The organism is Rhodovulum sp. 12E13 (genome assembly GCF_003340565.1).
Lineage (GTDB): Bacteria > Pseudomonadota > Alphaproteobacteria > Rhodobacterales > Rhodobacteraceae > HLUCCA09.
Map to the genome: position 1 here is coordinate 1 of NZ_QPLK01000003.1, position 112,148 is coordinate 112,148.

General features: G+C 70.6%; 104 protein-coding genes and 1 pseudogene (1 of these 105 running past the window's edge). 33 read left to right on the plus strand and 72 right to left on the minus strand.

Annotation, left to right across the window (positions count from 1 at the left end):
- Positions 1–367: pseudogene (locus DLJ49_RS03260) on the minus strand (IS481 family transposase); the annotation flags it as partial.
- Positions 368–872: 505 nt separating this feature from the next.
- Here DLJ49_RS03260 and DLJ49_RS03265 point away from each other — a divergent pair.
- The gene (locus DLJ49_RS03265; RefSeq protein WP_115392097.1) at positions 873–1,973 is read left to right on the plus strand and encodes an efflux RND transporter periplasmic adaptor subunit; all 1,101 of its coding nucleotides are present in this window, start codon (positions 873–875) and stop codon (positions 1,971–1,973) included.
- The gene (locus DLJ49_RS03270) at positions 1,973–5,113 is read left to right on the plus strand and encodes an efflux RND transporter permease subunit (RefSeq protein WP_115392098.1); all 3,141 of its coding nucleotides are present in this window, start codon (positions 1,973–1,975) and stop codon (positions 5,111–5,113) included. The genes DLJ49_RS03265 and DLJ49_RS03270 overlap by 1 nt, the downstream gene beginning before the upstream one ends.
- A gap of 33 nt (positions 5,114–5,146) precedes the next feature.
- Here DLJ49_RS03270 and DLJ49_RS03275 read toward each other — a convergent pair whose 3' ends face one another.
- The 11 genes from DLJ49_RS03275 to DLJ49_RS03325 all read right to left on the minus strand — a co-directional run bounded on the left by DLJ49_RS03275 (position 5,147) and on the right by DLJ49_RS03325 (position 16,785).
- Positions 5,147–5,332 (minus strand): hypothetical protein, encoded by a 186-nt coding sequence (locus DLJ49_RS03275; protein WP_115392099.1) that lies wholly within the window; start codon positions 5,330–5,332, stop codon positions 5,147–5,149.
- Positions 5,325–5,534, minus strand: coding sequence for a pseudouridine synthase (locus DLJ49_RS03280; protein WP_115392100.1), 210 nt, complete (start codon positions 5,532–5,534; stop codon positions 5,325–5,327). The genes DLJ49_RS03275 and DLJ49_RS03280 overlap by 8 nt, the downstream gene beginning before the upstream one ends.
- Entirely contained in the window at positions 5,531–6,127 is a 597-nt protein-coding gene (locus DLJ49_RS03285) for a holin family protein (protein WP_115392101.1), read from the minus strand. Before DLJ49_RS03285 ends, DLJ49_RS03280 begins: the two co-directional genes overlap by 4 nt.
- Positions 6,118–6,729: a holin-associated N-acetylmuramidase gene (locus tag DLJ49_RS03290; RefSeq protein ID WP_115392102.1), complete on the minus strand. Its 612-nt coding sequence runs from the start codon at positions 6,727–6,729 to the stop codon at positions 6,118–6,120. The genes DLJ49_RS03285 and DLJ49_RS03290 overlap by 10 nt, the downstream gene beginning before the upstream one ends.
- A 351-nt stretch (positions 6,730–7,080) precedes the next feature.
- Positions 7,081–7,935 carry a universal stress protein gene (locus DLJ49_RS03295; RefSeq protein WP_115392327.1) on the minus strand — a complete coding sequence of 285 codons (855 nt, stop codon included), beginning with the start codon at positions 7,933–7,935 and terminating at the stop codon, positions 7,081–7,083.
- A 34-nt stretch (positions 7,936–7,969) separates the two neighbouring features.
- Complete coding sequence (locus tag DLJ49_RS03300) at positions 7,970–9,454, minus strand: SulP family inorganic anion transporter (protein ID WP_115392103.1); 1,485 nt, start codon at positions 9,452–9,454, stop codon at positions 7,970–7,972.
- Between the two features lie 500 nt (positions 9,455–9,954).
- Positions 9,955–10,416, minus strand: coding sequence for a cytochrome c maturation protein CcmE (gene ccmE, locus DLJ49_RS03305; RefSeq protein WP_115392104.1), 462 nt, complete (start codon positions 10,414–10,416; stop codon positions 9,955–9,957).
- Positions 10,417–10,470: 54 nt separating this feature from the next.
- A complete protein-coding gene (gene argC, locus DLJ49_RS03310) occupies positions 10,471–11,499 on the minus strand; it encodes an N-acetyl-gamma-glutamyl-phosphate reductase (RefSeq protein ID WP_115392105.1) in 1,029 nt (342 codons plus the stop codon).
- Positions 11,500–11,577: 78 nt separating this feature from the next.
- Complete coding sequence (gene murI / locus DLJ49_RS03315; RefSeq protein WP_115392106.1) at positions 11,578–12,390, minus strand: glutamate racemase; 813 nt, start codon at positions 12,388–12,390, stop codon at positions 11,578–11,580.
- A complete protein-coding gene (locus tag DLJ49_RS03320) occupies positions 12,390–13,316 on the minus strand; it encodes a lysophospholipid acyltransferase family protein (RefSeq protein ID WP_115392107.1) in 927 nt (308 codons plus the stop codon). The genes murI and DLJ49_RS03320 overlap by 1 nt, the downstream gene beginning before the upstream one ends.
- 91 nt (positions 13,317–13,407) lie before the next feature.
- On the minus strand, positions 13,408–16,785 hold the full coding sequence (locus DLJ49_RS03325; protein ID WP_115392108.1) for an indolepyruvate ferredoxin oxidoreductase family protein: 3,378 nt from the start codon (positions 16,783–16,785) through the stop codon (positions 13,408–13,410).
- A gap of 163 nt (positions 16,786–16,948) precedes the next feature.
- On the opposite strand from DLJ49_RS03325, the gene DLJ49_RS03330 reads away from it, so the two are divergent.
- The 5 genes from DLJ49_RS03330 (at position 16,949) to DLJ49_RS03350 (ending at position 23,428) form a co-directional block, all read left to right on the plus strand.
- Positions 16,949–17,848 (plus strand): LysR family transcriptional regulator, encoded by a 900-nt coding sequence (locus tag DLJ49_RS03330; RefSeq protein ID WP_115392109.1) that lies wholly within the window; start codon positions 16,949–16,951, stop codon positions 17,846–17,848.
- Between the two features lie 287 nt (positions 17,849–18,135).
- A complete protein-coding gene (gene purL, locus DLJ49_RS03335; RefSeq protein WP_115392110.1) occupies positions 18,136–20,337 on the plus strand; it encodes a phosphoribosylformylglycinamidine synthase subunit PurL in 2,202 nt (733 codons plus the stop codon).
- Between the two features lie 171 nt (positions 20,338–20,508).
- Positions 20,509–21,147, plus strand: a complete 639-nt coding sequence (locus tag DLJ49_RS03340; protein WP_115392111.1) for a DsbA family oxidoreductase — start codon at positions 20,509–20,511, stop codon at positions 21,145–21,147.
- Between the two features lie 116 nt (positions 21,148–21,263).
- Positions 21,264–22,460, plus strand: a complete 1,197-nt coding sequence (locus tag DLJ49_RS03345; protein ID WP_233488717.1) for an MFS transporter — start codon at positions 21,264–21,266, stop codon at positions 22,458–22,460.
- Positions 22,461–22,528: 68 nt separating this feature from the next.
- Positions 22,529–23,428 carry a DUF305 domain-containing protein gene (locus DLJ49_RS03350; RefSeq protein WP_115392113.1) on the plus strand — a complete coding sequence of 300 codons (900 nt, stop codon included), beginning with the start codon at positions 22,529–22,531 and terminating at the stop codon, positions 23,426–23,428.
- Between the two features lie 3 nt (positions 23,429–23,431).
- On the opposite strand, the gene mfd is transcribed toward DLJ49_RS03350, so the two are convergent.
- From mfd to DLJ49_RS03440, 18 genes are all read right to left on the minus strand, one after another.
- Complete coding sequence (gene mfd / locus DLJ49_RS03355) at positions 23,432–26,905, minus strand: transcription-repair coupling factor (RefSeq protein WP_199533288.1); 3,474 nt, start codon at positions 26,903–26,905, stop codon at positions 23,432–23,434.
- 178 nt (positions 26,906–27,083) lie between these two features.
- Positions 27,084–27,779 (minus strand): urea ABC transporter ATP-binding subunit UrtE, encoded by a 696-nt coding sequence (gene urtE, locus DLJ49_RS03360; protein WP_115392114.1) that lies wholly within the window; start codon positions 27,777–27,779, stop codon positions 27,084–27,086.
- Positions 27,780–27,834: 55 nt separating this feature from the next.
- Positions 27,835–28,575 carry an urea ABC transporter ATP-binding protein UrtD gene (urtD, locus tag DLJ49_RS03365; RefSeq protein WP_115392115.1) on the minus strand — a complete coding sequence of 247 codons (741 nt, stop codon included), beginning with the start codon at positions 28,573–28,575 and terminating at the stop codon, positions 27,835–27,837.
- The gene (gene urtC / locus DLJ49_RS03370; RefSeq protein WP_115392116.1) at positions 28,572–29,852 is read right to left on the minus strand and encodes an urea ABC transporter permease subunit UrtC; all 1,281 of its coding nucleotides are present in this window, start codon (positions 29,850–29,852) and stop codon (positions 28,572–28,574) included. The genes urtD and urtC overlap by 4 nt, the downstream gene beginning before the upstream one ends.
- 3 nt (positions 29,853–29,855) lie before the next feature.
- Positions 29,856–31,811: an urea ABC transporter permease subunit UrtB gene (gene urtB / locus DLJ49_RS03375; protein WP_369932471.1), complete on the minus strand. Its 1,956-nt coding sequence runs from the start codon at positions 31,809–31,811 to the stop codon at positions 29,856–29,858.
- Positions 31,812–31,924: 113 nt separating this feature from the next.
- Entirely contained in the window at positions 31,925–33,241 is a 1,317-nt protein-coding gene (urtA, locus tag DLJ49_RS03380) for an urea ABC transporter substrate-binding protein (protein ID WP_115392330.1), read from the minus strand.
- Between the two features lie 387 nt (positions 33,242–33,628).
- Positions 33,629–35,155: an AMP-binding protein gene (locus tag DLJ49_RS03385; protein WP_115392117.1), complete on the minus strand. Its 1,527-nt coding sequence runs from the start codon at positions 35,153–35,155 to the stop codon at positions 33,629–33,631.
- Positions 35,156–35,293: 138 nt separating this feature from the next.
- Positions 35,294–36,556 carry an NAD(P)/FAD-dependent oxidoreductase gene (locus DLJ49_RS03390; RefSeq protein ID WP_115392118.1) on the minus strand — a complete coding sequence of 421 codons (1,263 nt, stop codon included), beginning with the start codon at positions 36,554–36,556 and terminating at the stop codon, positions 35,294–35,296.
- Positions 36,557–36,635: 79 nt separating this feature from the next.
- Positions 36,636–37,355: a c-type cytochrome gene (locus tag DLJ49_RS03395; protein ID WP_115392119.1), complete on the minus strand. Its 720-nt coding sequence runs from the start codon at positions 37,353–37,355 to the stop codon at positions 36,636–36,638.
- 14 nt (positions 37,356–37,369) lie between these two features.
- Positions 37,370–38,833 carry a c-type cytochrome gene (locus DLJ49_RS03400; protein ID WP_199533290.1) on the minus strand — a complete coding sequence of 488 codons (1,464 nt, stop codon included), beginning with the start codon at positions 38,831–38,833 and terminating at the stop codon, positions 37,370–37,372.
- Positions 38,817–40,112 (minus strand): sulfite dehydrogenase, encoded by a 1,296-nt coding sequence (gene soxC / locus DLJ49_RS03405; protein WP_115392120.1) that lies wholly within the window; start codon positions 40,110–40,112, stop codon positions 38,817–38,819. The genes DLJ49_RS03400 and soxC overlap by 17 nt, the downstream gene beginning before the upstream one ends.
- Positions 40,113–40,149: 37 nt before the next feature.
- Positions 40,150–41,847, minus strand: coding sequence for a thiosulfohydrolase SoxB (gene soxB, locus DLJ49_RS03410; protein ID WP_115392121.1), 1,698 nt, complete (start codon positions 41,845–41,847; stop codon positions 40,150–40,152).
- Between the two features lie 133 nt (positions 41,848–41,980).
- Complete coding sequence (gene soxA, locus DLJ49_RS03415; RefSeq protein ID WP_115392122.1) at positions 41,981–42,838, minus strand: sulfur oxidation c-type cytochrome SoxA; 858 nt, start codon at positions 42,836–42,838, stop codon at positions 41,981–41,983.
- An 84-nt stretch (positions 42,839–42,922) separates the two neighbouring features.
- Complete coding sequence (gene soxZ / locus DLJ49_RS03420) at positions 42,923–43,252, minus strand: thiosulfate oxidation carrier complex protein SoxZ (protein WP_115392123.1); 330 nt, start codon at positions 43,250–43,252, stop codon at positions 42,923–42,925.
- 30 nt (positions 43,253–43,282) lie between these two features.
- Positions 43,283–43,699 carry a thiosulfate oxidation carrier protein SoxY gene (gene soxY / locus DLJ49_RS03425; RefSeq protein ID WP_115392124.1) on the minus strand — a complete coding sequence of 139 codons (417 nt, stop codon included), beginning with the start codon at positions 43,697–43,699 and terminating at the stop codon, positions 43,283–43,285.
- Between the two features lie 50 nt (positions 43,700–43,749).
- Positions 43,750–44,226 (minus strand): sulfur oxidation c-type cytochrome SoxX, encoded by a 477-nt coding sequence (gene soxX / locus DLJ49_RS03430; RefSeq protein WP_115392125.1) that lies wholly within the window; start codon positions 44,224–44,226, stop codon positions 43,750–43,752.
- Positions 44,227–44,465: 239 nt separating this feature from the next.
- Entirely contained in the window at positions 44,466–45,107 is a 642-nt protein-coding gene (locus DLJ49_RS03435) for a thioredoxin family protein (RefSeq protein ID WP_115392126.1), read from the minus strand.
- A 181-nt stretch (positions 45,108–45,288) separates the two neighbouring features.
- Positions 45,289–46,035 carry a cytochrome c biogenesis CcdA family protein gene (locus DLJ49_RS03440; protein WP_115392127.1) on the minus strand — a complete coding sequence of 249 codons (747 nt, stop codon included), beginning with the start codon at positions 46,033–46,035 and terminating at the stop codon, positions 45,289–45,291.
- Positions 46,036–46,127: 92 nt separating this feature from the next.
- On the opposite strand from DLJ49_RS03440, the gene DLJ49_RS03445 reads away from it, so the two are divergent.
- The 4 genes from DLJ49_RS03445 to DLJ49_RS03460 all read left to right on the plus strand — a co-directional run bounded on the left by DLJ49_RS03445 (position 46,128) and on the right by DLJ49_RS03460 (position 48,804).
- A complete protein-coding gene (locus DLJ49_RS03445; RefSeq protein ID WP_115392128.1) occupies positions 46,128–46,541 on the plus strand; it encodes a thioredoxin domain-containing protein in 414 nt (137 codons plus the stop codon).
- Positions 46,542–46,578: 37 nt separating this feature from the next.
- A complete protein-coding gene (locus DLJ49_RS03450; RefSeq protein WP_115392129.1) occupies positions 46,579–47,100 on the plus strand; it encodes a GlcG/HbpS family heme-binding protein in 522 nt (173 codons plus the stop codon).
- 18 nt (positions 47,101–47,118) lie between these two features.
- A complete protein-coding gene (locus DLJ49_RS03455) occupies positions 47,119–47,460 on the plus strand; it encodes an ArsR/SmtB family transcription factor (RefSeq protein ID WP_115392130.1) in 342 nt (113 codons plus the stop codon).
- A gap of 273 nt (positions 47,461–47,733) precedes the next feature.
- Positions 47,734–48,804, plus strand: a complete 1,071-nt coding sequence (locus DLJ49_RS03460) for a YeeE/YedE family protein (protein ID WP_115392131.1) — start codon at positions 47,734–47,736, stop codon at positions 48,802–48,804.
- A 164-nt stretch (positions 48,805–48,968) separates the two neighbouring features.
- Here the strand turns inward: DLJ49_RS03460 and DLJ49_RS03465 are convergent, their stop codons facing one another.
- The 3 genes from DLJ49_RS03465 to DLJ49_RS03475 all read right to left on the minus strand — a co-directional run bounded on the left by DLJ49_RS03465 (position 48,969) and on the right by DLJ49_RS03475 (position 52,318).
- Positions 48,969–50,354 carry a bifunctional enoyl-CoA hydratase/phosphate acetyltransferase gene (locus DLJ49_RS03465; RefSeq protein ID WP_115392132.1) on the minus strand — a complete coding sequence of 462 codons (1,386 nt, stop codon included), beginning with the start codon at positions 50,352–50,354 and terminating at the stop codon, positions 48,969–48,971.
- 184 nt (positions 50,355–50,538) lie between these two features.
- Positions 50,539–51,594, minus strand: a complete 1,056-nt coding sequence (locus tag DLJ49_RS03470) for a cytochrome-c peroxidase (protein WP_115392133.1) — start codon at positions 51,592–51,594, stop codon at positions 50,539–50,541.
- A 145-nt stretch (positions 51,595–51,739) separates the two neighbouring features.
- On the minus strand, positions 51,740–52,318 hold the full coding sequence (locus DLJ49_RS03475; RefSeq protein ID WP_115392134.1) for a hypothetical protein: 579 nt from the start codon (positions 52,316–52,318) through the stop codon (positions 51,740–51,742).
- 350 nt (positions 52,319–52,668) lie between these two features.
- Between DLJ49_RS03475 and DLJ49_RS03480 the strand changes: the two genes are divergently transcribed.
- From DLJ49_RS03480 to ilvN, 4 genes are all read left to right on the plus strand, one after another.
- Complete coding sequence (locus DLJ49_RS03480) at positions 52,669–54,423, plus strand: acetolactate synthase 3 large subunit (protein WP_115392332.1); 1,755 nt, start codon at positions 52,669–52,671, stop codon at positions 54,421–54,423.
- A 233-nt stretch (positions 54,424–54,656) separates the two neighbouring features.
- The gene (locus DLJ49_RS03485) at positions 54,657–55,055 is read left to right on the plus strand and encodes a universal stress protein (RefSeq protein ID WP_233488684.1); all 399 of its coding nucleotides are present in this window, start codon (positions 54,657–54,659) and stop codon (positions 55,053–55,055) included.
- Between the two features lie 45 nt (positions 55,056–55,100).
- Positions 55,101–56,750 (plus strand): BCCT family transporter, encoded by a 1,650-nt coding sequence (locus DLJ49_RS03490; protein ID WP_115392136.1) that lies wholly within the window; start codon positions 55,101–55,103, stop codon positions 56,748–56,750.
- A 203-nt stretch (positions 56,751–56,953) separates the two neighbouring features.
- A complete protein-coding gene (gene ilvN / locus DLJ49_RS03495) occupies positions 56,954–57,556 on the plus strand; it encodes an acetolactate synthase small subunit (RefSeq protein ID WP_115392137.1) in 603 nt (200 codons plus the stop codon).
- Here the strand turns inward: ilvN and DLJ49_RS03500 are convergent.
- The 14 genes from DLJ49_RS03500 to DLJ49_RS03565 form a co-directional block, all read right to left on the minus strand.
- Positions 57,526–58,347 (minus strand): DUF2189 domain-containing protein, encoded by an 822-nt coding sequence (locus DLJ49_RS03500; RefSeq protein WP_233488686.1) that lies wholly within the window; start codon positions 58,345–58,347, stop codon positions 57,526–57,528. The genes ilvN and DLJ49_RS03500 overlap by 31 nt on opposite strands.
- A 66-nt stretch (positions 58,348–58,413) precedes the next feature.
- A complete protein-coding gene (locus DLJ49_RS03505) occupies positions 58,414–58,893 on the minus strand; it encodes a hypothetical protein (protein ID WP_115392138.1) in 480 nt (159 codons plus the stop codon).
- Between the two features lie 132 nt (positions 58,894–59,025).
- Positions 59,026–59,640 carry an urease accessory protein UreG gene (gene ureG, locus DLJ49_RS03510; protein WP_115392334.1) on the minus strand — a complete coding sequence of 205 codons (615 nt, stop codon included), beginning with the start codon at positions 59,638–59,640 and terminating at the stop codon, positions 59,026–59,028.
- A 7-nt stretch (positions 59,641–59,647) separates the two neighbouring features.
- Positions 59,648–60,328: an urease accessory protein UreF gene (locus DLJ49_RS03515; protein WP_369932481.1), complete on the minus strand. Its 681-nt coding sequence runs from the start codon at positions 60,326–60,328 to the stop codon at positions 59,648–59,650.
- Positions 60,285–60,803: an urease accessory protein UreE gene (gene ureE, locus DLJ49_RS03520; protein WP_115392140.1), complete on the minus strand. Its 519-nt coding sequence runs from the start codon at positions 60,801–60,803 to the stop codon at positions 60,285–60,287. Before ureE ends, DLJ49_RS03515 begins: the two co-directional genes overlap by 44 nt.
- Before the next feature lie 59 nt (positions 60,804–60,862).
- A complete protein-coding gene (locus tag DLJ49_RS03525; protein ID WP_115392141.1) occupies positions 60,863–61,072 on the minus strand; it encodes a hypothetical protein in 210 nt (69 codons plus the stop codon).
- 195 nt (positions 61,073–61,267) lie between these two features.
- On the minus strand, positions 61,268–62,977 hold the full coding sequence (gene ureC / locus DLJ49_RS03530; RefSeq protein WP_115392142.1) for an urease subunit alpha: 1,710 nt from the start codon (positions 62,975–62,977) through the stop codon (positions 61,268–61,270).
- A gap of 28 nt (positions 62,978–63,005) precedes the next feature.
- Positions 63,006–63,314: an antifreeze protein gene (locus DLJ49_RS03535; RefSeq protein WP_115392143.1), complete on the minus strand. Its 309-nt coding sequence runs from the start codon at positions 63,312–63,314 to the stop codon at positions 63,006–63,008.
- A 244-nt stretch (positions 63,315–63,558) separates the two neighbouring features.
- A complete protein-coding gene (locus tag DLJ49_RS03540; RefSeq protein ID WP_115392144.1) occupies positions 63,559–64,491 on the minus strand; it encodes a hypothetical protein in 933 nt (310 codons plus the stop codon).
- 67 nt (positions 64,492–64,558) lie between these two features.
- Entirely contained in the window at positions 64,559–64,864 is a 306-nt protein-coding gene (locus DLJ49_RS03545; protein WP_115392145.1) for an urease subunit beta, read from the minus strand.
- On the minus strand, positions 64,861–65,352 hold the full coding sequence (locus tag DLJ49_RS03550; RefSeq protein WP_115392146.1) for a hypothetical protein: 492 nt from the start codon (positions 65,350–65,352) through the stop codon (positions 64,861–64,863). Before DLJ49_RS03550 ends, DLJ49_RS03545 begins: the two co-directional genes overlap by 4 nt.
- Entirely contained in the window at positions 65,343–65,906 is a 564-nt protein-coding gene (locus tag DLJ49_RS03555; protein WP_115392147.1) for an HD domain-containing protein, read from the minus strand. The genes DLJ49_RS03550 and DLJ49_RS03555 overlap by 10 nt, the downstream gene beginning before the upstream one ends.
- Positions 65,903–66,205: an urease subunit gamma gene (locus DLJ49_RS03560; protein ID WP_115392148.1), complete on the minus strand. Its 303-nt coding sequence runs from the start codon at positions 66,203–66,205 to the stop codon at positions 65,903–65,905. Before DLJ49_RS03560 ends, DLJ49_RS03555 begins: the two co-directional genes overlap by 4 nt.
- 9 nt (positions 66,206–66,214) lie before the next feature.
- Entirely contained in the window at positions 66,215–67,084 is an 870-nt protein-coding gene (locus DLJ49_RS03565; protein WP_115392149.1) for an urease accessory protein UreD, read from the minus strand.
- 179 nt (positions 67,085–67,263) lie between these two features.
- Here DLJ49_RS03565 and pyrC point away from each other — a divergent pair, with 179 nt between their 5' ends.
- From pyrC to DLJ49_RS03595, 6 genes are all read left to right on the plus strand, one after another.
- Positions 67,264–68,304 carry a dihydroorotase gene (gene pyrC / locus DLJ49_RS03570; RefSeq protein WP_115392150.1) on the plus strand — a complete coding sequence of 347 codons (1,041 nt, stop codon included), beginning with the start codon at positions 67,264–67,266 and terminating at the stop codon, positions 68,302–68,304.
- Positions 68,305–68,597: 293 nt separating this feature from the next.
- On the plus strand, positions 68,598–70,178 hold the full coding sequence (locus DLJ49_RS03575; RefSeq protein ID WP_115392151.1) for a replicative DNA helicase: 1,581 nt from the start codon (positions 68,598–68,600) through the stop codon (positions 70,176–70,178).
- Positions 70,179–70,391: 213 nt separating this feature from the next.
- Positions 70,392–71,243: a DUF1194 domain-containing protein gene (locus tag DLJ49_RS03580; RefSeq protein ID WP_233488688.1), complete on the plus strand. Its 852-nt coding sequence runs from the start codon at positions 70,392–70,394 to the stop codon at positions 71,241–71,243.
- 139 nt (positions 71,244–71,382) lie between these two features.
- The gene (gene alr, locus DLJ49_RS03585; RefSeq protein WP_115392152.1) at positions 71,383–72,429 is read left to right on the plus strand and encodes an alanine racemase; all 1,047 of its coding nucleotides are present in this window, start codon (positions 71,383–71,385) and stop codon (positions 72,427–72,429) included.
- Complete coding sequence (locus DLJ49_RS03590; protein ID WP_115392153.1) at positions 72,426–73,199, plus strand: MlaE family ABC transporter permease; 774 nt, start codon at positions 72,426–72,428, stop codon at positions 73,197–73,199. The genes alr and DLJ49_RS03590 overlap by 4 nt, the downstream gene beginning before the upstream one ends.
- Positions 73,196–73,942: an ABC transporter ATP-binding protein gene (locus DLJ49_RS03595; protein WP_115392154.1), complete on the plus strand. Its 747-nt coding sequence runs from the start codon at positions 73,196–73,198 to the stop codon at positions 73,940–73,942. The genes DLJ49_RS03590 and DLJ49_RS03595 overlap by 4 nt, the downstream gene beginning before the upstream one ends.
- On the opposite strand, the gene DLJ49_RS03600 is transcribed toward DLJ49_RS03595, so the two are convergent.
- Entirely contained in the window at positions 73,939–75,153 is a 1,215-nt protein-coding gene (locus tag DLJ49_RS03600; protein WP_147277257.1) for a LysM peptidoglycan-binding domain-containing protein, read from the minus strand. The two genes, DLJ49_RS03595 and DLJ49_RS03600, sit on opposite strands and share 4 nt — an antisense overlap.
- A gap of 469 nt (positions 75,154–75,622) precedes the next feature.
- On the opposite strand from DLJ49_RS03600, the gene DLJ49_RS03605 reads away from it, so the two are divergent.
- Complete coding sequence (locus tag DLJ49_RS03605) at positions 75,623–76,198, plus strand: LOG family protein (RefSeq protein WP_115392156.1); 576 nt, start codon at positions 75,623–75,625, stop codon at positions 76,196–76,198.
- Between the two features lie 9 nt (positions 76,199–76,207).
- On the opposite strand, the gene DLJ49_RS03610 is transcribed toward DLJ49_RS03605, so the two are convergent.
- The 3 genes from DLJ49_RS03610 to DLJ49_RS03620 all read right to left on the minus strand — a co-directional run bounded on the left by DLJ49_RS03610 (position 76,208) and on the right by DLJ49_RS03620 (position 78,397).
- Complete coding sequence (locus tag DLJ49_RS03610; RefSeq protein ID WP_115392157.1) at positions 76,208–77,104, minus strand: lyso-ornithine lipid O-acyltransferase; 897 nt, start codon at positions 77,102–77,104, stop codon at positions 76,208–76,210.
- A gap of 2 nt (positions 77,105–77,106) precedes the next feature.
- On the minus strand, positions 77,107–77,910 hold the full coding sequence (locus tag DLJ49_RS03615) for an L-ornithine N(alpha)-acyltransferase (protein ID WP_115392336.1): 804 nt from the start codon (positions 77,908–77,910) through the stop codon (positions 77,107–77,109).
- Between the two features lie 298 nt (positions 77,911–78,208).
- Positions 78,209–78,397, minus strand: coding sequence for a DUF3553 domain-containing protein (locus tag DLJ49_RS03620; protein WP_233488690.1), 189 nt, complete (start codon positions 78,395–78,397; stop codon positions 78,209–78,211).
- A gap of 39 nt (positions 78,398–78,436) precedes the next feature.
- Between DLJ49_RS03620 and DLJ49_RS03625 the strand changes: the two genes are divergently transcribed.
- Positions 78,437–79,051 carry a histidine phosphotransferase family protein gene (locus tag DLJ49_RS03625; RefSeq protein WP_115392158.1) on the plus strand — a complete coding sequence of 205 codons (615 nt, stop codon included), beginning with the start codon at positions 78,437–78,439 and terminating at the stop codon, positions 79,049–79,051.
- 90 nt (positions 79,052–79,141) lie between these two features.
- Here the strand turns inward: DLJ49_RS03625 and DLJ49_RS03630 are convergent, their stop codons facing one another.
- From DLJ49_RS03630 to DLJ49_RS03655, 6 genes are all read right to left on the minus strand, one after another.
- A complete protein-coding gene (locus DLJ49_RS03630; RefSeq protein WP_115392159.1) occupies positions 79,142–80,395 on the minus strand; it encodes a glutamate-5-semialdehyde dehydrogenase in 1,254 nt (417 codons plus the stop codon).
- 138 nt (positions 80,396–80,533) lie between these two features.
- Positions 80,534–81,670 (minus strand): glutamate 5-kinase, encoded by a 1,137-nt coding sequence (gene proB, locus DLJ49_RS03635; RefSeq protein WP_233488698.1) that lies wholly within the window; start codon positions 81,668–81,670, stop codon positions 80,534–80,536.
- A complete protein-coding gene (obgE, locus tag DLJ49_RS03640) occupies positions 81,658–82,686 on the minus strand; it encodes a GTPase ObgE (RefSeq protein WP_115392160.1) in 1,029 nt (342 codons plus the stop codon). The genes proB and obgE overlap by 13 nt, the downstream gene beginning before the upstream one ends.
- A 75-nt stretch (positions 82,687–82,761) precedes the next feature.
- Positions 82,762–83,307, minus strand: a complete 546-nt coding sequence (locus DLJ49_RS03645) for a GNAT family N-acetyltransferase (protein WP_115392161.1) — start codon at positions 83,305–83,307, stop codon at positions 82,762–82,764.
- A gap of 130 nt (positions 83,308–83,437) precedes the next feature.
- Complete coding sequence (gene rpmA / locus DLJ49_RS03650; RefSeq protein WP_115392162.1) at positions 83,438–83,707, minus strand: 50S ribosomal protein L27; 270 nt, start codon at positions 83,705–83,707, stop codon at positions 83,438–83,440.
- Positions 83,708–83,713: 6 nt separating this feature from the next.
- Positions 83,714–84,403, minus strand: coding sequence for a 50S ribosomal protein L21 (locus tag DLJ49_RS03655; protein WP_115392163.1), 690 nt, complete (start codon positions 84,401–84,403; stop codon positions 83,714–83,716).
- A gap of 222 nt (positions 84,404–84,625) precedes the next feature.
- Between DLJ49_RS03655 and DLJ49_RS03660 the strand changes: the two genes are divergently transcribed.
- Complete coding sequence (locus DLJ49_RS03660; RefSeq protein WP_158547386.1) at positions 84,626–85,069, plus strand: DUF3995 domain-containing protein; 444 nt, start codon at positions 84,626–84,628, stop codon at positions 85,067–85,069.
- A gap of 235 nt (positions 85,070–85,304) precedes the next feature.
- Here the strand turns inward: DLJ49_RS03660 and DLJ49_RS03665 are convergent, their stop codons facing one another.
- The 12 genes from DLJ49_RS03665 to coxB form a co-directional block, all read right to left on the minus strand.
- Positions 85,305–88,964: a vitamin B12-dependent ribonucleotide reductase gene (locus DLJ49_RS03665; RefSeq protein ID WP_115392165.1), complete on the minus strand. Its 3,660-nt coding sequence runs from the start codon at positions 88,962–88,964 to the stop codon at positions 85,305–85,307.
- A 412-nt stretch (positions 88,965–89,376) separates the two neighbouring features.
- Positions 89,377–90,603, minus strand: a complete 1,227-nt coding sequence (locus DLJ49_RS03670) for a lytic murein transglycosylase (protein WP_115392166.1) — start codon at positions 90,601–90,603, stop codon at positions 89,377–89,379.
- A 117-nt stretch (positions 90,604–90,720) separates the two neighbouring features.
- Complete coding sequence (locus DLJ49_RS03675) at positions 90,721–91,383, minus strand: hypothetical protein (RefSeq protein ID WP_115392167.1); 663 nt, start codon at positions 91,381–91,383, stop codon at positions 90,721–90,723.
- A gap of 80 nt (positions 91,384–91,463) precedes the next feature.
- Positions 91,464–92,051, minus strand: coding sequence for a GNAT family N-acetyltransferase (locus tag DLJ49_RS03680; protein WP_115392168.1), 588 nt, complete (start codon positions 92,049–92,051; stop codon positions 91,464–91,466).
- Entirely contained in the window at positions 92,051–93,313 is a 1,263-nt protein-coding gene (locus DLJ49_RS03685; protein ID WP_115392169.1) for a M16 family metallopeptidase, read from the minus strand. The genes DLJ49_RS03680 and DLJ49_RS03685 overlap by 1 nt, the downstream gene beginning before the upstream one ends.
- The gene (gene thrC / locus DLJ49_RS03690; RefSeq protein ID WP_115392170.1) at positions 93,310–94,698 is read right to left on the minus strand and encodes a threonine synthase; all 1,389 of its coding nucleotides are present in this window, start codon (positions 94,696–94,698) and stop codon (positions 93,310–93,312) included. The genes DLJ49_RS03685 and thrC overlap by 4 nt, the downstream gene beginning before the upstream one ends.
- A gap of 106 nt (positions 94,699–94,804) precedes the next feature.
- Positions 94,805–95,497, minus strand: a complete 693-nt coding sequence (locus DLJ49_RS03695; RefSeq protein ID WP_115392171.1) for an SURF1 family protein — start codon at positions 95,495–95,497, stop codon at positions 94,805–94,807.
- A 115-nt stretch (positions 95,498–95,612) separates the two neighbouring features.
- A complete protein-coding gene (locus tag DLJ49_RS03700) occupies positions 95,613–96,416 on the minus strand; it encodes a cytochrome c oxidase subunit 3 (protein WP_115392172.1) in 804 nt (267 codons plus the stop codon).
- A 32-nt stretch (positions 96,417–96,448) separates the two neighbouring features.
- Positions 96,449–97,021 carry a cytochrome c oxidase assembly protein gene (locus tag DLJ49_RS03705; protein ID WP_115392173.1) on the minus strand — a complete coding sequence of 191 codons (573 nt, stop codon included), beginning with the start codon at positions 97,019–97,021 and terminating at the stop codon, positions 96,449–96,451.
- Positions 97,018–97,215, minus strand: a complete 198-nt coding sequence (locus DLJ49_RS03710) for a hypothetical protein (RefSeq protein WP_115392174.1) — start codon at positions 97,213–97,215, stop codon at positions 97,018–97,020. Before DLJ49_RS03710 ends, DLJ49_RS03705 begins: the two co-directional genes overlap by 4 nt.
- Positions 97,212–98,159, minus strand: coding sequence for a heme o synthase (cyoE, locus tag DLJ49_RS03715; protein ID WP_115392175.1), 948 nt, complete (start codon positions 98,157–98,159; stop codon positions 97,212–97,214). Before cyoE ends, DLJ49_RS03710 begins: the two co-directional genes overlap by 4 nt.
- 133 nt (positions 98,160–98,292) lie before the next feature.
- A complete protein-coding gene (coxB, locus tag DLJ49_RS03720; protein WP_115392176.1) occupies positions 98,293–99,192 on the minus strand; it encodes a cytochrome c oxidase subunit II in 900 nt (299 codons plus the stop codon).
- A gap of 500 nt (positions 99,193–99,692) precedes the next feature.
- Between coxB and tldD the strand changes: the two genes are divergently transcribed.
- The 4 genes from tldD to DLJ49_RS03740 all read left to right on the plus strand — a co-directional run bounded on the left by tldD (position 99,693) and on the right by DLJ49_RS03740 (position 106,059).
- Positions 99,693–101,108: a metalloprotease TldD gene (gene tldD / locus DLJ49_RS03725; protein ID WP_115392177.1), complete on the plus strand. Its 1,416-nt coding sequence runs from the start codon at positions 99,693–99,695 to the stop codon at positions 101,106–101,108.
- Positions 101,109–101,314: 206 nt separating this feature from the next.
- Entirely contained in the window at positions 101,315–102,574 is a 1,260-nt protein-coding gene (gene dprA / locus DLJ49_RS03730; protein ID WP_369932486.1) for a DNA-processing protein DprA, read from the plus strand.
- Between the two features lie 182 nt (positions 102,575–102,756).
- On the plus strand, positions 102,757–105,546 hold the full coding sequence (gene topA, locus DLJ49_RS03735; protein ID WP_115392179.1) for a type I DNA topoisomerase: 2,790 nt from the start codon (positions 102,757–102,759) through the stop codon (positions 105,544–105,546).
- A 147-nt stretch (positions 105,547–105,693) separates the two neighbouring features.
- Positions 105,694–106,059 carry a hypothetical protein gene (locus DLJ49_RS03740; protein ID WP_115392180.1) on the plus strand — a complete coding sequence of 122 codons (366 nt, stop codon included), beginning with the start codon at positions 105,694–105,696 and terminating at the stop codon, positions 106,057–106,059.
- Between the two features lie 88 nt (positions 106,060–106,147).
- On the opposite strand, the gene rpsI is transcribed toward DLJ49_RS03740, so the two are convergent.
- Complete coding sequence (gene rpsI / locus DLJ49_RS03745) at positions 106,148–106,642, minus strand: 30S ribosomal protein S9 (protein ID WP_115392181.1); 495 nt, start codon at positions 106,640–106,642, stop codon at positions 106,148–106,150.
- A 2-nt stretch (positions 106,643–106,644) separates the two neighbouring features.
- The gene (gene rplM, locus DLJ49_RS03750) at positions 106,645–107,106 is read right to left on the minus strand and encodes a 50S ribosomal protein L13 (protein WP_115392182.1); all 462 of its coding nucleotides are present in this window, start codon (positions 107,104–107,106) and stop codon (positions 106,645–106,647) included.
- A 369-nt stretch (positions 107,107–107,475) separates the two neighbouring features.
- On the opposite strand from rplM, the gene speD reads away from it, so the two are divergent.
- On the plus strand, positions 107,476–107,979 hold the full coding sequence (gene speD, locus DLJ49_RS03755; protein ID WP_115392183.1) for an adenosylmethionine decarboxylase: 504 nt from the start codon (positions 107,476–107,478) through the stop codon (positions 107,977–107,979).
- Positions 107,980–108,136: 157 nt separating this feature from the next.
- Positions 108,137–108,994: a polyamine aminopropyltransferase gene (gene speE / locus DLJ49_RS03760; protein WP_115392184.1), complete on the plus strand. Its 858-nt coding sequence runs from the start codon at positions 108,137–108,139 to the stop codon at positions 108,992–108,994.
- 7 nt (positions 108,995–109,001) lie between these two features.
- On the opposite strand, the gene DLJ49_RS03765 is transcribed toward speE, so the two are convergent.
- Positions 109,002–109,448 (minus strand): PaaI family thioesterase, encoded by a 447-nt coding sequence (locus DLJ49_RS03765; RefSeq protein ID WP_233488702.1) that lies wholly within the window; start codon positions 109,446–109,448, stop codon positions 109,002–109,004.
- Between the two features lie 58 nt (positions 109,449–109,506).
- Between DLJ49_RS03765 and DLJ49_RS03770 the strand changes: the two genes are divergently transcribed.
- From DLJ49_RS03770 to DLJ49_RS03780, 3 genes are all read left to right on the plus strand, one after another.
- Positions 109,507–110,298: an enoyl-CoA hydratase gene (locus tag DLJ49_RS03770; RefSeq protein ID WP_115392185.1), complete on the plus strand. Its 792-nt coding sequence runs from the start codon at positions 109,507–109,509 to the stop codon at positions 110,296–110,298.
- A 4-nt stretch (positions 110,299–110,302) separates the two neighbouring features.
- Positions 110,303–111,817 carry a fused MFS/spermidine synthase gene (locus tag DLJ49_RS03775; protein ID WP_115392186.1) on the plus strand — a complete coding sequence of 505 codons (1,515 nt, stop codon included), beginning with the start codon at positions 110,303–110,305 and terminating at the stop codon, positions 111,815–111,817.
- A gap of 123 nt (positions 111,818–111,940) precedes the next feature.
- Positions 111,941–112,148 carry the 5' portion of a GcvT family protein gene (locus tag DLJ49_RS03780; RefSeq protein WP_115392187.1) on the plus strand. Its footprint extends 2,207 nt past the window's final position, so 208 of the gene's 2,415 nt are visible here — the first part of the coding sequence; the start codon lies at positions 111,941–111,943; the stop codon falls past the right edge of the window.

Here is a 112,148-nt window from a genome sequence, read left to right on the forward strand (position 1 = left end):
TCGGCGCCTTCGGCTTCAGGTCGCGGAGGTTTCCCACCCCATGCCGCCTCAGGCAGCGGTCGAGGCCCGAGCGCGAGACGTTCGGATTGAGAAACTCGCGCACCACGGCGAGCAGGTCGTCGAGCGGCAGCAGAAGGGTCGTCCGCAGCGCGACCGCCACGGCCTCCTGCGCCGGTGTCAGTGTCGTCTGCAGCCGGTGCGGGGTGTGGCTTCGGTCCTCGGTGCTGTCCCGGCCCCGCCACTTCCAAACCGTCTGCTCGGAGATGCCGTAGCGCTCCGCCACCTTCCAGGCCGGCTCGGTGCTCGCCTGGATCGCAGCCCGGATCTTCGGCGTTGTCGTCGCCTGCTTGTGAAGAGAGATCAGCATGCCCGCCCCCCGACCAGAACCTCGCTCAGGATCGAGCGTGCCACGAACAGTGCCCGTCGGCGAGAGTCGATGTGATCATCCGGGATGGGACACCTACTTCCAGCAGAGTTTTCGGACGCTCCGTTCCCTCCGCCAGATTGTTTTTCGCCCGCCTTCCCCCGTAACACCCTGAAGACAAGGGTGGTTTCGGGTGTTGGTAGTCCACCTTCATGGCTGTATCGAAGCGTGTCCGCGAAAACCGCGTTGATAAGCGCTTGCTTCCACTCTTAGTCGTGTTTTTTCCCTACATCCCGCGGCCTTGAGGCAAGCGTCCGGCTTGACCGCTCTGCCGACGGCGGTTCGCGGGGGATACAGGCACACTGCTTGCCCCGGTGCCATCTGTGACGACCCGCCGGTGCGCGGACCCCGGAGGGCACGACCCGTACAGGGCTCGTTTAGCCGCTTGCCGTTCGGTCAGGTTGTGATAGCGGTTGAGCCGGACGAACGGGCGGAGGCGAGGGGCGACATGCGCAGGTCGATGATCGGTGTGATCGTGGCGGGGATCGTGGTCGCGGCCCGGATCGCCCCCGCGCAGGATGCAGCGCCGCCCCCGGCCGTCGTGGTCGCCCCGGCGGCCGTGACGCAACTCGCGCAGACGGTCACGCTGAACGGCCGGCTCGAGGCGGACAGCCGCGTCAACCTGCAGGCCCGCGTCTCGGGCTTCCTGCAGGAGGTCGCCTTCGCGCCCGGCGCGCGGGTCGAGGAGGGCGACGTGCTGTTCCGCATGGAGCCCGGCCCCTACGCCGCCGCGGTGCAGGAGGCCGAGGGCGCGCTCGCCGCCGCCCGTGCCGCGCGGGCGCTCGCGCAGGTGGAGCGCGACCGGCAGGCCGAGTTGCTCGCCCGCGAAGCGGCGCCGCAGGCCGCGGTCGACCGTGCGGAAGCGGCCCTCGCCCAGGCCGAGGCCGACGTCACCCGCCTCGAGGGGACGCTCGAGCGCGCGCGGCTCGACCTTTCCTACACCGAGATCACGGCCCCCTTCGCCGGGCGCGTCGGCACGGCCGAGGTCGACGCGGGCGCGCTGATCGGTCCCGAGACGGGCACGCTGGCCACCCTGATCAAGCTCGACCCGATCCATGCCGAGGCGTCGATTGCCACCGCCACGCTGCGCACCTTCCTCGAGGCGGTGGAGGCCGGCCAGGCCAGCGCCGAGGGCGCCGCGCGGCTGATCCTCGCCAATGGCAGCGAATACCCGCGCGACGGCACGATCGACTTCATCGACAGCGAGGTGACGCAGGGCACCGACACGGTGCGCATCCGCGCCCGCTTCGACAATCCCGAGGGGCGGCTGCTCGACGCCGAGCTCGTGCGCATCGTGCTGCGGCAGGCCACGCCCACCGAAGTGCTCGCCATCCCCCAGACCGGCGTGCAGCGCGACCTGCAGGGCGCCTTCGCGATGGTCGTGGACGACGCCGGCACGGTGGAGCGGCGGCGCATCGAGGTCGCGCGCGTCACGCAGGGCCTCGCGGTGATCGCGTCCGGGCTCGAGGCGGGCGAGCGCGTCGTCACCGAGGGCGTCAACAAGGTGCGCCCGGGGCTCACGGTCGACGCGGCCGAGGCGGGCGGCTGATGCTCTCGTCGGTGTTCATCGAGCGGCCGCGGCTCGCCGCGGTCATCTCGATCGTGCTGTTCCTCGCCGGCCTGATCGCGCTCACGCGGATGCCGGTGGAGCAATACCCCGACATCGTGCCGCCACAGGTGCAGGTGATCGCCGCCTATCCCGGCGCGGGGGCCGAGGTGACCGAGCAGACCGTCGCGCAGGTCATCGAGGACAAGGTGATCGGCGTCGACGACATGCTCTACATGCGCTCGACCTCGGGCGCCGACGGCACCTACATCCTGACTGTCTCGTTCGAGGTCGGCACCGACCCCGACATCGCGACAGTCAACGTGCAGAACCGCGTCGCGCTGGCCGAGCCGCTCCTGCCGCCCGAGGTGCGCCAGCTCGGCGTGCGGGTGGCGAAGGCCTCGTCGTCGCTGCTCATGGGCATCGTCCTCTACTCCGAGGACGAGCGGGTGGACGGGCCGACGCTGACCAATTTCGCCACGCTCAACCTGCTCGACCGGCTCAAGCGCGTGCCGGGGGTGGGCGATGCCAAGGTGTTCGCCGCCAACCAGTTCGCCATGCGGGTCGCGCTCGACACCGACCGCCTCGCCGCCCTGTCGCTGACGCCAGACGACGTGCTGGCGGCCCTGCGCAGCCAGAACGTGCAGGCGGCCATCGGGCGGGTCGGCGCGCAGCCCATGGTCGACGACCCCGGCCTGCAGCTCAACATCACCACCTCTGGCCGCCTGTCGGACCCGGCCGAGTTCGAGCGGGTGATCCTGCGCGCCGCGCCCGACGGCTCGGTGCTGCGCGTGGGAGACGTCGCGCGGGTGACGCTGGGGGCCAACAACCTCGACGTGGGCACCACCCACGACGGCGCGCCGGCCACTCTGATCGGCGTCTATCTCGCGCCCGGCGGCAACGCGCTGGCCGCCGCCGAGGGTGTCAAGCACGCGGTCGAGCAGGCGCGGGCGAGCTTTCCCGACGGGGCGGTCTCGGCCTTCGTCTCGGACAACTCGATCTTCGTGGAAGAGAGCATCACCGAGGTCGAGCACACGCTGGTCGAAGCCTTTATCCTCGTCATCCTCGTCGTGTTCGTCTTTCTCGGGTCGCTCCGCGCGACCCTCGTGCCGCTCGTCGCCGTGCCGGTGGCCCTCGTCGGCACCTTCGCGGTGATGAGCGCGATGGGCTTTTCGCTCAACACGGTGTCGCTGCTCGCGCTGGTGCTCGCCATCGGCATCGTCGTCGACGACGCCATCGTGGTGGTCGAGGCGATCGAGGCCAAGATGGCCGAAGACCATTCGCTGACGCCGGCCGAGGCAGCCCGCGCCGCGATGGGCGAGATCACCGGCGCCATCGTGGCGATCACGCTTGTGCTCTTGTCGGTCTTCGTGCCCGTGGCGTTCATCCCCGGCCTGTCGGGGCAGCTCTTCCAGCAGTTCGCCGTGGCGGTGTCGGTGTCGATGGTGATCTCGGCGATCAACGCGCTCACCCTCTCGCCCGCCCTCTGCGCCATCATCCTCAAACCGCACCACGGGCCGAAGCGGGGCGTCATGGGCTGGATCTCGGCCCGGATCGACGGGGCGCGCGACGGCTATGCCCGCGTCGCCGGCGCCATCGCCCGCCGTGCCGTGCTGGGCGTGGCGCTCCTGCTGGGCGCGCTGGTGCTGACGGGCGCGCTCTTCCGCGTCACGCCCACCGGCTTCCTGCCGGCCGAGGACCAGGGCTCCTTCATCGTCGAGACCCGGCTGCCCGAGGGGGCTTCGCTGCCCCGCACCGCCGCCGCGCAGGCGCAGGTGGAAGACATCGTGGCGGGCCTGCCGGGCGTCGCCTCGGTCACCTCGGTCACCGGCTTCTCGATCCTCGACGGCATCACCAAGTCGAACGCCGCCTTCGCCCTCGTCACCATGGCCCCCTTCGAGGAGCGCACCACCGACGACGAGAGCGCCTTCGCCGCCATCGCGCAGACCGCCCTGCAGGGGGCGGGCATCCGCGAGGCGCAGGTGCTGCCCTTCAACCTGCCGCCGATCGCCGGGCTCGGCTCGGGTGCGGGCTTCGAGTTCCAGCTGCTCGACACCGCGGGGCGGCCGGCCGACGAACTGGCCGCCGTCGCCCGCGGGTTGGCGCTGGCCGCCAACCAGCACCCTGATCTGTCGGGCGTCTATACCACCTTCGCCGCCGACAGCCCGCAGCTCTTCCTCGATATCGACCGCGAGCGCCTCTACGCGCTGGGCGTGCCCGTCTCGGCGCTGTTCTCGGCGCTGAACGCCACGATGGGCACGGCCTATGTCAACGATTTCAACCTGTTCGGCCGGTCGTGGCAGGTGCGCATGACCGCGCGGGGCGAAGACCGGGCCGAGGCCGGAGACATCGCCCGCGTCCATGTCCGCTCGGCCACGGGCGAGATGGTGCCGGTGGGCGCCGTCGCGACGCCGCGCTACACGGTCGGCCCGATGCAGCTCCAGCGGTACAACAACCTGCGCTCGGTGACGATCTCGGGCGAGCCCGCGCCCGGCGTCTCGACCGGCGCCGCGCTCGCCGCGATGGAGGCGGTCGCGGCCGAGACGCTGCCGGCAGGCTACACCTTCGAGTGGACGGGCACCTCGCTGCAGGAAAAGCAGGCCGCGGGCCAGACAGGGCCGATCCTTATCATGGCCGTGCTCTTCGCCTACCTGTTCCTCGTGGGCCTCTACGAAAGCTGGACGATCCCCGTTCCGGTGCTGCTCTCGGTCGCCTTCGGCGTGCTCGGCGCGGTGCTGGCGCTCCTTCTCACCGGCCTGCCCTTCAACATCTACGCCCAGATCGGCCTCGTCGTGCTGATCGCGCTGGCGGCCAAGAACGCGATCCTGATCGTCGAGTTCGCCAAGGCCAAGCGCGAGGCCGGCATGGCCATCGTCGAGGCGGCGACCGAGGGGGCGCGCGCCCGCTTTCGCGCGGTGATGATGACGAGCTTCGCCTTCATCGCCGGCCTGATCCCGCTGGTCACCGCCGAGGGCGCCTCGATGCTCGCGCGCCGCTCGGTCGGCACGGGCGTCGCGGGGGGCATGTTGGCGGCGGCGGCCGTGGGGATCTTCGTGATCCCCGCGCTTTACGTCGTCTTCCAGCGCTTGCGCGAGCGGGTGAAGGGCGCGCGGGCGGCCGGTGCCGAAGGAGAGCCGGGCTGAGCGGAGGCACCGCAGAGCGGTGCCTGCCGCCGGTCAGAACAGCGCGCGCGCGGCGAGAAGGCTCGCCGCGAGCGCCAGAAGCCCCGACCAGAGCGCAAGCTCGGCCGGGGCGGGCGGCTCGGCGGGCCGCCGCGGGGTGCCGCGGCCGGGGCCGAACCACGGCGCCCGGCTCGCCAGGCCGAGCGTCAGCGCGAAGGCGAGAAGGGCGAGGTCAGACACCGGCGAAGCCCCCCCGCAGCGCCACCCCGATCACGCCCAGCACCAGCGAGCCGATCACCAGCCGCACCAGCCACTTCAGCGTGTCCTCGATCGAGTGCAGCCGCTTTTCGACCATCGCCCGGTGCACCTCGTCGACCGCCGTGCGGGTCTCGAGGGCGTTGAGCCGCCGCTCGGCTTGAAGGCGCCAGTCGGCCTCGGTCATGCCCCCCTCCACTCGGAGAGCGCCGCGTTGGGCGCGGTGGGGCGGGCGGCCGCCATGGCGGCCTCGCGCGCCTCCGGGGCCGCGGCGTCGGGGGGATCCGCCTCCCCTGCCCCGGCGCCCGCCTCCAACGCCCGCAGCGCCCCGATACCGGCCGTCACCTGCGGCGCCCGCGCCAGCGTCGTCGCGATCGAGCGCTGGAAGTCCTGGCTCTTGGCCTGGTGGCGCGCGCCGAAGTAGAAGCTCACGACCGCCCCCAGCAGCCACCAGAGCGGCTCGGGGACCAGCGCGATCCCCTGCATCCGCTCGGCAAACCAGATCGGGTCGACCATCGCCGCCACGAACAGCCCCAGGGTGCCGAGCGCCATCGCCGGCCGCGGGACACGGTTGAGCCCGTCGATCAGCCGGTCGAACCGCCCGCGCCGCTCCACCCCGAACTCGGCGGCGAACTGCGCCAGCGCCGCCTCGGCCCGCCGGTGATCGCGCGCCGCGTCGTTCTCGGCATTGACGCGGAACACCTCGACCGTGTCGCGCACCACGTTGCGCTCGCCGAACAGCAGGTCGACCAGCCAGGCCACCCCCCCGCTCAGCCCCATGCGGCCACCCGAGCGCGGTGCTCGGCCTCCGACAGATGGAAACGCGGGCTGATGAACTCCTCCGCGCGCGCGATCCAGCCCCCCTTGCCGCCGTCGCGCCGGCGCGCGAACTTGCGCGATCGCGGGCGCCGATCGGCGAGATCGTAATAGTAGTTCCGCCGGGCGATGCCGTAGGCGTCGGCGATGTGGTCGGGCGCCTTCGCCGCCGCGGCCTTGGCCGCCGCGATGGTCTGCGGCCCGATCACCCCGTCGACGGCCACCTCCTCGCCCATCTCGCACAGCAGCCGCTGCAGGATGCTCACCGCGTTCGCGCCCGCGTTCACATACATGTCGAAGACCGAGGGCTGCAGCGCCTCGGGCAGCGACGAGATGCGCGGCCTGGCGTAGTAGTGCTCGAGAAAGATCTCGACCGCCTGGTTCCGGCTGAGCCGCTTCACGTCGGCCGGGCTGACCCGCCCGTCGCCGTCGAGGTCCATCCCCAGACCGCGCATCGTGTGGATGGTGACGCCGTACTTTGTGGCGCCGCCGGGGTCGTCGGGGTCGTTCACGTAGCCGCCTTCGCGCGCCACGATCTCGCGGGCGAGCGTCTCGACGTCCTTCATCGCAGATCCTCCTGACCGGTTCGATCGGCCGGGAGACTCCGCGACTTGGTTTAACGGCGGTAAAGCACGGCGCGCGGTGCCTCGGGGGGCGCCCCCCTTGCCACCCCGCATCGCTGCCGCTCGCACCGGGGTCTCTCGCCCGTCAAGCTGCGATGTCGGTCGGAGTCACCGCCGCTCAGGCCGATCAGGACCAATCAGGGCAGGCGTGCGCCCGCACGGCTCGCCGTCCCGGCCGGCATGCTCTCGACCGGCAGGCCCGTCACCGGCACCACGGCGGGGTCAGTGACTCTGGGCGCGCGGGCGCCGGGCCGCGACGAGCGCCCCCGCGGCCAGGATACCGCCCGCAGGCTCTCAGCGCATGAGCACCACGGGGATCCGGCACGAGCGGATCATCTCTGTCGTGGTCGAGCCGATGACCAGCGTGCGGATGCGCGAATGGCCGTAGGCCCCCATCACCAGCAGGTCGATGCCGCCCTGCTCCACGACCTCGCCGAGCGCCTTGCCCGGATGACCGCGCAGCACGTGCGCCTCTGCCGCGTGCCCGCCCGCCTCCAGCGTCGCGCGGGCGTCGTCGAGGGCGCGGCGCGTCTGCCCCGTCTCGGCACCGGCCGTGGCCACCACGACGTCGAGCCCGGCGAAGAGCGGATTGCGCGCCACGTAGTCGACCGCTTTCATCGAAGACACGCCGCCGTCATAGGCGATCAGGACACGGCTGATCGGCCGGAACGCGCGATTGGCGACAAAGACCGGCTTGTGGCTGGCCCGCACGATCCGCTCGAAGTTCGAGCCGAGATGCGGCGCCTCGAGCCCCGCCGCCTCGCCCCGCTTGCCGATCAGGATCATGTCGGCCGCCCCTTCCTTGGCCGCGACTGTCTCGACGATGTCGCCGCTGCGCAGACGGGTGACGACGTCTTCCACACCGTCGCCCGCCATCAGCGCCCTGGCATCCTCGAGGATCGCGCGGCCATGCGCCTGCGAGAGCCTCGCGTGCTGCTCGTCGAGCGCGCTCAGCTTCTCCAGCAGGTCGGACCGGGCCCCCAGCTTGATCGACCCCGACAGGTCGCGCTGCGCGGGCGTGCGCCGCGGGTCGAGCACGTGGTAGAGCTTGACCTGCGCGCCGGTGCGGCGGGCGATCCAGGCCGCGTGGCGGCAAACGCTCTCGGAATAGGCCGAGCCGTCGACCAGCGCCATCAGCGTCGGGGACAAGGACTCGGACACGGTTACCGACATGGGGCCCTCCCTAGTGCTCCATCAGCTTGTCCATCGCGCCGGGCTTGTCGTGCACGGCGAGCTGGTCGACGATCGTCTCGGAGGCTTCGTTCATGCCGACGATCTCCACCTCGGCCCCCTCGCGGCGGAATTTCAGCACCGCCATGTCGAGCGCGGCGACCGACGAGACGTCCCAGATATGGGCGCGGCTGACGTCGATCGTGACACGCTCAAGCGCCTCGCGGAAGTCGAACGCGGCCATGAAATCCTCGGCGGAGGCGAAGAAGAGCTGCCCCTCGACCCTGTAGGTGCGCGTGCGGCCGTCGGGCGAGATCTCCGAGGTCACGCGGAAGAACAGCGCGATCTTGCCGGCAAAGAAGATGCCGGAGAGCAGCACGCCCGTCAGAACGCCGATCGCGAGGTTGTGGGTATAGACGGTCACCACCACCGTCGCGAGCATCACGATGGACGACGAGCGCGGATGCTCGCGCAGGTTCCTGATCGAGGTCCACGAGAAGGTGCCGATCGAGACCATGATCATGATCGCCACCAGCGCCGGCATCGGGATCTGGCCCACGAGGTCGCCCAGCACCACGATCATGAACAGCAGGGAGACCCCGGCCACGAAGGTCGACAGCCGGCCGCGCCCGCCCGACTTCACGTTGATGATCGACTGCCCGATCATCGCGCAGCCGGCCATGCCGCCGATGAAGCCGGTCGCGGTGTTGGCGATTCCCTGGCCGATGCACTCCTGGTTGCGGTCGCTCGTCGTGTCGGTCAGGTCGTCGACGATGGTCTGCGTCATCAGGCTCTCGAGCAGGCCCACGGCGGCGACCGCCAGAGAATAGGGCAGGATGATCTGCAGCGTCTCCAGCGTCAGCGGAATGTCGGGGATCAGGAACACCGGCAGCGTGTCGGGCAGATCGCCCATGTCGGAGACCGTGCGCACGTCGAGGCCGAGCGCCATGGCGGCGGCGGTGAGAAGGACGATGGTGACGAGCGGCGAGGGAATGGCCGTCGTCAGAAGCGGAAAGAGGTAGATGATCGCGAGCCCCGCCGCGACCATGGCGTAGGTGATCCAGGTGACACCGGTCAGCTCCGGCACCTGCGCCAGGAAGATCAGGATCGCCAGCGCGTTGACGAAGCCGGTGATCACCGACCGCGAGACGAAGCGCATCAGGCGGCCGAGCCTCGCCGCCCCGGCGGCGATCTGGATGAGCCCGGCGAGCACCGTCGCGGCCAACAGGTATTCCAGCCCGTGCTCCTTGACGAGCGTGACCATGAGCACGGCGGTGGCCGCAGTGGCGGCCGAGATCATGCCGGGCCGCCCCCCGGTGATCGCCACGATCACCGCGATCGAGAACGAGGCGTAGAGCCCGACCTTGGGATCGACGCCGGCGATGATCGAAAAGGCGATGGCCTCGGGGATCAGCGCGAGCGCCACGACGATCCCGGCGAGGATGTCGCCGCGGACGTTGCCGATCCATTGGTCGCGATAGACGTAGAGCGCGTTCATGCTTCCCCGTGAGCCGGTGCGACGACGCCGGTGCGGGGCGTGCCGTGTCGATGTGCGGTGGCGGTCCGCCGGACGGCCCGTGAAGTGCGCCGCCCGGCACGCGGCCGGGCGTGACGGATACGTGCCCCCACCTACAGGATCTGCTCTCGGTTGCAACCGGGCGGAGCCGGAGACCGCCCGACATGCGCCGGCGGGACCACCCTGCCCCGGCCCGAGCCTTGCGCCGGCCTGGATCGGTGCGCCTCTGCGGCCCGTGCGCCTCTGCGGCCCGTGCGCCTCTGTTGCCCGTGCGCCGCAGCGGGGCTCCGGGCCGGGCGGGCGGTCGGCACCGCCCTGGCCCCCGCTTCACCAGCCCGACAGGGCGCGCGGCCCCATCGGCCCCACGAATACGGGTCGCGGGCAAGAGGCCGCACCTTTCGGCGCGGTCGGCGGGCCGGATGCGCCCCTGCCCGGCTCTCCGCCCTTGCTCAGCGGTCAGTCAGGGCAGACAGCCGCCCGTATCAGCCGCCCGCCTCGGGGCCGCCCTCGCCGTGCTGCCAGACGCCCTGCTCCTTCAGCGCGTCGGTCACTTCCTTTGGCATGTAGGTCTCGTCGTGGCGGGCGAGGATCTCTGTCGCCACGAACGTGCCGTCTATCATCGAACCGGTGCCGACCATGCCCTCGCCCTCGCCGAAAAGGTCGGGCAGAACACCGGTATAGGCCACGGGCACCGACGCGCCGCCATCTGTCACGTGGAAGGTCACCGTCTCGCCCTGGCCGCGCATCAGGGTGCCCTCCTCCACCAGCCCGCCGATGCGGAACACCTCTGTCGGAGGCGGCATGGCGGCGACCACCTCGGAGGGCGGCCGGAAGAAGTTGATGCCGTCGCGCATGGCGTATCCGATCAGCGCGGTGGAGCCGGCCAGCGCCACCGCCGCGACGGCGATGATCTGGATGCGGCGTTGTTTCTTGAGGCTTTTCATGCGGTCTCGGTCCCTGGCGATGTCGCGTGCGCGCCCGTCACGAATGAATATGTCTCACGGAAAGACCGGCGCAAGCATGAGGCCATCCGTCTCGGGCCGCCCGAGCATCACGTTGGCGTTCTGCACCGCCTGCCCCGAGGCGCCCTTTACCAGGTTGTCGAGCACCGCATAGATCGTCGCGCGGCCGGGACGCCGCTCGGCCACCACCGAGAGATGCACGAGGTTCGAGCCGCGCACATGGTGCGTGCTCGGCACCTGCCCCTCGGGCAGGACGTGCAGGAAGGGCTCGCCCGCATACGCCTCTGCCAGCGCGGCACGAATCGCCCCCGCTTCGCCCGAGACGTAGGCGGCGGCGAGGATGCCGCGATTGCCGGGGATCAGCGTCGGCGTGAACTGCACCGCCACCTCGCGGCCCGCGGCGCGGCTCAGCTCCTGGTCGAACTCGCCGAGATGCCGGTGCGTGCCTCCCGTGCCGTAGGGCTGCCAGCCCTCCGACAGCTCGGCATGGAGCAGGTTTTCCTTCGGCGACCGGCCCGCCCCGCTGACCCCGCACTTGAGGTCGAGGATGATGTCGTCGGTGCCAATCGCGCCCGCGCGCACGGCAGGCAGGAGCGCGTAGAGCCCGGTCGCCACGTTGCACCCGGTGCCGGCGACAAGCCGCGCGGCGCGGATCTCGTCGCGGTAGAATTCGGTCAGGCCATAGACGGCAGATGCCTGCAGCTGGGGCGCCGCGTGCGGCTTGCCATACCAGCGCTCGTAAGCGACCGCGTCGCGCAGGCGGAAATCGGCAGAGAGGTCGACGACCCTCAGATCGCCCGGCAACCCCGCGATCACCTGCTGTGTCGTTGCATGAGGAAGCGCACAGAACGCAATGTCGACGGAGGAAAAATCGACATCCTCGATCCGCTGGAGCTGCGGCAGCTCGAGGTGGCGCAGGTGCGGAAAGACCTCGGCCATCGCCAGCCCCGCCTTGCGGTCGGCCGTCAGCGCCGCGATCTCCATCGCGGGATGGGTGGCGATCAGGCGCACCAGTTCCGCCCCCGTGTAGCCGGAGGCCCCGAGAATGGCTGCGCGGTGTGTCATGGGCGGCGTCCTTCCTCTGCGACCGGCGAGCGCCCTACCTCCGATCAAGGGCCGGGGGCAAGCCGGGCGCGCACGGTCTCAGGCCGCGTCGAAGCGGATCTCGCGGCGCAGGAACTGCGTCGCCCGGCTCGACACCCGCCGAGTGTCGCCGGTCGTGAGGAAGGCGCCCGCCTCGCCCGCCCCCCGCATCTCGGGCCGCCGGCCCAGATAGTCGGCAAGGCTCTCGGCCACGATGCTGGCCTGCGAGTAGACCTGCACCCCCTCTCCCAGCGCGTCCTGGAAGATCTCTTCCATCAGGGGGTAATGGGTGCAGCCCAGCACCGCCGCCTCGGGCTGGGGCATCTTGCGCTTCAGCGCGTCGACGTGGGAGCGCACGAGCGCCTCGGCGAGGATCATGTCGCCCTCCTCGATCGCGTCGACCACCCCGCCGCAGGCCTGCGCCTCGACGTCGACGCCGATGGCGCGGAAGGCGAGCTCGCGCTGGAAGGCGCGGCTGGCCACCGTCGCGGGCGTGGCGAACAGGGCGACATGCTTCACCGCCACCTCGCGGGGCGGAGAATTGTCGCCCCATTGCCGCTCGGTCAGAGCCTCGATCAGCGGCACGAAGACGCCGAGTACCCGCTTGTCGCGCGGCACCCACGACTCCTGCATCCGCCGCAGCGCCGCCGCCGAGGCCGTGTTGCAGGCCAGGATCACGAGGTCGCAGCCCGCCGCCCAGAGCCGCTCCACGCCCCGGCAGGTCAGATCGTAGACCGCATCGGCGTCGCGCACCCCGTAGGGCGCGTGCAGGTTGTCGCCGTAATAGACGAAGGCCACCTCGGGCAGACGCCGCTCGAGCGCAGAGAGCACCGTCAGCCCGCCGAGCCCCGAGTCGAACACCCCGACCGCCATCAGTAGACGCGCCCCCCCTCGCGGCCGCCCTCCGGGCGATGCCGCGCCTCGAACTCGAAGCCGAGCTGCGCCGCGTTGAGCGGCTCGGGCGACAGCGCGTAGGTCTGCGCGCGCAGGAACTCCATCATCGCCTTCGTGTCGCGGGCATGGGGCGCCAGCCGCTCGGGCGGGATCGGCTCGCCGATCACCATGCGCACGGGCTCGTCGATCCGCGCGCGGAACTCCTTGATCAGCAGCGCCATGCGCAGCGTGGTGTGCAGGTGGCTGGCGATCTGGAACAGGCGGCTATTGTGCCCCTCGAAGTAGATCGGCACCACCGCCGCCCCGCTCTTGGTGATCATCCGCGCGGTGAAGCCGCGCCATCCCGGATCCATCGGCCGGCCGAAGGGCCGCGCCGACGTCGCCACCGTCCCGCCCGGGAAGATCCCGATCGCGCCGCCGGCGGCGAGGTAGCGCAGGCACTCCTTGCGAGTCTCGATGTTCTGGCGCATCGCCTCCTTCGTCTCGTCGAAGTCGACCGGCAGGATGACGCGGTTGAGCTCTTGGGCGCGGCGGAACACCCGGTTGGCGAGGATGCGGAAGTCGCCCCGCGTGCGGCTGAGGATGTGGCCCATCATCAGCCCGTCGAGGATGCCGTAGGGGTGGTTGGCGATCAGGATGAGCGGCCCCTCGGCCGGGATGTTGTCGAGAGCCCCGCCGACGATGTCGAGGCTCAGACCGTAGCGGCGCACCATCACCTCCCAGAAATCCTCGCCGGCGGCGACCTGCCGCTCGTAGCCGTCGGCCCGGCGGATCAGCCCCAGGCGCCCCGTCGCGTTCTCGAGCACCCGGATCACGGCGCGCCCCGAGCGCGAGCGGGCGGTCGAGGCATAGCTGATGTCGCGTGCCACGTGTCGGGCGGCGGGTGAAAGACGAGTGTCAGGCATGGCGTTGCGCGTGGTTGACCCTGAGGCGTCGGATAACCGGGTCGGGCCAGTCTGGCGAGCGTTTATGTCGGGCGCGCGACGTTTTCCACGATCACTCCGCCGCGAGCGGCGGCGCCTCGCGTCCGTCTCGGATCGCGGCGACGAGATGCCGGCGCCGCTCCTCTGCCGCCTCGGCCGCGGCCTCCTTCACCGGGCCGAACCCCCTGATACGCAGCGGCAATTCGGCGAGTTCGCGCACCGCGTCGCGGGTCCGGGGCGTGACGCGGGCGAGTGCCTCCGCAAGGTCGTTCTCGTATTGGCGCAGAAGCGCACGCTCGAGCCTGCGATCGGCGCCGTAGCCGAACGGGTCGAGCGGCGTGCCGCGCAGAAACCTCAGCCGTACCAGCGGCTTGAGCAGTGCGGGCAACCACGGCCCGAAGGCGCGCTTGCGCGGCCGCCCGTCGGCTCCGGGGCGCGACAGGAGCGGCGGCGCGAGGTGGTAGGTGAGCCGCAGATCGCCCTCGAACGCCTCTTGCGCCTTGCCGCGGGTCTCGAGCAGAAGACGGGCGACCTCGTATTCGTCCTTGTAGGCCAGGAGCTTGTGATAGCCTTTCGCCACCGGGGCGCGCAGATCTTCGGGCGCGGCGTCGACGAGCTTGCGATAGCGGCGGGCAAGGCGCGGGCCCTGGTAGGCGGTCAGGTGCCGCTCGCGCTCGGCGATCAGCGCCTCGGTGGTCTGCGGCATCGCCACGACCCGTGGCGCGGCCACTGCCTGCGGGTCGTGAACCGCCCAGCGGCCGAGCTCGAAGGCGCGGATATTGGCGTCGACCGCTGCGCCGTTAAGGCGGATGGCCTCGTGGATCGCGGATTTGTCGAGCGGGATCAGGCCCTTCTGCCAGGCTGCACCGGCAAGAGCCATGTTGGCGTAGATCGCGTCTCCGAGCAGCCGCTGCGCCAGCGCGGTCGCGTCGAGCAGCGTCAGCCCGTCGCCGATGCGCCCGCGCAGTCGCTCCTCCAGCGCCGCGCCCGGCAGGGCGAAGTCGGGGTCCTGGGTGAAGCTGCCGGTGGGCGTCAGATGCGCGTTGACCGCGGCGCGCGTGGCGCCGGGGCGCATCAGGGCACGGGTCTGCGCGGTGGCGGTCGTCACGAGATCGCCGCCGATCACCGCGTCGGCCTGCCCGGTCGAGATGCGTATCGCGCTGATGTCAGAGGGATTTTCCGCAATGCGGCAATGGATGTGCACCGCGCCGCCCTTCTGCGCCAGGCCCGCCATCTCGATCACGCCCGCGCCCTTCCCCTGCAGGTGGGAAGCCATGGCGAGCACGGCGCCGATCGTCACCGCGCCGGTACCGCCGATGCCGGTCACGACGATGTTCCACGTGCCCGCGATCGGGGGCCGCTCGGGTTCGGGAAGGTCAGGGATCGCAAGGTCTTGCGCGGCGGGCTTGCGCGGCGTGCCGCCCTCGACCGTAACGAAGGAGGGGCAGAAACCCTTGAGGCACGACAGGTCGGCGTTGCAGCCCGACTGGTCGATCTGCCGCTTGCGGCCGAAGGAGGTCTCGAGCGGCAGGATCGCCACGCAGTTCGACTGCACGCCGCAATCGCCACATCCCTCGCACACGTCGGGGTCGATGAAGACGCGGCGGTCGATCTTTGGGAACGTGCCCTTGCGCCGCCGCCGCCGCTTTTCAGCGGCGCAGGTCTGAACGTAAAGAAGGGCTGTCACCCCCTTGATCGCGCTCAGCTCTTTCTGAACGGCGTCGAGCGCGTCGCGGTGATGCAGCCGCACGCCGGGCGGAAAGGCCAGCCCCTCTACCCCCTCGGCCCCGTCATGCACGACCGCGACCCGCGCCACGCCCATAGCGGTCAGTTCGGCGGCGATGCGTTCCGGTCCGAGGCCGCCGTCATTGGCCTGCCCGCCGGTCATGGCGACGGCGTCGTTGTAGAGGATCTTGTAGGTGATGTTCACGCCCGCGGCGATGGCCGCGCGGATCGCCTGGATGCCGGAATGGTTGTAGGTTCCGTCGCCAAGGTTCTGGAAGACATGGGGCCTTTCCGAAAACGGCGCCTCGCCGATCCAGTTCGCCCCCTCGGCGCCCATGTGGGTGAAGCCCTCGTTGGCGCGGTCCATCCACAGCGCCATGGTATGGCAGCCGATGCCGCCCCCCGCCCGCGCGCCCTCGGGCACGCGCGTCGATGTGTTGTGCGGGCAGCCGGCGCAGAAATAGGGACGCCGTTGTGCAAGGTCGCCGCCCTCGACGGGCACAGCGCGCAGGGCAGCAAGACGTTCGGAAAGCTGCGCCCCGCCGATCCCCTCGGAGAGAAGAATATCTCCCAGTCGCAGGGCGATGGAGGTCGGATCGAGAGCGCCGTGCTCGGGGAAGAGCGGGCCGTCGGCACCTTGCGCGCCCCAGAGTCGCAGGGGCCGGCCGAAGAGCGCGCGCGCCACCTGCGGCTCAATCACCTTGCGCTTTTCCTCGACGCAGATCACGAGGCCCAGCCCCTCGGCCCAGTCGCGCAGGCCCTTCTCCTCGAGCGGCCAGGTCTGCCCTACTTTCCAGCTGGTTATACCCGCCTCCGTGCAGGCGGCATCGTCGAGCCCGAGCAGATCGAGCGCCGACGCGAGGTCGAGCCACGACTTGCCCGCCGCGACGAGACCGATCCGCGCCCCGTGCCGCCCATGCCCCCGCCGGTCGATCGCGTTGGCACGGGCAAAGGCGCGGGCGGCGGGCCATTTCCAGGCCACCAGCCGCTCCTCCTGGGCGACCCAGTGATCGCCAGGCCGGATCGACAGCCCGCCCTCGGGGAGCGAAAAGTCGGGCGATTCGAATGACATGCGGTCGGGCCGGCCGTCGACGACCGACGAGCTTTCCACCGTGTCCTTGACCGCCTTCATGCCCGCCCAGAGCCCGGAAAACCGCGACATCGCAATGCCGTAGAGGCCGAAGTCGAGTATGTCCTGAACTCCGGCGGGGTAGAGCACGGGGATGCCCGCGTCGATCAGCGCGAGATCCGACTGGTGGCAGGTGGTGGAGCTCTCGCCGGTGTGGTCGTCGCCCGCCACCGCCAGCACGCCCCCTTTCGCCGCCGTGCCGGCGAGGTTGGCATGCCGCAGCGCGTCGCCCGACCGGTCGACCCCCGGGCCCTTGCCATACCACAGCCCGAAGACGCCCTCGACGCGCCCCTCGCCCCGCAGCGCCGCCTGCTGCGTGCCCCAGAGCGCGGTCGCGGCGAGATCCTCGTTGAGAGCCGGCTGAAAGATCACCCCCGCGTCAGCGAGCGCGCCGGAGGCGCCCTGCATCGCCATGTCGAGCCCGCCGAGCGGCGAGCCGCGATAGCCGGTGACATAGCCCCCCGTGTGCCAGCCCGTTGCCCGGTCACGCGCCGCCTGCATGAGCACCAAACGCACCAGAGCCTGCGTGCCCGAGAGCAGCACCGGGCTGCGGGCGAGGTCGAACCGGTCGGTCAGCCTGACATCGTGTCTCGTCATGCGCGCTCTCCCGCTGCCACGCTACAGGCCGGCGGCGCCCCGCCACAAGGCACATTCCCGCGTGCCCTGCGACGGCGGAGCCGTTGCCAACGCACCGCCGCCCGTGTCAGAGCGACCTGACAGCGGAGCGGAGATGCCGGGGCGCCCGCCCCATGGGTGAAGCATGGACTGGGACAAGCTGAGAATCTTCCACGCCGTCGCCGATGCCGGCTCGCTCACCCATGCGGGCGAGCAGCTGCACCTGTCGCAATCGGCCGTGTCGCGCCAGATCCGTGCGCTGGAGGAGATGCTCAACACCACGCTCTTCCACCGGCACGCCCGCGGGCTGATCCTGACCGAGCAGGGCGAGCTGTTGTTCGACGCGACCCGGGCCATGCGCAAGCGGCTCGACGCCGCCGCCGCCCGCATCCGCGACAGCGAGGAAGAGGTGTTCGGCGAGCTGCGCGTGACCACCACGATCGGCTTCGGCTCGATGTGGCTCGCGCCCCGGCTGACGCGCCTTTACGAGCAGTATCCACAGCTCAACATCGACCTGATGCTCGAGGAGCGGGTGCTCGACCTGCCGATGCGCGAGGCCGACGTGGCGATCCGGATGAAGGAGCCCTCCCAGGCCGACCTGATCCGCAAGCGGCTGATGGGCGTGCGGATGCGCCTCTACGCGGCGCCCGACTACCTGTCGCGGGCAGGAACCCCGGAGAGCGTCGACGACATGCGCAGCCATCGCCTGATCTGCCAGGCGCCGGGCGGCGTGCAGGTCAGCGCCGGGGCGCAACTGGTGCAGTGGCTGCTGACCCACGACATCCCGTCGCGGCTGACGGTGAACAACTATTTCGGCGTGCTGCAGGGCACGATCAACGGCCTCGGCATCGGTGTGTTGCCCGACTACATCGTCGAGAACGCGCCGCACCTGACACGTGTGCTGCCGCAGGTGGAAAGCAACGAAGTGCCCGTCTTCCTCGCCTATCCCGAAGAGCTGCGCCAATCGCGCCGGATCGCGGCGTTCCGCGACTTCGTCATCGCGGAAATCCAGGCGCACAGGCGCAAGCTCGGTCCGGCCGCCTGAGGCGCGGCCGACGCAGGGGCAGCGATTCTCGCTTCGGTTGAGTCACCCATGCGCCACAGGCAGAGCGGCCATGCCGTGCCGAGACGGTTTTCATCTTGCCCGCGCACTTTGGCGACATCTATATCTCCAAAGAGCGGTCGCGTTCGCGCGGTCGTTCTTTACCTCCCTGTTGGACTTGGGCCGAGACTTGTGCTCGGCCTTTTTTTTGGCCGATCGCTTCCGGCCGGGCTGCCCTTTCCCTCGTCCCGCCTCTCGCCTAAGACAGACGCCAGCCGAGGGGGGATGGAATGCGCGCGCCCGAAACCACGCCGGAGCCCGAGATCGAGATCACGCCAGAGATCGTCGCCGAGCACGGCATCGCCGAGGACGAGTACGCCGAGATCCTGCGCCTGCTGAACCGGCCGCCCAACCTGACCGAACTCGGCATCTTCTCGGCCATGTGGAACGAGCACTGCTCCTACAAGTCGTCGAAGAAGTGGCTACGCACCCTGCCCACCACTGGCGAGCATGTCATCTGCGGCCCCGGCGAGAACGCGGGCGTCGTGGCCATCGGCCCCGACGCCGAGGGCAACGAGCTCGCCTGCGTCTTCAAGATGGAGAGCCACAACCACCCTTCCTACATTGAGCCCTACCAGGGCGCGGCCACGGGTGTGGGCGGCATCCTGCGCGACGTCTTCACCATGGGCGCCCGGCCCGTCGCGGCGATGAACGCGCTGTCCTTCGGCGCCCCCGACCATCCGCGCACGCGCGCCCTCGTCTCTGGCGTGGTGGCGGGCATCGGCGGCTACGGCAACGCCTTCGGCGTGCCCACCGTGGGCGGCGAGACGCGCTTTCATCCCGCCTACGACGGCAACTGCCTCGTCAACGCCTTCGCCGCCGGCCTCGTGCGGGCCGACCGGATCTTCTATTCCGCCGCGAGCGGCGTCGGCATGCCCGTCGTCTATCTCGGCGCCAGGACGGGGCGCGACGGGGTGGGCGGCGCCACCATGGCCTCGGCCGAGTTCGGCGAGGAGGTCGCCGAGAAGCGCCCCACCGTGCAGGTCGGCGACCCCTTCACCGAGAAGCGCCTGATGGAGGCCTGCCTCGAGCTGATGGAGACGGGGGCCGTCATCTCGATCCAGGACATGGGCGCGGCCGGCCTCACCTGCTCGGCCGTCGAGATGGGCGACAAGGGCGGCCTGGGCATTCGCCTCGACCTCGACCGTGTGCCCTGCCGCGAGACCGGCATGACCGCCTACGAGATGATGCTCTCGGAAAGCCAGGAGCGGATGCTCATGGTGCTGCGCCCCGAGAAGGAGGCCGAGGCGCGCGCGATCTTCGACAAGTGGGATCTCGACTTCGCCGTGATCGGCGAGACGCTGCCCGAGGACCGGTTCCTGATCGAGCATGGCGGGCGCACCTGCGCCGACCTGCCGCTCGCGGCCCTCTCCGGCAACGCCCCCGAATACGACCGCCCTTGGGAGGAGACGCCGCCCGCCCCGGAGCTGGACCCTGTGCCGGAGGTGGACGCGATCGACGCGCTCAAGATCCTGCTCGCGGCGCCGAGCTATGCCCACAAGGCCTGGATCTGGGAGCAGTACGACAGCCAGGTCATGGCCGACACCGTGCGCGGGCCCGGCCTCGGCGCGGGCGTCGTGCGCATCCACGGCACCGAGCGCGCGCTCGCCTTCACCGCCGACGTCACGCCGCGCTACGTCGAGGCCAATCCCTTCGAGGGGGGCAAGCAGGCGGTAGCCGAGGCCTGCCGCAACCTCGCCGCCCTCGGCGCGCGCCCCCTCGCCGTCACCGACAACCTCAATTTCGGCAACCCGGAAAAGCCCGGGATCATGGGCCAGATCGTCGGCGCCATCCGCGGCATCGGCGCCGCCTGCGGCGCGCTCGGCTGTCCCGTCGTCTCGGGCAACGTCTCGCTCTACAACGAGACCGAGGGGCGCCCGATCCTGCCCACCCCCACGATCGGCGCCGTGGGCCTGATCGACGACGTGGGCGAGATGATCGACCGCGTCCCCCGCGACGGCCACGTGGCCCTCGTGCTGGGCGAGACAAGAGGGCATCTCGGCCGCTCCGCCCTTCTGTGGGAGGTGTTCAACCGCACCGACGGCGACGCGCCCCCGGTTGACCTCGCGGCCGAGGCGAAGCACGCCGACTTCATCCGCGACAACCGCGACTGGATCGACGCCTGCACCGACCTCTCCGACGGCGGCCTCGCGCTGGCCGCCTTCGAGATGGCCGAATCCGCCTGCGTCGGCGTGACGCTCGACGCCGCCGACTGCGCCACCCTCTTCGGCGAGGACCAGGCGCGCTATCTCATCGCCTGCTCGTTCGACAAGGCCGAGGCGCTCATGGTCGCCGCCTCGCGCGCGGGCGTTCCGCTCGTCACCGTCGGCCGCTTCGGCGGCGACCAGGTGCGCATGGGCGCCTCCCAGGCCACGCTCGACGAGCTTTCCTCGCTCTGGCGCGGCGCCTTCGCCGCCATGATGGAGGGCTGAGGCCCCGTCCCGTCCCCATCATCTTGGCCGAAATACTCCGGGGGGAGCCGCCCGGCACGGGCGGCCGGGGGGCAGCGCCCCCCGTCCCGTCCTTCCCCCCTGCACCGCCGGCGGGCGGCCTGTGCGCTCCCGCCCCCTTGGCATCCCCGCCGGGCCTGATAGGTGAGGCGAGTGATCAAGCTCGACATCTTCTCCGACCCCGTGTGCCCGTGGTGCTTCATCGGCAAGGCCCGGCTCGATGCCGCGCTTTCCGAGCGGCCCGACCACCCCTTCACGATCGAATACCACCCGTTCCAGCTGAACCCCGACATGCCGCGCGAAGGGATGGACCGGCGCGCCTACCTCGAGGCCAAGTTCGGCGGAAAGGCGGGCGCGGCCGAGGTGTATGCCCGCATCGACGCGGCGGCTGCCGAGGCGGGGCTCGAGATCGACTGGGGCCGGATCGAGCGCACGCCCAACACGCTCGACGCGCACCGCCTGATCCACTGGGCGGGTATCGAGGGGCGGCAGATCGCGGTCGTCTCCGGCCTCTTTCGCGCCTACTTCCTCGAGGGCCGCGACATCGGCGACCGCGACGTGCTGGCCGACATCGCCGACGGGGCGGGGCTCGACGCCGCTATGATCCATCGCCTTCTCGCCGCGGACGCCGACGCCGCAGAGATCGCCGCGCGCGACGCCCATGCCCGCGAGCGCGGCGTCACCGGCGTGCCGACCCATATCGTCGCGACCCGGCACGTCGTGCCGGGTGCCCAGCCGACCGAGCTGTGGGTGCAGCTGATCGACGAGATCGCGGAGCAGATCGGCCGATGAGCCCGCCCGACCTGCGCCACCCATCGGGCCACGAGCCCGGGCGGGCTCGCCTTCCTCGCCCGCCCCAGCCCGGTCTTGCGCGCGAGCGCCTGTCGCAGCCCGAATTCATCGCGCTCATGGCGATGCTGTTCTCGACGATCGCCTTCTCGATCGACGCGATGCTGCCTGCCCTGCCCGAGATCGCGCAGGAACTGACGCCCGACGCGCCCAACCGCGCGCAGCTCATCGTCACCTCCTTCGTGCTCGGCATGGGGGTGGGCACGCTGGTCACCGGCCCGCTCTCCGACGCGGTGGGGCGCAAGCCCGTCATTCTCTGGGGTGCCGTGCTCTACTGCACCGGCGCGGCGCTGGCCTGGGCGGCGCAGTCGCTCGAGCTGGTGCTCGCCGCGCGGGTGATCCAGGGCCTCGGCGCGGCCGGCCCGCGCGTGGTGGCGCTCGCCATCATCCGCGACCTTTACGCGGGCCGCGGCATGGCGCGGCTGATGTCGTTCATGATGGTGATCTTCACGCTCGTGCCCGCCCTCGCCCCGGCCATGGGGGCCGGCATCATCGCGCTGACCGGCTGGCGCGGCATCTTCGCCGCCTTCCTGATCTTCTCGGCCATCGGCGCCACCTGGCTGGCGCTGCGCCAGGCCGAGACGCTGCCGCCCGAGCGCCGCCGCCCCTTCCGCCCCGCGGCGCTCGCGGAGGGCGTGCGCGAGATCCTCGGCACCCGGGTCGTCGCGCTTGCCATCGCGGCGCTCGCGCTCTGCTTCGGCATCCTGTTCGCCACGCTCTCGTCGGTGCAGCAGATCTTCGACGTCGCCTTCGGCCGCGGCGAGAGCTTTCACCTCTGGTTCGGCATCATCGCCATCGTCGCCGGCACGTCGAGCCTGATCAACGCCGGCATCGTCGAGCGGCTGGGGATGCGGGTGATCGTGACCGGCATGCTGGGGGCGCAGATCGCCGCGACCGCGCTGGTCAACGTGCTGTTCTGGTCGGGCGCGGTCTCGGGCGACGTGGCCTTCGCCGTCTACGTCCTGTGGACGACCGGCGTCTTCTTCCAGGCCGGGCTGACGCTCGGCAACCTCAACGCGCTGGCGATGGAGCCGATGGGCCATCTCGCGGGCCTCACCGCCTCGGTCGCTGGCGCCATCGGCACCGTCATGGCCGTGGCGCTCGCCGTGCCCATCGGGCTGATGTTCGACGGCACGCCGCGCCCGCTGATGCTGGGCACGCTGGCGCTCGCAACCGGGGCCTTCGCGTTGATGCGCCTGCTGCGCCGGGCGGAAGAGGCCGACGGCCCGCGGCCCGCCCGCTCGGCGGCCGAGTGATACCCAACCGAGCCCTGCCACGGAACAGCCGCCGCTGCCGTCCGCTTTCCCAATAAAGGGAGACGGCGATGTCCTACTGGCGGTTCGGTGCAATGATCGCGACCTCGACGGTCGTGATGTTCGGCCTGATGTATCTCAACACCTATGTCTGGGCGCACATTTTCTGGAGCGAGACGCGCGCCTACATGGCGCTGCTCATGGGCGCGGCCATGGCGATCGTCATGCTCAGCTTCATGTGGAGCATGTATCGCAACCGCGCGGTCAACCTCGCGATCTACGGGCTGGCGGCGGTGGTCTTCGCCGTCTCGCTCTGGCTGGTGCGCAGCCAGACCACCGTGGGCGATGTATCCTACATGCGGGCGATGATCCCGCACCACTCGATAGCAATCCTCACCTCGAGCCGGGCCGAGATCGACGACCCCCGCGTGCGCAAGCTCGCCGACGAGATCATGGCGGCCCAGCAGAAGGAAATCTCCGAGATGCGCTACCTTGTCGCCGTGCTCGAAGGCGAGATCGACGCGCCCGTTCCCCCCTCGATGCGCCAAGAGGATCCGGCAACGCCCGGCCCCGTCTCGGTCGACGAGGCGCTGGCACGGCCCGAGATCGCAACGCTCGACGCCCAGGACCTGACAGAGGGGGAAATCGAGGCGGCGCTGGGGCCGGCGGCCGGGTGCCGCTTCGTGCGCACGACGCGCAGCGACCCCATTCTCGTCACCGCGGGCGATGCGGCCGAACGCGGCGTGATCAAGCTGTCGGGGCAGACCGTCGTGCTGACGCGGGCCGACGACGCCGTGGCAGGCCCCCTGCCCGCCGAGGGGATCGTCATGGAGACCGACGGTCTGACCCTCGAGATCGTGCCCGAGAGCACGGCAAGCGAGACGGCGTCCGCCCGGGTGGCCGACATGCGCTTCGTCCTCGATGAGGGGCTGACGGTGGGCTACCGCGGCACCTGGGAGTGCGAGGGCTGAGGCTCAGGCGGCCGCCTTGGCCTTTTCCGCGAGGTCGCGGGCGATGGCGAAGGCCCCCTGCACCTTGTCCTTCGTCCTCGCCCAGTCGCGGCGGACGACGACCTTGTTGTCCTTGATCTTCGCCAGGCCACCCTGCGCCTTGACGAAGTCGACCAGCCCCGCGGGGTTGGGGAACCGATCCTCGTGGAACTGGATCGTCGCGCCCTTCGGCCCGACGTCGAACTTGCCGATATGGGCGCGCTTGCACATCGCCTTGATGCGCACGACGAGCAGGAGGGTGTTGACCTCCTTCGGCAGCTCGCCGAAGCGGTCGATCAGCTCGGCCGCGAAGCCCTCGAGCTCCACCTTCGTCGTCAGGCCCGACAGCCGCCGGTAGAGCCCGAGGCGCACGTCGAGGTCGGGCACATACTCCTCGGGGATCAGCACCGGCACGCCGAGATTGATCTGCGGCGCCCACTGCTCCTCCGGCTCGGTCAGCCCCTCCAGCTCGCCCGACCGGATCTTGGCGATCGCCTCTTCCAGCATCGACTGGTAAAGCTCGTAGCCGACCTCCCGCACGTGGCCCGACTGCTCCTCGCCGATCAGGTTGCCCGCGCCGCGGATGTCGAGATCCTGGCTGGCGAGCGTGAAGCCCGCGCCCAGGCTGTCGAGCGAGCCGAGCACCCGCAGCCGCTTTTCCGCCTGCGGGGTCAGGCGAGCGCGCGGCCTGGTGGTGAGAAACGCGTAGGCGCGGGTCTTGGCCCGGCCCACCCGGCCCCGGATCTGGTAGAGCTGCGCAAGGCCGAACATGTCGGCGCGATGGATGACCATCGTGTTCGCGGTCGGAATGTCGAGGCCCGACTCGACGATGGTCGTGGCCAGCAGGACGTCGAACTTGCCGTCGTAGAAGGCGTTCATCCGGTCGTCGAGCTCTCCCGCCGCCATCTGCCCGTGCGCGACGACGAACGACACCTCCGGCACCTGCTCGCGCAGGAACGCCTCCATCTCGGGCAGGTCCTTGATGCGCGGCACGACGAAGAACGACTGCCCCCCGCGGTAATGCTCGCGCAGGAGCGCCTCGCGGATCGTCACCGTGTCGAACTCGGAGACGTAGGTGCGGATCGCCAGACGGTCGACCGGTGGGGTGCCGATTATGCTGAGATCCCTGACACCTGTGAGCGACAGTTGAAGCGTCCGGGGGATTGGCGTGGCGGTCAGCGTCAGCACGTGCACGTCCGAGCGCATCTCCTTCAGCCGCTCCTTGTGGGAGACGCCGAAATGCTGCTCCTCGTCGATGATCAGCAGGCCCAGCTCGCGAAACCTGATGCCCTTGGCCAGCAGGGCGTGGGTGCCCACCACGATGTCGACCTCGCCGGTGGCCAGGCCCTTGCGCGTCTCGGCCGCCTCCTTCTGGCCCACAAAGCGCGACAGCTGACGCACCTTGAGAGGAAAGCCGCGGAACCTCTCGGAAAAGCTCTTGAAATGCTGACGGGCGAGCAGCGTCGTGGGGCAGATCACGGCGACCTGCGTGCCCTGCATCGCGGCGACGAAGGCCGCGCGCATCGCCACCTCGGTCTTGCCGAAGCCCACGTCGCCGCACACCAGCCTGTCCATCGGGCGGCCCGCGTCGAGATCGTTCAGCACATCCTCGATGGCGTTCAGCTGGTCCTCGGTCTCCTGGTAGGGAAAGCGGGCGGAAAACTCTTCCCAGGCGTGTGCCACCGGCTCGAGCACGGGCGCCTTGCGCAACTCGCGTTCGGCCGCGATGCGGATGAGGCGATCGGCCACCTGCCGCAGCCGCTCCTTCAGCCGCGCCTTCTTGGCCTGCCATGCGCCGCCGCCGAGCTTGTCGAGCAATCCTTCCTCGTGGCCGTAGCGGCTGAGCAGCTCGATATTCTCGACCGGCAGGTAGAGCCGCGCCTGCTCGGCGTATTCGAGGTGGATCATCTCGTGCGCCGCGCCGAGCGCCTGCACCACCTCGAGGCCCCTGTAGCGGCCCACCCCGTGATCGACATGCACCACGAGATCGCCAGGCGACAGCGACTGGGCCTCGGTCAGGAAGTTCTCGGCCCGCCGCTTCGCCTTCGGGCGGCGGATCAGCCGGTCGCCCAGGACGTCCTGCTCGGAGATCACGGCAAGGCCCTCGGCGGTGAAGCCGTGCTCCAGTGCCCAGACGGCGAGGTGCACCTGCCCGCCCGCGCGCGGAACGCTGTCGGGGATGTCTCGCGCGTCCCCGATCAGGGTCAGCCCTTCCAGACCCTCATCCTCGATCAGCCCCTTCAATCGCTCGCGCGCCCCCTCGGAATAGGAGGCGATGACGACGTGCCGATCCTCGTGCAATGCGCGAACATGATCGGCCAGGGCCCCGAACAGGTTCACCTTCTCCTGCTGACGCTCGGGCGCGAAATCGCGCCCGATCCGCCCGCCGGCATCGACGATCCCCGGCCCCGGCGGCGAGGGCAGCGGCGCCAGTTGCAGCACGCGGCGCCCGGCCAGCGCCCCCTCCCAGCCGGCATCGTCAAGGTAGAGCAGCCCGGGCGGGCACGGCTTGTACACGCTGTCGATCCGACCCTTGGCGCGCATCGCCTCGACGCGATTGTCGTAGCTGTCGGCGATCGACTCCCAGCGCGCCACGCGGGCGGGCTCCACCTGATCGTCGAGCATCACCGAGGCGGCCGGAAGGTAGTCGAACAGTGTCTCGAGGCGATCGTGGAAGAAGGGCAGCCAGTGCTCCATGCCGGCATGCTTGCGCCCCGCCGAGACCGCCTCGTAGAGCGGGTCGTCGGTGCCCGCCGCGCCGAACTCGATCCGGTAGGACTGGCGGAAGCGCGTGATTGCCGCCTCGTCGAGGATCACCTCCGAGACCGGCGCCAGCTCTACCCGCTTCAGCGTCTCGGTGGTGCGCTGGGTCGCGGCGTCGAACCGCCGCGCGCCGTCGAGCACGTCGCCGAACAGGTCGAGCCTGACCGGCCCCTCCTGCCCCGGCGGGTAGATGTCGAAGATGCCGCCGCGGATCGCGTAGTCGCCGGGCTCGGTCACCGTGGGCGACTGGACGAACCCCATGCGCACGAGAAAGGCGCGCAAACCCTCCTCGTCGATCCGGCTGCCCACCTCGGCCACGAACGACGCCTCGCGCAGCACCTCGGCGGCAGGCACCTTCTGTGCAGCGGCCGAGAGCGTCGTCAGCAGCACGAAGGGGCCGGGCAACGCGCCCTTTGCCAGCGCCGCGAGGGTGGCCATGCGGCGGGCCGAGATGTCGGGGTTGGGCGAGACGCGGTCGAAGGGCAGACAATCCCACGCGGGAAAATCCACGACCACCGCGTTCGGCGCGAAAAAGGCGAGGGCGGCGCGCATCGCCTCGAGCCGCTTGTCGTCGCGCGCGACATGCACAACCGGCGCGCCCCGGGCGAGCTCGCGGGCGACAAGGAAAGCGTCGAAGCCCTCGGGCGCGCCCGAGAGCGAGATGCGGCCGGGTGTGATGGAGGCAGGGGCGGTCATGGCCCGCGCTCACGTATCCGCCTCGGGCGCGATGTCAACGGGGTATGGGGCGCTGCCCCGTCGCCCGTTCCGGGCGACTCCCCGGGATATTTGTCGGCAAGAAGAAGCAGCGTGATCTCCCGGCTTCTTCTTGCTCCAAATATCCCGGGGGGCGCGGGGGGCTGGCCCCCCGCCCGTCTCAGATCGAGACCCGGGCGAGCATGTCGTCGCGCGTCACGTTGGCCTTGATATCGGACAGCGTGACGGCTCCCCGCGACATCGCCACGAAGCGGTCGGCGAGGCCGAACGCGAAGTCGAAGAACTGCTCGACCAGCACGATGGCCATCTCGCCCTCCCCGCGCAGCCGTTCGATCACCCGGCCGATCTGCTGGATGATGTTGGGCTGGATGCCCTCGGTCGGCTCGTCGAGCAGGAGCACCCGGGGCCGGGTCACCAGCGCGCGGGCGATGGCGAGCTGCTGCTGCTGGCCGCCCGAGAGATCGCCGCCGCGGCGGTGCTCCATTTCCTTGAGCACCGGGAACAGCTCGTAGATCCGGTCGGGGATGTGCCGCTCGTCCCGCGGCAGGCAGGCGAAGGCGGTCTCGAGATTTTCGGTGACCGTGAGCAGCGGGAAGATCTCGCGCCCCTGCGGCACGTAGGCGATACCGGCGCGGGCGGCGGCGTAGGCGGTGGGGTGGCGCAGCGGCGCGCCGTCGAGCGTGACAGTGCCGCCGGTGTAGGGATGGCGGCCGGCAAGCGCCTTGAGCAGCGAGGTCTTGCCCACCCCGTTCGTGCCCATCACCGCCGTCACCTCGCCCCGGCGGGCGGCGAGCGAGACGCCGAACAGGATCTGGCTCTGGCCGTAATGGAGCGTCAGGTCGGAGACGTCGAGCATGGGCGCGTCCTCGGTCGGCGGCAAGGGTGATGGGGGGGGGCGCGGCGGCATCGGGTCAGCGCCCGAGATAGACGTCGATGACGTCCCGGTTCGCCGCGACGTGGTCGATCGAGCCTTCGGCCAGCACCGCACCCTCGTGCAGCACCGTCACCTTGCAGCCGAGGCGGCGGACGAACTCCATGTCGTGTTCGACCACCACCACCGCTCGCGTCCTGGCCGCGCGTTTCAGCAGGTCTGTGGTGTGCGCGCGCTCGGCCGGCGTCATGCCCGCGGCCGGCTCGTCGACCAGCAGCAGCCGCGGCTCCTGCGCCAGCAGCATCCCGATCTCGAGCCATTGCTTCTGGCCGTGGCTGAGCTCGCCCGCGATGCGCGGCAGGTGGGCCGACAGGCCGATCTCGGCCGCGATCTCCTCGATTCGGGCGGTGTCGTCGGTCCGCTCTCGCCAGACGAGCACGTCGAGGGGGGCGCGCCGGTTCTTCAGCGCCATGCGGAGGTTGTCGCGCACCGTCTGCGCCTCGAACACCGTGGGCTTCTGGAACTTGCGCCCGATCCCCTCGCGGGCGATGGCGCTCTCGGACAGGCCCAGCAGCGACAGCGAGCGTTCGCCCCAGGTGACGCGACCGGTGTCGGGCCGGGTCTTGCCGGTCACGATATCCATGAAGGTGGTCTTGCCGGCCCCGTTCGGCCCGATGATCGCGCGCAGCTCGGGCTCGCCGATGGCGATGGAGAGGTTGTTGATCGCGCGGAACCCGTCGAAGGTGACGGAGACGCCCGAGACCTCGAGAAGCGCGCTCATTCCTCGCCCCCCTGCGGCGGCCCTTCCTCGCGCCGCAGCGCGCTCTTGTCGGGGCCGTAATCGCCCACCCGTTGCGGCGCGCGGCGTTCGGCGATCAGGTCGACGAGGCCGCCCAGGCCCTTGGGCGCGAAGAGCGTGACCAGCACGAAGGAAACGCCGAGCAGCACCAGCCACCAGTCCGTCCACTGCACGGTGTAGACTCCGAGGTCGACATCGGGGGCGCCGCCGCCGGTGAACCAGGACGAGAGCAGCGACACGAGGGCCGCCCCGATCACCGCGCCGTAGAGGCGCCCCCGACCGCCGATCGCCACCCAGACCGCGAGGTAGATCGAGGCGATGGGCGCCAGCTCGGCCGGGTTGATGATGCCCGCCTGCGGATAATAGAGCGCGCCGGCGATGCCCGAGACGATGGCCGTGAGGGTGAAGACGACGAGCTTGAAGCTCTCGACATGGTAGCCGAGGAAGCGCACGCGCGCCTCGTCGTCGCGGATCGCGCGGATGACCGAGCCCATCTTGCCCGAGACGATCCAGGCGAACAGCAGGTATCCCAGGGCAAGCGCCAGTGCCGAGGCCCAGAAGAAGGCGATCGAGATCACGTCCTGCCCCAGGCTCTCGAGACCGGGGATGTTCTGCAGACCCGAGAGACCGTTGTTGCCGCGCAGCCCGCTGTCGTTCTGGAAGAGGTAGAGCGAGAGCGCGAGTGTCATCGCCTGCGTCAGGATCGAGAGATAGACGCCGGTCACGCGCGAGCGGAAGGCGAGCCAGCCGAAGACGAGCGCGAGCAGCCCCGGCACCAGCACGACCATCGCCAGTTGCGCCGGGAGCGAGTGGGCGAAGGCCCAGACCGCCGGAAACTCGTTGCCGCCCACCACGCCGAAGATCTGCGTGGCGATGCCGTCGCGGATCTCGGCCTCGGTCGGCGGCAGCGTCGCCTCGGCCAGGCTCTGCGCGACGATGATCTCGGTGCGCGCATACATCAGCCACATGCCGATGGCGTAGCCGCCGAGCCCGAAGAAGGCCATGTGCCCGAGCGAAAGGATGCCGCAATACCCCCAGACCACGTCCATCGCCAGCGCCACGAGGCACAGGCAGAGCGTCTTGCCCAGCGTCTTGACCATCGAGGTCGAGATGGCACCGGTGCCTGTCGCTTCGGCCAGGAAGGTCACGCCGAAGCAGAAGGTGGCGAGGATGGCGAGGAACCACAGGATCGAGGGGTTCTGCGCGATCAGGCTGCGACGGGGCGGCGCCCCGGCAGGGGCCGTGACGGTGGCAGTCATGGCTCAGGCCTCCGCCGCGCGGCCCTTCAGGGCGACGATGCCCCGGGGCCGGAACTGGATGAACAGGATCACGAGCAGGATCATGTAGGTCTGCGCGGCCAGCGTGTTGGCGGGGTTCAGCCACTCGATCCCCTTCTGGCTGAGGCCGATCAGGCCAGCGCCCGCGAGCGTGCCCCAGACGTTGCCCACGCCGCCGACGACCACGGTCATGAAGGATTGCACGATGTAGGCCTGCCCCATCTCAGAGGTGACCTGCGCATAGAGACCGATGGCCACGCCCGCGACGCCGGCGATGCCGGAGCCCAGGCCGAAGGTGAGCATGTTGATGCGGTCGGGGTCGATACCCATCGAGGCGGCCATGCCGGGGTTCTGCGTGACGGCGCGCACCTCGAGCCCCAGCCGGGTGCGGTTGAGCACGTAGAGCAGGACGGCCAGGAAGATCAGCGCCAGCACGAAGATGGCGACGCGGATGTAGCTGATCGCCACCACGTCGTTGAACACGAGCGATCCGTCGAGCCAGCCGGGTGCGGTGAGCGGCCGGGCCTGCGTGCCGAAGACGTTCTTGGCCAGCTGCTGCAGCAGGATCGAGATGCCGAAGGTCGCGAGCAGCGTCTCGAGCGGACGGTGGTAGAGCCAGCGGATTACCAGCCGCTCCATCGCCACGCCCGCGCCGAAGGTGACGGCGAAGGCGAGCGGCAGCGCGATCAGCAGCGACAGCGTGTAGTCTGGCACGACCAGCTGCACGACATAGCCCGTATAGGCGCCCATCATGATGAACTCGCCATGGGCCATGTTGATCACGCCCATCACGCCGAAGGTGATGGCGAGGCCGATGGCGGCGAGAAAGTAGATCGAGGCGAGCGACAGGGCGTCGAGCCCGAGGTCGAACGCCTGGTTCACCGCGACCGTCGTCTGCGTCGAGGCCAGCGCGCGGGCGGCGGCGGCGATCACGTCGGCGTCGGTCTCGATATACTCCTCGAAGAAGGTGTGGGCGGCGAGCGAAGCGTCGATCTGCGCCTCGGTGACGAGCGGCGGCACGGTGCCGGCCTCGGCCAGCGCGGCGTAGGCGCGGGCGCGAGCCGCGTCGGTGAAGAGCTGCGCGACGGGGATGCCGCCCACCCTGCCCTCGACGATGTTGGCCTCGAGCGCCGCCTTCATCTCGGCGGGCGTCGGCGCGGGCTCGGCCAGCCCGGCCTCGACAAGGGCGGCATAGGCGTCGGCCCGCGGCATGTCCTCGCCCGGCACGAGCAGGCGGGCGAGTCGCGGGCCCTCCGGCGCCGCCTCGGCCATGCGGAACTCGGTGGCGAGCACCTGGTTGAGCACCGCCCGCGTCTCGACCGACAGGTCGCCCGCGAGCGAGTCGAGCGCGGCGATGCGCACCTGCGGCGTCTCGCCGAAGCGCGCCTGCAGGTAGGCCAGCAACTGCTCCTTGCGGGCGCGCAGGGCGGGATCGTCCTCGCCCGGGATCGAACGCTCGAGCGGGGCGATCTGGTCAGGCTCGAGCGAGCGGGCGAGCGCCTGCACGGCGTCGCGGCGCACCGCGATGTCGGGATCGGACAGCTGGAACTGCACCAGCGCGGTGCCGATCACCCGCTGCACGCCGCCATTGGGGCGCACCTCCTCGATCGCGTCCTCCGCCACGGCCTCGGCGACGGTCTGCCCGGTGGCGATGTCGAGAAGGGCAAGAGTGTCGCCGTCCCCCTCGCGTGCAACGAAGAACAGCCCGTCCTCGACCCGCCGCACGACCGAGCGGTCGGCCCAGGCAGAAAGGAAGCCGGGCACCCCGGGCAGGCCCGAGGCCACCAGGTCGTCGATGACGGGGCCGACCGTGCGGCGGCCGGGATCGGCCACCTCGGCCGCGTGGCGCTGCAGGACGTCCTGCAGGGTCTGCGCCGAGGCAGTCACGGGGAGCAGCAGAACCAGCGCGATCAGGGCGCAGAACAGGCGGGATCTCGTCACGGCGCGGCGTGTCCTTGAAGCGGTCCTTCGCACGAAGGACCGGGGCGATTGTTCGGGACGACGAGTCGGGCGTCAGGTGCCGGGGGCGCGCACGGCGCCCCCGGCACCCGGCCTCAGTAGTTCGACTCGATCTGCACGCAGCTTTCGGTTTCGGTGTTGTACATACCGCAGCCGAGCTCCTGCCAATCCGACTTCAGCACCGCCGATTCGGGCAGGTAGTCGGTCCAGGCGTCGCCCGGCACCTCTTCGGTCTGGCTGATGATCTCGAACTGGCCGTCGGCCTGGATCTCGCCGATCAGCACTGGCTTGGTCAGGTGATGGTTGGGCAGCATGACCGCGGTGCCGCCGGTCAGGTTGGGGAACTCCTGGCCCCACATCGCCTCGCGCACCGCATCGACATCGGTCGTTCCGGCCTCGGTCACCGCGTTCACCCACATGTTGAAGCCGATGTAGTGCGCCTCCATCGGGTCGTTCGTCACCCGGTCCTCGCCCATGCGCGCCTTCCATGCGGCGACCCATTCGGCGTTGGCGGGCGTGTCGGCGGACTGGAAGTAGTTCCACGCCGCGAGGTGGCCGACGAGGTTGGACGTGTCGAAGCCCGACAGCTCTTCCTCGCCCACCGAGAAGGCGACGACGGGAATGTCGGCCGCGTCGATCCCCGAGGCGGCAAGCTCCTTGTAGAAGCCCACGTTGGCGTCGCCGTTGATGGTCGAGACCACGCCGACAAAGCTGCCGTCCGCGGCAAGCTCCTGCACGTCGGCCACGATCGTCGACCAGTCGGAATGGCCGAAGGGCGTGTAGTTGACGAAGATGTCCTCCTCCGCGATGCCCTTCTCCATCAGGTACGACTGCAGGATGTTGTTCGTCGTGCGCGGGTAGACGTAGTCGGTGCCGAGCAGGGCGAACTTCTCCACCCCGAGCTCCTCGAGGAAGTAGTCGACCGCCGGGATCGCCTGCTGGTTCGGCGCGGCGCCGGTGTAGAACACGTTCTTCGAACTCTCCTCGCCCTCGTACTGGACGGGGTAGAACATCAGGCCGTTCAGTTCCTCCAGCACCGGCAACACGGCCTTGCGGCTCACGCTCGTCCACGCGCCGAAGATCACGTCGACCTCGTTCACCGTCAGCAGCTCGCGCGTCTTCTCGGCAAAGAGCGGCCAGTCGGAGGCGGGGTCGACCACGACCGCCTCGATCTCGCAGCCGAGCACGCCGCCCTTCTCGTTCTGAAGGTCGATGAGCATCTCCATCGTGTCCTTCAGGGTGGTCTCGGAAATGGCCATGGTGCCCGAGAGCGAATGCAGCACGCCCACCTTGACGGGGCATTCCACGTCCTGCGCGGCGGCAGGGACGGCGGCCCCCGTCAGCGCGGCGGTGGCGAGCGCGGCGCTCGTGAGCGCGGCGGGGGCGGCGGAGAAAAGAAGGCGTTTGGTCATCGACAGCGTTCCCATCGTTGGGGCCGCGCGGACGGTAGGGCCGGTGGACACCGGCCGCAGGGCGCATATGCTCCCCCGCGCAGCAGAGATGTTGCCGTCGCGCGGGCGGGTCTCTGGCCGGAGGCACCCGCGCGGCGTATCCGCCCACCGCTCGGCGGGCGCCCTCCTGCTACCAACAGCCTGCCTTTCGTGCAGGGGCATGCCGCCCCGAGGCACTCGGCGTCAGCCCAATTTCCTGAATTTCGCCTCAAAAAGCGGCATACGCCTCGGCAACGCCCGTCGAGCGGGCGACGCGGGAAAGACACGACGCGGCGTCAGCCCGGCACTGGCGCGAAACCGGGCGCGCGACGCGCATGGCACGGGCAGGCCGACCAGGCGCCGATGCCCTCACTCGGGTGAGGCGGGCGGGGCGAAGAGGTCGGCGTAGCGTGCGCGCAGCTCGGCCTTCTGCACCTTTCCCATGGCGTTGCGCGGAAGCGACTCCACCGCGATCACCTCTCGGGGATGCTTGAAGCGCGCAAGGGTCTCGCCACAGGCGGCGAGCAGCGCGGCGCGATCGGGGGCGCCGCCGGGTTCGGCCACCACCACGGCGACGGGACTCTCGCCGAAATCGGGGTGCGGCACGCCGATCACCGCCGCCTCGCGCACGCCGGGCACGGCATCGAGCACCTCCTCCACCTCCCTGGGGTAGATGTTGTAGCCCCCCGAGATGATCAGGTCCTTCGCGCGGCCGACGATCGTCACGTAGCCGTCCGCGTCCTGCATCGCGAGATCGCCCGTGCGAAAGAACCCGTCTGCCGTCATCTCTTCCTCCGTCTTCTCGGGCATCCCCCAGTAGCCGGCGAAGACGCCCGGGCCGCGCACCTCGATCTCGCCCACCGCCCCTCGCGGCACCTCGCGCCCCTCTGCCACGATGCGCAGATCCACCCCCGCCAGCGGCGGGCCGACCGTGCCGGGCCGCCGTTCGCCCGCATAGGGATTCGACGTGGTCATGTTGGTCTCGGTCATGCCGTAGCGCTCGAGGATGCGGTGGCCAGTGCGCCTCTCGAACGCCCGGTGGGTCTCGGCCAGAAGCGGCGCCGAGCCCGAGGTGAACAGGCGCATGTGACCCGCCGCCTCTCTGGTGAAGTCGGGCCGGTCGAGAAGCCGCGTGTAGAAGGTCGGCACCCCCATCATCGCCGTCGCCCTCGGCAGCTCGGCCAGCGCGGCCGCGGCCTCGAACGCGGGCATGAAGATCATCGCGCCGCCCGTGGCCAGCACCACGTTGGTCGCCACGAACAGCCCGTGGGTGTGGAAGATCGGAAGCGCGTGCAGCAGCACGTCCCGCCCGTCGAACGACCAGGCCTCGGCCAGCACGAGCGCGTTCGACAGAAGGTTCTCCTGCGTCAGCATCGCCCCCTTGGAGCGCCCCGTCGTGCCCGACGTGTAGAGCAGGGCGGCGAGGTCGCCCGCCCCGCGCGGGACCACCGGCGCGCGCGCGGGCTGCCCCTCGGCGAGATCGGCGAGCGTGCCCTGCCCGTCTGCGCCCAGCGTCAGCAGCTCGGCCCCGCAGCGTCCGGCGAGCTCCGCCAGCCGCGCCGCCTCGCCCGGGTCGCAGACGAGCGCCCGCGCGCCCGAGTTCTCGACGAAGTAGGCCAGCTCCGCGCCCGTGTAGGCCGTGTTCAGCGGCAGAAAGACGAGGCCCGCCTGCACGCAGGCGGCATAGAGCGCCAGCGCCCGCGCGCTCTTGGGCACCTGCACCGCCACCCGGTCGCCGGGGTCGAGACCGAGCCCGGCCAGCGCCCCGGCGATGCGCGCCGCGTCCTCCAGAAAGGCGCCGTAGCTCTGCGCCGCCCCGCCGCCCGGCGGCAGCAGGAACGGCGCGTCGGAGCCGACATGCGGGGCGAACAGGCGGTCGAACAGCGGGTTGGCCATGCCCCCGCTCTAAAGAGGAAGGGGGCGAGGTCAAGCGCCGCGCCGCCTCCTTCTTCTTGCGTCAAATATCCCCGCCGGAGGCCTCGCGCCGCCATGGCGGCGCGATCATGGCCCGGGCCGGCGCGAGACGGGCGCGGCTCAGCCGAACATGTCGGCGGTGATGCCCGCATACCAGCCGAGGCTCTCCTCGTAGGTCTGCCTGCGCAGCGCCGCGTCCTCGCCGGTCTGGCTGATGAACGAGCCGGTCGAGGCGATCTTCTCGTCGGTCGGCTCGTAGTTGGCGCCCACCTTCACCCCGTCGTCGGTGGCGATCAGCGACCAGCAGGTGTTGGAGTACCTGGCAGGGAAGACCCGGCTGCCGGTCAGCTCGCCGCGGATCGCCATCGCGGCGACCTTGGCCTGGCTGTTGGCCGAGAACCCCGACTTGGGCATGTCGCCCTGCTGGCTCGCATCGCCCAGAACGTGCACGTTCTCGTCCATGGTCGAGCGCATCGCCGTCGGCTCCACCGGCGCCCACCTGCCGTCGGTCACGCCCGCGATCTCGGCGATGCGGCCCGCCTTCTGGGCGGGGATGACGTTGCAGGCGTCGACGGTCTCGACCACCCCGTCGATCGAGACGGTCATCTCGGCGGGGTTCACCTCGACGATGTCGCCGCCGAAATCGGGGCCGATGCGGCTGATCATGCCCGAATAGTGCTTCTGCCAGCCTTCCTCGAAAAGCGCCTGCTTCGAGAAGTTCTCCTTGGGATCGACGATGAGGATCTTGGCGGTCGGGTTCACCTGCGTGAGCAGGTGGGCGACCATCGACACCCGCTCGTAAGGCCCCGGCGGGCAGCGGTAGGGGTTGGGCGGCGCGACCATCGCGTAGAGCCCGCCCTCGGGCATGGCCTCGATCTGCGCCTTGAGCAGCGCCGCCTGCGTGCCGCCCTTGTAGGCGTGGGGCATCGCGTCCTGCGCGGCCAGCGACCAGCCCGGCACCGCCCCGTCGACGAAGTCGATCCCCGGCGAAAGCACGAGCTTGTCGTAGGGGAACGTCTCGCCCGAGGCCGTGGTCACCGTCTTCGCGTCGCGATCGACGCCCGTGGCCGTGTCGTGGACCACGTTGATGCCGTAGTCGCTGGCGAGCCGGGCATAGCTGTGGCCCAGATCGTCGTAGTCCTGGAAGCCGCCGATGTAGAGGTTGGAGAAGTAGCAGGTGTAATAGGTCCGCTGGGGCTCGATCAGGGTGACGTCGATCGCCCCGTCCGAATCCTTGGCGATGTAGCGGGCCGCGGTGGCCCCGCCCGATCCGCCGCCGATCACCACCACGCGCGGGCGGCCCTGGCCGAGCACGCGCGGCGCGGCCAGGCTGGCCGACACGGCCGCCGAGGCCCCGATAAAGTGACGTCTGTTCAATGACATGGAAAATCCTCCCTGCGGTTTTCGCCCGCCTGCGCGTCTTCCGGCGCGGGTCGTGGCGGTCGTGTCGCGTCGCGTCTGACTACTCGAGCGTCGCGAAGTAGGCGGCCAGCGCGGCGATCTCTTCGTCGTTCAGCCGCCCGGCGATCATCTGCATCACCGGGTGCGGTCTCAGCTTACGCTTGTAGGCGTGCATGGCAATGACGAAGGCGTCCTCGGGCCATTGCGTGATCGAGGGGATGCCCTGCGCCGAGCCGTCGGCCTGATGGCAGGTGGTGCACTCCGACGAGAGATATTCGCCGTATTCGGGGTCGCCCTGCAGCGCGAGGATCGCGGGGTCGAGCCCGTGATCGGTGGGGTTGGCCGTGCGCGGCGCCTCGGGGATGTCCTGCGGGCTGGCCGAATACGTGCGCAGGAAGGCGAGCAGGTCGGCCCGCTCCTGGGCGTCTTCCAGCCCCGGATAGGCCATGCGCGTGTCCGAGGCGAAGGCGAGCGGGCTTTCGATGTAGGCGTCGAGCGTCTCGAAAGTCCACACCAGCCCGTCGGCGCCCATCCGTGTCAGCCCGTCGGAATAGGCGAAGCCGTCATGGGCGGCGGCGCGGCGGCCGAACAGGCCGTTGAGATGCGGCCCCACCCAGTCGGTCGCCTCGGCGCCGATCTGGTGGCAGGCGCTGCATTCCTGCCAGATCTCCTCGCCCCGATCCACGTCGCCCACCGGGTCGGCGGCGTGCGCACCGCCGGACCCGAGAAGGAGCGCCCCGAGGGCGGCCGCGACAGCGGCCGGCCGGACGGCGGGGGACATGCGACGTCCCGCCATCAGTTGCTGAACGTCTCGATGTAAGCGGTGACCGCGGCGATGTCGCTCTCGTCGCGGAAGCCCGCGAACGACATCTTGGTGCCGCGCAGGTAGTCGCGCGGATTCGACAGGAAGTCGTGCAGCGTCTGCGACGTCCAGACGAGGCCGCCCTCTCCCGCCTCGGCCATCACCGGCGAGTAGCGGAAGCCGTCGACCGCACCGGCCGTGCGCCCCATCACGCCGTTGAGGTGCGGCCCGACGCGGTTGACCGCGCCCTCGCCGATCTGGTGGCAGGCCTGGCACTGGCGGAACGCCGCCTCGCCCTGCGCGACGAGCGCGGGGTCGGGTTCGGCGGCGGCCTCGGCAGTCGCCTCGGCCGCGGGGACCTCCTCGGTGGCAGGCGCGACCGAGGCGGTCTCGACCGTCTCGCCCGCCGCCGGAGCGGAGGCGCCGCCGCCGCCCTCGAGATCCATCCCCTCGGTGCCCTCGGCATCGGGCGTCACGTCGAGGATCACCGCGCGCATGGTGATCTGCACCTCGTCCTTGCAGTTCTCCATGCAGGGCTCGCGGGTGAATTCGGGGATCTCGCCCTCAGCCCGGTCGTCCATGAAGAAGCCGTCCTCGTTGGGCAGGCGGACCTCGGTGAAGTTCTCGTGGCTGAGGGTGAAGTCATCCTCCACCACCGCGTTGGAATAGAGCAGGTAGGCGGTGATCGCGTAGACCTCGTCGGCGCTCAGCGACTGCGCGTCGCCGTAGGGCATGGCCCGGTTCACGTAGTCGAACACCGTCGAGAGATACGGCCAGTACGAGCCGATGGTCTTCTCGGGGCGGTCATGGGTGAGCGAATCCCACCCGCCGGCCAGCACCGGCCAGCGGTCGAGCCCCTCGGCGAAATCGCCGTGGCAGGCGGCGCATTTCTCGATGAAGACCTCCTCGCCCGTCCAGACGTCGCCCGAGCCCTCGGGCAGGCCCTGCCCGTCGGGGCGCACGTCGATGTCCCAGGCGGCGATCTCCTCTTGCAGCGCCTCGCGGCCGAGGCCGTAGCTCACGCCGGTCGCGTCGATGGCGGGGCTGTCGACCGACTGCGCGACGGCGGCGCCGGCGATGATCGAGGCGATGGGCGCGGTGCCGGCATCGCCGTGACCGTGCAGGGAGCTTTCATCGGCCACGGCGATCTCCTGCGTCTCGACGGCGCCGTCGGGCGCCGCGGCCGCGGTTTCCTGGGGGTCGACGGGCGCTGGCGCCTCGGCGACAGCGTCGGCCTGCGCTCCCTCGGCATCCGCGCTCGCGGCTGCCTCTGCCTGCCGCTCGGCCAGCGCCGCCGCGGCCTCGGCGCGCAGTCGCTCCTCCTCGGCGGCCTGCGCGGCGGCCTCGGCAGCCAGTTCGGCCTCGTGGGCGGCGCGTTCGTAGTAATAGATCGAGCCGGCGACCAGCGCGATCACCGAGACGGAGACGAGCGCGAGCTGATTATGAAATTTCGACATTCTCGGCCACTCCGCTCTCGTCGACATACCAGGTCTGGATGCCGTTGTTGTGGTAGATCGAGTTCACGCCGCGCCATTCGCGCAGCTGCTGCTTTGTCGGCTGGACGTAGCCGGTGGAGTCGTGCGCCCGGCTCTGCAGCAGGAGCGGTTTTCCGTCCCACTCGAACTCGAAGTAGAAACGGTGCATCGACTTGTCCATCGAGGGGCCCGACATGCGGGCCTGGTGCCAGTTCCTGCCGCCGTCGATGGTGACGTCGACGCGGGGCACGGTGCCGCGGCCCGACCAGGCGACGCCCGTGATCACCGTGTGGCCGGGGCCGTGGGTGATGGGGGCCTGCGGGCTGGGATTGGTGATGACCGACTTCGCGTCCATCTCCCAGGTGAAACGGCGGGCCTTCCCGTTTTCCAGCAGGTCGGTGTATTTCGACGTCTCCTCGCGGTGGTGCCACGGCGCGTCGCCCACCTCGATGCGGCGCAGCCACTTCACCCACATGTTGCCTTCCCAGCCGGGCACCACGAGCCGAAGGGGGTAGCCCTGCTCGACGCGCAGCGCCTCGCCGTTCATCTTGAAGGCCACGAGGCAGTCGTCGAGCGCCTTCTCCATCGGGATCGAGCGGGTCATCGCGGCGGCGTCGGCGCCTTCGGGCATGATCCACTTTCCGTTCGTCTTCACGCCGGCCTGTTCGAGGATCAGCCGCAGCGGCACGCCGGTATACATGACGTTGTGGATCATGCCGTGGGTGTACTGGCAGCCGTTGAGCTGCGCGCCGCGCCACTCCATGCCGGTGTTCGCCGCGCATTCGAGGAAGTAGACGTGGTTCTCGCGCGGGAAGCGCAGGATGTCTTCCATCGTGAACACGAGCGGCGTGTCGACGAGGCCGTTGATCATCAGCCGGTGCTGGGCGGGGTCGATGTGGGCCGCGCCCGAATGGTGCCGCTCGAAGCACACGCCGTTGGGCGTGATGATGCCGTCGAGGTCGTGGAGCGGGGTAAAGTTGATCGACGAGACGTTGTCGGCGGTCAGCCACGACACGGTGCGGCGCACGACATGGGCCTCGTGCTCGGAGGGCATCCCGTAGGGGGCGGCATCCACCGGGTCGCCGAGATAGCGCATCCAGGGCGGGATCTCGGTGATCGCGGGGTCGGGCGCGGCGCGGCCGACCGTGGCCGCCGCGGCACCGCCGGCGAGACCGAGCGCACCGCCGAGCACCGCCCGGCGCGAGGGGAGCGTGCCGTCGCCGCGCCGTGGCGGCTTGTGGCCCTTGTAGCTGGTGGTCATGGAAGGTGCCTCCTGTGATGGGGCGGCGGGCGGCGCGTCAGGCGCCCACCACCGTCACGCTGTCGTTCTGGCCCACCGAGACGGTGCCCTGCTTGCGGATGTGGCTTTCCACCACCTCCCAGATCGGCGGGCCCTCGGTGCCCTCGTTCACGCTGGCCCAGCCCGCGACGACGTAGCTGCGCGCGGGGTCGATGGGCTCGCCCGTGGCGAGCAGGGTCATGTCGGTGATGCGGTCGCCCTGCTCCTTGGTCACGTCGATCCGGTAGCCGAGGCCCCCGGTGCGGACCATGTCGCCCCCCTGCTGGTAGTAGGGATCGACGTTGAAGAGATTGTCGGCCACGTCCTCGAGCACGACATGCAGGAACTCGCCGGTCATCTCGGTGCGGTAGGCGTTGGGATAGGTCATCGAGGTGACGTTCCAGATGTCCTCGCGCGTGATGTCCTGCCCGGGGATCAGCGAGGGCCCCCAGCGCACGCCGGGCGACATGGCGATCTCGGCGTCGCGCTCGGCGAGCAGCGCGTCGCAGATCAGGTCGTCCCAGGTGCCGTTGAAGTTGCCGCGGCGGTAGAGCAGGCTCTCGGTCTTGCCGATCACCTCTGTCAGCTCGGCCTCGAAGGGCGCACGCTGCTCGTCGATCACCGCCGCCATCTCGGCGTCGGGCTCGATCACGTCGGCGAAGACGGGGATCAGCTTGTGGCGGAAGCCCATCATGCGCCCGTCGCGCACGTCGAGGTCGACACGGCTGACGAACTTGCCGTTCGACCCGCTCGCCACCACGATCGTCTCGCCCACCAGCACCGGCTCGGGCAGCGCGTCGTGGGTGTGGCCCGACAGGATCACGTCGATCCCGGGCACCGTCGCGGCCATCTTCTTGTCGACGTCGAAGCCGTTGTGCGACAGCACGACGACCAGCTCGGCCCCCTGCCCCCGCACCTCCTCGACCATCGCCGCCATGTTCTCGTCGCGGATGCCGAACGTGTAGTCGGGGAACATCCAGCCCGGGTTGGCGATCGGCATGTAGGGGAAGGCCTGCCCGATCACGGCGATCAGCGTGCCGCCCCGCTCGAACAGCTCGTAGGGCTTGAAGTGCTCGGCCGGCTCGTCCCACATCGCGTCGAAGATGTTCTGGCCGAGGGCCGCATAGGGCAGCCCGTCGACCAGCTCGCGCACGCGGTCCTGGCCCAGCGTGAACTCCCAGTGGAAGGTCATGGCGTCGGGGGCGAGCGCGTTCATCACGTTCACCATGTCGCCGCCTTGCGTGTGGAAGCAGGTGTAGGAGCCGTGCCAGGTGTCGCCGCCGTCGAGCAGCAAGGCATCCGGGCGGGCGGCGCGAATCGCCTTCACAACGGTCGCCACCCGGTCCATCCCGCCCATCCTGCCGTATTCGCGGGCGAGCGCGGTGAAGTCGTCGTAGGTCAGCGCGTAGTGCGAGGGCGAGCCGTCGTCGATCCCGTAGAGGCGGCGGAACTCGGCGCCGGTGACGTGCGGCACGAGACCCCTGTTGTCGCCGACGCCCAGATTCATCTCGGGCTCGCGGAAGTAGATCGGCTTGAGCTGCGCGTGGATGTCGGTGACATGGATCAGCGAGACGTTGCCGAACGTGTCGAACTCCAGAAGCTGGTCCTGCGTCAGCGCCTGCTGCGCCGCGAGCCGCGCCCAGTTGCCGAAGCCCGACGCGCCGACCACGGCCGAGGCCGCCATGGATGCCTGCAGGAAATCGCGGCGGGAGATCATGCTCTTGTCCTTCCTTGCGGCGGAGTGAGTCGCCGGTTCTGTCCATGAGACAAATCCGCACACGCATGCGCGAATTTGAATGTATCAGGGTGGAAAAAGCCCCGCCGCGGTCTCCCGGGCGGGGCTTTTCCGATCAGTTGCGGACGGCGGGGCCCTCGACCATCAGACCGTTGCCGCGCGAGGCGACGTAGAGCTCGAGCGCGACGAACTCGGGGCTGCCGACCGAGAAGGTCTCGGCGCGGGTGTCGCGGATGCAGCCGCGGAACCGGTTGTGCTTCGACACCAGGCCCGCCTGCTTGAGCCGATAGACCGGGAAGCCGTTGGTCTGGCCCTGGCTCAGGTGGTCGGCGCGGATCATCCGGCCGTAATTGTCCTCGTGGCAGTTGGCGCAGGCGAGCTCGAGCTGACCGAAGCGGGTGTAGTAGATCTCCTTGCCCTTCTCCCACGCCTCCTTCACCGGCCCGTCGGTGGCGACGTTGATCGGCAGCCCGCGCGAGACCGAGGCGATGAGGGCCGTCATGTTCTTCATGTCGCCGCTGTCCCAGCCCCAGGGCTCGAGGCCCATCCGCTCGGTCCGGCAGTCGTTGATGTACATCTCGGCGGTGTAGACCTCGCCCTTCTCCTCGTTCCAGTGCGGGAGTTCGGCGCGCAGGCCACGCATGCTCTCCGGCTCTTCGTGGCACGCGGCGCAGGACTCGCCGTTTGTGCCGATCTCCGCGTTCCAGACATCGCGCGCCTGGTCGACGAAGATGAAGGCCGGGTTGTCGAAATCGTCCATCTGCAGCGCCTGCGTCTCGTCAGAGCGGAAGCGCCAGCCGGAATAGATCGTGCGGACGTATTCCAGGTGCTCCGGCGCCGGCGCGTCCGTGACGATGTCGATCTCGCCGTTGACGACGAGGTTGTCGTCGTCGGGCCCGGTCTGCTGGGCCAGAGCGCCCGAGGCAAGCAGGGCGGCGGCCCCTGCCGTGGCCAGAAATGCCTTGATTTTCATGTGGTTCCTCCCTGGGGTGCCGACGCCCCGGTTCTTGCGCCGGGACGCCGCATGTGCGCCTGGGGTCGGCCTGCCCGAAAACGATCAGGCCGCTTCGACCGTGGCCGTCTCGGTGTAGACCGAGCCGTCGTCGTCATACCACGTGAAGACGAACTCGCCCGGCCCGGGCAGCTTGGCCTCGAACTCGAAATACGGGTTGGTCGAGATCGCGGGCTCCATCGTCACGTCGATCACCATCTCGCCGTCATACTCGCAGGTAAAACGGTGGATGATCGAGCGCGGAATGGTGTTGCCGTCGCTGTCCTTGCGCTGGCCCGACTCCATCGGGTGCGAGATCAGCGTCTTGAGCGTGTGGGTCTCGCCGGCCGCCGTCGAGCGGGGGGCGCGGACGCGGGGTTTGACGTTGTCTGCCATGTGTCTCTCTCCTCGATCCTGTCGCGTCGCTCAGCCGCCGCAGCCGCCGATCGTCACCTTGACCAGGGCGCTGGTCTGCACCACCGAGCCATCGGCCATCTTCGCCACGGCGATCACGTCCTGCGTGCCGGCGAGGCGGATTCGGGTGGAGGCGTGCTGCGAGCCGGCGAGCGGGCCGAACTTGAAGGTGGCGACGCCGGGCAGCGGGTTGCCGGCGGCCAGCACCATGACCTCGGTCGCGCCGGGCGCGTCGACCTCGATCGGCACGGTATTGCCGTTCTCGGCGATCTCGGGGGCGATCAGCGTGATGCCGCCTTCGCCCACGTCGGCACCGCCGGCGAACTCGGCGATCGCGTCCTCGGTGGCGGCATTGACACGGAAGGGCAGCACGCCCAGCGCGGCGGCGCCGAGGCCCAGGGCCAGCGTCTCGCGACGGGAAAAGATCATGTCAGGCTCCTCTGGTTGGATGGGGCGCGGGCACGGCCCGCTGGCATCTCTCACTGGTATTTCAGGGTCTTCAGGTAGGAGACGAGATCCTCGATCTCCTGCGCCGTCAGCAGGGGCGTGACCTCGCCCTCCTTGGCCTTGCCGGTATAGGCCTCGCCCACGCGGACGAACCCCTCGGTGCGGTAGAACGAGGGCATCATCGTGCCGGGGAACATCCGCTTGGCGTCGGCCAGGATGCCGCGCAATTCGGCCTCCGACCAGCGCGCGCCCACCCCGTCGAGCGAGGGGCCGATGTCGCCATGGAACGCAAGGTCGGACAGGTCGGTGACCTGGTGGCAGGCGATGCAGTTGCCCGCCCCCTTGTTCATCAGGACCTTGCCGTTCTCGACGTCGGGCGCCGCGTCGGTCAGCGGGGTCGGGATCGCCACCTCCTCCTCCCACGCGACCTGCGTGGGCGCGATCTCCTGCGCGAGCGCGGGAGCCGCGACGAGTCCTGCGGCGATGGTCGAGAGCAGTGCGCGTTTCATGTGTCCTCCCTGGCGGAGCCCGTGGACCGGGCCTTGCTCGTTATCTGCATACCGTAGCGCACGAACGCGTGACCTGGCAATGACGAATTCCATTTTGTGAATTCACATTTGGCCGCAGGGGCGCCCCATGTTGCGCTGCAATGCAGCAATTAACACCATATGCAGGTGATCTTTTCCGGTCGCGGCGGGTCCGGTCGCGGCGGGGCGCCCGGCATCCGCCCCCCACCCGCACGCCCGGCTCAGTCGAAGCTGCCGTTCGAGCGCTCCTCGATCCGGCGGGCGTGGTAGCGCTGGAAGTCCTCGCCGGTGTCGTCGATCATCTCGTAGCGCTTCTCGTTCACCCAGGTGAACATGTCGATCGTCGTGCCTTTGCCGAATGCGCCGGGCATCGTCGCCACCGCGGCCTCGGACACGGTGGCGCCGTCGGGCGCTTCTTCGGGCAGGAAGAGCAGCGTCGGCGTGAAGAGAATGCCCCATTTCCGCGCCAGCGCCTTTTCCGGCCGCGCGTCGCCGTCGAGATCGACCGCCTCGCGGTCGCCGTGCAGATTGAGCTGCACGACGAAGAAATTGTCCTCGATGTATTGCGACACGTCGGGATCGGAGAACACCTCCTCGTGCATCTGGATGCAGTAGATGCATCCCCGCTGCTCGAAGAAGATGACCATGCGCTTGCCCTCGGCCTGCGCCTCGGCGAGATCCTCTCCCAGATCGAGGAAGGTGTCGCGCATCCATGCCTGCTTGTGCAGGCCGTCGTCGCCGACCCAGCCCTCGGCGGCGGCGGACAGCGCCAGCGGCGCCGCCACGAGCGACAGCCCCGCGGCGAGCGCGAGGCGGCGGGTGAAGCGGGCGAGGCTCTCGCGGAGCGGGCTGTGGCGGGTCATTCGGCGTCCTCCCTGGGGCGGTGCTGTGTCGATGATGTGCCGGCGGCGCCGGACGGGGCAATGCCGCGCCGCAGCGGCACGGTGCGAAAAGGAGCGCGTCGCGCAACGGCCCGACACGGCGAAACGAATGTCCGGCCCGGAGTGGTCGGGCGGGGAAGGGTGTTCGGCCCGTGCACCGCGCTCAGCCCATCGCCGGGATGTAGTTGAGCATCCATTGAGCGATCACGTTCGTCGAGTTCGTGCCGATCAGCACGCCGAACAGGATCAACAGCGCGCCCATCACCTTCTCGATCTTGTCGAGGTGACGGCGAAAGCCGGCCATCCAGCGCATGAACGGCCCGATGAAGAGGGCGGCCAGCACGAAGGGCAGCGTCATCCCCACCCCGTAGGTGAACAGCAACAGCGCCCCGCGCCCCGCGCCCGCCGCCTCGGTCGCCGCGGTGAACAGGATCGCGGCCAGCACCGGGCCGACGCAGGGTGTCCAGCCGAAGGCGAAGGCGAGGCCGATCACGTAGGCGCCGAGGAACGACATGTTCGACGTGTCCCCTGCCTCGGCCCGGAACTGCCGGTAAAGAAAGCCGATGCGGAACACGCCGAGGAAATGCAGCCCCATCACCACGATCAGGGCAGCCGCGCCCATCCGCAGCCAGTCCATGTACTGCGTGACGAGCTGGCCGAGCGCCGAGGCCCCCGCGCCCATCGCCACGAAGATCGTGATGACCCCGAGCGCGAAGCATGCCGCCGAGATCACCGCACGCATGCGCACCGCAGGGGTAAGGACGGCCGTGCCGTCGGCCCCCGCCGAGATCTGGTTCATGCCGACGCCCGCCATGTAGGACAGGTAGAACGGCACGATGGGCAGGATGCAGGGCGACAGGAACGACAGGAGGCCCGCGGCGAGCGCGCCCATCAGGGTGACGTCGAGCATGTCTCCTCCCCAACCGGCCTGCATGGGGCGCGGTTGTCTTATTCTCGTATTCAGATTACGCTTGTCATCTGACACCCGTCAATCGGTGCTCGATGGCATACCGTTTCACCGCTCCGAAGGCCGCCGCCTTCGCGCTGGCCTGTGCGGCCCTCGCGGGGGGGATGCCCGCGCGCGCGGAGGCACCGGAAGCGGTCGAACTCGTGATGGTCGAGCAGCCGGGCTGCACCTGGTGCGCCCGCTGGAACGCCGAGATCGGCCCGATCTGGCCGCGCACTTCGGCGGGCGACTTCGCGCCCCTGCGCCGCGCGCAGTTGCGCGACATGCCGGGCGAAATGGCGCTCGAGCGCCGTGTGACCTTCACCCCCACCTTTCTGATCATAGATGGGCAGGGCGAGGAGCTCGGCCGGCTCGAGGGCTATCCGGGCGAGGATTTCTTCTGGCCGCTGATCGAGCGCCTGCTCGTCGACACGGCCGGATTCGCGCCGCAGGACGGCGCCACGAACTAGGGCCGCCAAGGGCCCGCCTGAAGGGAGGACTCACGCCATGACACGCCATTTCGCCGCCGCCGCGCTCGGCGCCGCACTCGCCCTGCCCGCCGCGCTCGCCGCGCCGCAGGAGGCGCGCGGGCAGGACGCGCTCGTGTCGTTCGAGGCGCTCGCGCCCGGGATCGCGCTCAAGGCCGCGCAGGCCGCGCTCGAGCATTGCACCGCGCAGGGCTACCAGACGGGCATCACCGTGACCGACCGCTTCGGCACCCCGCAGGTCTTTCTGCGCGAGCGCTTCGCGGGCGCCCATGTCTACGAGACATCGTTCCGCAAGGCGTGGACGGCGGCGAGCTTCGGCGACCCGACCTCGATGCTGGAAGAGAACACGCGCGCCGACAACGACACCAACGCGATCCGCGACCTCTCGCTGGTGCTGGCACTCGGGGGCGGGATGCCCATCGAATCGGGCGACGGCGCGCTCGTCGGCGCGATCGGCGTCTCCGGCGCGCCCACGCCCGAGGCCGACGACGAGTGCGCTCAGGCCGGCATCGACGCCATTTTCGACGACATCGCCTTCTAGGGGCCAGAGGATAGACCGATGGGACTGCCGCAGATCGACGAGAGCACCTCCGAGGCCGAGATCGAGGAGATCGCCGCCAAGGCACAGGACGCCGCCACCTTCCTCAAGGCGATCAGCCACGAGGGGCGGCTGATGATCCTTTGCCACCTCGTCTCGGGCGAGAAGACGGTGACCGAGCTCGAGCGGCTGCTCTCCGCCCGGCAGGCGGCCGTCTCGCAGCAACTCTCGCGACTGCGCCTCGAGGGGCTGGTCGTGCCGCGACGCGAGGGCAAGGCGATCTATTACAGTCTTGCCGACGACCGCCCCCGCAAGATCATCGAGCTGGTCTACGAGCTTTTCTGCGGCGACGACGCGCGCTGAGCCCGGCCGGGCGCGCCAACGGGCGCGCCCACCGCGTACCTGCTGAACGCGGCACCTGGCCCCGGCACGTCCTTCGCCGGCGCGCGTGGCCCCGGCGCGTCCGACCCGATCGTGCGCCCGGGATGTCCCGGGCAGCCGGCTGAAGGCCGGCGGGGTGCAACGCCCCCTGCCCCGGTCACAGCCGGCCCCGCGCGCCGCCTGCGACGTTTCCCGCCGCGACGCGACGCGGGCGGCTGTTCTAGGAAGGGCGGGCGCGAACAGGGAGGAGCGCGCATGTTCGATACGGCAACGGCGCTCGGCCTGTCCGAGCCTGCACTCGTCGCGCTGGTCGGCCTCGTCGGCGGCATCGTTCTGGGCCTCGCCGCCCGGCTCGGGCGCTTCTGCACCCTCGGCGCCATCGAGGATCTGCTCTACGGCGGATCAGACATCCGCATGCGGATGTGGGCGCTCGCGGTCGGGGTGGCCGCCACGGCCGTCTTCGCGATGGAGGCGGCGGGCTGGGTCGCGACCGGCGAGACGTTCTACGTCGCAGACGGGTGGAACCCGGTCGCGCATGTGCTGGGCGGACTGCTTTTCGGCTACGGCATGGCGCTCGCCGGCAATTGCGGCTACGGCGCGCTCGCCCGCCTCGGGGGCGGCGACCTGCGCGCCTTCGTGATCGTGCTCGTCATGGGTGTCTCGGCCTATGTGGTGCTGTCGGGCCCGCTCGCCGCGGCGCGCGTCGCGCTGCTGCCGCCCGACCTGATCCGGGGCGAGGTGCCGGCCGGGTTCGCCGCGCTCGGCGGCGCGCTGCTCGGCGTCGCCGACCATGCCGTCGGCCTCGCCCTCGGCCTTGCCATCGCGACCGCCGCGCTCTGGCCCGACCGGATGCGCCGCGAGGGGCGTGCCGTGCTGTGGGGCGCGGCTGTGGGCCTCGCCATCGCGTCGGGCTGGGCGGGCACCGCCTGGATCGCGGCGCACGGCTTCGAGCCCGCCGCGCTCGCCAGCCACTCCTTCGCGCGGCCGCTGGGCGACACGCTGCTCTGGGCGATGCTGGCGTCGGGGCTGACACTGTCGTTCGGCGTGGGCTCGGTCGCGGGGGTGCTCGGGGGCGCGCTGATCGGCGCGCTGATCCGCGGCCATTTCCGCTGGGAGGCCTGCGAGGACGCCCGCGAGTTGCGCCGCCAGATCGGCGGCGCGGCGGCGATGGGCGTGGGCGGGGCCGTCGCGCTCGGCTGCTCGGTGGGCCAGGGGCTGTCGGCGTTCTCGGTCCTGGCCTACGGCGCGCCGCTGACGGTCGCCTGCATCTGGGGGGGCGCCTGGCTGGGCCTGCGCCACCTGATCCACGGCTTCGCCCCGTCGTGAGCGCCGCGCGCGCGGCATGGGCAGCGCTTGTGCGGGGGGCCAGCCCCCCGCACCCCCCGGGATATTTCGGGCAAGAAGAAGCGGGATGAAGAAGAGGCGGTGGGGGCGCGGGTACGGCGAGCGGTGCCGGTGGTGATTGCGGCGGCGCGGGCGGCGGACGCGCGTCAGGCGACGCGGCGGCCGTTGGCGGCGTAGAGGGCGGCGATGGCGCAGGAGGCGAGCCGCGCCTTGTCGTCGTCGGCGCGACTGGTGAGGATGATCGGGACCTGTGCGCCGATCACGATGCCCCCCGCTTCGGCATGGGCGACGAAGGTCAGCTCCTTGGCCAGCATGTTGCCCGATTCGAGGTTCGGCACGATCAGGATCTCGGCGCGGCCCGCGACCGCCGAGGTGATACCCTTGGTGCGGGCGGCCGCGAGGTCGATGGCGTTGTCCATCGCCAGCGGCCCGTCGACGAGGCCGCCCGTGATCTGCCCGCGCTCCGACATCTTGGCGAGCGCGGCGGCGTCGAGCGTCGAGGGGATGCGCGGGTTGATCGTCTCCACCGCCGACAGGATGCCGACCTTGGGCTCGTGGATGCCGAGGGCGCGGGCGAGGTCGATGGCGTTCTGGGTGATGTCGACCTTGGTCTCGAGGTCGGGGGTGATGTTGATCGCCGCGTCCGAGATCATCAGCAGGTGCGGCAGGCCGGGCACGTCCATCACGAAGACATGGGAGAGCCGGCGCGCGGTGCGCAGGCCTCCCTCGCGCTTCACGATCGCCGAGAGCAGCACGTCGGTGTGCAGCCGGCCCTTCATCAGCGCCCGCGCGCGGCCCTCGTGGACGAGCGCCACCGCGCGCCGGGCGGCTGCGGCGTGGTCGGGCTCGTGCACGATCTCGAGGCCGGCGATGTCGGCGCCCATCTCTTCGGCAGCGCTGCGGATCGCGGCCTCGTCGCCCACGAGGATGGGGGTGATGAGCGTATGGTCGCGCCCCAGCAGCGCCCCGCCGAGCGAGTTCGGCCCCTCGGGCGCGACGACCACGGTGGGGATCGGGTCGAGCGGCTCGGCGCGCTCGATCAGCGCGTCGAAATGGGCGTGGCGCTGGACCGTCAGGCCGGGGATGTCGTCGGCGTGGAAGGTCTGCGGCTTCAGGGGCGCCTTCACCTCGGCCTCGCCCTCGACCACCACCGCCCCGTCGACATGGCACACGCGGGTGGCGAGCGTGACGACACCGTCATCGCCGACCTCTGTCACCGTGACCGTGACGATCAGCTCGTCGCCGGCCTGGGCGCGGCCGACGAAGCGGAGCGACTGCGCGCAGTAGAGCGTGCCCGGCCCCGGCAGCTGGTTGCCGAGGACCGACGAGATGAGGGCCGCCACCCACATCGAGGGCGCAACCGCCTCGGGGATGCCGTCGCCGTCGCCATCCTCGCGCGGCAGGTGAAGGGGGTTCAGGTTTCCGCTCGCGTTGGCGAAGACGTAGAAATCGTCGGCGAGACAGATGCGGCGCGTCTCGGCCTCCATGCCGGGGCGCAGCTGGTCGAGGGGGACGTTGGTGAAGACGGTCATGGGGTCTCCGTTGGGGCGCTGTCGCTCGGTCGCGGCCGACCCTAGCCTGCCGGCGTGTCGGCGCGAGCATGGCACGCTGCGGCAAAAGCTCCCTGCCCCGTGCGCAGCGCCGAGACGGAAAAGGGCGGGCCGGACGGCCCGCCCTTCCGTGCGCGTCGCGGCCCTGACCCGCCGCGGGGCGCGATCAGTTGGGGATGACCTCTCCGCTCGGGTGCGGCGTCGCGGCCGTCTCGGGCGGCAGGATCGGGTAGACCACCTCGGGCAACTCGCCGGTCAGCGACTCCAGGAACGCGGTGATCGCCTCGCTTTCCTCGGCCGCCAGGGCGGTGCCGAGCTGGGACTCGGCCATGACCTCGACGGCGGTCTGCAGGCTCCAGACGTTGCCGGAATGGAAGTAGGGCGCCGTCAGCGCGATGTTGCGCAAGGGAGAGGCGCGGAAGACATATTCGTCGTCGACCGTCTCGGTCACCTGATAGCGGCCCTTGTCGTCCTCCGGCAGGATCTCCGCGCCCGGCCGCTCCACGAGGCCGAAGGGGTAATAGCCGTTGCCGCCCAGGTTGACCCCGTTGTGGCAGGTCGCGCAGCCGGCCTCGAGGAACACCTCCATCCCGCGCTTCTGCTCGTCGGTCAACGCGTTGTCGTCGCCGTTCAGCCACGCATCGAAGGGCGAAGGCGTGATCAGCGTGGCCTGGAAGGCCTCGACCGCCTTGGCGAAGTTGTCGAAGGTGACGGGGTCGTCCTCTCCGGGGAAGGAGGCGTCGAACCACTCGACATATTGCGGCATCGAGTTGAGGGTCGCGAGGACGTTGTCGGGGGTGTTGGCCATCTCGACGCCCGCCTGAACCGGGCCCTTGGCCTGCTCGGCGAGGTTGGGCGCGCGGCCATCCCAGAACTGCGCGGTGTTGAACACCGCGTTCAGCACGGTGGGCGAGTTGCGCGGGCCGGTCTGCCAGCCATGGCCGATCGAGACGGGCATGTTGTCGTCGCCGCCGGTGGCGAGGTTGTGGCAGGAATTGCAGGAGAACACGCCCGATGCAGACATGCGCGGGTCAAAGAACAACGCCTTGCCCAGCTCGACCTTCTCCGGCGTGACGATGTTGTCGTCGAGCGCGGGGACGGTGGCAGGCACCGGCTGGAACATGTCCGACGCCCAGTTGCGCAGGTCGTCGTCCTGCGCAAGGGCCGGGCCGGCAAGCGCCGTGGTGAGCACAAGCGCGGTGGCGGTGCGGAAAACGGTCATGGCTACCTTCTCGTTACGTGGATCCTCCCGCGTCAGTTGAAGGCCGGCAGGGGCGGCCAACCTTGACCTCGATCAAGTGCAGGTCGCGGCTGTCGCACTTTCGGGCGCGTCGCGCGATCATGCCGCATCCGCGCGCGGGGTCGGCTCAGGGCTCGCTCCAGCCGTGCACATGCACGTCGCGCCCCGAATGCGCCCTCATGATCTCGGTGGCGATGCGCTCCTTTTCGGGGGCGTTCACCCGCACCCAGACCAGGATGCCGCCATGGGCGATCTGCTCGGCGTAGTAGTCCTTGTGGTGGCGGTTCACCCGGCGGGCCAGCAGCGTGCCGAGCACCGCGCCGGGCGTGCCGCCGACGGCGACCGCCGCGACCGAGCCCAAAAGCGTGCTTGCGGGCGTCAGCAGCACCGTCATGGCGATGGCCGAGCCGACGAAGAGAAAGCCGCCAACGATCCCGCCCTCCAGCTCGCCGATCGCCTCCTCCGAGACGAAGGCGGCGCGCGGCGCGTCCGCCTCGTCCTCGAGGTCGGCGGATGTCCACCAGTGCCGGCCGAACTTCGCCGCCATCGCCTCGTGCCCGCCGAGCACCGAGATGTCGTAGCGCGAGAAGCCGGCCATCATCAGGTCGTAGATCGTCTGCTGCAGCGTCTCGAAGCTGTCGAACACGCCGACCGCCTCGGGCACGTCGATGTAGTGGTCCGGCTTCGTCAGTCGGTGCTGGGTCATCGTCGTCTCCCCCTCTCTCCCGTGCGGGCGAGGATCGCCCGACCCGCCCGCACCCGCCTTGACCGGCGTCAACTGCGGATGCCTCCGAAACGGAATTGCGCCGCCGCGACAGGCCGCGCAACTTCGGGGAAAATGGGCGTTGACCCGGTGCGGCGCGGGGCCTACGTTCCACGCAATTCGGACGGAGAGAGCGATGCCTCGCCTTGTGGTAATCGTAGGAGACGCGTGCATGGGCCGGTAACCCGGACACCCTGACGAGGTCCCATGCGCGCCCCCGACTTGCCATCGGGGGTTTTTTCATGTCCGAGAGACAGACCGACGCGACAGATGCCGGATACGGAGTGGATCAGATGGCACAGCAGATGACCGGAGCGAGAATGGTGGTTCAGGCCCTGAAGGACCAGGGCGTGGACGTCGTATTCGGCTATCCCGGCGGCGCCGTGCTTCCGATCTACGACGAGATCTTCCAGGAGGCGGGCATCCGCCACATCCTCGTGCGGCACGAGCAGGGCGCGGCGCACGCGGCCGAGGGCTATGCCCGCTCCACCGGCAAGCCGGGCGTGGTGCTCGTCACCTCCGGCCCCGGGGCCACCAACACCGTGACGGGCATCACCGACGCTCTGATGGATTCGATCCCGCTCGTCGTGCTGACGGGCCAGGTGCCCACCTTCATGATCGGCTCCGACGCCTTTCAGGAGGCCGACACGGTCGGCATCACGCGGGCCTGCACCAAGATGAACTGGCTGGTGAAGGACACCGACCGGCTGGCCGAGACGATCCACGAGGCGTTCCACGTCGCCACCAACGGTCGCCCCGGCCCCGTGCTCGTCGACATCCCCAAGGACGTGCAGTTCGCCACCGGCACCTATGTCGCCCCTCAGACCGCCGATCTGGGCCATTACCAGCCGCGGGTGAAGGGCGACACCGAGATGATCACGCGCCTCGTCGAGGCGATGGAGACGGCCGAGCGCCCGGTCTTCTACACCGGCGGCGGCGTGATCAATTCGGGGCCGCGGGCGAGCCAGCTCTTGCGCGAGTTCGTGGCCGAGACGGGCTTTCCCGTCACCTCCACCCTGATGGGCCTCGGCGCCTACCCCGCGAGCGGAGAGAACTGGCTGGGGATGCTGGGGATGCACGGTCTCTACGAGGCCAACCTCGCCATGCACGGCTGCGACCTGATGATCAACGTCGGGGCGCGCTTCGACGACCGGATCACCGGCCGCATCTCCGACTTCTCGCCCCACAGCCGCAAGGCCCATATCGACATCGACCCCTCCTCGATCAACAAGGTCGTGCATACCGACTTCCCCGTGATCGGCGACATCGCCCACGTCCTCGAGGAGGCGCTGCGCATCTGGCGGGCCCGCGGGAGCAAGACCAACCGCGAGGCGCTGGGGAAGTGGTGGGCGCAGATCGGCGAATGGCGCGCGGTGGAGTGCCTGACGTTCCGCAACTCCGACACCGCGATCAAGCCGCAACACGCCGTCCAGCGGCTCGAGGCGCTGACGCGCGGGCACGACCGCTACGTCTGCACAGAGGTCGGGCAGCACCAGATGTGGGCGGCGCAGTTCATGGGCTTCGACGCGCCCAACCGCTGGATGACCTCCGGCGGCCTCGGCACGATGGGCTACGGCGTGCCCGCCTCGATCGGCGTGCAGGTCGCCCACCCCGACGCGCTGGTGATCAACGTCGCCGGCGAGGCGTCGTGGCTGATGAACATGCAGGAGATGGGCACCGCGGTGCAGTACCGGCTGCCGGTCAAGCAGTTCATCCTCAACAACGAGCGCCTCGGCATGGTGCGCCAGTGGCAGGAGCTGCTGCACGGCGAGCGCTACTCGCATTCGTGGTCCGAGGCGCTGCCCGATTTCGTCAAGCTCGCCGAGGCCTTCGGCTGCAAGGGCATCATGGTGAAGGACCCGAAAGACCTCGACGACGCAATCATGGAGATGATCGAGTACGACGGGCCGGTGATCTTCGACTGTCTCGTGGAGAAGCACGAGAACTGCTTCCCGATGATCCCGTCCGGCGAGCCGCACAACAAGATGCTGCTCGGCGATGCCACGACCCACGACGCCATCGGCAGCTCGGGCGCCGTGCTCGTCTGAGCCCCGGCACGGCGCGGAAGCGACGCTTCGAGACAGGAAAACGGCGCCCCGGGCGCCGTTTTTTTTCATGTGGCGCCGGGGTTTTGCAATTCTCGCCCGGCCTGCTAGGCTGCCGTCAGGGTCAGCGTTGCACCGGGTGCGCGCGCTGCCTGACGGGGGCGCCAGCACCGCCACTCTGCCCCCGCCCAAAAATCAAAGAACGCAAGCGGGAGGGACGTTTGTATACCCACATCATGATTCCCGTCGATCTGGCCCATGCGGATCGGCTGGAGCGCGCCCTCAAGACCGGCGCCGACCTCGCCAAGCTCTACGGAGCGAAGGTGACCTATGTCGGTGTCACCGGAGTGCAGCCCAGCAAGGTCGCGCACACGCCCGAGGAATACGGGCGAAAGCTCTCCGAGTTCGCTCAGGGCCAGGCGAGCGCCTACGGAATCGAGGCCGGGTCGAAGCCGATCACGGCCCACGACCCGGCGATCGAGATCGACCACATGCTCGTCGACGTCGCCGACGAGATCGGCGCCGATCTGATCGTCGCCGGCACGCACGACCCGCACGCCTTCGACTGGCCCTCGCACGGCGGCAAGCTGGCGAGCCACGCCCATGTCTCGGTGCTGCTGGTCCGGGGCGGCTGAGCGCCGAAAAGACAGGAAAACAAAAGGGATTACAGGGAAACGCTCATGTCAGACTCAACCGATCCACAGGGCATACCGGCGCCGGAAGGCGAGGTGGACCTGATCGAGACCGATTACGAGATCGGCCAGGACAACGTCGAGGGCCGGGTCGGCCCGTTCGGCTTCGACATCCACAACCCGGTCTTCATGATCTCGGGCCTGACGGTCGTGGCCTTCGTGGCCTACGCGCTGGCCGCGCCGCAGCAGGCGGCCGACTTCTTCGGCTGGCTGCGCCCGGCGCTCACCTCGACGTTCGACTGGTTCTTCCTGAGCGCGGCGAACATCTTCGTCATCTTCTGCCTCCTTCTCATCGTCACGCCCTGGGGGTCGGTGCGCCTCGGCGGCAAGGAGGCGACGCCCGACTATTCCTACGCCGGCTGGTTCGCGATGCTGTTCGCCGCGGGCATGGGGATCGGGCTGATGTTCTTCGGGGTGCTCGAGCCGGCCTACTATTTCGCCACGCCGTGGGGCGACGAGCCGCTGGGCACCGTGCGTCCGTTCACCGAGGACGGCGCGCTGATCGAAGCCAATATCGAGGAAGCGCGGCGCATGGCGCTGGCGGCGACCTCCTACCACTGGGCGCTGCACCCCTGGGCGATCTATGCCGTGGTGGCGCTGGCGCTGGCGCTGTTCACCTACAACAAGGGTCTGCCGCTGACGATCCGCTCGGCGTTCTACCCGATCTTCGGCGACCGGGTCTGGGGCTGGTGGGGCCACGTCATCGACACCATCGCGGTCTTCGCCACGCTGTTCGGCCTGGCCACCTCGCTGGGCTTCGGCGCGCAGCAGGCGAATGCGGGCCTGAACCATGTCTACGGCGTGCCGGAGGGCGTGACCGTGCAGGTCATCCTCATCATCGCGATCACGCTGGTGGCGCTCGTCTCGGTGCTGCGGGGCCTCGACGGCGGCGTGAAGGTGCTCTCCGAGATCAACATGGGGCTCGCCTTCCTGCTGCTGCTCTTCGTGCTCTTCACGGCCGGCGCCGTCTCGATCCTGACCGAGTTCGGCAAGGGGCTCGTTGCCTACGCGCAGGAGGTATTGCCGCTGTCCAACCCCGTCGGGCGCGAGGACGACGGCTATCGTCAGGGGTGGACGGCCTTCTACTGGGCCTGGTGGATCAGCTGGTCGCCGTTCGTGGGCATGTTCATCGCCCGCGTCAGCCGCGGCCGGACGGTGCGCGAGTTCATCACCTGCGTGCTGATCATCCCCTCGATCGTCTGCATCCTGTGGATGGCGGTCTTCGGCGGCGCCGCGATCAACGACATGATCGCCAACCCAGACACCTCGGCGGTCAAGGCCAACGTGATCGACGCCTACAACCCGCCGCTGTCGCTCTTCGCCATGCTCGACAGCCTGCCGCTCGCGGCGATCACCTCGACCATCGGGATCATCCTGGTGATCGTGTTCTTCGTCACCTCGTCGGACTCGGGCAGCCTCGTGATCGACACGATCACGGCGGGCGGCAAGGTCGACGCGCCGGTGCCGCAGCGGGTGTTCTGGTGCACCTTCGAGGGGCTGGTGGCCATCGCGCTGCTGATCGGCGGGGGCCTCGGCGCGCTGCAGGCCATGGTGATCTCCACCGGCCTGCCCTTCACCATCGTGCTGCTGCTGATCTGCTACGCGATCCTGCGCGGCCTGATGAGCGAGCCACGCTAGCGGCGACCGGGGCGGGGGGCCAGCCCCCCGGTCGCCTCCGGCGACTCCCCCCGGGATACTTGGAGCAAGAAGAAGACGGGGGCGGGGCGCATGGCCTCGCCCCCGTCGCGTTACGCGGCACGGAGCGCCAATTTTCGGGATGCGGGGGCCGCACGGCGGTGCTAGGACGCCCCTCGACCGAGAGTTGCGAGAGACGAGCGCCCATGTCCGCCCTGAAGATCGAGAAAGGCTCCTCGAAGCATTCCGCCTACGACCTGCGCGACCCGCGCGCGCAGGCCGAGGAGCGGCACACGCTGGCCGTGCTAGTCGACAACGAGGCAGGCGTTCTGGCGCGCGTGATCGGCCTGTTCTCGGGCCGCGGCTACAACATCGAGAGCCTGACGGTGGCCGAGGTCGACCACACCGGCAAGCGTTCGCGCATCACCATCGTCACCACCGGCACGCCCTCCGTCATCGAGCAGATCAAGGCACAGCTGTCGCGCATGGTGCCGGTGCACGACGTGATGGACCTCACGGTGGAGGGCCCCGCGGTGGAGCGCGAGCTCGCCCTGCTCAAGGTGGCCGGCACGGGCGACAAGCGCGTCGAGGCGCTGCGCCTCGCCGACATCTTCCGCGCCAACGCGGTCGATTCGACGCTCGAGAGCTTTGTCTTCGAGTTGACCGGCACGCCGGAGAAGATCGACGCCTTCGCCGAACTGATGCGCCCGCTCGGGCTGATCGAGGTGGCGCGTACCGGCGTCGCCGCCATCGCCCGCGGCTCGGGCCACGCCGTCTCTCAGGAGGCTTCGGTCTCGTCCTCGGGGTGACGGAGCGCGCTTCGGTAGAGGTGCCAGCTCGCGTGGCCGAGCACGGGCAGCGCCACGAGCAGACCGAGGAAGGCGGGCACCATCGCCACCACCACGATCACGCCGATCGTGAGCGCCCAGACCAGCATCACCCGCAGGTTGGCCTGCACCGCCTGGAACGACAGGATCATCGCGGTGATGAAGTCGACCTCCTTGTGGAGCATGTAGGGCAGCGAGAACACCGTCAGCGCGAACAGGACGAACCCGAGCAGGGCGCCCACGGCGAGCTCGACCGCGATCATGGTCAGGCCGCCCGGCGTCAGGTAGGCCTCCCACGAGGTCGAGATGTTGGTCATCGGGCTGGCGCCCATGAAGAGCGCGAAGATCATGTGCGCGAGGAACGAGTAGAACAGGAAGTAGATCACGATGATCGCCCCCGCCCAGGGGATCTGCCTGTCCTTCTCGCGCCAGACCGCGCCGAACACCTGGTAGACGTCGAGCGGGCGCGCCACCTCGATCCGACGCGACACCTCGTAGAGGCCCACCGCCGCGAAGGGGGCAAAGAGCGGGAAGCCGAGCGCCAGGATCAGAGTCTGGAACACGAAGCCGCCCGCGACGAAGGCGAGGATCAGCCCCCCCGCGACATACACGCCGGCGAAGACCGCGCCGAATCCGGGCGCCGCCCGCCAGTCGGCCCAGCCGCGGGCCAGCGCATGGCGCAGGTCGCCGAGGTCGAGCTCCATGATCTCGGGGCTGGGGGCGGCGGTCGCGGAGGGCTGCGCCGCGCCCGCGCCGTGCGGCATCTCCGACATGGCTGGTCCTCCCGCCCGCAGGATGCGGCAAGCGTGGGGGGGAGGGCAAGGGCGGAGGCGCCGCTCTCAGCGCCAGAGCGCCGGCGCGAAGCGCTCGTGCACGTGCGAGACGGGTCGGCCGCCGATCGTCACCACCGCCACCGTCTCGAGCGCGCCGCCGGCCGCGTCGCGCGGAGGCGCGAGCGGGTCACGGGCGAAGCCGTGGGCGGCGAGGAGCGTGAAGAACGGCGTGTCGGTCTCGTCGAGGGCCCGTGCCACGCCCGCGGGCAACCGGCCCGGCAGGTAGAGGTTGTCTGCCTCGGCGAGCGCCACCCCGCCCCGCACCAGCCGCACCCGCCGCCGCACGAGGGCCTCGCCCGGCCGCACGGCCAGCGCCGACGGCACCCCCGCGCCCGCTTCCGGGGCAAGACGCTCCGCCCGGATCGGGCCGGCCCCGATCCCGCGCGCTTGACACCATTCGGCGAGCGCCTCGGTCACGCTGCGGTGTCGCGCGAGGTGGTCGCGGAAGGCGTCGCGCGCGCCGGAGGCGAGAAACTCGGTGGCCATGATCGTGCATCTATCGCGGTGGGCGGCGGACGCGATGGGGCAAACTGACCGCCCCGCGCATCCGCCTTTTCGCAGGGCACCGCGATGCCCCCGGATCGGCCGGAGGGCGCAGGGCCGGCGCGGGCGATGCCGTCAGGCCAGCCCGCCCTCGCGCTCGATGAAGGCGGCGATCTCGGCCACGCCGGCCCCCTGCCGCAGGCTCGCCATGACGTAGGGACGCCCCGAGCGCGCGGCGGCGGTATCGGCCTCGAGCCGGTCGCGGTCGACGCCGACATGGGGGGCGAGGTCGACCTTGTTGACCACGAGAAGGTCGGATCTTGCGAGGCCGGGGCCGCGCTTGCGCGGAATGTCCTGCCCGGCGGCGGTGTCGATCACGTAAAGCGTCAGGTCAGCCAACTCGGGGCTGAACGTTGCGGCGAGGTTGTCGCCGCCGCTCTCGATCAGCACGAGCGCCAGGTCGGGGATGTCGCTCGTGAGCTGGTCGATCGCGGCGAGGTTGATCGACGCATCCTCGCGGATCGCGGTATGCGGGCAGCCGCCCGTCTCGACCCCGCGGATGCGCTCGAGCGGCAGGACCTGCGCGCGCATCAGGAACTCGGCGTCTTCGCTGGTGTAGATGTCGTTCGTGACGACGGCCATCGAATGTTTCGGCGCGAGCGCGCGGCAGAGCGCCTCGGTCAGCGTGGTCTTGCCGGCGCCGACGGGGCCGCCGATGCCGACGCGCAGGGGGCCGTGAGGAGAGGTCATGGGCATCTCATGTCTTGAATATGCGGACGGGAAGCGTCTCGTGCGCCATCGCGGCGAGATCGGCGCCAAAGGCGGACGTGGCGATGCGCGCGGGCTCTTGCCCCTCGGTCTCGGCGGCGGTGGCCGCGATGTCGGGGGCGAGGCGGGCGAGCGCGGCCTGCGCCTCGGTCTGTCCAAGCGGCACGAAGCGGGTGGCGCACGAGGTGAGGTTCGACGCGAAGGCGTGCAGGTAAAGCGCGGCGACCCTCACCGGCGGCAGGTCGAGGCCGCGCGCCGCCACGCCGAGCGCCACCGGCAGCGGGCGGGCGGGCTCGGCCTGGCCGGTGAGCGCGTTGACGGTGCGGGCCAGCGCGGCGCCCTGCTCCTCGGTCTCGCGCAGGCGCTCGGCGGAGGGCGCGAGGGCGCGGGCGAGGTCGGCCAGCGTATCGGCGTCATCGCCGCGAAGCGCGGCGTGCAGCAGCACCGCGTCGGAGCGGCCCGACCCGAAGCGCAACAGGTGGCGCAGCCAGGCTTCCAGCGCGGCGGCCGAGGTCACGCGGCCCTCGGCAATCGCCGTCTCGAGGCCGTGGGAATAGGCGAAGCTGCCGAGGGGAAAGGCCGGCGAGAGCCATTGCGCGAGCGTAAGCAGGCCCGCCTCGCCGCTCTCAGTGCTCATGGTCGTGATGGGTATGCCCGTGGTGATGCCCATGATCATGCCCGTGCCCCGGTTGGGGGCCGTGGGCATGACCGAGCGTGCGACCGTGGCCGTAGGCGCCCCCCTCGGGCTGGAAGGGCGCCGTGAGCGGCGTCACTTCTGCGCCGAGGCGCCGGAGCATGTCTGCGAGCACGTGGTCGTCGCGGATCAGCAGCCGCTCCGCCTCGATCCGGCAGGGCGTGTGGCGGTTGCCGATATGCCAGGCGAGGCGCGCTAGCGACGGCCCCGTGACCGACAGCAACGCCTCGGGCGCGGCGCGCACGGCCACCAGCCTGCCATCGGTCAGCTCCAGCGCGTCGCCGTCGTCGAGCGACGTCACTTCGGCCAGATCCACGAGAAAGGGGTGGCCCGTGTCGCTTACCAGCCGTTTCCGGCGCACGAAGCGCCCCTCGTAGTCGAGCGAGACGGTTTCATCCGCATCGGCGCCTCCCTCACGGCGAAGCGCATGGGCGCGGGGCAGATCGGTCATGGCAGGCTCCTGTCCATCGGCCACGAGCCTAGCTGCCGCACCGCGGCATGAAAAGGGCCTCAGATGTCGAGGTGACGCATTGCATGGGGCACGATCTCGCTGCGCGAGAGGCCACGCGCGGCGAGGGCCTCGTCGGGCAGGCGCGACAGGCTTTCCACCTCGGCGGCCGCGAGCCCGGCACCGCGAAACATCACGATGAAGCGGCCAAGCGCCCGAAACGGGGCGAAAACCGAGTGCGGCACGGGGCGGGTGGCGGTCAGAGTGGCCATGGCGGCGATCCTTTCTCGAACGGTGTCGCCCCTTCAGCTACGCTTCGCTGCAGTGCAGCACAACACTCGCTCCGGCAAGCCGGCCCTGCGCCAGGCGCATGGCAGGGCGGCCCGGCCATGCAAAACGGGCCGAGCCCTGCCCGAGGACCCGTCATCGCGCCGAGATGTTCGGTGGGGCGTCGCCCCGACCAACGGTCAGAACAGGAAATACCGTTGCGCCAGCGGCAGCTCGGTCGCGGGCTCGCAGGTGAGCAGCGCGCCGTCGGCGCGAACCTCGTAGGTCTCGGGGTTCACCTCGATCTCGGGGCACAGCGTGTTCATCGCCATGTCGGCCTTTGTCACGCCGCGGATCTCCTCGACTGCCAGCGTGTCGCGCGCCAGCCCCAGCGCCTCGCGCACACCGCGCGCCTGCGCCGCCTTTGAGACGAAGGCGACGGCCGAGCGCTCGACCGCGCGGCCCATCGCGCCGAACATCGGGCGGGAATAGACCGGCTGGGGCGTGGGGATCGAGGCGTTGGGGTCGCCCATCTGCGCCAGCACGATCGAGCCGCCGATCAACACCATCTCGGGCTTGGCGCCGAACATGGCGGGCGACCACAACACGAGGTCGGCGCGCTTGCCCGCCTCCACCGTGCCGATATGCGCCCCGATGCCGTGGGCGATGGCCGGGTTGATCGTGTACTTGGCGATGTAGCGGCGCACGCGGATGTTGTCGTTCTCGCCCGTCTCCTCGGCCAGCCGGCCGCGCTGCACCTTCATCTTGTGCGCCGTCTGCCAGGTGCGGGTGATCACCTCGCCGACCCGTCCCATCGCCTGGCTGTCGGAGGCGATGATCGAGAAGGCGCCCATGTCGTGCAGGATGTCCTCGGCGGCGATCGTCTCCTTGCGGATGCGGCTCTCGGCGAAGGCCACGTCCTCGGGGATCGACTTGTCGAGGTGATGGCAGACCATGAGCATGTCGAGATGCTCTTCGAGCGTGTTCACCGTGTAGGGCCGCGTGGGGTTGGTCGACGAGGGCAGCACGTTGGGCAGCCCTGCCACCTTGATGATGTCGGGCGCGTGCCCGCCCCCTGCCCCCTCGGTGTGAAAGGCGTGGATGGTGCGCCCGCCGATCGCCTTGATCGTGTTCTCGACGAAGCCGCTCTCGTTGAGCGTGTCGGTGTGGATCATCACCTGCACGTCCATCGCGTCGGCCACGCCGAGGCAGCAGTCGATGGCGGCGGGCGTCGTGCCCCAGTCCTCGTGGAGCTTGAGCGCGCAGGCGCCCGCCTCGACCATCTCGCGCAGGGCGTCGGGGCGCGAGGCGTTGCCCTTGCCGGCGAAGGCCACGTTCATCGGCACGCCGTCGGTCGCCTGCAGCATCCGCCCGATATGCCACGGGCCCGGCGTGCAGGTGGTGGCCAGCGTGCCGTGCGCCGGGCCGGTGCCGCCGCCGAGCATGGTCGTCAGCCCGGAGTGCAGGGCGTCGTCTATCTGCTGCGGGCAGATCCAGTGGATATGCGCGTCGAACCCGCCGGCGGTCAGGATCTTGCCCTCGCCCGCGATCACCTCGGTCCCCGGGCCGATCACGATATCGACCGCGGGCTGCGTGTCGGGGTTGCCGGCCTTGCCGATCTTCTCGATCCGGCCGTCCTTGAGGCCCACGTCGGCCTTGTAGATGCCGGTCACGTCGACGATCAGCGCGTTGGTGATGACCGTGTCGACGGCGCCCTCGGCGCGGGTCACCTGGCTCTGCCCCATCCCGTCGCGGATCACCTTGCCCCCGCCGAACTTCACCTCCTCGCCATAGACTGTCCGGTCGTCCTCCACCTCGATCCACAGCTCGGTATCGGCGAGCCGCACCTTGTCGCCCGTGGTGGGGCCGAACATCGCGGCGTAGGTGTCGCGGGAGATCGTGGCAGGCATGGGCTGTCCCTCGGCTGGTCGGGTCGTGTCAGGGAGTGCGGGAAAGGCGCGCGACATTGGCCCGCGCCTCGCGCCGCAGCGGGCGCAAGGCGGCGGCCATCACCTCGTCGGCGCGGCGCCCGCGGAGGGCGGCGTCGAGCGCGGCATGGGCGGAGGCTGCGAAGGCGGGAGGCTTCTCGGCGACCATGCGCAGAGCTTCGCCCGGGGCGAGCGGGCGCAGGCCCGACAGCGCGGCGGCCCGAAGCGCCCAGACCGAGGCGGCTTCCTGCATCAGGAACGCCGCCTCGAGCGCAGTGGCGTAGGCCGAAAGCGGAAGGTGACCGGGGCCGCGGCTCAAGGCGCACCCTCCCCGGAGAGGCTGGCGGCCGCGACCGGCGGCCGGGGCGTCAGCGCCGCCGGTTCTGGTCGACGCGGACGGGGATGGGCTGTGGCTGCGGCTTGGGGGCCAGAAGCTCGATGAGCCGTTCGATCAGGCTGCGCGCCGGCATGAGGCGGGTCTCCCGTAATCTGCTCGTTAGATCCAAAAGTAGCCCCTGCGCCGAAAAGCGCAAGGGGCTGGTGCGGTGCAGGCGCGGCCTGGCTCATTCGCTGCCCTTCGCCCCGGACGGGGGAAGCGACGCCCTTGCGTCCTCGGTCGCCTCCGGGGCCTCGGCGGCGCGCGGCGCGGGCTCCGGCATGGGCCTGGGCGCCGAGGGAGCGCGGCGGGCGCGCTTGGCGGCGCTGCGCTCGGCAGCGGTAGGCTGGGCAGCGGTGGGCTGGGCTGCGGTGGGCTGGGCGGCGGTGGACGCGGAGCCCTCCGGCTCCTTCTTCACCGTGGCAGCCGCTGTCGCCGACGAGGCCTTGGGCGCCTTGCCCGCACCCGACGTGCCCTCGCCCGACGTGCCCTCGCCCGACGGGCTTGCAGACCCGTTCGCCGCGGTGGGCGTCGTCGACCTGGCCGCGGGCGCCTTGGCCCGAGTGGCGCGGGTGCCAGACGCCTTGCGGGCGGCGGGCTTGCGGGCGGCGGGCTTCGTCGCGGGCTTGGACTTGGCCGCGGGCCCGGCCGGAGCCTTCGCCGGCTCCGCCTTGGCCGACTCCGCCTTGGCCGGTCCGGCCTTGGAGGGGGTGGTCTTGGCAGTATCGGGCTCGGCGGCGCCGGACTTTGCGGCCTTGGGCGTCGCGGGCGCGTGTTGCTTCGCCGCGGGCGTGGGCGTGGGCGCCTCTTTCGGCTCCGCCTTCGGCGCTGCCGCCTTTGGCGCTGCCGTCCGCGGGGGCGCCTTGCGGGTCGTCGCCTTACCGGCGGGGCGCAGCGCCTGCACGGTGGCGCCTTTGCCGGGCGTCGCGGACTTCGGCCGCGCCACACCGGGCGGCGGCACCATCTCCATCGCCATCATCGCGGGTAGCGTCATGCCGTGGCCGATGGTCTGCGCCACGGTCAGGCCCATCCGCATCATCTCGGCCTGCATCGCTGCGTGGCGGCTCCACAGGGCGACGCCCGCGCTGAACATCTCGAGCGGGGTGGTGAAAGGTGTCATCAAGGTCTCCTGTCGTTCTGACATGGGCAAGGCACTCGGCCCGGCCCTCGGGGTTGGCCGCCCTGCCTCACAGGTCCCCCATGACGGCCGCGTTGAAGCCGACGACCCGCCGTGCCCCGGCATAGGGCACCAGCCGCACCTCGCGGGTCTGCCCCGGCTCGAAGCGCACCGCCGTGCCTGCCGCGATGTCGAGGCGCATGCCCCGGGCCGCATCGCGGTCGAAGCGGAGCGCGGCGTTGGTCTCGGCAAAATGGTAATGGCTGCCCACCTGCACCGGCCGGTCGCCCGTGTTCTCGACGGTCAGCGTGAGGGGGTCGCGCCCCGCGTTGAGGCTGATCTCGCCCTCGGGCGTCACGATCTCTCCGGGAATCATCGGCGGGGCTCCTCTTGGTCTGTCGGTCCGGGCGGGGGCGCCGGGGGCACCTCTTTGCCCTCTAGCTCGGCCGAGACGGCGCGCAGCGTCTCGGCATCGGGGTCGGCCTCGTCAGGCGCTCCGTGCGGTCCGGTCGCCCCGGACGACTGCGCCCGGTGCACCCGGCGCGAGCCCGGCTCGCGCATGCGCCCGTCCCAGCGCGCGTCGTCGGGCACGGCATTGGGGTCGCGGAGGAAACGGTAGAGGTCAGGCCCGAAATGGCCGAGCGCCGCCCCGAGCAGGGCGGCGAAGAGCGACGAGTCGACCCCCGACGCCGCGATCACCAGCGCCGCGAGCGCGAGCAGCGCCAGCAGCGTCAGCACGCGGAAATCGCGCGGGTCGAGCGCCACCTCGGCCTTGAGCGCGGCGGCGATCAGGCGCGCGAGCACCGGCTCGGTGCGCGTGAGCGCCCAGCCCGCTGCGGCCCCGAGGAGCAGGCTCAGCAGCATGTCCGCCCTCCCCCCGCCGCGGCCAGGCCCGCCCGCGCCTCGCGCACCGCCGCGTCATACATGGCGGCAAGGCGGGGCGCAGCGTCGCGGCAGGCGTCGACCACCGGCCCCGTCTCGGCGACATAGGCCTCGGCCTCGCCCGGCGCCCATCCCCGCGGCAGGCGGCCCACGTCGCGCACGTTCGACGTCTGGTCGGCGATCTTGATCGCGCGCGCCTCGATCGGGGCCCGGGCGATATGCGCGGCCTGCCGCCGCTTGCGCTCGGGCCGGGGCAGCGCGTCCCAGTCCGGCGCGTCGGTCAGGTGGCCGACCAGCGCCGCGACGGTGCCGCCGAACTCGGCCTCGATCTCGGCGAGCGTCGTCCGCGTGTCCTCGACCACATCGTGCAGGAGCGCCGCGGCCACCGTCTCGGCCTGGCGCCCGTCCTCTGCCACCAGCCGCGCGACCTCGATCACATGGTTGACATACGGCACCCGCCCGCCCTTGCGGGTCTGGCCGGCATGGGCGCGGGCGGCACGGTCGGCCGCACGGAGGAGGAGGGCCGCGTCGGTCATCTGATCGGGTGATGCACCGTCACCAGCTTGGTTCCATCGGGAAAGGTCGCCTCGACCTGCACCTCGTGGATCATCTCGGCCACCCCCTCCATGCACTGCTCGGCGGTGACGACATGCGCGCCGGCCTCCATCAGGTCGGCCACCGTGCGGCCGTCGCGGGCGCCCTCGACCACCGTGTCGGTGATCAGCGCGATCGCCTCGGGATGGTTCAGCTTGACGCCGCGCTCCAGGCGCCGGCGCGCGACCATCGCCGCCATCGACACCAGCAGCTTGTCCTTCTCTCGGGGGGTGAGGTTCATCGGGCCTCCTCAGATCTGCCAGACGCGGGGCAACGCGGGCGGATCGCCGCGCCCCGCCCGAAGATGCCGCAGGGCAGCGGCGAGCGCCAGCCGGAGCGGCCACGAATCGCCGGCCATCAGTCGCATCACGCATTTGCCGTCCCAGCCCGAGACGGCCCCGCGCACGCCCTCGGGCAGCGGCAGGGCGCGCAGGGGGCCGGCGGCGTCCTCGGCGCCGGGGGCGACGAGAGCGACGAGGGCGACGGCGCGGGCACCGGCGAGGCCCGCCTCCCCTGCCCCGGCCGCGAGGCTACCGTCGGCAAGGCCGACCGCGTCGATCAGCACCGGGCGGCCCTCACGCGTCACCGACCGGCGGTCGAAAAGGCGCAGACGGCGCACGCGCTCGCCCATCGCGGCGCGGCCGAGCACCAGCGTCTCGCACATCAGCAGCTCGGCATCGGGGCCAAGCGCGATCTCGGTCTGCCGCTCGAGCGCCGCGCCGTCGTAGAGGATCGTCTCCTGCGGCAGCCAGTCGAGCCGCGTCCCCGCCCCCGCCTCGAGCCGCACGTCGAGCCGGGCGGCCGCCTCGGCCCCGGGCGCGGCATAGGCGCGCTCGGCAGTCTGGGTGGTGGCGGTGACGCGCGCCCCCTCGCCCAGCGTGAGCGTGTAGGCGAGGCGGTCGCCCCCGGTCAGGCCACCCGAGGTGTTGAGGAACACGATCTCGGGGTCGCCCGGCTCACGCGGCAGGAAGGCCTTGGCGCAGCCCTGCTGGCGCAGCCCGTCGAGCCGGGTGCGCCCGCGGCGAAGCGAAAGTGCCGCCATCGCCGCGCCCCGCGCCCGCTGGAGGGCGGGGCGAGACGTGCCGGGGCTGGTCGCGCTGCGGTCGGAAGTGTCGAACATCTGCGGCCTTTCTGGTGAGGCAATGACAGATTTCCGGTCATGCTGCAACGCAGCATGACGCCGCGCTACGCATTCGGGCCCGCACGCGCCGGCTCTGCCCGATAATTGGGCGCCCTACCGCCCCTCCTGCGGCGTCGCGGGCGCTGGTCAAGCCATGGCCGGGCGGGTATCGCCGCCGCATGGTCGACCGTCTCGTGATCCGCCGCCCCGACGACTGGCACCTGCACCTGCGCGACGGGGCGGTGCTGGCCGCCGTCGCCCCCGAAAGCGCGCGCCACTTCGCCCGCGCCATCGTCATGCCCAACCTCGTGCCGCCCGTGTTGACCGGCGCCGATGCCCGCGCCTACCGCGCCCGGATCGAGGCGGCCCTGCCGCCGGCAAGCGGCTTCACGCCCCTGATGACGCTCTATCTCACCGAGCAGACCGACCCCGCCGACGTCGTGCAGGCCCACCGCGACGGCACGGTTACCGCCGTCAAGCTGTACCCGGCCGGCGCCACGACCAACTCCGCCTCTGGCGTGCGCGACATCCGCAAGGTCCAGCCCGTGCTCGACGCGATGGCAGAGGCCGGCTTGCCGCTCTGCGTCCACGGCGAGGTGACCGACCCCGAGGTCGACATCTTCGACCGCGAGGCCGTGTTCATCGAGACGGTGCTCGACCCGCTGCGCGCCCGCACGCCCGGCCTGCGGGTGATCATGGAGCACATCACCACCGAGGACGCGGTCGCCTACCTCCGGCAAGGCGACGAGACGCTGGCGGCGACGGTGACGACCCATCACCTGATGATCGACCGCAACCACATCCTGGCCGGCGGCATCCGGCCCCAATACTACTGCCTGCCCGTCGCCAAGCGTGCCCGTCACCGCGACGCGCTGGTGGAGCTGGTGACGCGCGGCCACCCCCGCGCCTTCCTCGGCACCGACAGCGCGCCCCATGTCGATCCGCTCAAGCTCCAGCCCTGCGGCTGCGCGGGCATCTTCTCGGCCCCCGTGACGATGGCCTGCCTCGCGCAGGTCTTCGACGAGGCCGGCGCGCTCGACCGGCTCGAGGCGTTCACGTCGCTCAACGGCCCCGCCTTCTACGGCCTTCCGCCCAGCGAGGAGACGCTGACCCTTGTCAAGGACGGCCCGCATCCTGCGCCCGAACGACTCGAGACCGGCGACGGCCCCGTGACCGTGTTCGACCCGGGCCGGGAGATTCTCTGGCGCGTGCAGGAATGAGCACCGACCAACGGTAAGCGGCCGCGTCGCTGGGTGGCGTCGCCCGCTTCGCCCCTTCATTTCGGCCGGTGTCACATATTCGTCACCCAGATCACGCGGACACCTCGCGTGAGCGGACAAGATATGGTAGGTCGGGACCATTCACCGACTATCCACAGGTTTATACATTTTGCCCGGGGCCCGCCATCGGCGTATGGATCCCGACCCAAGAGAGAGCCCTCCGCCCCCTTCGCCCGCCCGCGCCCACCGCGCCCGGAGCGAAAGATCGGAGCCGGGGGCCACGGGGAGCGAGCATGAACGATCAGGCAGGCCTGCCGTCCGCCGGGCCCGACGGGGGCGAGGGCGGCGCGGGGCGAGACGGCGGCGGGGGCCACCCCCCCGACAGGGAACACAAGGCGAGCCCGAGCAGCGGGGGGGAGGGACAGGCCGGAGAAACCGGCGCTCTCCCCCACAACATCGAGGCCGAGCAGCAGCTTCTCGGCGCGATCCTCACCAACAACGACCTGTTCGACCGTGTCTCGAACGTCGTGCAGCCCGAGCATTTCTTCGACCCGGTCCATACCCGGATCTTCGAGATCTGCGCCGCCCGCATCCAGCAGAACCGGCCCGCGACGCCGGTCACGCTCAAGACCTACCTCGAGCGCGACGAGGGGCTGGCCGAACTGGGCGGCCCGGCCTACCTCGCCCGCCTTGCCGGACAGGCCATCGCCAGCTTCGCCGCGCGCGACTATGCCCAGATCGTCTACGACCTCGCCATCCGCCGCTCGCTGATGGCGCTGGGGCGCGAGATCTCTGACAAGGCCGCGCGGGTCGACGTGGCCTCGGAGCCGAAGGAGCAGATCGTAGAGGCCGAGACCGCGCTCTACCAGCTCGCCGGCGAGGGGCGCACCGAGACCGGCTTCCAGTCGTTCCTGCGCGCGGTGACCGACGCGGTGCACGTCGCCAACGCTGCCTACCAGCGGGAAGGCGGCCTCGCCGGCCTCTCGACAGGTCTCGCCGACCTCGACCGCAAGCTCGGCGGCCTGCACCAGTCCGACCTTCTGATCCTTGCCGGCCGCCCCTCGATGGGCAAGACGTCGCTGGCCACCAACATCGCCTTCAACATCGCCCGCGCCTACCGCAAGGGCGTCAAGCCCGACGGGGCCGAGGGCGCCGTCTCGGGCGGCGTCGTGGGGTTCTATTCGCTCGAGATGTCGGCCGAGCAGCTCGCCGCGCGCGTCCTGTCGGAGGCTGCCGAGGTGCCCTCGGAGAAGATTCGCCGCGGCGACATGAGCGAGGAGGAATTCCGCCGCTTCGTCGAAGCCGCCAAGGCGCTCGAATCCTGCCCGCTCTACATCGACGACACGCCCGCGCTTCCCATCGGTCAGCTTGCCGCCCGCGCGCGGCGGCTCAAGCGCACCCACGGGCTCGACGCGCTGTTCGTGGACTACCTGCAGCTCGTCCGCCCCGGCAGCGCCAAGGACAGCCGGGTCAACGAGGTGTCGGAGATCACGCAGGGCCTCAAGGCGATCGCCAAGGAGCTCGACATCCCCGTCGTCGCCCTCTCGCAGCTGTCGCGCCAGGTGGAGGCGCGCGAGGACAAGCGCCCGCAACTGTCGGACCTGCGCGAATCGGGCTCGATCGAGCAGGACGCCGACGTGGTGATGTTCGTCTACCGCCACGAATATTACGTCGAGCGCGAGAAGCCCGCCGACGACAACCTCGAGAAGATCGCCGAGTGGCAGCAGCGGATGGAGCGCGCCCACGGCAAGGCCGAGGTGATCATCGGCAAGCAGCGCCACGGGCCGATCGGCACTGTCGAGCTGTCGTTCGAGGGGCAGTTCACCCGCTTCGGCAACCTCGTGCAGCCCTGGCAGGACGGCGGCGGCTACTGAGGCGGCGCGGGCGGCCGTTGCCGCCCTGTCCGTCTGCCGCGCGCCCGCCGCGCCTTACGCGCACCGCCGCCTTTTCGGGCGCCGAGATTTTCCCAACGGAACCGATGCCTTGGCGGCCGCTCTCGTTTTCGTGAGCCGCCGCGGGGGAACGGTGCGCACGATCGGCAGGTTTCGGCTTAGACTTTCGTAACGAATTTGCGTCAATCTCGTCTCATGCCGAAAAGAAGTTTCGCCCTCTTCCTGGCCCCGCTCGTCGCCGCCCTGACGGCGCTCGCCCTCGTCGTGCCGCGGCCTGCCGCCGCGTGGGAGATCGACGGGATGGAGGTCGACGTGGAGCTCGTGCTCGCGGTCGACGTCTCGCTGTCGGTCACCCCGCACGAGATGGATATCCAGCGACGCGGCTACGCCGAGGCCATCACCTCGCCCGAGGTCATGGCGGCGGTCCGGGCGGGCCTGCTCGGGCGGGTCGCGGTCACCTATGTCGAATGGGCCGGCGACGGCGCGCAGCGCACCCTCATCGACTGGACCCTGATCGAGACGGAGGCCGACGCCGAGGCCTTCGCCGCCACGCTGCGCGACGCGCCCGGCACCTCGCTGCGGCGCACCTCGATCTCCAACGCGCTCTCCTACTCGGTCGGGTTGTTCACCAACAACGGCTATAGCGGCCTGCGCCAGGTAATCGACGTCTCGGGCGACGGGCCCAACAATTCGGGCCGCCCCGTGCTGGACGCCCGCGACGAGGCGATCGCCGCCGGCATCGTCATCAACGGCCTGCCGCTGATGACCTCCGAGGGGTATGGCGGCCGATGGGACCTGCCCGACCTCGATCTCTACTATGCCGATTGCGTGATCGGCGGGCCGGGCGCCTTCGTCATCCCCGTCCGCTCGTGGGACGAGTTCGCCGGCGCGGTGCGGCGCAAGCTGGTGCTCGAGATCGCCGGCCTGACACCCGAGCCCGAGGCGCGGGTCTGGCGCGCGTCGAACCCGGCACCGGGCGGCTACGACTGCATGATCGGCGAAAAGATCTGGGATCGCGCGATCTGGAGCGGCAGCGGCACGCCCTGAAGCGTCCGGCATGCCGATACGCAGTCGGGACATCGCCATGCCATGCCGGGAGCAACGACTTGCCGGGCGCAATGACCTGCCGGGCGATGCGATGCACGCTCTCCCTTGACTGTCTCCGCCCGGCTGTCAGAAGGCGGGCATGGGCACGGGGCATCTCACCATCGACCTTGCCGCGCTCGCCGACAACTGGCGTGCGCTCGACGCGGCCTCCGGCGCCGACGTCGAGACGGGCGCCGTGGTCAAGGCCAACGGTTACGGCCTTGGCGCAGGCCCGGTCGCGCGCACGCTCGCCCGTGCCGGCGCGCGGCGCTTCTTCATCGCCGTCGCCGAGGAAGGCCCGGCCCTGCGCGAAGTGCTCGGCGGCGGCCCCGACATCTACGTCTTCGGTGGCCACATGGCAGGCGATGCCGAGCTGATCCGCGAGCTCGGCCTGATCCCGCTGCTCAACTCCATCGACCAGCTCACCCGCCACATCGAGGCTCTGCCCGGCCACCCCTTCGGCATCCAGCTCGACACAGGGATGAACCGGCTCGGCCTCGAACCGGAAGAGTGGCAGGCGGTGCGCGACATTGTCCTGAGCGCCGGCCCGGCGCTGCTGATGAGTCACCTGGCCAGCTCCGACGACCCCGACGCGGCGCAGAATGCCGCGCAACTCGCCACCTTCCGCGCGATGACCGACGGGACGGGCCTGCCGCGCTCGCTGGCGGCCACGGGCGGCACCCTGCTGGGCCCCGACTACCATTTCGAGCTGACACGGCCGGGCATCGGTCTCTACGGCGGCGCGCCGTTTACCGAGGGCAAGCCGGTGGTCTCGCTCTCCCTGCCGGTGATCCAGACCCGCCTTGTGCGCGCCGGCGAGGGCGTCGGCTACAGTGCCACCTGGACGGCCGATGAGGATACGCTCGTCGCCACGGTCGCCGCAGGCTACGCCGACGGGATGGACCGCGCGCTGTCGAATACCGGCATGCTGTGGGCCGGCGACGTGCCCTGCCCGATCCTCGGCCGCGTCTCGATGGACCTGATCGGATGCGACGTCTCGGCGCTGGATCCCGTGCCCGAGGCCCTCGAGGCGCTCGGCCCGGCCCAGGGCATCGACGCGCTCGCCGCGGCCACGGGCACGATCGGCTACGAGGTGCTCACCACGTTCGGCCGCCGCTACGCGCGCCGCTTCACGGGCCACGCATGAGCCATCTTGCACGGCTCGGCGCCGCCGTGTTGTCGCTTCTGGCCGGCACCGGGCGGGTTGTCCTGTTCCTGCTGGCGGCGGCCCACGCGCTCGTCCGGCCGCCTTTCTACTTCAGCGAGCTTCGGCGGGCCCTTCTGAACATTGGATATTTCTCGCTTCCGGTCGTGGGGCTGACCGCCTTTTTCACGGGGGCCGCGCTCGCGCTGCAGATCTACGAGGGCGGCGCGCGGTTCAACGTCCAATCGGTCGTGCCCTCGATCGTGGCCATCGCCATCGTGCGCGAACTCGGCCCTGTCCTGGGCGGGCTGATGGTCGCCGCCCGCGTCGCCTCGTCCATCGCCGCCGAGATCGGCACGATGCGGGTGACCGAGCAGATCGACGCGCTGGTCACCCTCTCCACCGACCCGATGCGCTACCTCGTGGCCCCCCGCCTGCTCGCCGCCGTGATCGCGGTGCCGGCGCTCGTGGCGGTCGGCGACGCGATCGGGATCATGGGCGGATGGCTGGTGGGCACGTCGCGCCTCGGCGTCCCCTCTGCCGCCTACCTGCAGGCGACGCGCGACTTCCTCGAGGCGGGCGACGTGCTATCCGGCCTTGTCAAGGGCGCGGTCTTCGGCCTGATCGTGGCCCTCATGGGCTGTTATCACGGAATGAATTCCGATCGTGGCGCGCAGGGCGTCGGCCGGGCGACGACATCGGCGGTCGTCTCGTCCGCGATCCTCGTCCTTGCCGCCAACTACCTGATGACAGAAGTGTTTTTCAGCCCATGATCCGGGTGGAAGGGCTTTGCAAGGCGTTCGGCGACACGCAGGTCCTCGACGGCGTCACGCTCGACGTGGCGACCGGCGAAAGCTGCGTGATCATCGGCGGTTCGGGTACCGGAAAGTCCGTTCTTCTCAAGTGTATCCTCGGTCTCGCCCGGCCGGATGCCGGCGCCGTCCTGCTCGACGGCGACTCCGTCACCCGCACGGGGCGCGAGGCCTTCCTGAGCAGATTCGGCATGCTTTTTCAGGGGGCTGCGCTGTTCGACTCGCTGCCGATCTGGGAGAATGTGGCCTTTCGCCTCCTGCGCGGCCCGCTCCGCCGCCCGCGGGCCGAGGCCCACGAGATCGCCATCGAAAAGCTGCGCCGCGTGGGGCTTTCTCCGGATATCGCAGACCTTTATCCGGCGGAGTTGTCGGGTGGCATGCAGAAGCGCGCAGGACTCGCCCGCGCCATCGCCGCCGATCCCGAGATCATCTTCTTCGACGAGCCCACCACCGGGCTCGACCCGATCATGGCCGGCGTGATCAACGATCTGATCCGCGGCATCGTGTCGGAGATGGGGGTGACCGCCCTCACCATAACGCACGACATGGGCTCGGTCCGCGCGATCGCCGACCGCGTCGCCCTGCTGCACGCAGGGACCGTGCGGTGGCAAGGCACTGTCGCAGAGATGGAGGCGACCGCAGACCCTTACGTGACACAGTTCATCGAGGGCCGCGCAGACGGCCCGATCAGCGCCCTGCGCTAGTCCTCTTCGGCGATGTCGGGCAGATCGAAGATCTGGCCCGGATAGATCAGGTCGGGGTCACGGATCTGGTCGTCGTTGGCCGCGAAGATCTGGACATAGCGAAAACCGCTGCCGTAGCGATCCGCGGCGATGCCCCACAGGGTGTAGCCCGGCTGCACGGTGATGACGCTGGCCCGCGCGGGGGTCTGCCCCGGAACCGGCGCCGCGCCGGCCTCGAGTTGGGCAAGCACCACCGGATCCTCCCGCTTGAACGGTGTCTCGAAGCGAGACACCACCTGGCCGGCAGGATCGAGCTGGTCGACGCGCAGCGTGTAGACGCCGCTCTGAACGTCGACAAGCGGCAGTCTCCACGACCCGTCTGCGGCGATCGGGGCGCTGTCGATGGCGGTGCCGTCGAGATACACGCGCACCGAGTCGACCGGCGGCGGCGGCGGAGCAGACCGCCCCTCGAGCAGCACCGCGCCGTCTGCGGCGTAGCTGATGATGTCGACGATCACGCGGTCGATCGACCGGCCGCGCGGCGCGGAGGGCTGGAGCATCCGCACCCCGTCGCTGTCGGCAAGCAGCACTGCAGGCGCCCGGACGGCGGCTGTCACGCCCCTTGCCACCTCTGCCTGCGGAGCGACACGGCTCGGGGATTGTGTCGTGGTGCCAGCCACTTGAGCCGCCCCGTCCGAGCGTGGGGTCACGGCCGGGGCCGCAGCGCTCCGGGCCACGGTTTCGCCCGCCTTGCCAGCCGCCTGCGGTGCGATCCTCACAGGTGCGGCCGGCGCAGCGGAGTCAGGGCTGGTGTTGCCTGTTTCGTCACTGCCGACAGGGACTTGCGGCGTGGAGTCGATGTCTGCTGAAGGGGCAGGGTCGGGGAGCTCGACGGAGGCAATTTCCTGCATGTCTTCAGCGGTTTGCGGGTCGGGCTCGGCGTCGGCAACAGGCGGCGCGATCACCACCGAACCGTCGGCGCGGCGTTCCTCGCCGTCTTCCCCGATCGCCACGAGATCGAGCACCCGGCCCTGGCCATCCTGCGGCAGATCGACGAAGAGCACGAAGCCGCCCTGCGCATCGGCCCGCCCCACGGCGGCCTCGGCGCCGTCGATATCGATCCGCACCTGCTCTCCCGGCCTCGCGGTGCCGGCCACCAGAACCGAGCCGTCGGGCTCGGCGCGCACGAGATCGAAACGTGGCGCGGGGGCCGTGTCGGCCACTTCGGGCACCGGAGGGGCGCCCTGTGCCTCGGGCGCCGCGAGGGTCGACGTGAGCGGTCCGGGGCCCGGCGGTGCCCCCGGCGGCGCGAGCCGCACCGGCCCGGCGGACATCTCCGGCACGGGCGCCCCCCCCCGCGGCGAGGGCGCAGGCGACGTGACGGGTGGCGAGACAGCGACGGCGACATCGGGCGCGAGCTCGGAGACGGGCTCCGAGACGGGCTCCGCTCGAGACGTCGCGGCGTCCGGGTCCGGCGGCGAGACACGCACGACCCCGGTGCCGAACACGCCATACACGGCGCCGGCCGCAACGGCGACGCCCACCACGCCGCCCAGAACGGGCCGCGCCAACACGCTCCATTCGAGCCTCGCCATGCACATCCCCAAGGCACGCAAGCCGACCGATGCTGAGGGCGGTTGTGGCCCTCGGTCAATATCGCTAAGGCACCACAAGATATTGAGCAAGAAGGATGTTGCCGCCATGCCCCACGGGATCTTCTCGGTGTGCGTCTATTGCGGGTCGCGCGACGGGGCCGACCCTGCCTTCGCCGCCGATGCCGAGGCCGTGGGCGCCCTGCTGGCGACGCGCGGCTGGCGGCTGGTCTATGGGGCGGGCGATGTCGGGCTCATGGGGCGCGTGGCGCGCGCGGCTCAGGCGGCGGGCGGGGTCACGCTGGGCGTGATCCCCGAGCACCTGATGGCGCGCGAGGTGGGCAAGCGCGACCTCGACACGCTGGTGGTCACCGAGACGATGCACGAGCGCAAGAAGGTGATGTTCATGAATGCCGACGCGATCGTGGTGCTTCCGGGCGGCGCCGGCACGCTGGACGAGCTGTTCGAGGCGCTGACCTGGCGCCAGCTCGGCCTGCATGACAAGCACGTCTTTCTCTTGAACACAGCGGGTTACTGGGATCCGTTCACCCATCTTCTCAAGAGCGTCGTGACCGCCGGATTCGCCGGGCCCGAGCTTGCGCGGATGGTGACGGTGGCGGGATCGGTCGCGGCGCTCGGCGACGCGGTCGACTTCGTCGCCGCCTCGCACGGGCATGATGCCTGAGGCGGCCGCCTAGCCGGTCTCGCGGCCGAGCCCCGCGCGCCGTAGCCCCGCGCGCACGTCCGCCTCGCAGGCCGCGGCAAGGGCCTTGCGGTCGGCCATGCCCGAGACGCGGTGCGGCGGATGGTAGGTGACGGTCACGCGGCCCTGCCGAGGCAGCGCCAGCACCTGCAGGAAATGCGGCGCGAAATCCATGTCGCCCCACCAGGCGTAGACACGTCGGTCGAGGCCCGGCGGGGCCTCGTATTCCACCGTGATGGGTTGCACCTGCGCAGCATTCTTCACGCGCGGGTCCAGGAGCGCGGCAAACAGGGTCGGCTTGAAGCGCAGCACGCGCTTGCCGTCGCTCGACGTGCCCTCGGGAAAGAACAACGGCCGCTGCCCCAGGGCGATGCGCTCCACCAGTTCGGCCGCCTGTTGCGCGGCCTCGGCCCGGTCGCGGCGGAAGAACAGCGTGCCCGCCCCGCGTGCGAGCCAGCCGATGCCGGGCCAGCGCGCCACCTCGGCCTTGGCCACGAAGATCACCCGGTCGGAGGCGCCGAGCGCGAAGATGTCGAGCCAGCTCGCATGGTTGGCGACCGCAGCGCCGATGCCATCGATCGGCCGGCCGCGCACCGTGCGGCGCAAGCCGACGATGCGGCAGGAGGCGACGAAGGCGATCTGCGGGATATGGGCGGTGACCGGGCGGCGCAGGCCCGCGAGCGGCGCCTCCACGAGGCGTATGGCCAGCAGCACGGCCATGCCGCCGAAGAGAACGACAAGGAGAGCGAGCGCCCGCACCGCCACCCGCGTCCAGTCGAGCGGACCCAGCCGGCGCGGCGCGGGTAGCGGGTCCGTCCCGATCCAGGTCGGGCCGCGGAAGCCGCCGGCGTCGGGCCGGGACAGGGCCTCGGCCCTCTCGTCGGACATGCTCATCCGGCCGTGCCGTCGTAGAGGGCGCGGGTGCGCTCGTCGATGCGGCTCACGTCCATCACGAGGCAGATATCGGTGGTGTTGAAGGGCCGGTCGACCCAGGCGCCCTGCCCCACATATCCGCCGAGGCGCAGATACGACTTGATGAGCGCGGGGATCGCCCGCGCCGCGGCGCGCCGGTCAACCTGATCGTAGGGCATCAGGTCCATCGTGACGGCCTCGGGCGGGCGGGCCGTGACGCGCAGGGGCTCGGGCGCAAGGTGCTTGTGGTGGAGGAAGGCGAGCGGATGCGCGAGCGCGTCGACATCGGTGCCATGGAAGCTCGCCACCCCGAACAGGATTTCGGCACCTTCCTCGGACACGTAGGCGGCGAGGCCGCGCCAGAGATGGAGCAGGCCCAGCCCGCCGCGGTATGCGGGGTGAATGCAGGAGCGGCCCAGCTCGAGCAGCCGTCGGCCCGTCGCCTCGAGCGGGGAAAGATCGTATTCGTCAGCGCAGTAGAAGCCGCCGGCAGCCGCGGCCCGCGCGCCCGGCATCAGCCGGTAGGCGCCCACCACGTGATCGAGCCGCGCCTCGTCGCGCGCGGGATCGACGAGCACGAGATGGTCGTAATGCGGGTCGTAGAGATCGCGTTCGAAGCGGTGCGCGTGATCCACGAGCGGGCCGTCGCCGCCGAGCTCGGCCACGAAGACCTCGTAGCGCAGGCGCTGCGCGCCGAGCAGGTCAGCCTCGCGCACGGCCCGCCGGACCTCGAGCTCGGGGCCGGGTCGCGGAGCGGGCGACGGCCCGCTGCGGGCATGCATCGGCGGGGCGGGCATCGGCGTGGCGCGTCTCCTCTCGTGTCGCGGGCCGGGGGCTCGGCGCGGCCTGCGGCCGGGCGGGGCCACCCCCGCGTCGCGGCCCGGCCCCGCATAGGCGCTGCGGCCCCCCCTGTCCACCGAGGCGACGGCCTTCGGCGCACGCGACGATAGGGCGCGCGGGCACCTGTCACTTCCCCAAAAAGCGCGAATTGTCTCGCGGCGCAAACTCTCGTTAAGGTTGAAAGCGGAAACTGGAGCACGAACGCTGCAAGACATGACCGCGGGCTGCGCGGCCGCCCGGTCACTCCTGCACAGGAAGGAGAGCGATGCGACGCCCGTCCACCACCACCTTGCCCTCGTTCTCGAAGTTCACCGTGATGCGGTACCCGATGCGCGACTGGACCTGTCCCAGCCCCCACTCCTCGGCCTCGGGGTGGCGCACCAGCGCGCCCGGCTCGAGAAAGGCGTTGAGATCCATCGCGTCGGTCATGGGGTGCTCCGGCCCGGCCACATGCACGGGAGATGGGGCATGAACGCCGAGTTTCCAATCGAGGAGGTCGATCTGACGGCGCTGATCGGCTCGCGCATCTGCCACGATCTCGTCAGCCCCGTCGGCGCCATCGGCAACGGCGTGGAACTGCTCGGAATGACCGGCGACGGCACAGTGTCGGCCGAGCTCGACCTCGTGCGAGAAAGTGTCGACAACGCTCAGGCACGGCTGCGCTTTTTCCGCATTGCCTTCGGTCAGGCCGGCGACGACCAGGAGGTGGGCCGCGCCGAGGTTCTCGGCATCCTGACCGAGCTCTACAAGGGCGGTCGCCTCAAGGTGCACTGGGCGGTCGATGCCTCCTGCCAGCGCCTCGAGGTCAAGCTCGCCTTCCTGCTGCTGCAATGCCTCGAAAGCGCGATGCCCTATGGCGGTCAGGTGCATATCAGCCGGGGGGCGGCGGGCTGGCGCCTGCGCGGCGAGGCCGAGAAGCTGAGACTGGAGCCGATGCTGTGGGAAGCGCTGTCGAGCGGGGCCGTGCCCGCCTCGCTGCGGCCGAGCCAGGTGCATTTCGGCCTTGTGCCGCAGACGGTGCGGCAGCTGGGCACGGGTCTGTCGATCGAGATCGACGAGCGCGCGGTAACCCTCGCCGCCTGAGCTGCCTCCTTTCGGCGTGCGCCTTCCCTCCGCGCGCCGCCCCGCGGCCCGGCCGCCGCTCCCCGGCCCGGGCCGCGGGCCGTGAAAGGCTCAGGGGCGGGTCGTCCCCGTCCCGGTCACCAGATACTTGAACGAGGTCAGCTGTTCGGCGCCCACGGGGCCGCGCGCGTGCAGCTTGCCCGTGGCGATGCCGATCTCGGCCCCCATGCCGAATTCGCCCCCGTCGGCGAATTGCGTCGAGGCGTTGTGCATCAGGATCGCAGAGTCGAGACCGGCGAAGAAGTGCGCCGCCGCGGCATCGTCTTCGGTCAGGATCGCCTCGGTGTGGCCCGACCCGTAACGGTGGATATGGGCCATGGCATCGTCAATCGAATCAACAACTTTCGCGGCGATCTTCATGTCGAGGAACTCCGTCCCCCAATCGTCGGGCGTGGCGGGGCGCGTGCCGGTCAGCCCCTCGGCAAAGACCTCCACGCCCGCCGCCATCAGGTCGTCGACGATCGCCTGGCCGAGGCCGGCGGCGTCGCGGTGCACCAGCAGGCACTCGGCCGCGCCGCAGATGCCGGTGCGCCGGGTCTTGGCATTGAGCGCCACGGCGCGCGCCCTTTCCGGATCGGCGGCCGCATCGACGTAGACGTGGCAGATCCCCTCGAGATGGGCGAAGACGGGCACGCGTGCCTCCCGCTGCACAAGGCCCACCAGCCCCTTGCCGCCCCGCGGCACGATCACGTCGATCGTGTCGACCATGGTCAGCATTTCCGACACTGCGGCGCGGTCGCGCGTGGGCACGCGCTGGATCGCGGCCTCGGGAAGCGCGGCGGCGCGCAGCCCCTCGACGAGGCAGGCATGGATCGCCGCGGAGGAATGGAAGCTCTCAGAGCCGCCACGCAGGATCACCGCGTTGCCCGACTTCAGGCACAGCGCCCCGGCATCGGCGGTCACGTTGGGCCGGCTCTCGTAGATCACGCCGATCACGCCGAGCGGCGTGCGGACACGGCGGATGTGCAGGCCCGAGGGCACATCCCATTCGGCGATCACGTCGCCCACCGGGTCGCGCTGCCCGGCGATGGCGCGCAGGGCGTCGACGATGCCGCGGATGCGCTCGTCGTCCAGCCGCAGACGGTCGAGCATGGCGGGAGAGAGGCCCTTCCCCTCGGCCCACGCCATGTCGCGGGCGTTGGCGTCGACGACCTCGCCGCGACGGTGCCACAGCGCCTCGGCCGCGCCGATCAGCGCGGCGTGCTTGCGCTCGGCGCTCGCGGTGGCGAGCTCGGCGGCGGCGGCGCGGGCGCGCCCCCCGATCTCGGCCATCAGCGCGGGAATGTTGTCGGCGTGGTCCTTCATGGCGGCGCTCTCCCTCGTCGGGCGAGGTGATAGCAGGCGCCGGCCCGAGACAGAAGAGCGGAGGCATCCGGGGCGCTGCCCCGGACCCCGGAGTATTTCGGCCAAGATGATGGGAGGCGCCGCGCGGTGGCAGGCAGCCTAGAGCGCCATGTCGTCTCGGTGGACGAGGGCGGCGCGGCCGGGATAGCCGAGGATCGCCTCGATCTCGCCCGAGCGGTGGCCGGCGATGGCGCGCGCCTCGTCGGCGGTGTAGCGGGAGAGGCCCTGGCCCAGCCTGCCCCCCGGCCCCTCGATCGCCACCGGCTCGCCCCGGCCGAAGCGGCCCGTGACGCAGGCGACGCCTGCCGGCAGGAGCGACGAGCCGCGGGCGAGCGCGGCAGCCGCGCCGGCATCGACGGTGACCGTGCCGCGGGGCTTCATGCTGGCGATCCAGCGGCGGCGAGCCAGTTGGGGCGTCGTCTGCGGCAGGAACCACGTGGCCGCCGCGCCCTCGGCGAGCGCCGTCAGCGGACGGGCCCGGGTGCCCTGCGTGACCGCCATGGCGCAGCCGGCGGCGGTGGCGGTCTTGGCGGCCCAGACCTTTGTCTTCATCCCGCCGCGCGACAGCCCCGAGCCCGCATCGCCCGCCATCGCCTCGATCTCGGGGGTGACTTCGGTCACCGTGTCGAGACGGCGGGCGGCCGGGTCGGTGCCGGGCGGGGCCGTGTAGAGGCCGTCGATGTCGGACAGGAGCACGAGCTGGTCGGCGCCGACCGTGACGGCGATCTGGGCGGCGAGGCGATCGTTGTCGCCGAAGCGGATCTCGTCGGTGGCGATCGTGTCGTTCTCGTTGACGATCGGGATCGCGCCGTGGCCGAGCAGCGCCGTCAGCGTCGCGCGGGTGTTGAGGTAACGGCGGCGGTCGGTTGAATCCTCGAGCGTGACCAGCACCTGCGCGGTCGTGATCCCGTGGGGGGCGAGCGCGGCCTCGTAGGCGCGGGCGAGGCGGATCTGGCCGACCGCGGCCGCGGCCTGGCTCTGCTCGAGGGCGAGCGGGCCGGGGGCGAGGCCCAGCACGCCGCGCCCGAGCGCGATGGAGCCCGACGAGACGACGATCACGTCGGCGCCGCGGGCACGCGCACAGGCGAGATCGCGCGCCAGGGCGGCGAGCCAGTCTTCCCGCAGGGCGCCGGTCTCGCGGTCGACCAGCAGGGCAGAGCCGATCTTGACGACAAGTCGCCGCGCCGCACGCAGGTCGGGGCGTGTGACGGCCCCGGTGCCGCTCACGGCCGCCACGGCTCTGGCTCCGTCTCTTGGGGGGCGCGGGCGGCCTCGATCCGCGCGCGCAGCGCACGGAGCACCGCGGGCACGCCCTCGCCCGAGACGCCGGACATCTCGAGCACTGGGCCGCCGCACGCCGCCGCGAGGGCCTCGCGGGCCTCGGCGCGCGCCTCCGGCTCCAGCGCGTCGACCTTGTTGAGCACGGTCACCCGCGGCTTGTCGGCCAGAGCGCCGCCATATTCCACGAGCTCGCGGACGATCGTGCGCCAGTCTCGCGCCGGGTCGTCCGACGTGCCGTCGACGAGATGGAGCAGGACCGCGCAGCGCTCGACATGGCCGAGAAAGCGGTCGCCCAGCCCCCTGCCCTCGTGCGCGCCCTCGATCAGGCCGGGGATGTCGGCCACCACGAACTCGGCCCCGTCGATGCCGACGATACCGAGCCCCGGGTGCAGCGTGGTGAAGGGATAGTCGGCGATCTTGGGCCGCGCGTTGGACGTCGCGGCGAGAAAGGTCGACTTGCCCGCATTGGGCAGGCCCAGCAGGCCCGCATCTGCGATCAGCTTGAGCCGCAGCCAGAGCGTGCGCTCCACGCCCGGCTGGCCGGGGTTGGCGCGGCGGGGCGCCTGGTTGGTCGAGGTCTTGAAGCGCAGGTTGCCCCAGCCGCCATTGCCGCCCTGCGCAAGCACCACGCGCTGGCCCGCCTGCGTGAGATCCGCCACCACCGTCTCCTGGTCATCCTCGAGAATCTCGGTGCCGACGGGCACCTTGAGCACGATGTCGTCGCCGGAGGCGCCGGTGCGGCCCTTGCCCATGCCGCCCTGGCCGTTCCTGGCGAAGAAATGCTGCTGGTAGCGGAAGTCGATCAGGGTGTTCAGCCCCTCGACCGCCTCGGCCACCACATCGCCGCCCTTGCCGCCGTCGCCGCCGTCGGGGCCGCCGAACTCGACGAACTTCTCGCGGCGGAACGACACGGCGCCGTTCCCGCCGGAGCCGGACCGGATATGCACGCGCGCGAGATCGAGGAATTTCATGTCATGTCCTCCGGGCCGCCGCGGGGATAGGCGCGCGGACGGCCCGAATCAAGACGCGAGACGGGCGCGGCGCGTTCACTCGAGGCGCTTGAGATATGTCCAGGTGGCGACGGGCGCCCCCCGGGCCACCGACCATGCCTCGGCATCGCCGAGGTATTCGAAGCCCGCATTGGTCAGCACCCGCGCCGAGACCGGGTTGTCCTGGAACACCGAGGCGAAGATCGTGGCCGCCCCGTGCGGATTGGCGGCGAGCAGCGCGCCCACCGCTTCGGAGGCAAGGCCGGTATTCCACAACGCCGGCGCCACCCAGTAGCCGATCTCGGACTGCGCCTCGGCGCCCTCCATCCGCTCGAGCGCGATCACGCCGACCAGCTCGCCGAGGCCGGTGCGCGTGCCGTCCATCGCCCAGACATCCTCGCGCCGTTTCGGGCTCAGGGCGCGGTCGATACAGGCCTCGGCGGCGCCGGGGGGCAGCGGGTGCGGGATCGAGGTGGTCGAGCGCGCCACCCGCTCGTCGCCGGAATAGAGCTCCAGCAGGCCCGCGTCGGAGCGCTGCAGGGGCCGCAGCGTCAGCCGCTCGGCGGGGATGACCGGCTGGCCGGTGACGTGGTCGATCTGCATGGCGTCCTCCTTTCGAGGCGCGCGCTTCCCGAGAGGAAGCCATGAACCGCGACGGCGGCCGGAAAAGCGAAGGGGGATCGGCGGTATCGCCGATCCCCCTTGTCATTGTGTTGACCTGTCGGGTCGGCCCTTACTCGGCAGCCTCCGCTACCGGGGTGACGGAAATGAAGGTGCGGCCCTTGAGCCCCTTGCGGAACGTCACGTTGCCGTCGCGCAGCGCGAACAGCGTATGGTCCTTGCCCTGGCCCACGCCCTCGCCCGGCCACCACTTGTTGCCGCGCTGGCGCACGATGATGTTGCCGGCGATCACGTCTTCGCCGCCGTATTTCTTGACGCCGAGGCGCCGGCCCGCGGAATCGCGGCCGTTGCGCGAGGAGCCGCCTGCTTTCTTGTGTGCCATCGGTTCTTACTCCTTTTCGCCCTCGAGGCCCCGGGCCTCGTCGGCCCAGGCGGCGATCTTGCCCTTAAGACCGGTCTCGGCCTCCATATACGCGATCTCGGCCTCAGACCAAGAGGCGAGCTGATCGAAATGGAAGACGCCGGCCGCATTGAGGGCCTCGGCCGCCTTGGGGCCGAGCCCGCCGATCTTCTTCAGGTTGTCGGCCGTGCCGTCGCGCGGCTCGCCGAGCAGGTTGCCGGGCTTCGAGCCGGCGGCGGCGCCCGAGTCTGCGGACGGTGCGGCAGCGGACTCGGCCTTCGGTGCCTTGGCGGCAGCCTTCGGCGCCGGGGCGGCGGCGTCGCGCGGGACGGAGCCCGCGCCGATGGCGGCCTTCACGCCGGTGCTGCCGGCGCCCGATTCGAGGATCTCGGTGATCCGCAGGAGCGTCAGCTGCTGGCGGTGCCCCTTCTTGCGCGCCGACGAGTGCTTGCGGCGGCGGCGCACGTAGTGGATCAGCTTCTCGCCCTTGATCTGGTCGATCACCTCGGCCTGGACGCCCGCGCCCTCGACAAGGGGCGTGCCAACGGTCGCGCCGACCATCAGGACTTCGTTGAACTGGATCGTCTCGCCGGCATCGGCCGCCAGCTTCTCGACGCGCAGCACGTCGCCCGGCTGGACGCGATACTGCTTGCCACCGGTCTTCATGACCGCGAACATGGGCCTTGTCCTTCTTCTGCCGCGTCCCTCGGCCCCCCGTATCGGGGCGTTCGTGCGGGGCATTCCCCGCGCCTCGGACAGCGCGCCCCGGCCGGGGGCGTCATGGATGTTTCCCCCGCCACATGCGGGAGCGCGCCGTATGCGACCAAAGCGCCCCCCTGTCAAGGCGGCGTCGGCGCCTCGAGGCAGGAACAGCGCCGCCCCTGCCCACGTTCGCCGCACATGGACTGGACCCTCGCCCTCGCCGCCCTCGTCTCGACGCCCTGCCTCATCGGTGCGGGCGCGCTCGCGCTCTGGTCGGCGGGCCGCGCCCTGCCCGGGGGCCGGCGCGAAGGCATCGCCGTGCAGGCGACGCGCACCGAGGCGCCCCCGCAGGGGCGCACGGCCATGCCCAGCCCGTTCATGCTGCGCCTGCTGGCGGCGGTCCTGCTCGCGGCCGGGCTGTTGCCCTGGGCGCTGGCCGCGCCCCCCGACATCGGCCGCTGGCGCTTCGTCTTTCCGGCCTTCGGCACGGCCTTTCTCGTCGTCTTTCTCTGTCACGGCGCGGGTGCCTGGTCCATCCGGCAGGGAGAGGCATTCGCCCGCACCGACCGCCGCCTGCTCGCGCCGCTCTCGCTGGCCATGGCGGCCGGCTACGCCCTGCTGCTCGTCGCCTGGTTCGCCTGAACGACTGCGGGGGGCGCGGATCTTCGCCCGAGAATCCGGCCACTCCGCCCCGGCCTTCGTGCAAAGAAAGAGGGGGCACGCGGGCCCCCTGCCAGTTTCGCCGGTCCGGCTCGTCGTTGATACCGCTCGGAGTTTTCTGCCTGCGGCCCGACCGACGTCAGGGGCGAGCGCACCCGCCCCGGATCTCGCGCGGCCCAGAATTTTGATCAAAATTCTGGGGCTTGCGGCTGCTGTCTCAACTACACCCCGAGGTCGCGCCGCAGGTGTTGCACTTCATGCAGGTGCCGTTGCGCACCAGCGTGTAGTTGCCGCACTCGCCGCAGGGATCGCCCTCGTAGCCCTGCATGCGGGCCTTGGTGCGGGCATCGACCGAGGCCGTCACCGTGGTCTCGCTGTGCTCGGCGACCACCGCCTCGAAGGCGGCCGAGGGGTCGGCCGGGCCGGCGAGGGCCACCGCGCCGCCGCCGCCCTGCAGCACCACAAGCTCCTGCGGGACGCGGCCCCGCGTGAAGCCGGCCGAGGCCACCTTCTTGAGCACTTCGAAAGGGGAATGCCCCGCGCTCTCGGGCACTTCCGAGAAGTTCCTCTTGCCCTCCTCCTCGCCGCGGCCGAGCTCGTCGAAGGTCATCCCGTCGGGCTTGACGTGGGCGAGGTCGGTCCGGTCGAGGTAGGAGACGGCCAGTTCGCGGAAGATGTAGTCGAGGATCGAGGTGGCCGACTTGATCGAGTCGTTGCCCTGCACCATGCCGGCCGGCTCGAACCGGGTGAAGGTGAAGGCGTCGACGAATTCCTCGAGCGGAACCCCGTATTGCAGGCCCATGCTGACCGCGATGGCGAAGTTGTTCATCATCGCGCGGAAGCCGGCGCCCTCCTTGTGCATGTCGATGAAGATCTCGCCCAGCGTGCCGTCTTCGTACTCGCCGGTGCGCAGGTACACCTTGTGGCCGCCGACGATGGCCTTCTGCGTGTAGCCGCGCCGCCGCTCGGGCAGCTTGGAGCGATGCGCCTTGAGCACCTCCTTGACGACCACCTTCTCGACGATCTTCTGCGCGAGCACCTGCGCCTTTTCGGTCTGCGAGCCGGTGGCGAGGATTTCCTCGGCCTCCTCGTCGTCTTCGACGAGCGCGGCGGCGAGCGGCTGGCTCAGCTTGGAGCCGTCGCGGTAGAGCGCGTTGGCCTTCACGCCGAGCGACCAGGACAGTTCGTAGGCCTTCTGGCAATCCTCGATCGTGGCGTCGTTGGGCATGTTGATCGTCTTCGAGATCGCCCCCGAGATAAACGACTGCGCCGCCGCCATCATGTGGATGTGACTGTCGACGCTGAGGAATCTGCGCCCCTTCTTGCCGCAGGGATTGGCGCAGTCGAACACGGCGAGGTGCTCGGCCCGCAGGTGCGGCGCGCCCTCCAGGGTCATGGTTCCGCAGACGAAATCGTTCGCAGCCTCGATCTGGCCCCTGGTGAAGCCAAGGTGACCGAGCAGGTCGAAGGCGGGGTCGGCCAGCTTTTCGGCCGGGATGCCAAGCACTTCGGTGCAGAACTCGGTGCCGAGCGTCCACTGGTTGAAGACGAAGCGGATGTCGAACGCCGACGGCAGCGCCGCCTCGATCTTGCGGATCTCGGCCTCGGAAAAGCCGTGCCCGATCAGCGCGGTATGGTCGATGGCCGGCGCGCCGACGAGGGTGCCGCGGCCCACGGCATAGCCGATGATTTCCTCGATCTGGCCGGCGTCGTAGCCGAGCTTTTCCAGCGCGGCGGGCACCGAGCGGTTGATGATCTTGAAATAACCGCCGCCCGCCAGCTTCTTGAACTTCACCAGCGCGAAGTCGGGCTCGATGCCGGTCGTGTCGCAGTCCATCACGAGACCGATCGTGCCGGTGGGTGCGATCACGGTCGCCTGGGCGTTGCGGTAGCCGTTGCGCTCGCCGAGGCTCAGCGCCTCGTCCCATGCCGCACGGGCCAGTTCCGACAGCTTGCGGTCGGGCACGTTGGCATGGTCGAGCGGCACGGGCGGCACCGCAAGCCCCTCGTATCCCTGCGTTTCTCCATGCGCGGCGCGGCGATGGTTGCGGATGACCCGCAGCATGTGCGCCTCGTTGCGCTCGTAGGCGGGGAACGGGCCCACCTCGCCTGCGATCTCGGCCGAGGTGGCATAGGAGACCCCCGTCAGGATCGCCGTCAGCGCGCCGCACAGGGCGCGGCCCTCGGGACTATCGTAGCCGTAGCCGAGATTCATCAGCAGGCCGCCGATATTGGCGTAACCGAGACCGAGGGTGCGGTAGTCGTACGAGAGTTGCGCGATCTCCTTCGAGGGGAACTGCGCCATCAGCACGCTGATCTCGAGCGTCAGCGTCCAGAGCCGCGTGGCATGCACGTAGTCGTCGGCCTGGAACTCGCCTTCCTTGAGGAAGGTCAGCAGGTTGAGCGACGCAAGATTGCAGGCCGTGTCGTCGAGGAACATGTATTCCGAGCACGGATTGGAGCCGCGGATCTCGCCGTCGGCCGGGCAGGTGTGCCACGCGTTCACCGTGTCGTGGAACTGGATGCCCGGATCGGCGCAGGCCCAGGCGGCATGGCCGATCTGCTCCCACAGGTCGCGGGCCTTGACGGTCTTGGCCACCTTGCCGTCGGTGCGCCGGATCAGCTCCCAGTCGGCATCGTCGCGCACCGCCTGGAGGAAGGCGTCGGTCACACGCACCGAGTTGTTTGAATTCTGTCCCGAAACAGAGGCATAGGCCTCGCTGTCCCAATCGGTATCGTAGGTGGGGAACTCGATCGAGGTGTAGCCCTGCCGGGCGTAGTCGAGCACGCGCTTGACGTAGGTCTCGGGGATCGCGGCCTTCTTCGCCTCGCGCACCGCCTCCTTCAGGCCGGCGTTCTGCCGGGGGTCGGTCGCGGCGTCGAGGTCGCCATCCCACGACCGGATCGCGGCGAAGATGGCGTTGAGCTTTTGCTCATGCATCTTCGAGCCGGCGACGAGGCTCGCAACCTTCTGTTCCTCCACGACTTTCCAGTTGATGAAGGCCTCGATGTCGGGGTGGTCGGCATCCGCGATCACCATCTTGGCCGCCCGCCGCGTGGTGCCGCCCGACTTGATCGCTCCCGCCGCGCGGTCGCCGATCTTGAGGAAGCCCATGAGACCGCTCGACTTTCCGCCGCCCGAGAGCGCCTCACCCTCGGCCCTGAGCGAGGAGAAGTTGGTGCCGGTGCCCGAGCCGTACTTGAACAGGCGCGCCTCGCGCACCCAGAGATCCATGATGCCGCCCTCGTTCACGAGGTCGTCCTGCACCGACTGGATGAAGCAGGCGTGTGGCTGCGGATGCTCGTACGCGCTGGTCGCCTTGGTCAGTTCGCCCGTCCTGTGATCGACGTAAAAGTGGCCCTGACTCGGCCCGTCGATCCCGTAGGCCCAGTGCAGACCGGTGTTGAACCACTGGGGCGAGTTCGGCGCGGCACGCTGGGTGGCCAGCATGTGGCGCATCTCGTCGTAGTAGGCGCGGGCGTCGGCCTCGGTGGTGAAGTATCCGCCCTTCCAGCCCCAGTAGGCCCAGGCGCCGGCCAGACGGTCGAACACCTGCCGTGACGAGGTTTCGCCGCCATAGCGCTGATCTTCGGGCAGTTTCGCGAGCGCCTTGTCGTCGGCCACCGAGCGCCACAGGAAGGCGGGCACGCCCTTTTCCTTGACCTTCTTCAGCCGCGCCGGAACGCCCGCCTTGCGGAAATACTTCTGCGCGATGACGTCGCTGGCCACCTGGCTCCACGCCTGGGGCACGTCGATCCCCTCGAGGCGGAAGACCACCGTGCCGTCGGGGTTGCGGATCTCGGAGGTCGTGCTGGTGAAGCCGATCCCTTCGTAGGCGTCGGCCCCTTCGGTGGTGAACCTGCGTTCGATCTTCATCGTCGTGCCCCTCTCCTGGCGGCCCTGCCTGCCGCCCCGCGTTGCTCTTTCGGCAGCGGCACCCCCGGCCTCGTGGCCGGACGCACCACCCCAGAGCCCGGACTCTCGCGGCCCGGTGCCCGCGCCGACGGCGCTCCTCGTGGTCTCTGCCCTATCTCGTGCGGAGGTGACTATATGTGGTGTCGGTCGCCCCGCCCGACACAAGCTGGCGTATGAGACGGCCAGGGGTCAACAGGTTTTTCCGCTAATCCACAGCATCTTTGAGCTTGTCCCCAGACCATCCACAACATGATGTGATTCTCGGGGGAAAACCGGCGGGGAAAACGCCGACCGCACAAGGCGTTTTCCGCAGATCCTAGGACAGCGCTCTAGCCCGAGGCGCGGGGGGCGGCTGTTGCGCCCCGGCCAGCGTTCAACCGAGTCGGGCGAGCAAGGCGCGCGAGGGGGCGCCCGTCTCGGGCAGGCCGTTGGCGCGCTGGTAGGCGCGGATCGCGCCCTCGGTCTGGGGCCCGAGCACACCGTCGGCGGTGCCCGCGTCGAAGCCGGCCCGCGTGAGGCCGCGTTGCAGCGCCTTGCGGTCGTCGATGGTCAGCCCGTAGCGGTCGGGCGGGAAGCTGGCCGTGATCGGCCCGGCGCCCGCGATCCTGTCCGACAGATGGCCGATGCCGAGCGCATAAGTCTCGGCATTGTTGTAGCGCAGGATCACCGAGAAGTTGCGGAACACCATGAAGGCCGGCCCCGAAGCCCCTGACGGCACGAGGATCGAGGCCGGCCCGCCCTCGGGCAGCGTGCCGCCCCGGGCAGGCGTCACGCCGGCCGCGCGCCACGCGGCCACGCTGCGCGTCGCGCTCCGCCCGAACGGCCCCGAAAAGCCCGCGGGCAGGCGCACCTCGAGGCCCCAGGGCTGGCCGCGACGCCAGCCGGATTCGGCGAGGTAGGCCGCGGCCGAGGCGAGCGCGTCGGTCGGGTCGTCGCTCCAGATGTCGCGGCGGCCGTCGCCGGTGAAGTCGACCGCGTAGGCGAGATACGAGGTGGGGATGAACTGGGTGTGCCCCATCGCGCCGGCCCAGCTGCCGACCATGCGGGCCGGCGTGGTGTCGCCCGATTGCAGGATGCGCAGCGCGGCCGTCAGCTGGCTCTCGAAGAACTGGCCGCGCCGCCCGTCAAAGGCCAGCGTCGAGGTGGCCGAGACCACGGGAATGTCGCCGCGCCGCTCTCCGTAGAAGCTCTCGAGCCCCCAGATGGCGGCGACCACCTCGGGGGGCACCCCGTAGGCCTGCTCGATGCGCGACAACGTGCCCGCCCGCGCGCGAGCATTGGCGCGCCCCTTCGAGATCCGCTCGTCGGAGGCGGCGATGGCGAGGTAATCCTCGAAGGTGCGGGTGAACTCGGTCTGGTTCCGGTCGCGCTCGATCACGCCGGGCAGGTAGCCCGCCTCGCGGAAGGCGGCGTCGATCACCGCGGGCGACAGGCCCCGCCCCCGCGCCCGCGCCTTGTAGCCCTCGACCCAGGCCGACCAGCCGTCGTTCGGCACCGCCCGCATCGACGGGGCGCGCGAGCGGGTCGGCGCTGTCGAGACGCAACCGGTGAGGGTGGCGGCGGCGAGTCCGCCGAGCGCCGCGCGCCGGGTGATGGTCATGTCGGGGTGCCTCCGCCCTGCCCTGTCCTTCGGGCCGACATGGCCACGAAACGAGAAGGCGAGGCAAGCCTCGCGGCAGCCTCGCCCGTCACTGGACCCACGCGGCGCGGGTATCTGTCAGGCGGCCCTGCGCCGGGCCCGCCAGGCGACCGCCCCGACACCGGCGACGAGGAACCACGCGGAGGCGGGAAGAGGCACTGCAGAAATGGTGAACATTGCCGTCCCGTTAGTGGGCTCCGACGATTCGTAAAACCCGAGAACCCAGTTCCCGCCTGGCACGAAAAGCGGTTCGGAGCCATCGATGGCGCTGAACACTGGACTGCCGGGATTTGGGTTGAGATTACTTCCATTGTCGACGAACGTGGACGTGGCCCCGGCGATGCCGCCGGTAAAGCCCGGCGCCGTTCCGTTGGCCACGGACGTCACTACCAGCTCCGTATCACCGGGTTGAAACCCTGGGGTCAATTCGCCTTTGAAGAGCACGAACGCGCTCGTCCCGCTGGTCGGAGTGTATGCATCGAAGGTGAGTTCGGCCGCTCCCGGCAGGCTGAACTCGATCGCCCCGTACGCCCCGCCACTGGAAGCCCCCGACCACGTGAACGAGATCGAAGTGCCGTTAATGCCCTGGTCTTCGAGACCGCCATCGACGAACCCTCCGGCGGAGATCGTCATGTTGTCGCTCTGTTCGGTCGCTTTCACCGTCACAGCCTGGGCCGCCCCCGCAACCAGGGTAAGCGCCGCCGCTGCGGATATGACAAGACTCTTCATGTAAATCACCATGACCCGCGTTGAGTTAACGGAGGGATAACTTGATTCTGGGCGTCAGGCAAGCACTGCGCGCCGCGCGGGGCCCCATGTTGTCATCCTGCCTCGGTGCGGCCCCGCCGATCGGCGCGCAAATTGGCATAAAGCACATGATTGCGCCATCTTCCGGCGATCTGGAGGTAGGACTGGGCCACGCCCTCGTACTTGAAGCCGGTCTTCTCCAGCACCCCGCGCGAGGCGGCGTTCTCGGGCAGGCAGGCGGCCTGGATGCGGCTAAGGTCGAGCCGGGTGAAGGCGTGGTGCACCGTCGCCGCGATGGCCTCGCGCATGTAGCCCTGCCGGGCGAAGGGCGCGCCGACCCAGTAGCCCAGCGTGCCGTCCTGCGCGGGGCCGCGGCGGATGTTGTCGAGCGTGATCGCCCCGAGCAGCACCTCGTCGTCGGCCCTGAGCAGGAACAGCGGCAGCGCGCTGCCCTGCGCGACCGCCCGGTTGGCCCAGTAGACGCGGTTGGCGAAGGCCTTGCGGCTCAGGTGATCGGGCGCCCAGGCGGGCTCCCACGGCTTGAGGAAGCTCTCGGAATCGCGGCGCAGCGCCGTCCATGCGCGGAAATCGGCGTGCACGGGCGGGCGCAGCACCATGCGCTCGGTCGCGATCCGCACCCGCCGGCGCCCGACGAGGCGCATCACGCGGCGAGCCTGTCCTGCAACTCCGCAAGCGCGGGCGCGCGGTCGGCCGGGCCGTAGAGGGCGAGGGCCGCCTGCCCCTGCCCCGCGAGGCGCCCTGCATAGTCGGCGAGCGTGGCGCGGTCGACCGCCTCGATCCGCGCCACCGTCTCGTCGAGGCCCGGCACCCGGCCGTAGATGGCGAGCAGGCGGGCGAGCCGCTCGGCCCGGGCCGAGGGCGATTCGAGGCCCATGAGCAGCCCCGCCTTCATCTGTGCGCGGGCGCGGGCGACCTCCTGCGCGGTGACGTCGGTCGTCACGCGGCGCAGCTCGTCGATCGTCAGGCGGGCGAGATCGCCGATATCCTCGGCGCCGGTGCCCGCATAGACCGTCAGCATGCCGGTATCGACGTAAGGACCGGCCGAGGCGAAGACGGTGTAGCACAGCCCCCGCTTCTCGCGGATCTCCTGGAACAGGCGGCTCGACATTCCGCCGCCCAGCAGCGTGGCATGCACCTGGCTGGTATAGAGATCGCCCGAGGCATAGCCCGGCGCCTCGAGCGCAAGGGCGAAATGCACCTGTTCGAGCGGCTTGCTCACCCGCTTTTCCGAGCCGGAGAACCGGGCGCTCTCGGTCTGCGGCACGGGGCGCGCGGGGAGGTGGCCGAAGAGCCGCTCGGCCTGGGCCACGATGGCGTCGTGGTCGACCGCGCCGGCGGCCGACAGCACAAGCCGCCCGGGCGCGTAATGCTCGGCCACGAAGCGCGCCAGATCGGCGCGGGTGAAGCCCGCGACCCGCTCGGCCGGCCCGAGGATCGTGCGCCCCAGCGCCTGGCCGGGATAGGCGGCCTCCTGCAGCCAGTCGAAGATGATGTCGTCGGGCGTGTCGAGCGCCTGCCCGATCTCCTGCAGGATCACGCCGCGCTCGACCTCGATCTCGCTCTCGGCGAAGGCCGGCTCGAGCACGATGTCGGCGATCACGTCGAGGGCCAGCGGCACGTCGGCGCCCAGCACCCGGGCGTAGTAGGCGGTCGTCTCGCGGCTGGTATAGGCGTTGATGTAGCCGCCCACGTCCTCGATCTCTTCGGCGATCTTAAGTGCCGAGCGCCGCGCGGTGCCCTTGAAGGCCATGTGCTCGAGGAAATGGGCGACGCCGTTCTGCTCGGCGCGCTCGTGGCGGCCGCCCGCGTCGACCCACAGGCCCACCGCCGCGCTCTCGCAGCCCGGCATCCGCTCGCTGACGACGCGCAGGCCGTTCGGCAATTCGTGCAGATTGACGCTCACGCGGCGCGCCTCTTGCTGATGAGGGTCTCGATGGCGGCGAGGTCGTCGGCGACCCGCGTCACCCGTTCGGGCCTGTCGTACAGGTCGGCCATGCGATTGGGAAGGGGCGGCCGAATGCCTGTCGCGGCCTCGACCGCGTCGGGGAACTTTGCGGGGTGGGCCGTGGCGAGGGTGACCATGGGCGTCGCGCCCAGGTGCCGCTCGGCCACGGCGACGCCGCAGGCGGTGTGCGGGCAGAGCAGCTCGCCGGTCTCGGCGTGCAGGCGCCGGATGGTCTGCGCCACCTCGTCCTCGCCCGCGCGGCCCGAGCCGTAGATCTCGCGCAGATGCTCCAGCGCCCCCTGCGAAATAGCAAAGCCCCCCTGCCCCTTCAGTTCGTCCATCAGCTGCGCCACGGCCGCGCCGTCGCGGCCGTAGGCGTCGAACAGCGCGCGCTCGAAGTTCGACGACACCTGGATGTCCATCGAGGGCGAGGAGGTCGGCACCACCTCCGCCCGCGTGTAGCGGCCAGTCTGAAGCGCGCGGTGCAGGATGTCGTTGGTATTGGTGGCGATCACAAGCCGCTCGATCGGCAGGCCCATGCGGCGGGCGATGTGGCCGGCGAAGATGTCGCCGAAATTGCCCGTGGGCACGGTGAACGACACGGGGCGGTGCGGGGCGCCGAGCGCGACCCCGGCGGCGAAGTAGTAGACGACCTGCGCCAGCACGCGCGCCCAGTTGATCGAGTTGATGGCCGTCAGCCCGACCGCGTCGCGGAAGGCGAAATCGTTGAACATGTCCTTCACGCGCGCCTGCGCCGCGTCGAAATCGCCCGCGAGCGCGAGGGCGTGCACGTTTTCCTCGATCGGCGTGGTCATCTGGCGGCGCTGCACCTCCGAGACGCGGCCGTCGGGGAAGAGGATGAACACGTCCGTTCCCGCGACGCCGCGGAACGCCTCGATGGCGGCGCTGCCGGTGTCGCCCGAGGTGGCGCCGACGATGGTCAGCCGCGTGCCGCGCCGCGCCAGCACCGCCTCGAAGAGCTGGCCGATGAGCTGCATTGCGAAGTCCTTGAACGCCAGCGTCGGCCCGTGGAACAGCTCGAGCAGGAAGTGGCCGGGCGCGAGCTGCTTCAAGGGCGCGCGGGCCGGGTGGGCGATCTGCGCGTAGGCGCGGGCGATCAGGTCGCCGAACTCGGCCTCGGTGAAGGCGCCGCCGAGATAGGGCCACATGACCCGGTGCGCGACCTCCTCGTAGGGCAGCCCCGCCAGCGCCGCGATGTGCCCGGGCTGCAGTTGCGGGATATGGTCGGGCACGTAGAGGCCGCCGTCGCGGGCCAGCCCCGCCAGCATCGCCTCCTCGAAGCCGAGCACCGGCGCCTGTCCGCGGGTGGAGATGTAGTGCATGACTCTGGCCTCGACCGTGGCGCCCTCGGCCCGGCGGCCGCGCGGCTGGCGCGGGCGGGAGCCTCCGGCGGGGATATTTTCAGGCAAGAAGAAGAGGCGCGGGCGCTCAGGCGACGGGCCTCTCCGTTCCGGCGCGGGCGGTCTTACGCCGGATGAAGAGGGCTGTCATCCCCAACCAGACGGCGGCGAGGCCGAACCACTGGACGGCGTAGCCGAGATGGTTGTTGGGGATACCCCCGGTTCCGACGGGCATGGGCCGGATGGTCTGCTGCGGCGGCTCGGTGGCACGGGCGACGACGAGCACCGGCTCGGTGTCGAGCGCCCCGGCCATGCGGCCCACGTCGCGGGCGAACCACCAGTTGCCGGCCACGTCGTCGTCGGGCGTGAAGCGGTCGCGCTCGTCGGGCCAGTGGAGGTTGCCTGTGACCGTCAGCGCCCGGGGTGGGCGCTCTGCCTCCTTCGCCTCGTCGGGCACGAAGCCGCGGTCGAGCAGGAGGCGGCGGCCCGCATCGGTCTCGAAGGCGGCGACGATGCGGAAGCCGGCGCCCAGCGTCTTGTCGCTGACCAGCACGTGCAGTTCGCGCGCGCCCGTCGTGCCGGTGACACGGACGGGCAGGTAGCGGTCGTCCTCGGGGTCGGGGTCGGGCGGCACCGCCACGGGGGCGGCGCCGATGCGCGCCTCGATTTCGGCGAGCATGCCCTCCTTCCACTCCAGCCGCTGGAGCTGCCAGACGCCGAGCGCCGCCAGCACCGCCGCCCCTCCGAGGCCTGCGATCAGGGCAAAGAGATGGCGCCGCATCGATCCCTCCAGACCGGAGAGGGGCGCGCCCGCGCACGCCCCCCGGCTTCTTTCTGTTCAAAATACGCATCGACGCGCCGGCCCGGGCCCGCTCCGCCGCCGGTGCGGAGAGACCTCAGAGCGCCCAGAGATAGACGGCGAAGAACAGGAACAGCCAGACCACGTCGACGAAGTGCCAGTACCACGCGGCCGCCTCGAAGCCCACGTGGTTGTCGGCGGTGAAATGGCCCGCCTTCACCCTGAGCCAGCAGACGAACAGGAAGATCGTGCCGATGATCACGTGCAGGCCGTGGAAGCCGGTGGCCATGAAGAAGTTCGAGAAGAACTTGTCCTCGCCGAAAACCCAGTCCTGGTCGACCAGCAGGTAACGGTACTCGTAGGCCTGGAAGCCGGTGAACATGATCCCCAGCAGCACCGCCGCGAGCAGGCCCCACTCGACCTCCTTGCGGTCGCCGTGATGCACCAGCGCGTGGTGCGCCCACGTCACCGCGCAGCCCGAGAGAAGCAGGATGACGGTGTTCATCAGCGGCAGCTCGAACGCGTTGGGCGCGTAGAAATCGGGGGGGACGTATTCGGACCCCACGTATTCGTTCATCGGGTAGAGGGCGTGCTTGAAGAACGACCAGAACCACGCCGCGAAGAACATCACCTCGGAGATGATGAACAGGATGAAGCCGTAGCGCAGGCCGAGCTGCACGACCGGCGTGTGGTCACCCTCGGCGTTCTCGGCGATCGTGTCGGACCACCAGGCGAACATCGTGTAGAGGATCGCCGCGAGACCGATCAGGAAGAGCCAGGGGCCCGCGTCGTTCATCCACAGCACGGCGCCGAACAGCATGACGAAGGCGCCCACCGACGCCACGAAGGGCCAGATGGAGGGCTGCAGGATGTGGTAGTCGTGGTTCTTCTCGTGTGCCATGCGTGGCTCCCTCGTGATCCCCGTGCGCCCGCTCAGTCGAGCGACAGGGCGGCCTGCTCTTCTTGCTCGGGCAGGTCCATTTCGTAGAACGTGTAGCTGAGCGTGATCACCGAGACGTGCCGCGCGTCGCGGTCGTCGACGATCTCGGGATCGACGAAGAAGGTGACGGGCATCTCGACGCGCTCGCCCGGTTGCAGAACCTGCTCCTCGAAGCAGAAGCAGGCGATCTTGGCGAAGTAGCCGCCGGCGGTGAAGGGCGAGACGTTGTAGGAGGCGGTGCCGGCGATGGGCCGGTCGGTGGGGTTGTAGGCCTCGTAGAAGGCCAGCGCGGTCTCGCCGATGCGCACCTCCATCTCGCGCTGCATCGGGCGGAACTCCCACGGCATGCCGCGGTCGAGGCCCGCGTCGAAGCGCACCTTGATGGTCTCGTCGAGCACCGTGTCGCTGTCGCCGGCCGCGACCGCGGTGGTGCCCCCGTAGCCGGTGACGCGGCAGAACCAGTCGTAGAGCGGCACCGAGGCCCAGGCCATCGCCCCCATGAAGACCACGACCGAGACGGTCTGCGCGAGCGTCTTCTGCTTGCCTTCGAGGTTGCGGAAGATCATTGGCCGACGCCCTCCTGAGCGGGCAGCATCTCGGGGCGCAGCACGTGGTCGAAGCCCTGGATGCCCCCGGTCTGCTGCACCTTGACGACCGACAGGCCGAACACGATGGCGGCGAAGGCCGCCAGCAGCACCGCCACGCCGACATTCCGGCCGCGGCGGCGGTCGTGCAGTTCGTGGGTTGCGCGGATGGTCATGTCCAGCCTCCCCAGATGCCGAAGGATCTCAGCGTCGCATCCGCCAGGAGCGCGCCGAAGTGAAGGAAGAGATAGGTGAGCGACAGGCGGAACACACGCTTTTCCGTTGCATAGCTGTCGGCCTCGGCGTCGGCGGTGGTGCGCCGCTGGATCGCCCACGCCCCCCGCAGGAACAGCGCGTTGCAGGCGAGCGCCGTGGCGAGGTAGACCGGCCCGCCGATCGAGGTGAAGGCTATGCCGAGGGCCAGCGCGGCCAGCGCGACGGTGTAGGCCAGGATGTGGCGGCGCGTCGCGTCGTGGCCGTGGGTGACCGTCAGCATGGGCACGCCCGCCTTGGAATAGTCGTCCTTCATGAAGAGGGCGAGCGCCCAGAAATGCGGCGGCGTCCACATGAAGATCAGGGCGAACATCAGGACAGCCTCCAGGCTGACCGAGCCCGTCGCCGCGACCCAGCCGATCATCGGCGGGAAGGCGCCGGCCGCGCCCCCGATCACGATGTTCTGGGGGGTCGAGCGCTTGAGCCACATCGAGTAGATCACGGCGTAGAAGAAGATCGTGAAGGCCAGCAGCGCCGCCGCCGCGAGGTTGGCAGCGAGCGCGAGCATCATCACCGACAACAGCGACAGGCCGAGGCCGAGCGCCAGCGCCTCGCCCGGGGCGACGCGGCCCGCGGGCACGGGGCGCTTCGCGGTGCGGCGCATCACCTCGTCGATGTCGGCGTCCCACCACATGTTGAGCGCGCCCGAGGCGCCGGCGCCGACGGCGATGAACAGGATCGCGGTGAACACGAGGAAGGGGTGGGTCGGCACCGGCGCCACCAGCATCCCCACCAGGGCGGTAAAGACGACGAGCGACATCACCCGCGGCTTGAGCAGGTCGACATAGTCGCGGAACGTGGGCTCTGCCTCGCGGGGGAGGCTCCGGTGAAGGCTGACGTCGGTCATCTCGGCTCGCGTCTGTGCTCGCTCTGGCGGCCGGGCGGCCGCATCGTCCATTCGGCGGGGCGGGCGGCGGGCAACCCGGCTGTCGTGCCCCGTCCCCCGGCCGGACGCCGGGCTGCTGCGCCGGCGCGCGGGATCACTCGGCCGCGGCCACGTCGACCTCGCGTGGCGTGCCTGCATAGACCTCGATGGCGCTGTCGAGCCAGGCCTCGTATTCCTCCTGCGACACCGCCTTGACCGTGATCGGCATGTAGGCATGCGCGATGCCGCAGAGCTCGGAGCACTGGCCGAAATACACCCCCGGCTCGTCGACGGTGAACCACAGCTCGGCGAGGCGGCCCGGCACCCCGTCCTGCTTCACGCCGAAGGCGGGCACCGTCCAGGAATGGATCACGTCCGACGCGGTGACCTGCACGACGATCGTCTGGCCCACCGGCACGACCATGGCGGTATCGGTGGCCAGCAGGAAGTGCTCGCGCGCATAGCCCGCCTCCTGCAGCTGCGCCTCGACCTCCGGCGTCAGACGGTTGTCGCCGCCCGTGGCCGGAGAGCCGATCATGTAGCTGTCGAAGCTAAACTCGTGGTCGGGGTATTCGTAGTTCCACGCCCACTGGAAGCCCGTCGCCTTGATGGTGACGTCGGCCTCGGGGATCACCTGCTGCTTGAACAGCACCGGCAGCGAGAACGCCCCGATGAAGACGAGGATCATCACCGGCCCGAGCGTCCACGCCACCTCGAGCGGCGAGTTGTGGGTGAAGGTGCCGGGCTCGGGGTTGCTGCGCGAATTGTAGCGCAGGATCACGTAGGCCAGCAGCGCCAGAACCAGCAGCGTGATCGCGGTGATGATGACCAGCAGCATCCCGTCGAGCCAGTGCAGGTCGCGCGCCAGCTCGGTCGCGGCGGGCTGGAAGCCGAGCGCGCCCTGCTCTGGCACGCCGATGATCGGCAGGTCGCGTGGCTCGACGAGCTCCTGCGCCCCGGCAGAGAGGGGAAGTGCGGCGAAGAGGGCGGCGCCGAGGGGCGCGCGCGCCGTCATGGCTGGTCGCATATGTGTCGTCCCGTTCGCTGTGGCGCGTGGGCCGCTCGGCCCGCCCCCGCTCCTGCACGGGGGCCACGGCATGCCGTGGTGCGCTGTTTGCCGGCGACAAAGCATAGCCGGACATGGCGCACAAGCACGGCCGACGCGGCAAAGAGACACAACATGTCGCATGGCGGGCGTGCCGGAGCGCCAGCGGGGCCGTCCCTGCCGCTCCGCGATGCCCGGCATGGATGATGCGGCCGGATGCGTATGGGATGCGGAAACACGCCGGGAGCACCGGCGCCGCCACCCGCGCGACGCTAGTGGCCCGTCCTGCCTGCTTCTTTCTGTTCCAAATACGCAAAGGCGCGACGGGGGGCCGGGCGCGGGGCCGGGACGGGGAACGGGCGGCGGCCCGGCGCGGCCGCGCCACCTGCGCGCCGTGTTGCGCGGCAGGCCGGGCGGGCCATATGACAGGGAGCCGCCACTCCCCGCCCCTGACCCGAAAGGCCCGCCCCATGTCGGATTTCCGCCCCTTCGAGACCCGCGTGACCGAGGAAGACGCCCGCGCCGCCCTGCGCGCGGCGACCGAGGGCGCCGACGACGGCGAGCTGTTCCTCGAGCGGCGCCGCTCCGAGGTGCTGTCGTTCGACGACGGCCGCCTGCGCACGGCGAGCTTCGATGCGGCCGAGGGCTTCGGCCTGCGCGCCGTCAGGGGCGAGACGGCCGGCTACGCCCATTCGACCGAGATCAGCGCTCAGGCGATCGCCCGCGCGGCCGAGACGGCGCGGCTCGCCGTGGGCGACGGCGGCGGCACGCTGGCAGAGGCGCCGCGGGCGACCAACCGGCGCCTCTACGACGACGCCGACCCGATCGGCGCGGCCGCCTTCGCCGCAAAGGTCGACTGCCTGCGCGAGATCGACGCTTTCGCCCGCGGGCTCGACCCGCGCGTCGTGCAGGTGAGCGCGACCCTCGCCGCGAGCCACCAGGAGGTCGCGATCCTGCGCCCCGACGGCCATCTCGTGCAGGATGTCCGGCCGATGACGCGCCTGAACGTCTCGGTCATAGCCGAGGAGGGCGGCCGGCGCGAGCAGGGCGGCACAGGCGGCGGCGGGCGCACGGCGCTGGCGCTCCTGCTGGACCGGCCCCGCTGGGAGGGGATGGTGCGCGAGGCCCTGCGCATCGCGCTCGTCAACCTCGGCGCCGAGGCCGCCCCTGCCGGCGTGATGGACGTCGTGCTGGGCCCCGGCTGGCCGGGCATCCTGCTGCACGAGGCGATCGGGCACGGGCTCGAGGGCGATTTCAACCGCAAGAAGCACTCTGCCTTTGCCGGCCTCATGGGGCAACAGGTGGCGGCCCGCGGCGTCACCGTGCTCGACGACGGCACGCTGCCCGGGCGGCGCGGCTCGATCACCGTCGACGACGAGGGCACGCCCTCGGGCCGCAACGTGCTGATCGAGGACGGCGTTCTGACGGGCTACATGCAGGACCGGCAGAATGCCCGCCTGATGGGGGTGGAGGCCACCGGCAACGGGCGCCGGCAGAGCTACGCGCACCCGCCCATGCCGCGGATGACCAACACCTACATGCTGGCCGGTCCGCACGACCCGAAGGATATCGTGGCCGGCCTCGAGGACGGGATCTACGCCGTGGGCTTCGGCGGCGGGCAGGTCGACATCACCAACGGCAAGTTCGTGTTTTCCTGCACCGAAGCGTATCGCGTGAAGAACGGCGTCGTCGGTGCGCCGGTCAAGGGGGCCACCCTGATCGGCGACGGCGCGACGGCGCTGCGCCATGTCGAGGCGGTGGGCGACGACCTCGAGCTCGACCCCGGCATCGGCAATTGCGGAAAGGCCGGCCAGTGGGTGCCGGTCTGCGTGGGACAGCCGACGCTCAGGATCGGCGGGCTGACGGTGGGCGGCGCAGAGGCCTGAGCGAGCCGGGTTCTACGAGCGAAAGAATCGCGGGATTTCCGGAGGTTGCGCGAATTGTCGGAAAATTTCGCCGCAGCCTGGGTCCCGTTTACCAGTGGTTAACCGGTTCACCATAGAACAGGAGGTGCAAGAGACGGAGCGGCGGCAGGTTGGATTTGTTTTCTTCCCCACCCCCCCTCGCACCACCCACCTCGGAAGGAAATGAGCTGTCGTGGCTTCGTCTCTTGCGCTCCCGCCGGGTGGGCCCCGCGACATTCCGCAGACTGATCGCCGAGGCTGAGGGGTCGGCCACCGACGCCCTCGCCGAATTGCCGAAGGTCGCGGCCGCCGCAGGGGTCGACGACTACACCCCCTGCCCCCCGGCACAGGCCCGTGCCGAGCTCGAGGCCGGCCGCCGCGCCGGCGCCGTGCCGCTCTTTCTCGACCATCCCGCCTTTCCCCCGATGCTGCGCGACCAGGTCGACGCGCCTCCGCTCCTCTGGGCGCGGGGCGAACTGTCGCTGCTGGCCCGGCCCGCGATCGGCCTTGTCGGCGCGCGCAACGCCTCGTCGCTCGGCCTGCGGATGGCGCGCAGCCTCGCCCGCGGCCTCGGCGCGGCGGGTCTCGTCACCGTTTCGGGCCTCGCCCGCGGCATCGACGCAGCCGCCCACGAAGCCAGTCTCGACACCGGCACGATCGCCGTGCTGGCGGGCGGGGTCGACGTGCCGTACCCGCCAGAGAACGAGGGCCTGATGCGTCGCATCGCCGAGGCGGGCCTCGTCGTCTCCGAGATGCCGCCGGGCCTGCGCCCGCAGGCCCGCCACTTCCCCCGCCGCAACCGCATCATCGCCGCGCTCGGCCGCGCGCTGGTGGTCGTCGAGGCGGCGGCCCGCTCGGGCAGCCTGATCACCGCGCGCGACGCGGCCGATCTGGGGCGCGAGGTGCTCGCCGTGCCCGGTCACCCGTTCGACGCGCGCGCCGCCGGGTGCAACATGCTGATCCGGGACGGCGCGGCGCTCGTGCGCGGGCCCGACGACGTGCGCGCCGCCCTTGGCCCCGCGATCCCGGCCGAGGCGGCAGCGGCGGCGGCGCCCGCTGTCGAGGCCGCTCGCCCCGAGGCGGCGCCAACGGCACAGATGCCGCGCCCGCCAATCAACGCCCCGGCGATCCCGACGGGCCCGGACACCGCCCGCCACCGGGGCGCGCCACCGCTCGCACGCGCGGCCGATGCATCGCGCACACCGCCCGGGCGCCCCCCCGCGGCACGCGCCCGCTCCGGCCAGCCGGACGGCCCGACGCGCGCTTCCCTGCCGAGGGGCGCAGCGCGCGCCGCGATTCTCGAGCGTCTCGGCGCCTCACCGGTCGACGAGGATTCGCTGTTGCGCGACAGCGGCCTCGCGCGCCCCTCCTTCGCCGCCACCCTCACCGAACTCGAGATGGACGGGTTGGTGCGCCGCGCCCCGGGCGGGCTGCTCTCGCGCGGCTGAGCCGGGCGGAGCGGCCCCCGGGGCAAGCCCTATCTCGTGACGCCGGCGCGCGCGGGTCGGAGAGCGGCGCCCCCTGCCCCACCGCCGCCTCGCCCGTGCCGTGGCGGGGCGGATTGACAAGGCGCGGCGCCCCCCCACATGGTCGCGGGCCGCCACGCAACGCCCGCCGGAAAAGGATTCGCATGCCCGTCGTTGTCGTCGAGTCGCCCGCCAAGGCGAAGAAAATAAACGATTATCTCGGCGACGACTACACCGTTCTCGCCTCCTACGGCCATGTCCGCGACCTGCCCTCGAAGGACGGCTCGGTCGACCCCGACCACGATTTCGAGATGCAGTGGGAGGTGGCGAACGACAGCAAGCAGCATGTCCGGGCCATCGCCGAGGCGCTCAAGACCGACGGCGAGCTCATCCTCGCGACAGACCCCGACCGCGAGGGCGAGGCGATCAGCTGGCACCTGACCGAGGCGCTCGCAAAACGCCGCGCGATCAAGAAGGACACGCCCGTCAGCCGCGTCGTCTTCAACGCCATCACCAGGCAGGCGGTGACGGAGGCGATGCAGAACCCCCGCGACGTCGACATGGAGCTGGTCGAGGCCTATCTCGCCCGCCGCGCGCTCGACTACCTCGTGGGCTTCAGCCTCTCGCCCATCCTCTGGCGCAAGCTGCCCGGCGCCAAGAGCGCGGGGCGCGTGCAGTCGGTCTGCCTGCGGCTCATCGTCGAGCGCGAGATGGAGATCGAGGCCTTCCGCCCGCGCGAATACTGGTCGGTCAAGGCGATGCTCGACACGCCGCGCGGCCAGGCGCTCGAGGCTCGGCTGGTGACGCTGGGGGGGCGGAAGCTCGACCGGTTCGACCTGGCCACTGCCACCGATGCCGAGCTCGCGGTGCAGGCGGTTTCGTCGCGGGCTCTGTCGGTCACCAGCGTCGAGGCCAAGCCCGCCACGCGCAACCCCGCCGCCCCCTTCATGACCTCGACGCTCCAGCAGGAGGCGAGCCGCAAGTTCGGCCTCGGCGCCAAGGCGACGATGGCCGCCGCCCAGCGGCTCTACGAGGCGGGCCTGATCACCTACATGCGGACCGACGGCATCGACATGGCGCCCGAGGCGGTGCATGGCGCGCGCGACGCGATCAAGGAGTTCTACGGGGGCGACTATGTGCCCAAGAGCCCCCGCATGTACAAGAACAAGGCCAAGAACGCGCAGGAAGCGCACGAATGCATCCGGCCGACCGACATGTTCGCCCGCCCCGACCGGGTGAAGCTGTCCGAGCCCGACCAGCGCCGCCTCTACGATCTGATCTGGAAGCGCACGATCGCCTGCCAGATGGAGGCCGCGCGCCTCGAGCGCACCACCGTCGAGATCGGCAGCGCCGACGGCCAGGTCGGCCTGCGCGCCACGGGCCAGGTGATCCTGTTCGACGGGTTCCTCAAGGTCTACGAGGAGGGCCGCGACGACGACGAGGGCGAGGATTCGCGCCGGCTGCCGCAGGTGAGCGAGGGCGAGGCGCTCGCGCCCTCGCAGGGCGCGCTCGAGTCCGAGTTCGCCAAGGCCACGGCGGACGACGAGGGCGCCGCCCGGATCGATGCGGCCAGGGCCATCCTCGGGCTGCAGCATCACACCCAGCCGCCGCCGCGCTACACCGAGGCGACGCTGGTCAAGAAGATGGAAGAGCTCGGCATCGGCCGCCCCTCGACCTATGCCTCGATCGTCACCACGATCCAGGACCGGGAATATGTCAGGAAGGACAAGGGCCGCCTGATCCCCGAAGACAAGGGCCGGCTGGTGACGGCCTTTCTCGTCAACTACTTCCGCCGTTACGTGGGATACGACTTCACCGCCGCCCTGGAGGAGGAGCTCGACCACGTCTCGGCCGGCGAGGCCGACTGGAAGGAGGTGCTGCGGCGGTTCTGGCGCGACTTCAAGGCGGCCATCGACGAGACCGCCGAGCTGCGCATCACCGACGTGCTCGAAAAGATCGACGAGGTGCTCGAGCCGCACCTCTTTCCGCCGACCGAGGACGGCTCCGACCCGCGCATCTGCCCATTGTGCGGCACCGGGCGCCTCAGCATGCGCACGGCGCGGTCGGGCGGCGCCTTCATCGGCTGCTCGAACTATCCCGAGTGCCGCTTCACCCGCCCCTTCGGCCCGCCGGGGATGGAGGGCGAGAGCGCGATCGGCCCCGACGGCAAGCTGCTCGGCCACGACGCGGGCGACGCGATCACCCTGCGCGACGGCCGCTTCGGCCCCTACGTGCAGCGCGGCGAGCCGACCGAAGAGCAGCCCAAGCCGCCGCGCGCCTCGCTGCCAAAGGGCTGGTCGGTCGAGGCCATGGACCTCGAGAAGGCGCTGCGCCTGCTGTCGCTGCCCCGCCAGATCGGCCCCCATCCCGAAGATGGCGAGCCGGTCGAGGCCGGCATCGGGCGCTACGGGCCCTATGTGCGCCACGGCCGCACCTACGCCAACCTGCCCGATGTCGACGAGGTATGGGACGTCGGCATGAACCGCGCGGTCGAGTTGATCGCGGCCAAGCGCACGCGCGGCCGCCCGGCCGCCGCCGAGCCGCTCAAGAGCCTGGGCGAGCACCCGGAAGCCGGCGGCGAAATGGCCGTGATGGAAGGGCGTTACGGGCCCTACGTAAAGTGGGGCAAGGTGAATGCAACGCTGCCCAAGGGCACCGATCCGGCCGACGTGACGCCCGAGATGGCCGTCGAGCTGATCGCCGCGAAGCAGGCGAAGGGCAAGAAGGGCGGCCGGTCTTCGGCGAAGTCCGGGGGCACCAATTCGGGTGGGTCCAAGACGGCGGGGTCCAAGACGGGTGGGTCAAAGTCGGCGGGGGCGAGGTCGACCTCCGCCAAGGGCGGCGCCAGGAGCGCAGCGGCCAAGACGTCGCCCGCGAAGACGTCCTCCGCAAGAAAGACCTCGGCCAAGACATCGACGGGCTCGAAGGGCTCCGGCAAGACCGCCGCCGAGTGAGAGCGCCGCGCGAAAAATGCGCGCCATCACCCTGACAGGGGCGGTTTTCTTCCGCGTCTCTCGCCCTGCCGTCTCCAAGGCCCGCCTCGCGCGGGAACGTTCCGCCGCCTCACCTGCTTGCCCCCTAAAGCACAGGAGGACAGGATCATGGACTGGAACGAGATCGTCGCCAACTGGCCCGCCCTCGCGGGCTCGATCCTCACCCGCTGGCCGGGGGCCGACGAGGACACCGTGCTGGCGATGGATGGCGACCGGCCCGCCTTCGTGGCCTACGTCTCGCGGCTCGAGAACATCCCCGAGGCCGAAGCGGAGGAGCGGATCGCGCAATGGTCGGAGACGGCGATGCCGGCCGATGCCCGCATGGCGCCGGTGCGCGACAGCCAGACGATCCGCGAGGCGGGCGCCGAACTGCCGCCGGGCGAGGAGCCGCTCGACGCCGACGAGCAGTTCGGCGACGAGGCAGATGGCGCGCGCACTGTCCCCGACCCGCCGATCGGGCGGACGGAAGGCTGAGCGCGGTCTTCTTCCACCACAGGACCGGCCCCGCCACGAAAAAGGGGAGCGCCCGCGGCGCTCCCCCGAACCATTCCGGCGCCCCGTGTCAGCGCTTGGAGAACTGGAAGGAGCGGCGGGCCTTGCGGCGGCCGTACTTCTTGCGCTCGACCACGCGGCTGTCGCGGGTGAGAAAGCCCGCCGCCTTGAGCGCCGGCCGCAGCGCGGGATCGTAGAGCTGCAGAGCGCGGGAGATGCCGTGCTTGACCGCGCCCGCCTGCCCCGACAGGCCGCCGCCCTTGACGGTGCACATCACGTCGAACTGGTCCTCGACGCCGGCGACCTGGAAGGGCTGCCGCAGGATCAGCTGCTGCACGGGGCGGGCGAAATAGACCGCCATTTCCTTGCCATTGACGACCACGCGGCCCGAGCCCGGCTTGATCCAGACCCGCGCGGTCGCGTCCTTGCGGCGGCCGGTGGCGTAGGAGCGGCCGAACTCGTCGCGCACGGGCTCGCGCGGGGCCTCGGCCTCGGCCATCGCGGCGGCATCGGTGCCGGAGGCGACCTCGTTCAGCTCGGCGAGGGATTTCACTTCTTCGGCCATGCTCACGCGCTCCGGGTGTTCTTGGCGTTCATCGACTTCACGTCGACCACTTCGGGCGATTGCGCCTCGTGCGGGTGCTCGGCCCCGGCATAGACGCGCAGGTTGGTCATCTGCTGGCGCGACAGCCGGTTGCCCGGCAGCATCCGCTTGACGGCCTGCATGACCACGCGCTCGGGGTGCTTTCCCTCGAGGATCTCCTGCGTGGTCTTCGACTTGATGCCGCCCGGGTAGCCGGTGTGCCAGTAATGCGGCTTCTGCCGCTTCTTGCCGGTGATCTGCACCTTGTCGGCGTTGATGACGATCACGTTGTCGCCCATGTCCATGTGCGGGGTGAAGGTCGCCTTGTGCTTGCCGCGCAGGCGCATGGCGACGATCGAGGCGAGGCGGCCGAGCACGACACCCTCGGCGTCGATCACCACCCATTTCTTCTCGATGTCCGCCGGGGTCGCGGTGTAGGTCTTCATGATGGGTCCCGTGAACTGAGAGGCGGGGCACGCCGGAAGCGGCCCCGCCCATGAATTCGGATGGCGCCGTTCTACGCCCCGCCGAAGCACAGTCAAGAGCCAAAGAGGCAAAAAACGCCACGTTTTGCAGTCGCTTGCAATGCAGGTATCATAATACCGCCCTCTCGACGACCCGCGCCGCGCCCGGCCGGGCTTGTTGCGTCACGCACACACCGGATTTTCACGCCCCGCCCCTATCCGGGGCTTGATCGAATCCCTCGCCCCGCTTAGGTGCCCCCGCACATCGGGACCGATCCCAACTTCGAGCAGGCTTCGGGGGGGCGCTAAGGGACCGACTGGAACGCACTTCTGGCTGAAAGGGGGACCGTCATGTATGACGCCGACCTCTTCCAACTGGGGTCCGGTCTGGCAACAGGCGCCCAAGCGGAAGATACCACCGACACTCTCCGTGCGCGGCTCGACACGCTCGTCGACGCCGACCGCGAGGATCATTTCATTCGCCGCGACGGCCGCGTCTATGCGGGCACGCACCTGATCATCGAGGTGGTCGACGGCACCGGGCTCGACGACGAGGCACGCATCCAGCAGGCCTTCCGCGACTGCGTGGCGGAATGCGGGGCGACGCTGCTGCACATCCACACCCACAAGTTCTCGCCGCAGGGGGTCTCGGGCGTGGCGGTGCTGGCCGAGAGCCATATCAGCGTCCACACCTGGCCCGAGATCGGCTACGGCGCGTTCGACGTGTTCATGTGCGGCGACGCTGCGCCGTGGCGCGCGGTCGAGGTGCTCGCCCGCGCCTTCGAGACGGCCGACGTGCGAGTGAAGGAGCTGCTGCGCGGCGACGGCCTCGTGCCGCAGAGCGAGGCCGCCTGAACGCCGCTCCGCAGGCGGATGACGGCAGACGGATGACGGGCCGCTCCGCAGGGGCGGCCCGACCCCGCAGGTCATGCGCCACCCGCCCGGTTGAGCCTGCCGGCCGCATCGCCCATGGTCGCGCGCGATCGAGGCCCGATCGAGGAGGGAATCGCCCATGACCGACATGGCCGGCTGGTCCGTCGAGACGCTCCACCCCGAATACGCCCAGGCCCTGCGCGAGGACGAGCTGCTCTACGACAGCCAGACGGAGCACCAGCGCCTGCGCGTCTTCCGCAACGCGCGGTTCGGCAAGGTGCTGACGCTCGACGGCGTGGTGCAGGTGACCGAGGCCGACAACTTCGTCTATCACGAGATGCTGACGCATGTGCCGATCCTCGCCCACGGCGGGGCGAAGCGGGTGGCGATCGTCGGCGGCGGCGACGGTGGCATGGCGCGCGCCGCGCTCGACCATGCCTCGGTCGAGCGCGTCACGATGATCGAGATCGACGCGGGCGTGGTGGAGTTCTCGAAGACATACCTGCCCGAGATCTCGCGCGGTGCGTTCGACGACCCGCGCCTCGAGCTGGTGATCGCCGATGGCGCGGCCTTCATGCGGGAGAGTGGCGATACCTTCGACGTGATCATCGTCGATTCGACCGATCCGGTGGGGCCGGGCGAGGTGCTGTTCACCGACACCTTCTACGGCCACGCCCGCGAGCGGCTGAGCGAGGGCGGCATCCTCGTCACGCAGAACGGCGTGCCCTTCATGCAGCCCGACGAGTTGACGAACACGATGCGCGCGTTCCGGGCGCTGTTCCGCGACTGGGGCTGCTACCTCGCCACGGTGCCGACATATGCCGGCGGGCCGATGGCCTTCGGCTGGGCGACCGACGGGGTGGCGCGCGACGCGGCGATGCAGACGCTGAAGGCGCGCTACGCCGCCGCCGGCCTCTCCACGCTCTATTACACGCCCGAGGTGCACAAGGCGGCCTTCGCCCTGCCCGGCTACGTCAAGGCGCTGATGCCCGAGTGACCCGCGGCTACCGCCTGGGCGGGATCGAATAGGTCAGCGAGGCCCGCGCCACCGGGCCGTCGAGCCCCGGCGCCTCGATCAGCGCGTCGCCCACCGCCAGCACGCGGCCGAGCTTGAGCACGCGCGCCGTGCAGGTCAGCCGCGCCCCCGCCGGCGGCTTGCGCATGAAGTCGATCGAGACGTTGGTGGTGACCGCGAGCGCCTCGGGCCCGACCCGGGCGAGCACGGCGAGGTACATCGCCACGTCGGCCAGCGCGAACATCGTGGGCCCCGAGACGGTGCCGCCGGGGCGCAAGTGACGCTCGGCCGTCTCCAGCGCCACCACCACCCGGTCGGGCGCGGCCGTCTCGACGGTGAAATCGGCGGCGACCTGGGGGAACGCCTCGCCGAGGAAGGTCTGCAAGGCGGCGCGGTCCATCGCCAGCCCCGACCTGTCCGAGTTGTCGTCGCGCATCCCTCGCCCTCCCCGTTCGTTTCCGGCATAAGGGCAACAAACGGCGAGGGAGGACAAGATGGCCGACGAGGTTCTGACCCGCGAAGACCGGGGGCACGTGGCGGAACTCACGATGAACCGGCCCGCCGCGCTCAACGCCCTGTCGGACGCGTTGCTCGCCGCCCTGTCGGACGAGTTCGCCCGGCTGGAGGGCGACCGCGCGACGCGCGTCGTGGTGCTGCGCGGCGCGGGCAAGGCCTTCTGCGCGGGCCACGACCTGCGCGAGATGCAGGCGGGGCGGCAGGCCGAGGATGCCGGGCGCGCCTATTTCGCCGACCTGTTCGCGCGCTGCTCGGCGGTCATGCAGCAGATACGCGCCCTGCCCCAACCGGTGATCGCCGAGGTCCACGGCGTCGCGGCCGCCGCCGGCTGCCAGCTCGTGGCGTCGTGCGACATGGCGGTGGCGGCCGAAGGCACGCGCTTCGGCGTGAACGGTGTGAATATCGGCCTGTTCTGCTCGACGCCGATGGTTGCGCTCTCGCGCAACGTGGCGCCCAAGCAGGCCTTCGAGATGCTCACGACGGGCGAGTTCGTCGAGGCGGCCCGCGCCCGCGAGATCGGGCTGGTCAACCGCGTCGCGCCCCACGAGGCGTTGCGCGACGAGACGGCGGCGCTGGCCGACACGGTGGCGGGCAAGCTCGAGTCGGCGGTCAAGATCGGCAAGCGGGCGTTCTACGAGCAGATCGAGATGGGGCTGGCCGACGCCTATGCCCACACCTCGGCCGTGATGGTCGAGAACATGCTGTGGCGCGACACCGACGAGGGCATCCAGGCCTTCCTGGAGAAGCGCAAGCCCGACTGGCCGCAATAGCGCGATGGGGGCAAAACCGGCCGGGCCGCTCTGGCTGCTGATCGCGCTGCAGGCGGCGATCTCGGGGGCGAGCCTCGTGGTCGAGATCGTCGCGGGGCGGATGATCGCGCCCTATGTCGGCATGAGCCTCTATACCTGGACGGCGATCATCGCCGTGGTGCTCGCGGGCTTCTCGGTCGGCCACTGGTGGGGCGGGCGGATCGCGGCGCGGCCGACGCCCCGCGCGCTCGCCTTCGCCGGGTGGACGATGGTCGGCGCCGCGCTGACGACCGGCGCCGCGGCGCTGGTGCTGCGCGCGGTCGCCGGACCGCTGCTGCAAACCGTGACCGAGCCGCTGACGGCGATCACGCTGCTCGCCACGGCCGCCTTCTTCCTGCCCTCGCTCTTCGCCGGCGTGCCCGCGCCCATCCTCGCCGTCGCCGCCATGCGCGGGCGCGACGGGGCCGAGCGGGCGCTCGGCGCGATGTTCGCCGCCGGGGCGGTGGGGGCCATCGGAGGCACGCTGCTCGCGGGATTCCTCTTCGTGTCGTGGCTCGGCTCGGCCGCCACGCTCGCGGCCATGACGGCGACCTACGCGCTGGCCGCCGCGCTCCTCTTCCGCCTCGCCGCCGTGCCGCGGCCCGAGGCCGGGGCCGCCGCCGCGGGCGCGCTCGCCGCGCTCGGCCTCGGCCTCTCGGCGCTCCTCCTCGGGCCCGTCTGCGACCGGGAGAGCCGGTACTACTGCATCCGCACCGTCGACCTGTCGAGCGAGCCGGCCGACCCGGTGCGCCTGATGGTGCTCGACCACCTCGCCCACGGCATCTCCGCCCGCGAGGCGCCGCGCGTGATGTTCACCCCGCACACCGCGATGCTCGACGCCCTGCCCCGGATGCGCCTGTCGCCTCCGGTGGCGTCCTTCCACATCGGCGGCGGCAGCTATTCGGTGCCGCGCGCCTGGGCCGACCGCGATCTTGGCCCGATCACCGTGGCCGAGATCGACCCGGAGGTGACGGCGCAGGCCGCGGCCCAATTCTGGTTCGACCCCGGCACGGCGCGCGTGATCCACCGCGACGCCCGCGCCGTCCTGCGCGACGAGGCCGCGCGCTACGACGTGATCGTGGGCGATGCCTTCACCGACATCGCCGTGCCCGCGCATCTCGTGACCGAGGAGTTCTTCGGCCTCGTGGCCGACCGCCTGACCGACCGGGGCCTCTACGCGATGAACGTGGTCGACGACACCAGCCGGATGGAGGCGCTCGCCGCTCTCGTCGTCACGCTGCGGCGCGTCTTTCCCTCGGTCGAGGTCTGGACCGAGGCCCACCCGCCCGGCCCCGCCGAGCGGCGCGTCTTCGTCATCCTCGCCGGAGCGGCGGACAGCCCGGTGTCGCGGATCGAGACGCGCGCCCCCGCACCCACGCCCTTCGCCGCGCTCGAGCCCGCGTTCCTCGACGACCTCGTGGCACGGCTGGAGCCGACCCCGCTGACCGACGATTTCGCCCCGATCGACCGGCTCGTGGGCCTGACGCGCCTCGTCGACTGACGAAGGGGGCGCCGGGGCCGCCGAGGCCCGTTTCCGACACGATGCGTCGCTTGCGCACTTGCCCCCTGCGGCACGACCCCGTTCGGTGCCCGGGGAGAGACAGCCGTGAAGGGGAGCGCCGCCATGAAGACGACCACACAGGTCTGCGTGATCGGGGGCGGCGTCGTGGGCTGCTCCGTCCTCTACCACCTCACCAGGCTCGGCTGGTCCGACGTGATGCTGGTCGAGCGCTCCGAGCTCACCTCGGGCTCGACATGGCATGCCGCGGGCGGATTTCACACGCTCAACGGCGACACCAACATGGCGGCGCTGCAGGGCTACACGATCGGCC

Excerpts from the sequence above, each read along its gene's own strand:
- DLJ49_RS03655 (WP_115392163.1), bottom strand. The coding sequence starts at position 84,403 with ATGTTCGCGGTCATGAAGACCGGTGGCAAGCAGTATCGCGTCCAGCCG.
- rpsI (WP_115392181.1), bottom strand. The coding sequence starts at position 106,642 with ATGGCCGAAGAAGTGAAATCCCTCGCCGAGCTGAACGAGGTCGCCTCC.
- DLJ49_RS03525 (WP_115392141.1), bottom strand. The coding sequence starts at position 61,072 with ATGGCCACTCTGACCGCCACCCGCCCCGTGCCGCACTCGGTTTTCGCC.
- DLJ49_RS03565 (WP_115392149.1), bottom strand. The coding sequence starts at position 67,084 with ATGTTCGACACTTCCGACCGCAGCGCGACCAGCCCCGGCACGTCTCGC.
- DLJ49_RS03345 (WP_233488717.1), top strand. The coding sequence starts at position 21,264 with ATGGCGATGCTGTTCTCGACGATCGCCTTCTCGATCGACGCGATGCTG.
- soxA (WP_115392122.1), bottom strand. The coding sequence starts at position 42,838 with ATGAAAATCAAGGCATTTCTGGCCACGGCAGGGGCCGCCGCCCTGCTT.
- argC (WP_115392105.1), bottom strand. The coding sequence starts at position 11,499 with ATGACACACCGCGCAGCCATTCTCGGGGCCTCCGGCTACACGGGGGCG.
- DLJ49_RS03705 (WP_115392173.1), bottom strand. The coding sequence starts at position 97,021 with ATGATCTTCCGCAACCTCGAAGGCAAGCAGAAGACGCTCGCGCAGACC.
- DLJ49_RS03765 (WP_233488702.1), bottom strand. The coding sequence starts at position 109,448 with ATGCGCGACGACAACTCGGACAGGTCGGGGCTGGCGATGGACCGCGCC.
- DLJ49_RS03465 (WP_115392132.1), bottom strand. The coding sequence starts at position 50,354 with ATGACCGTCTTCACCAACGTCCCCCTCGACCAGCTGCGCCCCGGCATG.
- DLJ49_RS03280 (WP_115392100.1), bottom strand. The coding sequence starts at position 5,534 with ATGACCGAGGCCGACTGGCGCCTTCAAGCCGAGCGGCGGCTCAACGCC.
- DLJ49_RS03660 (WP_158547386.1), top strand. The coding sequence starts at position 84,626 with ATGGACTGGACCCTCGCCCTCGCCGCCCTCGTCTCGACGCCCTGCCTC.
- urtD (WP_115392115.1), bottom strand. The coding sequence starts at position 28,575 with ATGAGCGCGCTTCTCGAGGTCTCGGGCGTCTCCGTCACCTTCGACGGG.
- DLJ49_RS03445 (WP_115392128.1), top strand. The coding sequence starts at position 46,128 with ATGGCATACCGTTTCACCGCTCCGAAGGCCGCCGCCTTCGCGCTGGCC.
- ilvN (WP_115392137.1), top strand. The coding sequence starts at position 56,954 with ATGTCCGCCCTGAAGATCGAGAAAGGCTCCTCGAAGCATTCCGCCTAC.
- DLJ49_RS03505 (WP_115392138.1), bottom strand. The coding sequence starts at position 58,893 with ATGGCCACCGAGTTTCTCGCCTCCGGCGCGCGCGACGCCTTCCGCGAC.
- DLJ49_RS03700 (WP_115392172.1), bottom strand. The coding sequence starts at position 96,416 with ATGGCACACGAGAAGAACCACGACTACCACATCCTGCAGCCCTCCATC.
- DLJ49_RS03515 (WP_369932481.1), bottom strand. The coding sequence starts at position 60,328 with ATGGGCATCACCACGGGCATACCCATCACGACCATGAGCACTGAGAGC.
- DLJ49_RS03610 (WP_115392157.1), bottom strand. The coding sequence starts at position 77,104 with ATGTCCGACGAGAGGGCCGAGGCCCTGTCCCGGCCCGACGCCGGCGGC.
- DLJ49_RS03320 (WP_115392107.1), bottom strand. The coding sequence starts at position 13,316 with ATGCCTGACACTCGTCTTTCACCCGCCGCCCGACACGTGGCACGCGAC.
- DLJ49_RS03270 (WP_115392098.1), top strand. The coding sequence starts at position 1,973 with ATGCTCTCGTCGGTGTTCATCGAGCGGCCGCGGCTCGCCGCGGTCATC.
- DLJ49_RS03775 (WP_115392186.1), top strand. The coding sequence starts at position 110,303 with ATGGGGGCAAAACCGGCCGGGCCGCTCTGGCTGCTGATCGCGCTGCAG.
- DLJ49_RS03330 (WP_115392109.1), top strand. The coding sequence starts at position 16,949 with ATGGACTGGGACAAGCTGAGAATCTTCCACGCCGTCGCCGATGCCGGC.
- DLJ49_RS03540 (WP_115392144.1), bottom strand. The coding sequence starts at position 64,491 with ATGACACCTTTCACCACCCCGCTCGAGATGTTCAGCGCGGGCGTCGCC.
- DLJ49_RS03475 (WP_115392134.1), bottom strand. The coding sequence starts at position 52,318 with ATGACCCAGCACCGACTGACGAAGCCGGACCACTACATCGACGTGCCC.
- soxY (WP_115392124.1), bottom strand. The coding sequence starts at position 43,699 with ATGATCTTTTCCCGTCGCGAGACGCTGGCCCTGGGCCTCGGCGCCGCC.
- DLJ49_RS03450 (WP_115392129.1), top strand. The coding sequence starts at position 46,579 with ATGACACGCCATTTCGCCGCCGCCGCGCTCGGCGCCGCACTCGCCCTG.
- purL (WP_115392110.1), top strand. The coding sequence starts at position 18,136 with ATGCGCGCGCCCGAAACCACGCCGGAGCCCGAGATCGAGATCACGCCA.
- DLJ49_RS03595 (WP_115392154.1), top strand. The coding sequence starts at position 73,196 with ATGATCCGGGTGGAAGGGCTTTGCAAGGCGTTCGGCGACACGCAGGTC.
- DLJ49_RS03675 (WP_115392167.1), bottom strand. The coding sequence starts at position 91,383 with ATGGTGATTTACATGAAGAGTCTTGTCATATCCGCAGCGGCGGCGCTT.
- DLJ49_RS03390 (WP_115392118.1), bottom strand. The coding sequence starts at position 36,556 with ATGTCATTGAACAGACGTCACTTTATCGGGGCCTCGGCGGCCGTGTCG.
- DLJ49_RS03480 (WP_115392332.1), top strand. The coding sequence starts at position 52,669 with ATGGCACAGCAGATGACCGGAGCGAGAATGGTGGTTCAGGCCCTGAAG.
- speD (WP_115392183.1), top strand. The coding sequence starts at position 107,476 with ATGTATGACGCCGACCTCTTCCAACTGGGGTCCGGTCTGGCAACAGGC.
- ccmE (WP_115392104.1), bottom strand. The coding sequence starts at position 10,416 with ATGAAAAGCCTCAAGAAACAACGCCGCATCCAGATCATCGCCGTCGCG.
- DLJ49_RS03670 (WP_115392166.1), bottom strand. The coding sequence starts at position 90,603 with ATGACCATCACCCGGCGCGCGGCGCTCGGCGGACTCGCCGCCGCCACC.
- soxC (WP_115392120.1), bottom strand. The coding sequence starts at position 40,112 with ATGACCACCAGCTACAAGGGCCACAAGCCGCCACGGCGCGGCGACGGC.
- rplM (WP_115392182.1), bottom strand. The coding sequence starts at position 107,106 with ATGAAGACCTACACCGCGACCCCGGCGGACATCGAGAAGAAATGGGTG.
- DLJ49_RS03710 (WP_115392174.1), bottom strand. The coding sequence starts at position 97,215 with ATGACCATCCGCGCAACCCACGAACTGCACGACCGCCGCCGCGGCCGG.
- DLJ49_RS03400 (WP_199533290.1), bottom strand. The coding sequence starts at position 38,833 with ATGTCGAAATTTCATAATCAGCTCGCGCTCGTCTCCGTCTCGGTGATC.
- DLJ49_RS03665 (WP_115392165.1), bottom strand. The coding sequence starts at position 88,964 with ATGAAGATCGAACGCAGGTTCACCACCGAAGGGGCCGACGCCTACGAA.
- DLJ49_RS03645 (WP_115392161.1), bottom strand. The coding sequence starts at position 83,307 with ATGCAGATCGACCACGTCACCGGCCAGCCGGTCATCCCCGCCGAGCGG.
- DLJ49_RS03395 (WP_115392119.1), bottom strand. The coding sequence starts at position 37,355 with ATGTCCCCCGCCGTCCGGCCGGCCGCTGTCGCGGCCGCCCTCGGGGCG.
- DLJ49_RS03265 (WP_115392097.1), top strand. The coding sequence starts at position 873 with ATGCGCAGGTCGATGATCGGTGTGATCGTGGCGGGGATCGTGGTCGCG.
- DLJ49_RS03440 (WP_115392127.1), bottom strand. The coding sequence starts at position 46,035 with ATGCTCGACGTCACCCTGATGGGCGCGCTCGCCGCGGGCCTCCTGTCG.
- speE (WP_115392184.1), top strand. The coding sequence starts at position 108,137 with ATGACCGACATGGCCGGCTGGTCCGTCGAGACGCTCCACCCCGAATAC.
- alr (WP_115392152.1), top strand. The coding sequence starts at position 71,383 with ATGGGCACGGGGCATCTCACCATCGACCTTGCCGCGCTCGCCGACAAC.
- DLJ49_RS03630 (WP_115392159.1), bottom strand. The coding sequence starts at position 80,395 with ATGAAGGACCACGCCGACAACATTCCCGCGCTGATGGCCGAGATCGGG.
- DLJ49_RS03490 (WP_115392136.1), top strand. The coding sequence starts at position 55,101 with ATGTCAGACTCAACCGATCCACAGGGCATACCGGCGCCGGAAGGCGAG.
- topA (WP_115392179.1), top strand. The coding sequence starts at position 102,757 with ATGCCCGTCGTTGTCGTCGAGTCGCCCGCCAAGGCGAAGAAAATAAAC.
- tldD (WP_115392177.1), top strand. The coding sequence starts at position 99,693 with ATGTCGGATTTCCGCCCCTTCGAGACCCGCGTGACCGAGGAAGACGCC.
- DLJ49_RS03680 (WP_115392168.1), bottom strand. The coding sequence starts at position 92,051 with ATGCGCCTCGTCGGGCGCCGGCGGGTGCGGATCGCGACCGAGCGCATG.
- ureC (WP_115392142.1), bottom strand. The coding sequence starts at position 62,977 with ATGCCTGCCACGATCTCCCGCGACACCTACGCCGCGATGTTCGGCCCC.
- DLJ49_RS03740 (WP_115392180.1), top strand. The coding sequence starts at position 105,694 with ATGGACTGGAACGAGATCGTCGCCAACTGGCCCGCCCTCGCGGGCTCG.
- DLJ49_RS03605 (WP_115392156.1), top strand. The coding sequence starts at position 75,623 with ATGCCCCACGGGATCTTCTCGGTGTGCGTCTATTGCGGGTCGCGCGAC.
- urtC (WP_115392116.1), bottom strand. The coding sequence starts at position 29,852 with ATGACTGCCACCGTCACGGCCCCTGCCGGGGCGCCGCCCCGTCGCAGC.
- soxX (WP_115392125.1), bottom strand. The coding sequence starts at position 44,226 with ATGAAACGCGCACTGCTCTCGACCATCGCCGCAGGACTCGTCGCGGCT.
- ureE (WP_115392140.1), bottom strand. The coding sequence starts at position 60,803 with ATGACCGATCTGCCCCGCGCCCATGCGCTTCGCCGTGAGGGAGGCGCC.
- soxB (WP_115392121.1), bottom strand. The coding sequence starts at position 41,847 with ATGATCTCCCGCCGCGATTTCCTGCAGGCATCCATGGCGGCCTCGGCC.
- DLJ49_RS03470 (WP_115392133.1), bottom strand. The coding sequence starts at position 51,594 with ATGACCGTTTTCCGCACCGCCACCGCGCTTGTGCTCACCACGGCGCTT.
- rpmA (WP_115392162.1), bottom strand. The coding sequence starts at position 83,707 with ATGGCACACAAGAAAGCAGGCGGCTCCTCGCGCAACGGCCGCGATTCC.
- DLJ49_RS03285 (WP_115392101.1), bottom strand. The coding sequence starts at position 6,127 with ATGGGGCTGAGCGGGGGGGTGGCCTGGCTGGTCGACCTGCTGTTCGGC.
- DLJ49_RS03350 (WP_115392113.1), top strand. The coding sequence starts at position 22,529 with ATGTCCTACTGGCGGTTCGGTGCAATGATCGCGACCTCGACGGTCGTG.
- DLJ49_RS03695 (WP_115392171.1), bottom strand. The coding sequence starts at position 95,497 with ATGCGGCGCCATCTCTTTGCCCTGATCGCAGGCCTCGGAGGGGCGGCG.
- DLJ49_RS03550 (WP_115392146.1), bottom strand. The coding sequence starts at position 65,352 with ATGCTGCTGAGCCTGCTCCTCGGGGCCGCAGCGGGCTGGGCGCTCACG.
- urtA (WP_115392330.1), bottom strand. The coding sequence starts at position 33,241 with ATGACCAAACGCCTTCTTTTCTCCGCCGCCCCCGCCGCGCTCACGAGC.
- DLJ49_RS03560 (WP_115392148.1), bottom strand. The coding sequence starts at position 66,205 with ATGAACCTCACCCCCCGAGAGAAGGACAAGCTGCTGGTGTCGATGGCG.
- soxZ (WP_115392123.1), bottom strand. The coding sequence starts at position 43,252 with ATGGCAGACAACGTCAAACCCCGCGTCCGCGCCCCCCGCTCGACGGCG.
- DLJ49_RS03620 (WP_233488690.1), bottom strand. The coding sequence starts at position 78,397 with ATGACCGACGCGATGGATCTCAACGCCTTTCTCGAGCCGGGCGCGCTG.
- DLJ49_RS03545 (WP_115392145.1), bottom strand. The coding sequence starts at position 64,864 with ATGATTCCCGGAGAGATCGTGACGCCCGAGGGCGAGATCAGCCTCAAC.
- mfd (WP_199533288.1), bottom strand. The coding sequence starts at position 26,905 with ATGACCGCCCCTGCCTCCATCACACCCGGCCGCATCTCGCTCTCGGGC.
- coxB (WP_115392176.1), bottom strand. The coding sequence starts at position 99,192 with ATGACGGCGCGCGCGCCCCTCGGCGCCGCCCTCTTCGCCGCACTTCCC.
- DLJ49_RS03500 (WP_233488686.1), bottom strand. The coding sequence starts at position 58,347 with ATGTCGGAGATGCCGCACGGCGCGGGCGCGGCGCAGCCCTCCGCGACC.
- DLJ49_RS03455 (WP_115392130.1), top strand. The coding sequence starts at position 47,119 with ATGGGACTGCCGCAGATCGACGAGAGCACCTCCGAGGCCGAGATCGAG.
- cyoE (WP_115392175.1), bottom strand. The coding sequence starts at position 98,159 with ATGACCGACGTCAGCCTTCACCGGAGCCTCCCCCGCGAGGCAGAGCCC.
- DLJ49_RS03555 (WP_115392147.1), bottom strand. The coding sequence starts at position 65,906 with ATGACCGACGCGGCCCTCCTCCTCCGTGCGGCCGACCGTGCCGCCCGC.
- DLJ49_RS03575 (WP_115392151.1), top strand. The coding sequence starts at position 68,598 with ATGAACGATCAGGCAGGCCTGCCGTCCGCCGGGCCCGACGGGGGCGAG.
- ureG (WP_115392334.1), bottom strand. The coding sequence starts at position 59,640 with ATGACCTCTCCTCACGGCCCCCTGCGCGTCGGCATCGGCGGCCCCGTC.
- DLJ49_RS03300 (WP_115392103.1), bottom strand. The coding sequence starts at position 9,454 with ATGAACGCGCTCTACGTCTATCGCGACCAATGGATCGGCAACGTCCGC.
- urtE (WP_115392114.1), bottom strand. The coding sequence starts at position 27,779 with ATGCTCGACGTCTCCGACCTGACGCTCCATTACGGCCAGAGCCAGATC.
- DLJ49_RS03770 (WP_115392185.1), top strand. The coding sequence starts at position 109,507 with ATGGCCGACGAGGTTCTGACCCGCGAAGACCGGGGGCACGTGGCGGAA.
- thrC (WP_115392170.1), bottom strand. The coding sequence starts at position 94,698 with ATGCACTACATCTCCACCCGCGGACAGGCGCCGGTGCTCGGCTTCGAG.
- DLJ49_RS03325 (WP_115392108.1), bottom strand. The coding sequence starts at position 16,785 with ATGACGAGACACGATGTCAGGCTGACCGACCGGTTCGACCTCGCCCGC.
- DLJ49_RS03625 (WP_115392158.1), top strand. The coding sequence starts at position 78,437 with ATGAACGCCGAGTTTCCAATCGAGGAGGTCGATCTGACGGCGCTGATC.
- DLJ49_RS03615 (WP_115392336.1), bottom strand. The coding sequence starts at position 77,910 with ATGCATGCCCGCAGCGGGCCGTCGCCCGCTCCGCGACCCGGCCCCGAG.
- murI (WP_115392106.1), bottom strand. The coding sequence starts at position 12,390 with ATGGCGGTCGGGGTGTTCGACTCGGGGCTCGGCGGGCTGACGGTGCTC.
- DLJ49_RS03460 (WP_115392131.1), top strand. The coding sequence starts at position 47,734 with ATGTTCGATACGGCAACGGCGCTCGGCCTGTCCGAGCCTGCACTCGTC.
- DLJ49_RS03580 (WP_233488688.1), top strand. The coding sequence starts at position 70,392 with ATGCCGAAAAGAAGTTTCGCCCTCTTCCTGGCCCCGCTCGTCGCCGCC.
- DLJ49_RS03385 (WP_115392117.1), bottom strand. The coding sequence starts at position 35,155 with ATGGCCAACCCGCTGTTCGACCGCCTGTTCGCCCCGCATGTCGGCTCC.
- pyrC (WP_115392150.1), top strand. The coding sequence starts at position 67,264 with ATGGTCGACCGTCTCGTGATCCGCCGCCCCGACGACTGGCACCTGCAC.
- obgE (WP_115392160.1), bottom strand. The coding sequence starts at position 82,686 with ATGAAATTCCTCGATCTCGCGCGCGTGCATATCCGGTCCGGCTCCGGC.
- DLJ49_RS03485 (WP_233488684.1), top strand. The coding sequence starts at position 54,657 with ATGATTCCCGTCGATCTGGCCCATGCGGATCGGCTGGAGCGCGCCCTC.
- DLJ49_RS03435 (WP_115392126.1), bottom strand. The coding sequence starts at position 45,107 with ATGACCCGCCACAGCCCGCTCCGCGAGAGCCTCGCCCGCTTCACCCGC.
- DLJ49_RS03290 (WP_115392102.1), bottom strand. The coding sequence starts at position 6,729 with ATGAAGGACGTCGAGACGCTCGCCCGCGAGATCGTGGCGCGCGAAGGC.
- DLJ49_RS03590 (WP_115392153.1), top strand. The coding sequence starts at position 72,426 with ATGAGCCATCTTGCACGGCTCGGCGCCGCCGTGTTGTCGCTTCTGGCC.